General features: G+C 70.7%; 107 protein-coding genes (1 of these 107 cut by a window edge). 62 read left to right on the top strand and 45 right to left on the bottom strand.

The genetic code is table 11. The features are described 5' to 3' along the window. The 5 genes from WYO_RS06355 to WYO_RS06335 all read right to left on the bottom strand — a co-directional run. On the bottom strand, nt 1–148 hold the beginning of the coding sequence (locus WYO_RS06355; RefSeq protein WP_007560393.1) for an extracellular solute-binding protein. Its footprint begins 1,115 nt before the window's first position; the window shows 148 of its 1,263 coding nt (coding positions 1–148); its start codon is at nt 146–148; its stop codon lies off the left edge, out of view. Between the two features lie 16 nt (nt 149–164). Then, on the bottom strand, nt 165–1,169 hold the full coding sequence (locus tag WYO_RS06350; RefSeq protein ID WP_007560391.1) for an ABC transporter ATP-binding protein: 1,005 nt from the start codon (nt 1,167–1,169) through the stop codon (nt 165–167). 265 nt (nt 1,170–1,434) lie between these two features. Next, a complete protein-coding gene (gene hydA, locus WYO_RS06345) occupies nt 1,435–2,862 on the bottom strand; it encodes a dihydropyrimidinase (protein ID WP_007560388.1) in 1,428 nt (475 codons plus the stop codon). A gap of 221 nt (nt 2,863–3,083) precedes the next feature. After that, on the bottom strand, nt 3,084–4,088 hold the full coding sequence (locus WYO_RS06340) for a helix-turn-helix domain-containing protein (RefSeq protein ID WP_007560387.1): 1,005 nt from the start codon (nt 4,086–4,088) through the stop codon (nt 3,084–3,086). Next, nucleotides 4,085–4,645, bottom strand: coding sequence for an isochorismatase family protein (locus tag WYO_RS06335; protein WP_007560385.1), 561 nt, complete (start codon nt 4,643–4,645; stop codon nt 4,085–4,087). Before WYO_RS06335 ends, WYO_RS06340 begins: the two co-directional genes overlap by 4 nt. Nucleotides 4,646–4,758: 113 nt before the next feature. Here WYO_RS06335 and WYO_RS06330 point away from each other — a divergent pair, with 113 nt between their 5' ends. Both WYO_RS06330 and WYO_RS06325 read left to right on the top strand, forming a co-directional pair. Then, on the top strand, nt 4,759–5,469 hold the full coding sequence (locus WYO_RS06330) for an NAD-dependent deacylase (RefSeq protein ID WP_007560384.1): 711 nt from the start codon (nt 4,759–4,761) through the stop codon (nt 5,467–5,469). Nucleotides 5,470–5,688: 219 nt separating this feature from the next. Further along, on the top strand, nt 5,689–5,913 hold the full coding sequence (locus tag WYO_RS06325) for a hypothetical protein (RefSeq protein WP_007560382.1): 225 nt from the start codon (nt 5,689–5,691) through the stop codon (nt 5,911–5,913). 638 nt (nt 5,914–6,551) lie between these two features. Here the strand turns inward: WYO_RS06325 and WYO_RS06315 are convergent. The 3 genes from WYO_RS06315 to WYO_RS06305 form a co-directional block, all read right to left on the bottom strand. Beyond that, a complete protein-coding gene (locus tag WYO_RS06315; protein WP_007560380.1) occupies nt 6,552–6,950 on the bottom strand; it encodes a hypothetical protein in 399 nt (132 codons plus the stop codon). 75 nt (nt 6,951–7,025) lie between these two features. Continuing rightward, nucleotides 7,026–9,365, bottom strand: a complete 2,340-nt coding sequence (locus WYO_RS06310; protein ID WP_007560378.1) for a xanthine dehydrogenase family protein molybdopterin-binding subunit — start codon at nt 9,363–9,365, stop codon at nt 7,026–7,028. Next, nucleotides 9,362–9,841, bottom strand: a complete 480-nt coding sequence (locus WYO_RS06305) for a (2Fe-2S)-binding protein (protein ID WP_007560376.1) — start codon at nt 9,839–9,841, stop codon at nt 9,362–9,364. The genes WYO_RS06310 and WYO_RS06305 overlap by 4 nt, the downstream gene beginning before the upstream one ends. 247 nt (nt 9,842–10,088) lie before the next feature. Here WYO_RS06305 and WYO_RS06300 point away from each other — a divergent pair, with 247 nt between their 5' ends. Beyond that, nucleotides 10,089–10,634: a LysR substrate-binding domain-containing protein gene (locus WYO_RS06300; RefSeq protein ID WP_007560374.1), complete on the top strand. Its 546-nt coding sequence runs from the start codon at nt 10,089–10,091 to the stop codon at nt 10,632–10,634. A 139-nt stretch (nt 10,635–10,773) separates the two neighbouring features. On the opposite strand, the gene WYO_RS06295 is transcribed toward WYO_RS06300, so the two are convergent. Both WYO_RS06295 and ispG read right to left on the bottom strand, forming a co-directional pair. Next, nucleotides 10,774–12,792 (bottom strand): potassium transporter Kup, encoded by a 2,019-nt coding sequence (locus WYO_RS06295; protein WP_007560372.1) that lies wholly within the window; start codon nt 12,790–12,792, stop codon nt 10,774–10,776. A gap of 499 nt (nt 12,793–13,291) precedes the next feature. Next, nucleotides 13,292–14,617, bottom strand: a complete 1,326-nt coding sequence (ispG, locus tag WYO_RS06290) for a flavodoxin-dependent (E)-4-hydroxy-3-methylbut-2-enyl-diphosphate synthase (protein ID WP_193375340.1) — start codon at nt 14,615–14,617, stop codon at nt 13,292–13,294. Between the two features lie 354 nt (nt 14,618–14,971). Between ispG and WYO_RS06285 the strand changes: the two genes are divergently transcribed. The 9 genes from WYO_RS06285 to deoA all read left to right on the top strand — a co-directional run bounded on the left by WYO_RS06285 (nt 14,972) and on the right by deoA (nt 23,712). Beyond that, the gene (locus WYO_RS06285; RefSeq protein ID WP_007560368.1) at nt 14,972–16,099 is read left to right on the top strand and encodes a patatin-like phospholipase family protein; all 1,128 of its coding nucleotides are present in this window, start codon (nt 14,972–14,974) and stop codon (nt 16,097–16,099) included. A gap of 239 nt (nt 16,100–16,338) precedes the next feature. Continuing rightward, nucleotides 16,339–18,030, top strand: a complete 1,692-nt coding sequence (locus WYO_RS06280; protein WP_007560366.1) for a CHASE3 domain-containing protein — start codon at nt 16,339–16,341, stop codon at nt 18,028–18,030. A 128-nt stretch (nt 18,031–18,158) separates the two neighbouring features. After that, on the top strand, nt 18,159–18,710 hold the full coding sequence (locus tag WYO_RS06275) for a glutathione peroxidase (RefSeq protein WP_007560364.1): 552 nt from the start codon (nt 18,159–18,161) through the stop codon (nt 18,708–18,710). 65 nt (nt 18,711–18,775) lie between these two features. Further along, nucleotides 18,776–19,399, top strand: a complete 624-nt coding sequence (locus WYO_RS06270) for a sigma-70 family RNA polymerase sigma factor (RefSeq protein ID WP_007560362.1) — start codon at nt 18,776–18,778, stop codon at nt 19,397–19,399. A 102-nt stretch (nt 19,400–19,501) separates the two neighbouring features. After that, nucleotides 19,502–20,266, top strand: a complete 765-nt coding sequence (locus tag WYO_RS06265; protein ID WP_007560359.1) for a hypothetical protein — start codon at nt 19,502–19,504, stop codon at nt 20,264–20,266. A gap of 173 nt (nt 20,267–20,439) precedes the next feature. Continuing rightward, entirely contained in the window at nt 20,440–20,868 is a 429-nt protein-coding gene (locus WYO_RS06260) for a cytidine deaminase (RefSeq protein WP_007560357.1), read from the top strand. After that, entirely contained in the window at nt 20,861–21,685 is an 825-nt protein-coding gene (locus WYO_RS06255) for a purine-nucleoside phosphorylase (RefSeq protein WP_007560355.1), read from the top strand. Before WYO_RS06260 ends, WYO_RS06255 begins: the two co-directional genes overlap by 8 nt. After that, nucleotides 21,678–22,409, top strand: coding sequence for a deoxyribose-phosphate aldolase (gene deoC / locus WYO_RS06250; RefSeq protein WP_007560353.1), 732 nt, complete (start codon nt 21,678–21,680; stop codon nt 22,407–22,409). Before WYO_RS06255 ends, deoC begins: the two co-directional genes overlap by 8 nt. 4 nt (nt 22,410–22,413) lie before the next feature. Continuing rightward, entirely contained in the window at nt 22,414–23,712 is a 1,299-nt protein-coding gene (gene deoA / locus WYO_RS06245; protein ID WP_007560351.1) for a thymidine phosphorylase, read from the top strand. Between the two features lie 18 nt (nt 23,713–23,730). Here deoA and WYO_RS06240 read toward each other — a convergent pair whose 3' ends face one another. The 4 genes from WYO_RS06240 to dnaK form a co-directional block, all read right to left on the bottom strand. Next, on the bottom strand, nt 23,731–24,063 hold the full coding sequence (locus WYO_RS06240; RefSeq protein ID WP_007560349.1) for a hypothetical protein: 333 nt from the start codon (nt 24,061–24,063) through the stop codon (nt 23,731–23,733). A gap of 281 nt (nt 24,064–24,344) precedes the next feature. Continuing rightward, a complete protein-coding gene (locus WYO_RS06235; protein WP_007560347.1) occupies nt 24,345–24,983 on the bottom strand; it encodes a hypothetical protein in 639 nt (212 codons plus the stop codon). A gap of 201 nt (nt 24,984–25,184) precedes the next feature. Continuing rightward, nucleotides 25,185–26,327 carry a molecular chaperone DnaJ gene (dnaJ, locus tag WYO_RS06230; RefSeq protein ID WP_007560344.1) on the bottom strand — a complete coding sequence of 381 codons (1,143 nt, stop codon included), beginning with the start codon at nt 26,325–26,327 and terminating at the stop codon, nt 25,185–25,187. 270 nt (nt 26,328–26,597) lie between these two features. Next, nucleotides 26,598–28,514: a molecular chaperone DnaK gene (gene dnaK, locus WYO_RS06225; protein ID WP_007560342.1), complete on the bottom strand. Its 1,917-nt coding sequence runs from the start codon at nt 28,512–28,514 to the stop codon at nt 26,598–26,600. A gap of 388 nt (nt 28,515–28,902) precedes the next feature. Between dnaK and WYO_RS06220 the strand changes: the two genes are divergently transcribed. Then, complete coding sequence (locus tag WYO_RS06220; RefSeq protein ID WP_007560340.1) at nt 28,903–29,895, top strand: hypothetical protein; 993 nt, start codon at nt 28,903–28,905, stop codon at nt 29,893–29,895. Between the two features lie 60 nt (nt 29,896–29,955). Here the strand turns inward: WYO_RS06220 and WYO_RS06215 are convergent, their stop codons facing one another. Further along, the gene (locus WYO_RS06215) at nt 29,956–30,576 is read right to left on the bottom strand and encodes a YqgE/AlgH family protein (RefSeq protein WP_007560338.1); all 621 of its coding nucleotides are present in this window, start codon (nt 30,574–30,576) and stop codon (nt 29,956–29,958) included. A gap of 434 nt (nt 30,577–31,010) precedes the next feature. On the opposite strand from WYO_RS06215, the gene WYO_RS06210 reads away from it, so the two are divergent. After that, nucleotides 31,011–31,490 (top strand): peroxiredoxin, encoded by a 480-nt coding sequence (locus WYO_RS06210; protein WP_007560335.1) that lies wholly within the window; start codon nt 31,011–31,013, stop codon nt 31,488–31,490. A 73-nt stretch (nt 31,491–31,563) separates the two neighbouring features. Here WYO_RS06210 and WYO_RS06205 read toward each other — a convergent pair whose 3' ends face one another. After that, a complete protein-coding gene (locus WYO_RS06205) occupies nt 31,564–32,322 on the bottom strand; it encodes a restriction endonuclease (RefSeq protein ID WP_007560334.1) in 759 nt (252 codons plus the stop codon). Nucleotides 32,323–32,419: 97 nt separating this feature from the next. Beyond that, nucleotides 32,420–32,842 (bottom strand): MucR family transcriptional regulator, encoded by a 423-nt coding sequence (locus WYO_RS06200; protein ID WP_007560331.1) that lies wholly within the window; start codon nt 32,840–32,842, stop codon nt 32,420–32,422. A 477-nt stretch (nt 32,843–33,319) separates the two neighbouring features. On the opposite strand from WYO_RS06200, the gene WYO_RS06195 reads away from it, so the two are divergent. Both WYO_RS06195 and WYO_RS06190 read left to right on the top strand, forming a co-directional pair. Next, nucleotides 33,320–36,019: a bifunctional acetate--CoA ligase family protein/GNAT family N-acetyltransferase gene (locus WYO_RS06195; protein WP_007560329.1), complete on the top strand. Its 2,700-nt coding sequence runs from the start codon at nt 33,320–33,322 to the stop codon at nt 36,017–36,019. A 219-nt stretch (nt 36,020–36,238) separates the two neighbouring features. Continuing rightward, nucleotides 36,239–38,182, top strand: coding sequence for a tetratricopeptide repeat protein (locus WYO_RS06190; RefSeq protein ID WP_081496938.1), 1,944 nt, complete (start codon nt 36,239–36,241; stop codon nt 38,180–38,182). Between the two features lie 45 nt (nt 38,183–38,227). Here WYO_RS06190 and WYO_RS06185 read toward each other — a convergent pair whose 3' ends face one another. Next, complete coding sequence (locus WYO_RS06185) at nt 38,228–39,841, bottom strand: L,D-transpeptidase family protein (protein WP_007560326.1); 1,614 nt, start codon at nt 39,839–39,841, stop codon at nt 38,228–38,230. 257 nt (nt 39,842–40,098) lie between these two features. Here WYO_RS06185 and WYO_RS06180 point away from each other — a divergent pair, with 257 nt between their 5' ends. Next, a complete protein-coding gene (locus WYO_RS06180) occupies nt 40,099–41,223 on the top strand; it encodes an acyltransferase (RefSeq protein ID WP_244424088.1) in 1,125 nt (374 codons plus the stop codon). A 132-nt stretch (nt 41,224–41,355) separates the two neighbouring features. Here WYO_RS06180 and WYO_RS06175 read toward each other — a convergent pair whose 3' ends face one another. After that, nucleotides 41,356–42,540 (bottom strand): endo-1,4-beta-xylanase, encoded by a 1,185-nt coding sequence (locus WYO_RS06175; protein WP_007560321.1) that lies wholly within the window; start codon nt 42,538–42,540, stop codon nt 41,356–41,358. 194 nt (nt 42,541–42,734) lie between these two features. Here WYO_RS06175 and WYO_RS06170 point away from each other — a divergent pair, with 194 nt between their 5' ends. The 4 genes from WYO_RS06170 (at nt 42,735) to WYO_RS06155 (ending at nt 46,316) form a co-directional block, all read left to right on the top strand. After that, nucleotides 42,735–43,577 carry an SDR family NAD(P)-dependent oxidoreductase gene (locus tag WYO_RS06170; protein ID WP_007560320.1) on the top strand — a complete coding sequence of 281 codons (843 nt, stop codon included), beginning with the start codon at nt 42,735–42,737 and terminating at the stop codon, nt 43,575–43,577. 442 nt (nt 43,578–44,019) lie between these two features. Further along, nucleotides 44,020–44,307: a GIY-YIG nuclease family protein gene (locus WYO_RS06165; RefSeq protein WP_007560318.1), complete on the top strand. Its 288-nt coding sequence runs from the start codon at nt 44,020–44,022 to the stop codon at nt 44,305–44,307. Nucleotides 44,308–44,519: 212 nt separating this feature from the next. Next, nucleotides 44,520–45,992, top strand: coding sequence for a glucose-6-phosphate dehydrogenase (gene zwf / locus WYO_RS06160; RefSeq protein ID WP_007560316.1), 1,473 nt, complete (start codon nt 44,520–44,522; stop codon nt 45,990–45,992). 123 nt (nt 45,993–46,115) lie between these two features. Further along, the gene (locus WYO_RS06155) at nt 46,116–46,316 is read left to right on the top strand and encodes a hypothetical protein (RefSeq protein ID WP_007560314.1); all 201 of its coding nucleotides are present in this window, start codon (nt 46,116–46,118) and stop codon (nt 46,314–46,316) included. A gap of 186 nt (nt 46,317–46,502) precedes the next feature. Here the strand turns inward: WYO_RS06155 and WYO_RS06150 are convergent, their stop codons facing one another. Next, nucleotides 46,503–47,999: a glucan biosynthesis protein gene (locus WYO_RS06150; RefSeq protein ID WP_007560312.1), complete on the bottom strand. Its 1,497-nt coding sequence runs from the start codon at nt 47,997–47,999 to the stop codon at nt 46,503–46,505. 295 nt (nt 48,000–48,294) lie between these two features. On the opposite strand from WYO_RS06150, the gene mdoH reads away from it, so the two are divergent. Beyond that, complete coding sequence (gene mdoH, locus WYO_RS06145) at nt 48,295–50,235, top strand: glucans biosynthesis glucosyltransferase MdoH (RefSeq protein WP_007560310.1); 1,941 nt, start codon at nt 48,295–48,297, stop codon at nt 50,233–50,235. 239 nt (nt 50,236–50,474) lie between these two features. After that, on the top strand, nt 50,475–51,134 hold the full coding sequence (locus WYO_RS06140) for a L,D-transpeptidase (RefSeq protein ID WP_007560308.1): 660 nt from the start codon (nt 50,475–50,477) through the stop codon (nt 51,132–51,134). A 53-nt stretch (nt 51,135–51,187) separates the two neighbouring features. Here WYO_RS06140 and WYO_RS06135 read toward each other — a convergent pair whose 3' ends face one another. The 4 genes from WYO_RS06135 to WYO_RS06125 all read right to left on the bottom strand — a co-directional run bounded on the left by WYO_RS06135 (nt 51,188) and on the right by WYO_RS06125 (nt 52,635). Continuing rightward, nucleotides 51,188–51,514, bottom strand: a complete 327-nt coding sequence (locus WYO_RS06135; RefSeq protein WP_007560307.1) for a cupin domain-containing protein — start codon at nt 51,512–51,514, stop codon at nt 51,188–51,190. 102 nt (nt 51,515–51,616) lie between these two features. Continuing rightward, nucleotides 51,617–51,865: a type II toxin-antitoxin system RelE/ParE family toxin gene (locus tag WYO_RS29730; protein WP_244424091.1), complete on the bottom strand. Its 249-nt coding sequence runs from the start codon at nt 51,863–51,865 to the stop codon at nt 51,617–51,619. Between the two features lie 41 nt (nt 51,866–51,906). Further along, nucleotides 51,907–52,134, bottom strand: coding sequence for a hypothetical protein (locus WYO_RS06130; protein WP_039902415.1), 228 nt, complete (start codon nt 52,132–52,134; stop codon nt 51,907–51,909). A 78-nt stretch (nt 52,135–52,212) separates the two neighbouring features. After that, nucleotides 52,213–52,635, bottom strand: coding sequence for a DUF971 domain-containing protein (locus WYO_RS06125; protein ID WP_007560300.1), 423 nt, complete (start codon nt 52,633–52,635; stop codon nt 52,213–52,215). Between the two features lie 81 nt (nt 52,636–52,716). On the opposite strand from WYO_RS06125, the gene moaA reads away from it, so the two are divergent. Then, on the top strand, nt 52,717–53,775 hold the full coding sequence (gene moaA / locus WYO_RS06120) for a GTP 3',8-cyclase MoaA (RefSeq protein ID WP_007560298.1): 1,059 nt from the start codon (nt 52,717–52,719) through the stop codon (nt 53,773–53,775). Nucleotides 53,776–53,965: 190 nt separating this feature from the next. Here the strand turns inward: moaA and radA are convergent, their stop codons facing one another. The 5 genes from radA to WYO_RS06095 form a co-directional block, all read right to left on the bottom strand. After that, nucleotides 53,966–55,402 carry a DNA repair protein RadA gene (gene radA, locus WYO_RS06115; protein WP_007560295.1) on the bottom strand — a complete coding sequence of 479 codons (1,437 nt, stop codon included), beginning with the start codon at nt 55,400–55,402 and terminating at the stop codon, nt 53,966–53,968. 45 nt (nt 55,403–55,447) lie between these two features. Beyond that, entirely contained in the window at nt 55,448–56,530 is a 1,083-nt protein-coding gene (gene alr / locus WYO_RS06110; RefSeq protein WP_007560292.1) for an alanine racemase, read from the bottom strand. 99 nt (nt 56,531–56,629) lie between these two features. Further along, the gene (locus tag WYO_RS06105) at nt 56,630–56,989 is read right to left on the bottom strand and encodes a type II toxin-antitoxin system PemK/MazF family toxin (protein WP_007560290.1); all 360 of its coding nucleotides are present in this window, start codon (nt 56,987–56,989) and stop codon (nt 56,630–56,632) included. Then, a complete protein-coding gene (locus tag WYO_RS06100; protein ID WP_007560288.1) occupies nt 56,989–57,210 on the bottom strand; it encodes a hypothetical protein in 222 nt (73 codons plus the stop codon). Before WYO_RS06100 ends, WYO_RS06105 begins: the two co-directional genes overlap by 1 nt. A 167-nt stretch (nt 57,211–57,377) precedes the next feature. Then, entirely contained in the window at nt 57,378–58,067 is a 690-nt protein-coding gene (locus WYO_RS06095) for a queuosine precursor transporter (protein WP_039902410.1), read from the bottom strand. A 153-nt stretch (nt 58,068–58,220) separates the two neighbouring features. On the opposite strand from WYO_RS06095, the gene WYO_RS06090 reads away from it, so the two are divergent. From WYO_RS06090 to WYO_RS06060, 7 genes are all read left to right on the top strand, one after another. Then, a complete protein-coding gene (locus WYO_RS06090; protein ID WP_039902383.1) occupies nt 58,221–58,829 on the top strand; it encodes a CvpA family protein in 609 nt (202 codons plus the stop codon). A 132-nt stretch (nt 58,830–58,961) separates the two neighbouring features. Further along, nucleotides 58,962–60,431, top strand: a complete 1,470-nt coding sequence (purF, locus tag WYO_RS06085) for an amidophosphoribosyltransferase (RefSeq protein ID WP_007560282.1) — start codon at nt 58,962–58,964, stop codon at nt 60,429–60,431. A 156-nt stretch (nt 60,432–60,587) separates the two neighbouring features. Further along, the gene (locus WYO_RS06080; RefSeq protein WP_007560280.1) at nt 60,588–61,337 is read left to right on the top strand and encodes an SDR family NAD(P)-dependent oxidoreductase; all 750 of its coding nucleotides are present in this window, start codon (nt 60,588–60,590) and stop codon (nt 61,335–61,337) included. Between the two features lie 211 nt (nt 61,338–61,548). Beyond that, nucleotides 61,549–61,959 (top strand): dihydrofolate reductase, encoded by a 411-nt coding sequence (locus tag WYO_RS06075; protein WP_007560278.1) that lies wholly within the window; start codon nt 61,549–61,551, stop codon nt 61,957–61,959. Nucleotides 61,960–61,999: 40 nt separating this feature from the next. Then, complete coding sequence (locus tag WYO_RS06070) at nt 62,000–62,248, top strand: type II toxin-antitoxin system prevent-host-death family antitoxin (RefSeq protein WP_007560276.1); 249 nt, start codon at nt 62,000–62,002, stop codon at nt 62,246–62,248. After that, nucleotides 62,242–62,667: a type II toxin-antitoxin system VapC family toxin gene (locus tag WYO_RS06065; protein ID WP_348270288.1), complete on the top strand. Its 426-nt coding sequence runs from the start codon at nt 62,242–62,244 to the stop codon at nt 62,665–62,667. Before WYO_RS06070 ends, WYO_RS06065 begins: the two co-directional genes overlap by 7 nt. Nucleotides 62,668–62,738: 71 nt before the next feature. Next, the gene (locus WYO_RS06060; RefSeq protein ID WP_007560274.1) at nt 62,739–63,857 is read left to right on the top strand and encodes a carboxylate-amine ligase; all 1,119 of its coding nucleotides are present in this window, start codon (nt 62,739–62,741) and stop codon (nt 63,855–63,857) included. A 138-nt stretch (nt 63,858–63,995) separates the two neighbouring features. Here the strand turns inward: WYO_RS06060 and der are convergent, their stop codons facing one another. From der to WYO_RS06045, 3 genes are all read right to left on the bottom strand, one after another. Next, nucleotides 63,996–65,348, bottom strand: a complete 1,353-nt coding sequence (der, locus tag WYO_RS06055) for a ribosome biogenesis GTPase Der (RefSeq protein ID WP_007560273.1) — start codon at nt 65,346–65,348, stop codon at nt 63,996–63,998. 28 nt (nt 65,349–65,376) lie between these two features. Continuing rightward, nucleotides 65,377–66,087, bottom strand: a complete 711-nt coding sequence (locus tag WYO_RS06050; RefSeq protein WP_007560272.1) for a tetratricopeptide repeat protein — start codon at nt 66,085–66,087, stop codon at nt 65,377–65,379. Between the two features lie 109 nt (nt 66,088–66,196). Beyond that, nucleotides 66,197–66,805, bottom strand: coding sequence for an NnrU family protein (locus tag WYO_RS06045; protein WP_007560271.1), 609 nt, complete (start codon nt 66,803–66,805; stop codon nt 66,197–66,199). A 403-nt stretch (nt 66,806–67,208) separates the two neighbouring features. Here WYO_RS06045 and WYO_RS06040 point away from each other — a divergent pair, with 403 nt between their 5' ends. The 4 genes from WYO_RS06040 (at nt 67,209) to WYO_RS06025 (ending at nt 69,915) form a co-directional block, all read left to right on the top strand. Further along, nucleotides 67,209–68,357: a hypothetical protein gene (locus tag WYO_RS06040; RefSeq protein ID WP_244424090.1), complete on the top strand. Its 1,149-nt coding sequence runs from the start codon at nt 67,209–67,211 to the stop codon at nt 68,355–68,357. Nucleotides 68,358–68,458: 101 nt separating this feature from the next. After that, nucleotides 68,459–69,091: a pyridoxamine 5'-phosphate oxidase family protein gene (locus WYO_RS06035; protein WP_007560269.1), complete on the top strand. Its 633-nt coding sequence runs from the start codon at nt 68,459–68,461 to the stop codon at nt 69,089–69,091. A gap of 148 nt (nt 69,092–69,239) precedes the next feature. Continuing rightward, a complete protein-coding gene (locus WYO_RS06030) occupies nt 69,240–69,551 on the top strand; it encodes a hypothetical protein (protein ID WP_007560268.1) in 312 nt (103 codons plus the stop codon). Nucleotides 69,552–69,654: 103 nt separating this feature from the next. Continuing rightward, nucleotides 69,655–69,915: a hypothetical protein gene (locus WYO_RS06025; RefSeq protein ID WP_007560266.1), complete on the top strand. Its 261-nt coding sequence runs from the start codon at nt 69,655–69,657 to the stop codon at nt 69,913–69,915. Between the two features lie 15 nt (nt 69,916–69,930). Here the strand turns inward: WYO_RS06025 and WYO_RS06020 are convergent, their stop codons facing one another. After that, nucleotides 69,931–70,605, bottom strand: coding sequence for an SOS response-associated peptidase (locus WYO_RS06020; RefSeq protein ID WP_007560264.1), 675 nt, complete (start codon nt 70,603–70,605; stop codon nt 69,931–69,933). A gap of 246 nt (nt 70,606–70,851) precedes the next feature. Between WYO_RS06020 and WYO_RS29285 the strand changes: the two genes are divergently transcribed. Then, nucleotides 70,852–71,433 (top strand): hypothetical protein, encoded by a 582-nt coding sequence (locus WYO_RS29285; protein ID WP_007560262.1) that lies wholly within the window; start codon nt 70,852–70,854, stop codon nt 71,431–71,433. Nucleotides 71,434–71,472: 39 nt separating this feature from the next. On the opposite strand, the gene WYO_RS06010 is transcribed toward WYO_RS29285, so the two are convergent. The 3 genes from WYO_RS06010 to WYO_RS06000 all read right to left on the bottom strand — a co-directional run bounded on the left by WYO_RS06010 (nt 71,473) and on the right by WYO_RS06000 (nt 75,765). Continuing rightward, nucleotides 71,473–72,945 carry a PAS domain-containing methyl-accepting chemotaxis protein gene (locus WYO_RS06010; protein WP_244424084.1) on the bottom strand — a complete coding sequence of 491 codons (1,473 nt, stop codon included), beginning with the start codon at nt 72,943–72,945 and terminating at the stop codon, nt 71,473–71,475. Nucleotides 72,946–73,318: 373 nt separating this feature from the next. Continuing rightward, nucleotides 73,319–74,497, bottom strand: a complete 1,179-nt coding sequence (locus tag WYO_RS06005) for an L-dopachrome tautomerase-related protein (protein ID WP_007560257.1) — start codon at nt 74,495–74,497, stop codon at nt 73,319–73,321. Nucleotides 74,498–74,589: 92 nt separating this feature from the next. Continuing rightward, on the bottom strand, nt 74,590–75,765 hold the full coding sequence (locus tag WYO_RS06000) for a zinc-dependent alcohol dehydrogenase (protein WP_007560255.1): 1,176 nt from the start codon (nt 75,763–75,765) through the stop codon (nt 74,590–74,592). Nucleotides 75,766–76,101: 336 nt separating this feature from the next. On the opposite strand from WYO_RS06000, the gene WYO_RS05995 reads away from it, so the two are divergent. Further along, entirely contained in the window at nt 76,102–77,214 is a 1,113-nt protein-coding gene (locus WYO_RS05995) for an alkene reductase (RefSeq protein WP_007560253.1), read from the top strand. Nucleotides 77,215–77,368: 154 nt separating this feature from the next. On the opposite strand, the gene WYO_RS05990 is transcribed toward WYO_RS05995, so the two are convergent. The 4 genes from WYO_RS05990 to WYO_RS05975 all read right to left on the bottom strand — a co-directional run bounded on the left by WYO_RS05990 (nt 77,369) and on the right by WYO_RS05975 (nt 81,012). Then, a complete protein-coding gene (locus WYO_RS05990; protein WP_007560251.1) occupies nt 77,369–78,697 on the bottom strand; it encodes a nucleotide disphospho-sugar-binding domain-containing protein in 1,329 nt (442 codons plus the stop codon). A gap of 229 nt (nt 78,698–78,926) precedes the next feature. Then, nucleotides 78,927–79,559: a TPM domain-containing protein gene (locus tag WYO_RS05985; protein WP_007560250.1), complete on the bottom strand. Its 633-nt coding sequence runs from the start codon at nt 79,557–79,559 to the stop codon at nt 78,927–78,929. After that, the gene (locus WYO_RS05980) at nt 79,549–80,352 is read right to left on the bottom strand and encodes a TPM domain-containing protein (protein ID WP_244424082.1); all 804 of its coding nucleotides are present in this window, start codon (nt 80,350–80,352) and stop codon (nt 79,549–79,551) included. Before WYO_RS05980 ends, WYO_RS05985 begins: the two co-directional genes overlap by 11 nt. A 24-nt stretch (nt 80,353–80,376) precedes the next feature. After that, nucleotides 80,377–81,012: a LemA family protein gene (locus WYO_RS05975; protein WP_007560245.1), complete on the bottom strand. Its 636-nt coding sequence runs from the start codon at nt 81,010–81,012 to the stop codon at nt 80,377–80,379. Between the two features lie 220 nt (nt 81,013–81,232). Here WYO_RS05975 and WYO_RS05970 point away from each other — a divergent pair, with 220 nt between their 5' ends. The 5 genes from WYO_RS05970 to WYO_RS05950 all read left to right on the top strand — a co-directional run bounded on the left by WYO_RS05970 (nt 81,233) and on the right by WYO_RS05950 (nt 86,211). Continuing rightward, nucleotides 81,233–81,643, top strand: a complete 411-nt coding sequence (locus WYO_RS05970; protein ID WP_007560243.1) for a hypothetical protein — start codon at nt 81,233–81,235, stop codon at nt 81,641–81,643. A 2-nt stretch (nt 81,644–81,645) separates the two neighbouring features. Continuing rightward, on the top strand, nt 81,646–82,566 hold the full coding sequence (locus WYO_RS05965) for a LysR substrate-binding domain-containing protein (protein WP_039902379.1): 921 nt from the start codon (nt 81,646–81,648) through the stop codon (nt 82,564–82,566). 106 nt (nt 82,567–82,672) lie between these two features. Continuing rightward, nucleotides 82,673–83,866 carry a CaiB/BaiF CoA-transferase family protein gene (locus tag WYO_RS05960; RefSeq protein WP_007560239.1) on the top strand — a complete coding sequence of 398 codons (1,194 nt, stop codon included), beginning with the start codon at nt 82,673–82,675 and terminating at the stop codon, nt 83,864–83,866. Further along, nucleotides 83,863–84,786 carry a hydroxymethylglutaryl-CoA lyase gene (locus WYO_RS05955; RefSeq protein ID WP_007560237.1) on the top strand — a complete coding sequence of 308 codons (924 nt, stop codon included), beginning with the start codon at nt 83,863–83,865 and terminating at the stop codon, nt 84,784–84,786. Before WYO_RS05960 ends, WYO_RS05955 begins: the two co-directional genes overlap by 4 nt. Nucleotides 84,787–84,888: 102 nt before the next feature. Then, the gene (locus WYO_RS05950; protein ID WP_007560234.1) at nt 84,889–86,211 is read left to right on the top strand and encodes an MFS transporter; all 1,323 of its coding nucleotides are present in this window, start codon (nt 84,889–84,891) and stop codon (nt 86,209–86,211) included. Between the two features lie 18 nt (nt 86,212–86,229). On the opposite strand, the gene WYO_RS05945 is transcribed toward WYO_RS05950, so the two are convergent. Together WYO_RS05945 and WYO_RS05940 are read right to left on the bottom strand one after the other, a co-directional pair. Then, on the bottom strand, nt 86,230–87,189 hold the full coding sequence (locus WYO_RS05945; protein ID WP_007560232.1) for a helix-turn-helix domain-containing protein: 960 nt from the start codon (nt 87,187–87,189) through the stop codon (nt 86,230–86,232). Between the two features lie 331 nt (nt 87,190–87,520). Then, nucleotides 87,521–88,480, bottom strand: a complete 960-nt coding sequence (locus tag WYO_RS05940) for a helix-turn-helix domain-containing protein (RefSeq protein ID WP_007560230.1) — start codon at nt 88,478–88,480, stop codon at nt 87,521–87,523. A gap of 251 nt (nt 88,481–88,731) precedes the next feature. On the opposite strand from WYO_RS05940, the gene WYO_RS05935 reads away from it, so the two are divergent. Both WYO_RS05935 and WYO_RS05930 read left to right on the top strand, forming a co-directional pair. Beyond that, on the top strand, nt 88,732–89,145 hold the full coding sequence (locus WYO_RS05935) for a MucR family transcriptional regulator (protein WP_007560228.1): 414 nt from the start codon (nt 88,732–88,734) through the stop codon (nt 89,143–89,145). Nucleotides 89,146–89,160: 15 nt separating this feature from the next. Further along, the gene (locus tag WYO_RS05930; protein WP_244424080.1) at nt 89,161–89,388 is read left to right on the top strand and encodes a hypothetical protein; all 228 of its coding nucleotides are present in this window, start codon (nt 89,161–89,163) and stop codon (nt 89,386–89,388) included. A gap of 133 nt (nt 89,389–89,521) precedes the next feature. Here the strand turns inward: WYO_RS05930 and WYO_RS05925 are convergent, their stop codons facing one another. Then, the gene (locus tag WYO_RS05925) at nt 89,522–91,150 is read right to left on the bottom strand and encodes an inorganic phosphate transporter (protein ID WP_007560224.1); all 1,629 of its coding nucleotides are present in this window, start codon (nt 91,148–91,150) and stop codon (nt 89,522–89,524) included. Nucleotides 91,151–91,645: 495 nt separating this feature from the next. On the opposite strand from WYO_RS05925, the gene WYO_RS05920 reads away from it, so the two are divergent. The 9 genes from WYO_RS05920 to phnE (WYO_RS05880) all read left to right on the top strand — a co-directional run bounded on the left by WYO_RS05920 (nt 91,646) and on the right by phnE (WYO_RS05880) (nt 102,263). Next, complete coding sequence (locus tag WYO_RS05920; protein WP_007560222.1) at nt 91,646–94,825, top strand: autotransporter domain-containing protein; 3,180 nt, start codon at nt 91,646–91,648, stop codon at nt 94,823–94,825. A gap of 134 nt (nt 94,826–94,959) precedes the next feature. Next, entirely contained in the window at nt 94,960–96,108 is a 1,149-nt protein-coding gene (locus WYO_RS05915; protein ID WP_007560220.1) for a ceramide glucosyltransferase, read from the top strand. 25 nt (nt 96,109–96,133) lie between these two features. Next, nucleotides 96,134–96,820: a DUF1045 domain-containing protein gene (locus WYO_RS05910; RefSeq protein WP_007560218.1), complete on the top strand. Its 687-nt coding sequence runs from the start codon at nt 96,134–96,136 to the stop codon at nt 96,818–96,820. Then, nucleotides 96,813–97,445 carry an acetyltransferase gene (locus tag WYO_RS05905; protein WP_007560216.1) on the top strand — a complete coding sequence of 211 codons (633 nt, stop codon included), beginning with the start codon at nt 96,813–96,815 and terminating at the stop codon, nt 97,443–97,445. Before WYO_RS05910 ends, WYO_RS05905 begins: the two co-directional genes overlap by 8 nt. Before the next feature lie 122 nt (nt 97,446–97,567). Further along, nucleotides 97,568–98,416 carry a phosphonate ABC transporter ATP-binding protein gene (gene phnC / locus WYO_RS05900; RefSeq protein ID WP_007560215.1) on the top strand — a complete coding sequence of 283 codons (849 nt, stop codon included), beginning with the start codon at nt 97,568–97,570 and terminating at the stop codon, nt 98,414–98,416. Between the two features lie 114 nt (nt 98,417–98,530). Continuing rightward, on the top strand, nt 98,531–99,457 hold the full coding sequence (gene phnD, locus WYO_RS05895; protein WP_007560213.1) for a phosphonate ABC transporter substrate-binding protein: 927 nt from the start codon (nt 98,531–98,533) through the stop codon (nt 99,455–99,457). A gap of 103 nt (nt 99,458–99,560) precedes the next feature. Beyond that, nucleotides 99,561–100,490 carry a phosphonate ABC transporter substrate-binding protein gene (phnD, locus tag WYO_RS05890; RefSeq protein WP_007560211.1) on the top strand — a complete coding sequence of 310 codons (930 nt, stop codon included), beginning with the start codon at nt 99,561–99,563 and terminating at the stop codon, nt 100,488–100,490. Nucleotides 100,491–100,515: 25 nt separating this feature from the next. Next, nucleotides 100,516–101,397: a phosphonate ABC transporter, permease protein PhnE gene (gene phnE / locus WYO_RS05885; protein WP_007560209.1), complete on the top strand. Its 882-nt coding sequence runs from the start codon at nt 100,516–100,518 to the stop codon at nt 101,395–101,397. Continuing rightward, nucleotides 101,394–102,263, top strand: coding sequence for a phosphonate ABC transporter, permease protein PhnE (gene phnE / locus WYO_RS05880; RefSeq protein WP_007560207.1), 870 nt, complete (start codon nt 101,394–101,396; stop codon nt 102,261–102,263). The genes phnE (WYO_RS05885) and phnE (WYO_RS05880) overlap by 4 nt, the downstream gene beginning before the upstream one ends. Nucleotides 102,264–102,269: 6 nt before the next feature. Here the strand turns inward: phnE (WYO_RS05880) and phnF are convergent, their stop codons facing one another. After that, complete coding sequence (gene phnF / locus WYO_RS05875) at nt 102,270–103,013, bottom strand: phosphonate metabolism transcriptional regulator PhnF (protein ID WP_007560205.1); 744 nt, start codon at nt 103,011–103,013, stop codon at nt 102,270–102,272. Between the two features lie 79 nt (nt 103,014–103,092). Here phnF and phnG point away from each other — a divergent pair, with 79 nt between their 5' ends. The 9 genes from phnG (at nt 103,093) to phnN (ending at nt 109,863) form a co-directional block, all read left to right on the top strand. After that, complete coding sequence (phnG, locus tag WYO_RS05870) at nt 103,093–103,560, top strand: phosphonate C-P lyase system protein PhnG (RefSeq protein ID WP_007560203.1); 468 nt, start codon at nt 103,093–103,095, stop codon at nt 103,558–103,560. A gap of 2 nt (nt 103,561–103,562) precedes the next feature. Beyond that, complete coding sequence (gene phnH / locus WYO_RS05865) at nt 103,563–104,150, top strand: phosphonate C-P lyase system protein PhnH (RefSeq protein WP_007560201.1); 588 nt, start codon at nt 103,563–103,565, stop codon at nt 104,148–104,150. 3 nt (nt 104,151–104,153) lie between these two features. Next, the gene (locus tag WYO_RS05860; RefSeq protein ID WP_007560198.1) at nt 104,154–105,254 is read left to right on the top strand and encodes a carbon-phosphorus lyase complex subunit PhnI; all 1,101 of its coding nucleotides are present in this window, start codon (nt 104,154–104,156) and stop codon (nt 105,252–105,254) included. An 11-nt stretch (nt 105,255–105,265) separates the two neighbouring features. Then, nucleotides 105,266–106,141 carry an alpha-D-ribose 1-methylphosphonate 5-phosphate C-P-lyase PhnJ gene (locus WYO_RS05855; RefSeq protein WP_039902374.1) on the top strand — a complete coding sequence of 292 codons (876 nt, stop codon included), beginning with the start codon at nt 105,266–105,268 and terminating at the stop codon, nt 106,139–106,141. Next, nucleotides 106,138–106,614, top strand: coding sequence for a GNAT family N-acetyltransferase (locus WYO_RS05850; protein ID WP_007560194.1), 477 nt, complete (start codon nt 106,138–106,140; stop codon nt 106,612–106,614). The genes WYO_RS05855 and WYO_RS05850 overlap by 4 nt, the downstream gene beginning before the upstream one ends. After that, nucleotides 106,611–107,384: a phosphonate C-P lyase system protein PhnK gene (gene phnK / locus WYO_RS05845; RefSeq protein ID WP_007560192.1), complete on the top strand. Its 774-nt coding sequence runs from the start codon at nt 106,611–106,613 to the stop codon at nt 107,382–107,384. Before WYO_RS05850 ends, phnK begins: the two co-directional genes overlap by 4 nt. Continuing rightward, the gene (phnL, locus tag WYO_RS05840) at nt 107,381–108,085 is read left to right on the top strand and encodes a phosphonate C-P lyase system protein PhnL (RefSeq protein ID WP_007560190.1); all 705 of its coding nucleotides are present in this window, start codon (nt 107,381–107,383) and stop codon (nt 108,083–108,085) included. Before phnK ends, phnL begins: the two co-directional genes overlap by 4 nt. 111 nt (nt 108,086–108,196) lie before the next feature. Next, complete coding sequence (locus WYO_RS05835) at nt 108,197–109,333, top strand: alpha-D-ribose 1-methylphosphonate 5-triphosphate diphosphatase (protein ID WP_007560188.1); 1,137 nt, start codon at nt 108,197–108,199, stop codon at nt 109,331–109,333. Beyond that, nucleotides 109,333–109,863, top strand: a complete 531-nt coding sequence (gene phnN, locus WYO_RS05830) for a phosphonate metabolism protein/1,5-bisphosphokinase (PRPP-forming) PhnN (protein ID WP_007560186.1) — start codon at nt 109,333–109,335, stop codon at nt 109,861–109,863. The genes WYO_RS05835 and phnN overlap by 1 nt, the downstream gene beginning before the upstream one ends. Before the next feature lie 109 nt (nt 109,864–109,972). Here the strand turns inward: phnN and WYO_RS05825 are convergent, their stop codons facing one another. Next, nucleotides 109,973–110,836 (bottom strand): porin family protein, encoded by an 864-nt coding sequence (locus WYO_RS05825; RefSeq protein ID WP_007560184.1) that lies wholly within the window; start codon nt 110,834–110,836, stop codon nt 109,973–109,975. Nucleotides 110,837–111,166: the final 330 nt, after the last annotated feature.

The raw sequence follows: 111,166 nt of genomic DNA, 5'->3' as shown, positions 1-111,166 counted from the left end.
CGGCGGACTGGCTCACCGCGGTGCCGAGGTAGCGCAGGGTCACGGGCTCGGCCGCGTGCACGGCCGGGAAGCCGGTCACCGGCGTCGCCGCCAGGGCCGCAGCCCCCTTCAGCAGCGTGCGCCGGCTCGGCTTCGAGAACGGGTCCATGGTCGTCTCCAACTGTCTACGCGTCGAGGCGGTGGGCGGCGGCGTCCCAGCCGACCGGGATCGTGTCGCCCGGACGGAGCGGGCGGGCCGCGAAGGCGGAATCGCTGAGCACGGCGGTCAGCGCGGCCGGGCTCTCGGCCAGGGCTTCGGGCGACCGCTCCAGCCCGTCGGCATCGAGCCCGACATGGACGCTGGTGCCCTGGTACTCGACCGCGACCACCCGGGCCGCGAGCGCGCCGGGGCCGGCCGCCTCGCCCAGCCGCATCCGGTCGGCCCGGACGGCGATCATCCCGTCGGGCCGGCGGATCACGTTGTGGCCACCGATGAACCGGGCCACGAAGGCGGTGGCCGGCCGCTCGAACACGGTGCGCGGGTCGGCGGCCTGCTCGATCCGCCCGGCATTCATCACCACCACGAGGTCGGAGAGCGCCATCGCCTCCTCCTGGCTGTGGGTGACGTGGATGAAGGTGAGCCCGAGCTCGGTCTGGATCCGCTTCAGCTCGACCCGCATCCGCACCCGCAGGAACGGGTCGAGGGCCGAGAGCGGCTCGTCCAGGAGCAGCACCTTCGGGCCGGTGACGAGCGCGCGGGCGAGCGCCACGCGCTGCTGCTGGCCGCCCGAGAGCTGGGCCGGCAGGCGCCCGGCGAGGTGGCCCATCTGCACGAGCTCCAGCATCGCCATGGCCTTGGCCCGGCGCTCGGCCTTGCCGATTCCGCGCATCCGCAGGCTGAAGGCGACGTTGTCCCGCGCGTCGAGATGCGGGAACAGGGCGTAGCTCTGGAACATCATGGCGGTGCCGCGCTCGGCGGGCGTCGCGTCGCCCACCGCCTTCGGGCCGATCACCACGTCGCCGGCGCTGGCGCGCTCATGCCCGCCGATCATCCGGAGCGTCGTGGTCTTGCCGCAGCCGGAGGGGCCGAGCAGGCAGCAATAGGCCCCGGACGGCACCTTCAGGTCGATGGCGTCGACCGCGGTCGCCGCGCCGTAGCGCTTGGTCAGGCCGATCAGCTCGACATTCATGCGAGGCTCCCCCGCCGCCCGCTCCGCGCGACACACGATCGAGACATCATCGCGCGTGAAGGCCGCGCCATGCTCCCTCTCCCGTGCGGGAGAGGGCTGGGGTGAGGGACCAGGTCCATCCGAAGAAGTCGCATCCCTCACCCTGTCCCTCGCCCGTACGGGAGAGGGATCCGCGCCCAATCCGGCCGAGGATATGTCCGCGGCCTTGATCCAGCCTGATCGCCCACAGCCCCAGACGGCGGAGCAAGGGCCGGGCCAGGAGGCGTCATGCGCCCTGCCGCTCCGCCGGATCGACCGCCCGGTCGAGCACCCGGCCGCGGCCCGGCTCGGACAGGACCTTGCCGTCCTCGGCGATCACCTGCCCGCCCGCGATGGTCATCACCGGCCAGCCAGTGACCGCGAACCCCTCCCAGGGGGTGTAGTCGGCGCCGTGGTGCAGGATCGCCTGGCGGATGGTCTCGCGCTTGTTCGGATCCCAGAGGGTCAGGTCGGCGTCGAAGCCCGGGGCGATCGAGCCCTTGCGCGGATAGAGGCCGTAGAGCTTGGCGTGGTTCGTCGCGGTGAGCGCGGCGAACTGGTTGAGGCTGATCCGGCCCTTCGAGACGCCTTCGGAGAAGAACACCGGCAGCCTGGTCTCGACCCCCGGGATGCCGTTCGGGATCCAGCGAAAGGATGATTTCCCGCGCGGGTTCAGCTTGCCCTGCGGGTCGTCGTAGCGGAACGGCGAGTGGTCGGAGGAGACCACGTCGAAGATGCCCCGCCGGATGCCGGACCAGACCGCCTCCTGGCTGGCCTCGTCCCGGGGCGGCGGCGAGCAGACGTATTTCGCCCCCGCCATCGGGTCGTCGAGCCCGAGCCCCTTCATGTGCTCGGCCGTCAGGGTCAAGTATTGCGGACAGGTCTCGGCCCGGATCTTCAGGCCGCGTCCTTGAGCCCAGGCGATCTGCTCGGTAGCCTCGCGGCCCGAGACGTGGACGATCACGATCGGCAAATCGATCAGCTCGGCATGGCTGATCGCCCGGTGGGCCGCCTCGCGCTCGACCACCTCGGGCCGGGACAGAGCGTGGCCGTAGGGCGCGGTCTCGCCGGCCCGCTCCAGCCTGTCGCTGAGATAGCGGATCGCGTCGTAGCCCTCGGCGTGGACCATCACCCGGGCGCCCTGCCGCCGGGCGACGTGGAACACGTCCAGCAGCTGGCGGTCGTTGAGCACCAGGTCGTCGTAGGTCATGAACACCTTGAACGAGGTGTAGCCGTCGGCGACCAGGGCGGGCAGCTCCTGGCCGAGCACCGCCTCGCTCGGGTCCGAGATGATCATGTGGATCGCCACGTCGACGTGGCACTGGCCCTCGGCCTTGGCCCGATAGGCGTCGACCGCGCCGCGCAGCGACCCGCCCCGGGGCTGGACCGCGAACGGCATCACGCAGGTGTTGCCGCCGGCCGCCGCCGCCCGGGTCGCGCTGGCGAAATCGTCGGCCATGACGATGCCGGGGCCGGGATCCTGGGCGATGTGGACATGGCTGTCGATGCCGCCGGGGAGCACCAGCAGCCCGGAGGCGTCGATCACCCGGGCGGCGTCGGCGATGCCCTCGGCCACAGCCACGATGCGCCCGCCGCGCACGCCGACATCCGCCCGCACCGTGTCGCTCGCCGTGACCACGGTGCCGCCGCGGATCGCCAGGTCGAATTCGGGCATGATGCGCTCTCCTCCGCGCCCGCGGGCGCCTGTCGGAACGGACGGATGCATCGTCCGCGCCGATTCGGACGCTGCGAGGAGGGCACAGCCATCCGGCAGGGTCCAGAGTGCGCACGGCATGGGTTCCCAAAGGGCTCAGCCATTTGGCGGGGTATTGGGGTGGAGCCCCAATGCATCGGGCCAAGCCCGACACCAGGGCTCTGCCCTGGACCCGCGAAAGGTCACGGACCTTTCGAAACCGAGACTCGGGTTCGGAGAGTCGAGGGGGCGGCTTCGTGGAACTGACGCCACACCCGCCGCATATGCCGGGCGGAGCCGAAGCCCGCGCGGTCGGCGACCTGCTCGAGGGCGAGGTCGGTCTGGGCGATCAGGTCCCGGGCTAGCGCGATCCGGCCGCGGTTGACTGCGTCGGTCACCGTCATCCCGGCATGGATCCGGAACAGCCGGGCGAGGTTGCGCGGGCTTGCCCCGGCGAGGCGGCCGAGGATCTCGGGGGACCAGGCGCGGGCGGGTTCGGCCGCGATCGCGTCCTGGGCGCGATGCACGACCGGGTGGAGATGGCTGCGGCCTTCGAGCCAGGGCGAGAGCTGCGGGTCGTCGGCGCCGCGGCGCATGTAGACCACCAGGGTCCGGGCCGCCGCCAAAGCCGCGGGCGGGCCGGCCCATTCGGCGACGAGGTGCAGCATCAGGTCCACGCCCGCGGTCACGCCGGCGCTGCTGAACCGGTCCCGGTCCCGCACGAACAGCCGGTTCTCCCGCACCCGGGCCCGGGGCGCCAGGGCGGCGAGGCGGGCGCAGCTGGCGTGGTGGGTGGTGCAGGCATAGCCGTCGAACAGCCCGGCCCGGGCCGCCAGCAGGGTGCCCTCGCAGACCGTGATCAGGGTGTGACCCGGCCGGACCGCGCCGCGCAGCCAGTCGACGATCCGCGCTTGGGCGGCCGCATCGTCCGGATCGGCCGCGCCGCCGAGCACCCGGGACGCCGCGCCCGGCACGAGCACCACGGTGCCCGGCGGGATCGAATCCGGCAGCGGCTCGGTCCCGCCGAGATCCAGCCCGATCGAGCAGCGGGTGCGCGGGGCCGGCGCCACGTAGCGCACCGAGAACGCGACCCGCTCCTGGGCCGCCCCGGCGATGCGCAGGACCTCCATAGGCCCCGCGAGGTCGAGCAGCAGGGTGCGTGGCGGCAGGACCACCAGGACCGGGATACGCCGCGCCGCCGCGCTCATGCGGCGACCGGCAGGTCCCGGCCGGCGAGCGCCTGCTCCACCGTGGCGATGTGGGCGAACCGGTCCACCAGCACCAGCTCGGTGCGGGCCTTGATGTCGTCTGCCGCGAACCGGCGGCCGTCCGGGTGGGTCATCGCGAAGGTCAGTGTCGCCTCGGTGACGTAATCCACCTGCCAGCCGCTATCCGAGGCGTGGCGGGTGGTGGTCTCGCAGCACTGTTCGGTGCGGATCCCCGACACGATCAGCCGGCGGATCCCGTGCTCCGTCAGCCAGCCCGCCAGCCCGGTATCGATCAGCGCGCTGTGCCGGCGCTTGTGGAAGATCGCGTCCGGCGCGATCACGATGGGCTCCAGGGTGCGGACATGGCCCGACGCGAGCGAGAACGGACCCGTCTCCGTGACGTGGAACACCTGCAGCACCGGAATCCGGCGGGCGACCGTGCCGTCGATGAGCGCCTGCAGGCGTTCGGTGAAGCGCGGCACATCCGCCTCGCTCCAGAACGGCCGGTGACGGAAGGACTCCTGGACATCGATGACCAGCAACGCAACATCGGACATTTCGTGTCTCCCGCTTGGTGAAGCGAGCGGCAGGATCGCGCTCTGACGGGGCGGACGAAAGAAACCGTACAGCCAACCAGCGGACATATCCGGCCATACACGGAGGATACAGCATGGGCGATCCGAACAACATCTTCGTGCTGACCGGGGCGGGCGTGTCGGCCGAGAGCGGGCTCGGTACCTTCCGCGACCGCGGCGGCATCTGGGCGCGGTTCGACCCGATGAAGCTCGCCACCCCGGAGGCCTATGCCGCCGATCCCAACACGGTGCTCGACTTCTACGACCATCGCCGCCGCGGCGTGATCGCGGCCGAGCCCAACGCGGCGCATGTCGCCCTGGCCCGGGCCGAGGCGCGGCTGGCCGCGCGGGGCGGGCGGCTGTTCCTGTGCACGCAGAACGTCGACGACCTGCACGAGCGGGCGGGATCGCGCGCGGTCGTCCACATGCATGGCGAGCTGCTCAAGGCCCGCTGCACCGCCTGCGGAACGGTCACGCCCTGGCGCGACGATCTCGACCGGGCCTCGATTTGCCCGGCCTGCGGGGGCGTCGGCCGGATGCGGCCGGACGTGGTCTGGTTCGGGGAGATGCCGATGCATCTCGACGCGATCGAGGATGCGCTTGCCGCCGCCGACCTGTTCGTGGCCGCGGGGACCTCGGGCGCGGTCTACCCGGCGGCGGGCTACGTGCGGGAGGCTCGGGCCCGCAACATTCCCACCTGCGAAATCAACCTGGAGCCCTCGGACAACGCCGATGCGTTCGACGATGCCCGCTACGGGCCGGCCAGCACGGCGCTGCCGCGCTTTCTCGCCGATCTCGGGCTGTGACCCGCCGGATCGCTGCAAACCGTTGAGAGGGTAAACGATTTCGATTCGGGAGCTCGTCCCTCGCGACAGGACCAGAGTCTTAAATGATGCGAATCACATCCGCGCGAGCTGTCAAGAACTGGTCGGACAGTTGCCCACCGGTTACAACGGTCAAGCTTGGGTTCGGCGTCGCGGCCCGCCCAAGCGTTCGTTGAAGCCACAAGGGGAAGACAAAGACCCATGCAGCACTTCACCGTAACCGACCGCGAGCGCGACACCGTCCTGGCGGCCCTGCGCTATTATCAGTTCTACCGGATGCAGGGTCATCCGTTCGACCCCCGCCAGGACCACCTGATCGACACCATCGCGTCCCGGGCCGGGGACGCCCTGGATCTCGCCGAGATCGACGACCTCTGCGCCGGCCTGAACGGCAACCCCCACGCGCTCGCCGCCGCGGCCGCCTGAGGTCGCCGCGCGGGGCGGGCTTCGCGCCGCACCGGATCGTCCCGGCCGCCTAGCCGCCGGGGCCGGGGATCGAGACCTCCGAGATGAGCGATGCCGCCGCCGGAGCGATCCCCGACCGCGTTTCACCGATCGGGACGCGGCGCCGATCCCCGCGGACCTCGGGGATCCACCCGGTACCGAACGAGGCACAGGTCTCGTCTCCCATGCGGGCTACGATGTTCACCCATCGCTGCCGAAGGAGGACCAAGGCCAACCCCAAGCGCGCCTCCCTCCCCCCTCTGCGGGGGAGGGTGGGCCTCGCGTGAGCGAGGGTCGGGAGAGGGGAACCCGGGTTCAGGACAGGGCGCGGCCGGCATGACGGGCATAGCCCTGTCCTGAACCGTCGCTCCCCTCTCCCGACCCACCTCGGGGGCCTCCCTCCCCCGCAGAGGGGGGAGGGAAAGCCACGCGTGTCGGCCTCGGAGAGACGTCTCTTGCGGCCTAGAACCGTCCGGACCGCGTTCTGTGAACCCGCTAGCCCGCACGGCAGAGGGGGCACGGCGCCCCGTCCCTAGGTAGATCTGCAAGCACCGCAGCCAGCCCGCCTCCTGGGCGGCCACGGCATCATCGCACCGGTGCTACGCCGAACCGGCAGCGCCTCAGGGCGCCTTCTTCAGCTGGCTCTCGGCGCGGGCCACGCCGGCCTCGCAGCCCTGCGCGTCGCCCTTGGAATCGGCGGTCCGTGCCTCGTCCAGGGCGACCTTGGCCTGCTGTGCGGCATCCGCGCCCTCGCCGGCCTGGGCCGACTTCTCGGGCGGCGCCTGGGGGGATTCGTTGGCGCGCTCGCCCTCGGTGCCGGTCAGGCCCTCGCCGCCGCGCTTGGCGGCGTTGCCCTGGCCGCTGGTGGAGGCCGAGATCGAGGCGGTCGCCTCTGACGTCACCCGCTTGGACAGGGCGTCGATCTTGTCCGAGCACGGGGAGGCGAGGACCGGGGCCGCCATCAGGACCAGGGCCAGGGGCACCGTGACGGAAACCGTGAAGGCGGCGGGACGCATCATCGTGTCGAACTCTCTCATGTCGGGGGGCCGGGGATCAGGTCCCCGGTCCCCCAACGCATCGCGAGGGAGTGCGGTTCAGGCGCTCAGCTGGTCGCGGATCGGCAATTGCCGCACGCGCCGACCGGTGGCGGCGAAGACCGCGTTGGCGATGGCCGGCGCCACCGGCGGCACGCCGGGTTCGCCGACGCCGCCGAGCGGGCCGTCATAGGAGCCGGTCGGGACGAGGTGCACGCGGACAACCTTCGGGGCGGCGTCGATCCGGATGATCTCGTAGCCGTCGAAGTTGTTCTGCTGGGCCCGGCCCTGCTTGAACGTGATCTCGGAGGTGAGGGCGAGCCCCATCCCCATGACCACGGCGCCTTCCATCTGCGACCGGATGCGCTCCGGGTTCACCTGCGGCCCGCAATCGACCGCGATGTCGATGGCGTGGACCTTCACCTGGCCCTTGTCGTCGACCTCCACCTCAGCCGCCACCGACGTATAGGTGACGAAGCTGTAATGGCCGGCGATGCCGAGGCCGCGGCCCTTCGGCATCTGCCGTCCCCAGCCGGCGCCCTTGGCGGCAGCCTCGATCACGCCGCGCAGGCGACCGGTATCGATCGGGTAGAGCTTCGGGTCCTCGCCGTGGTTCCAGACGTCGCCGATGGAGGTCGGGTCGATTGTCCGGGCCGGGCCGATCAGGTCCAGCAGGTATTCCTTCGGGTCGCGGCCGGCGGCATGCGCCAGCTCCGACACGAAGGACTGGATCGCGAAGGCGTGGGGGATGTTCGAGACCGAGCGGAACCAGCCGATCCGGACATGGGCGGCGGCTTCCGGGTTCTCCATCCGGGCGTTGGGCAGGTTGAACGGCGTGTTCACCAGACCCATCCCGAGCTCGAACGGCAGCTCGTGCTTCGGATCGGGGGCGAAGATCGAGCCGATCGTCGGCGCCACCGAGCGGTGCAGCCAGGCCACCGGCATGCCCTTCTCATCGAGGCCGGCCTCCAGGCGCTCCACCGAGATCGTGTGGTAGTAGCCGTGGTGGATATCGTCCTCGCGGGTCCAGGCGAGCTTGACCGGCGCGCCGTCCACCGCCTGCGAGCACAGGGCGGCCTCGACCACGTAATCCGGCTTGGACTTGCGCCCGAAGCCGCCGCCGAGCAGCGTGACGTTCACCTTGACCTTGTCGTCGGGCAGCTTGAGCGCCTTCATCAGGCGGTCGTTGGCCGCCTGCGGACCCTGCGTGCAGGCCCAGGCCTCACAGAACCCGTCCTTGACCCGGGCCACGGCGGCCGGGGGCTCCATCGGGGCCTGGACGAGGTGGGGCACGAAGTACTCGGCCTCGACCTTGGTCTTGGCCTTGGCCATCGCGCCGTCGACGTCGCCCTGGTTGCGCACGACCTTGCCGGGCTTGCGCGCGGCGGCCTCAAGCTCCTTGCGGAACACGTCGGTGTCGTAGCCGGCGTTCGGGCCGTCATCCCAGGTGATCTTGAGCGCATCGCGCGCCTTCAGGGCCGCCCAGGTGTTCTTGGCGACCACCGCGACGCCGCCGAGCGGCATGAACTCGCTCGGGATCTCGCCGCCGTCGATCTTGAAGATCTTGACGACGCCCGGGACCTTCTTGGCTTCGGTGTCGTCGAAGGACTTGACCTTGCCGCCATAGACCGCCGGACGGGCGACCACCGCGTACAGCATCCCGTCGAGCTTGGTGTCGAGCCCGTAGACGGCCCGGCCCGTGGTGATGTCGAGATTGTCGATCAGCCCAATCTTGCCGGTGCCGATGTACCGGAAATCCTTCGGGTTCTTCAGCGTGACGTTGGTCGGAACCGGCAGCTCGGAGGCCGCCTGCGCCACGGCGCCGTAGCCGAGGCTGCGCTTGGACTTAGCATGGGTGAGGGTGTGGTTGGCCGCCGTCACCTCGGAGGCCGGCACGCCCCATTGCTTGGCCGCGGCCTCGATCAGCATCAGCCGCGCGGCGGCGCCGGCATGGCGGAAATGCTGGAAGAAGTGGCGCAGCGAGCGCGAGCCGTCGGTGTCCTGGTTGCCGAAGCGCTGCTCGTCGCCCCAGGCCTGGACCACCTTCACCTTCGGCCAGTCGGCCTCGAGCTCGTCGGCGACGGTGAGCGCCACGGAGGTGCGCACGCCCTGGCCCATGTCGGAGCGGTGGTTGGTCACCGTGACGGTGCCGTCCGGGGCAATCGACACGAAGATCTTCGGGTCGTCGCGCCAGCCATGCGGCATGCCGTCGGCGCCGAACTTCTGGGCCTTCTGCTCGGCGGTCTGGCCCTCGTCGGCGCGCGCGTCGCGCAGGGACAGGGCGAGCACCAGGGCACCGGCGCCGCCGAGGATGCCGCGGCGGCTGACATTGGCGAGCACCGGCTTGGCGGTCGGCTTGGCGTTGGCCAGTTCGGCCATCATCTGGGCGTCGTGAATCACAGGCGCTCTCCCTTGCCGGCGGGCGCCGTCTGGCCGGCGGCCTGATGGATCGCCGCGCGGATCCGCGGATAGGTGCCGCAGCGGCAGATGTTGCCGCTCATCGTGTCGTCGATGTCCTGATCGGACGGCTTCGGCGTGTCCTTGAGCAGCGCGGCGGCCTGCATGATCTGGCCGCACTGGCAGTAGCCGCACTGGGCGACGTTGAGGTCGCGCCAGGCCACCTGCACGGGGTGGTTGCCGTCGGGCGACAGGCCCTCGATGGTCACGACCTCCTGGTCCGCGGCCGCCGAGATCGGCGTGATGCAGGCCCGGGTCGCCGCGCCGCCGAGATGGATCGTGCAGGCGCCGCACAGCGACACGCCGCAGCCGAACTTGGTGCCGGTGAGGCCCAGCTCGTCGCGCAGGTACCACAGCAGCGGCATGTCGGGATCGCCGTCGAAGCTGCGCGCAGCCCCGTTCACGGTGAGTTTGATCATCGATATATCCTGTCTGGCGACGCCGGGACGGCGTTCAGTCGGGTCCGAGCCGAGCCAGAGGCGCCGACCGGTCGTCCGGTCCACGCATCCGCCTGTGCGGGCTAACCCGACGAACGGGTCTCTGGGTTCAGAATAGGAAGAATTCTAATCCACCCCGGGAGTCTTGTGCAACGCAAGGTGGATGCGGCACGCCGCCGGAGGCCCGCGTCGGGGACATGCCGCGTGCGGCGGCGCACATGCGGACGCGGTGGAAGCTTGGCCGGAGATCGAGCTCGACCTCGACTTCACCGACCGGCTGGTCGACGTGATCGACGAGGGGTTCGACGCGGTGATCCGCACCGGCGAGGCCCGGGATTCCCGGCTGATGACCCGGGTGCTCGGCAGCTACGACCTGAAGCTGGTCGGCGCCCCGGCCTATTTCGCCGCCCACGGAATCCTGGAATCGCGCGGGGACCTCGCCGGGCATTGCTGCCTGCGCCATCGCTTCCCGACCACAGGCCGGCTGGAGGATTGGCTGCCGGATCCGGGCGATCCGATCGAGCTGCGCACCATGGCGACGTCCAACACCATCGAGCCCCTGGTCTGCCTGGCCGAGCGCGGCCTCGGCATCGCCTGCCTGCCGGACTTCGCGGTCCGTGCGCAGATCGAGGCCGGGACGCTGATGGGCGTGCTGGACAGCGCGGTGCATCGCTGCGGCACCTTCCGCATCCTCTGGCCGTCGAGCCGCCAGCTCGCGCCGAAGATCCGCGTCTTCGTGGATTTCATGGCGGAGAACCTGTTCGCGCCGCCGTGACGATCAGTGTTTCAAAAGGTCGGTGCGCTTTTGCGAGTGTAGAGTCCTGCCCATCACTCGGGGGCGCCGCCCCTGGGCCCCGCCAAAGGGCTGAGCCCTTTGGAAACCCAGCACCTCCCGCGCGCGATCAGGATTGCTCCTACACCGTCACCTGCGTGCCCACCTCGACCACCCGCCCGGTGGGGATCTGGAAGAAGTCCGTGGCGTCGTTGGCGTTCTTGGCCAGCGTGATGAAGATGCGGTCCTGCCAGAGCGGCATGCCCGAATGGGTCGCCGGGCGGATCGAGCGGCGGGACAGGAAGAACGACGTCGCCATGATGTCGAACTTGAAGCCCTGGCGGCGCAGCAGCACCAGGGTCTTGGGGATGTTCGGCGTCTCCATGTAGCCGAACTTCATCACCACCCGGAAGAAATGCGGCCCCACCGGCTCGATCCGGACCTTGTCGGCCTCGTTCGAGCGCGGCGTGTCCACCGTCTCGACGGTGAGGATCACGTTCTTCTCGTGCAGCACCTTGTTGTGCTTGAGGTTGTGCAGGAGCGCGGCCGGGGCGATCTCGGGGTCGCTTGTCAGGAACACCGCGGTGCCGCGCACGTGGTGGGGCGGGCTCTTCTCCAGCATGCCGACCAGCTCGACCAGCGGCACGTCGGTCTTGCGGGTCTTGTTGAACAGGATCGTGACCCCGCGCACCCAGGTCCACATCAGGATCACGAGGCCGCCGGCCAGGATCAGGGGCACATAGCCGCCCTCGACCACCTTGATCAGGTTGGAGAGCAGGAACAGGAACTCGACCACGATGAAGGGCAGCATCACCAGGGCGGCGGCCACCGGCGACCAGCCCCACATCCGCCAGATCACCAGGAAGGTCATCGAGGCGGTGAGCAGCATCGTGCCGGTCACCGCGATCCCGTAGGCCGAGGCGAGCGACGACGAGGTCTTGAACAGCACCGCCAGCAGCACGACGCCGATCATCAGCAGCGCGTTGATCTGCGGCAGGTAGATCTGTCCGGCATGCGATTCGGAGGTGTGGCGGATCTCGAGACGCGGCAGCAGGCCGAGCTGGATCGCCTGCCGGGACAGGGAGAAGGCGCCGGTGATCACCGCCTGGCTCGCCACCACGGTAGCCAAAGTCGCCAGCACCACCATCGGCAGCAGGCCCCAGGCCGGGACGAGCTGGAAGAACGGGTCGGCGGTGTCGGGCTTCTCCAGCACCAGGGCGGCCTGGCCGAGATAGTTCAGGGCGAGCGCCGGAAACACGAGGCAGACCCAGGCGACCTGGATCGGCTTGCGGCCGAAATGCCCGAGATCGGCGAACAGGGCCTCGGCGCCGGTCACCGCCAGGAACACCGCGCCCAGGGCCACCAGCGCCCCGGTGCCGTGGCCGAGCAGGTAATGCACCGCGTACCAGGGGTTGGCGGCGCGGAACACCTCCGGGTGCAGGCCGATATGCGGCAGGGCCGCGAGCGCCATGGCCAGGAACCACACGATGGTCATCGGCCCGAAGAAGGCCGCGACCTTGGCGGTGCCGCGGTTCTGCACCAGGAACAGGGCGACGATGATCGTCACCGTGATCGGCAGCACGTAATCGTCCAGCGCCGGCGTGACGAGCTTCAGCCCCTCCACGGCCGAGAGCACGGAGATCGCCGGGGTGATTACCGCGTCGCCGTAGAACAGCGAGGCGCCGAGCAGCCCGAGCATGAACACGATGCGCGAGCCGCCGAGCGCCTTCCGGGCCAGCGCCATCAGCGAGAGGATGCCGCCCTCGCCGTTGTTGTCCATGCGCAGCAGGATCAGGACGTATTTGACCGTGACGATCAGGAACAGCGCCCAGAGGATCAGCGAGACGGTGCCGATCACCTCCTCGGGCAGCAGGATGCCGTCGGTGCGGGCCGGGACCAGCGCCTCGCGGAAGGCGTAGAGCGGGCTGGTGCCGATATCGCCGTAGACGACGCCGACCGAGCCGACCAGCAGCGTCCAGAAGCCGGCATGGCCGTGGCGGGTCTCGGCCTTCTCGGGGGCGTCGAGGGCGCCGCCGGGCGCGGGCCCCTGCGCCGGGCCGGTGCCGCCGGTCTCGCCGGCCGCCGGGGCGGAATCGGGCGGGGCGTCAGAGGCCGCGGGCACGGGCTGGGCTGCTACGCCGGGTGCGAAGGTCTGGCTCATGCGGGATGTCGGAGGCTCGGGCGTGGCCGGCGTTTCGCGGGTCGGCTCAGGGGCCTGGTGGGGCCGGGCAGGAGGACGCGAAAACTCCGCCGAACCACGCGGGCCGGCCACCAGGCCGACCACTCACGGGATCGTGCGGCCTTGCTATCACGGCCTCGGGCGGCCGGGAACCGGGTGCGCCGCGAAGATCGGGGTTTGGGTGGACGCGGAGGCGACCGGCTCAGTCGCAGTTTTGGATTTGGCGGGCGTTCGGCAGAAGCGGAAGGAAGTATCCTTCTTTCTTGGTCTCAGGAAACTCCCACCCTTCAATCACTCACCGTGTCATCCCGGGGCTGCGAAGCGGAGCCCGGGATCCAGATACATAGGTGCAGCAAGGTCTTGCGCCGTCAGCGGATCTGGATCCCTGGCTCGCCTGCGGCGCCCCGGGATGACGGGGTGATTTATTTCGCTGCCGTTCTTTGGTGTGATCGCCCAGCCGCCCGGCGCGACCTGCGTCGCGCTACTCGGCCGCGGTGCGCGTGCCGCCGCCCTGCTGGCCGAATCGGCGCTCGATGTAGTCGATCACGACGTTCTCGAAATCCTTGGCGAGCGTCGCGCCGCGCAGGGTCATGGCCTTCTTGCCGTCGATGAACACCGGGGCGGTCGGGGTCTCGCCGGTGCCCGGCAGGGAGATGCCGATATCGGCGTGCTTCGATTCGCCCGGCCCGTTGACGATGCAGCCCATCACGGCGACGTTCAGGCCCTCGACGCCCGGATAGGTCTTCTTCCATTCCGGCATGGAGGTGACGATCCAGTTCTGGATGTCCCGGGCCAGCTCCTGGAAGGTGGTCGAGGTGGTGCGCCCGCAACCGGGGCAGGCCGCGACCATCGGCACGAAGGTGCGGAAGCCCATGGTCTGCAGGAGCTCCTGGCTCGCCTTGACCTCGACGCTCCGGTCGCCGCCCGGCTCGGGGGTCAGCGAGTAGCGGATCGTGTCGCCGATCCCTTCCTGCAGCAGCACGCCGATCGCCGCCGAGGCGGCCACCAGGCCCTTCGAGCCCATGCCGGCCTCGGTCAGGCCGAGATGGATCGCGTAATCCGAGCGGCGGGCGACCTCGCGGTAGACCGCGATCAGGTCCTGCACCGCCGAGACCTTGGCCGACAGGATGATCTTGTTCTGCGGCAGGCCCAGCGCCACGGCGCGGTCGGCCGAGCCGATCGCCGAGCGCACCATCGCCTCGCGCATCACCGCGCGGGCATCGATCGGCCGCGGCAGCTTGGCGTTCTCGTCCATCAGGTGCGTGAGCAGCTCGCCGTCGAGCGAGCCCCAATTGGCGCCGATCCGCACGGTCTTCCCGTACTTGATCGCCTGCTCGATGATCGAGGAGAACTGGGTGTCCTTCTTCTCCTTGAACCCGACATTGCCGGGGTTGATCCGGTACTTCGCCAGGGCCTCGGCGCAGGCCGGATGGTCGGCGAGCAGCTTGTGGCCGATATAGTGGAAGTCGCCGACCAGCGGCACGTGCACGCCGATCCGGTCGAGGCGCTCGCGGATCTTCGGCACCGCGGCCGCGGCCTCGTCCCGGTCGACCGTGATGCGGACCAGCTCCGAGCCGACCCGGGCGAGCTGGGCGACCTGCGCCACCGTCGCGTCGATGTCGGCGGTGTCGGTGTTGGTCATCGACTGCACGACGATCGGAGCGCCGCCGCCGACCGTGACCGCGCCTTCGCCCTCGCCGACCGTGACGCCCACGGTGCGGTGGCGTGGCGCGGGGCCGGCGATCTCCGGACCACCGCTGGTCAGCAGGGACTCGGGGGCGGGATTCTCGGAGCGGATGGCTTCCATGACTTCCATCGTGGACCTTCGCGGGCGCGCTTTGCGGAAGCGCCGGAGCCTTTCGAGGCCGGCCGGGCGTTTCGCGGCGCGCGCCTCGCCGGAGCTTCGGGGCTGCGGGCCGACCGCACTTAGCTGCGGACGGCGCCGCGCAGCGTCAAGCCGACGCCACGCATGACAGCATCGCGGCTGTCATGTCGTATCTGGCCGCGGATGTCGAGTTTGCCGAGGGCGCGACATCGGTTTTCGTCCGCCCTGTTGCCGAATCGCGCGGTCCGGCCGGGTCTCGGACCGGCGGGCGGCCCCGGCGCGGTTGATGTTGCAGTGCAGCATCCCATTTACGGGATCCTGTTCCTGGAGGCCGACATGAGCGAGCACCCCCACGGCGGTGAGCCGCACAACCCGGCGACCGCCGTCCCCGAAATTCCGGTCTCGGACGGGATCGAGCCCTTGACGGTGCAGCCGGCCCACCAGCTCCTCGCCGGCCCCCGGGCCGAGAAGCCGGTGGCTTTGGCCCTGCAGGGCGGCGGCGCGCACGGGGCCTTCACCTGGGGCGTGCTCGACGCGCTGATCGAGGACGGGCGCCTGGCCTTCGAGGCGGTGACCGGGGCGAGCGCCGGGGCGATGAACGGCGTCGTGATGGTCGACGGCTGGCTGAAGGGCGGGCCGGACGGCGCTCGGGAGGGGCTGGAGCGGTTCTGGCGCGAGGTCAGCCTCGACGGCGATCTCGGGCCGACGCAGCGCAACTTCGTCAGCGGGTTGTTCAACCTGTGGAAGGGCAATCCGGTGGCCGAATTCTGGGCCAAGATGCTCTCGCCCAGCCCCTACGTGTCGAACCCGCTCAACATCAACCCGCTGCGCAAGGCGCTGGCCGAGCAGATCGATTTCGAGCGCCTGCGCGAGGCCGAGACCGCGGGCCTGTTCGTCTCGGCGACCAATGTCTGGACCGGCAAGCTCGCGGTGTTCGAGCGCGAGCGCCTGACCGTCGATCACCTGATGGCCTCGGCCTGCCTGCCGACGGTGTTCCAGGCCGTGGAAATCGACGGGGTACCCTATTGGGACGGCGGCTATCTCGGCAACCCGCCACTCTACCCGCTGCACCGGGCCGCCCAGACCCGCGACATCGTGCTGGTCCAGATCAACCCGGTCGAGCGGCGCGAGACCCCGCGCACGGAGAGCGAGATCCGCGACCGGCTCAACGAGATCACCTTCAACGCCAACCTGATGCGGGAATTGCGGGCGATCGACTTCATCGACGGCCTGATCGAGGACGGCACCCTCGGTCAGGGGGGCTACCGCCGGGTCCTGGTGCACCGCATCGACGGGACCGACGCGCTGGAGGATTACAACGCCGCCTCCAAGCTCGACGCGCGCTGGACCGTGTTCAAGCGCCTGCGGGACAAGGGCCGCGCGGCCGCGCAGGCCTGGCTCGCCGAGACCTACGGGACGATCGGCCAGGCCTGTACACTCAATCTGCGGGATGCGTACCAGTAAAGATCCGTATCTCTGACGCTTGCATCGAGTTTTGTCACGTGTCGGTGCGGTCGATTTGAGGGTCGATGTTCAATAAGTGCTGTATATTCGCGTCATATGGCGCTTAATTGCCCGTCTGATTTGCGGCCATAAAGCAGAAAATCCCAGTCGTAAGATATCTTTCATGGAGCTGCGCTAGCTCGGCCCTTTCACCGAAGACCGACAGGGCGCGGTGATTCTTGCTCCTGGGAGGACGGGCCGTGGGATTTCGTCTGATCGACCTCAAGACCGGCGTGAAGATCGCGCTGATCATGGCCCTGATGCTGGCGATCACCGCCGGCGTCTCGGCGATCTCGCTGCGGAACATCGGGTTGATCGAGGACGCCGAGGCCTGGACCGTCCATACCCATGAGGTGCTGGCGGAGGTCGAGCGGACGGTCGTGGCGATGATCGACCGGGAGACCGCCCTGCGCGGCTACCTGATCTCCGCCGATCCGCGCTTCCTCGAGCCCGAGGAGGCCGGGCGGAAAGCTTTCGCGGCGTCCTGGGAGGCGGCGCGCAAGCTCACGGCCAACAACCCCACCCAGCCCGCGCGCCTCATGGAGCTGAAGGCGCTGGTCGAGCGCTGGAGCGCCGAGGTGGCGGACCGCGAGCTTGCCCTGATGAAGGATCCGGCGACCCGGGAGGAAGCGCGGCGCCTCGAAGGCTCGGGGGTCGGCAAGGCGGTGATGGACGCCGTGCGCGCGAAGGCGGCCGAGATCGCGCAGGTCGAGCAGGACCTGCTGAAGGTGCGCAGCGCCGCCTCGGCGACCGCCATCGCGTCGTCGCGGGCGGCCAACCTGATCGGCCTCGGCCTGATCGTCCTCACCGCCCTGGTCGGGTCGCTGGCCCTGCATAAGGGCATCGGCAAGCCGATCCACCAGATGACCCAGGCCATGACCCGGCTCGCCGCCAACGACCTCTCCACCGAGATCCCGGCGGTCGGGCGCCGCGACGAGATCGGCGCCATGGCGAGGGCCGTGCAGGTCTTCCGGGACGGGCTCGCCCGCGCCAAGGCCCTGGAGGAGGAGGCCGCCCAGACCCAGGCCCGGGTCGAGGCGCAGCGCAAGGCCGCGATGCGCGACATGGCCGCCTCCTTCGAGAGCGCGGTCGGCGGCATCGTGCGCGCCGTCACCACGGCCGCGACAAATCTGAAATCCACCGCCGAGACCATGAGCGCCGCGGCCACGGAGACCGCCGCCCAGTCGACCACGGTGGCGTCGGCGGCCGAGGAGGCGGCCTCGAACGTCAACACCGTGGCGGCGGCGGCCGAGGAACTCGGCGTCTCGGTCAACGAGATCGGCCGCCAGGTCCAGGCCTCGGCCGACCTCGCCGACGCCGCCGTGACCGAGGCCGGGAAATCCGCGGAGCTGGTGCGCAGCCTGCGCGACCGCGCCGCCAAGATCGGCGCCGTGGTCGACCTGATCAGCGGCATCGCCTCGCAGACCAACCTGCTGGCGCTCAACGCGACCATCGAGGCGGCGCGGGCCGGCGAGGCCGGTCGCGGCTTCGCGGTGGTCGCCACCGAGGTCAAGGAACTGGCCGGACAGACCGCCAAGGCCACCGACGAGATCGCCCGGCAGATCGGCGAGATCCAGTCCTGGACCGGGGAGACCGTGGAGGCGATCGGCGTCATCGTCGGCCGCATCACCGAGATGAGCGGGCTGTCCACCGGGATCGCCGCGGCGATCGAGGAGCAGGGCTCGGCCACCCAGGAGATCGTCCGGAACGTCGGGCAGGCGGCGTTCGGGGCCGGCGAGGTCACGGCCAACATCGCCGGGGTCGCCAGCGCCGCCGAGGGGGCCGGAGCCGCAGCCACCCAGGTGCTCGGCTCGGCCTCCGAGCTCTCGGTCCAGGCCGAGCGGCTCGACGTGGAGGTCCACCGCTTCCTCGACACGGTGCGGGCCGCCTAGGCGAAGCGCGGGGCTCCGAACCCCGCCGAAGGGCCGCGGGCGCTTCGGGATCCCGGTGCTGGGATCTTCCGCGGCGCGCCCTAGATCCTGCTCGGGCGTGCCAGCGCCCGTGACCCTGCGAGGCCGCCATGACGTTGTTGCGCCGCGAGGCCCTGATCCTGCTCGGTGCCGGGATTGCCGGCGCGGCCCGCGCCGCCTCCGGGCGGGCGACCGACTTCGCCTTCGAGCATCCGGAGGGCGGCGCGATGCCGCTCTCGGCCTATGCCGGCCGGCCGATCCTCGTGGTCAACACCGCCACCGCCTGCGGCTATGCCGGGCAGCTCGCCGGGCTGCAGACCCTGTGGACCCGCTTCGGCGACCGGGGCCTCACGGTGATCGCCGTGCCGTCGCCGGATTTCGGCAACCAGGAACCGCTCGACGGGCCGGCCATCGCGGAGGCCGCGCGGAAGAACCACGGCGTGACCTTCCCGCTGACCGCCAAGACCCGGGTGAAGATGCCGGGCGCCCATCCGTTCTACCAATGGGCGGCGTCGGAGCGGCCGGGCGAGACGCCGCGCTGGAACTTCCACAAGTACCTGATCGCCCGGGACGGCTCGCTGGCCGCCGCCTTCGCCACCCAGGTCGAGCCCACCGATCCCCGGATGGTCTCAGGCATCGCCGCCACCCTCGATCAGGCCTGACCGGGTCCCGCGGCCGCAAAGCGGAGGCCCGGGATTAAACGCCCGGCCTGCCGCGTTCACACCCTATGGCATCAGACAAGCACAAGCATCCGGACATCGTCGATCTGCTGGTGCCCCTGAGGCGCTATGCCCGCTCGCTCACCCGCGACGCGCTGCGGGCGGACGACCTGGTGCACGATACCCTGGTGCGCGCCCTGGAGATGCAGGGATCCCTGCGCCCGAACACCAACCTGCGCACCTGGATGATGACGGTGCTGCACAACGCCTTCATCGACGAGCAGCGCCGCCGCCAGGTCGAGGCGCGGCACGCCGACGCGCTGGTGCGGATGAGCGAGGACATGGCGCCCCCCGCCCAGGAGGGCCGGGTGCGCCTCGCCCAGATCCGGCAGGCCTTCCTGACCCTGCCGGAGGAGCAGCGCGCCGCGCTCCACCTCGTGACGCTCGAAGGCATGGCCTATGCCGACGCCGCCGCGGTGCTCGGCATCCCGATCGGCACGCTGATGTCCCGCCTCGGCCGCGGCCGGGCGGCGCTCCGGGCGTTCGAGGAGGGCAGCCGGGCCAAGACCGAGGCCGAGACCGAGGCGAGCCGGCCCGATGCGCGGCGCGGCACCTTCACCGGCCTGCGCCTCGTCACCTCCGACGAGTCGCGGGACCGGCCGCCCCTGAAACGCGCCGCGGGTGATGCCTGAGGCATCGGGCCCGCACGAGGCCGGCATCGCAGAGCCGGCACCTATGATGATGACGACCGGCGGATCCGCCCCGGCGGCACGCTGGAACCGAGGACTTCACCGATGATGGATCCGATCACAGACGACGATCTCATCGCTTTCGTCGACGGGCAGATCGACCCGATGCGCCGTCTCGATGTCGAGGCGCATCTGGCCGCCCATCCCGGGGCCGCCGCCCAGGTGATGGCCGACCTGCACGATCGCGACGCGCTCCGGGCCGCCTTCGGGCGCCTGCCCGGGCCGGGACCCGACCGCAACGTCGTCCTGGCGCGCCGCTTCGACCGCAACCTGCGCTGGCACCGGGTCGCCTCGCGGCTCAAGCGTGCCGCCGCCATCGCGGTGCTGGTCGGCGCGGGCTGGCTCGCCCATGACGAGATCGGTCGCTTCGGCGTGCCCGACACCCTCGCGGCGACCCCTGATCCGGCGCTGATCGCCGATGCCCGCCAGGCCCGCGCCGTGGCGCAGCTGCGCAAGAGCATCGCCAACCAGGGCGACCACCCGGCCTACGACCGGGCCCGCCTCCAATCGGTCACCGGCATCGACCTGCCGCCGCTCCCGGCCGGCTGGCAGGTGCGCGACATCCAGATCTTCCCCGGCCGCCACGGCACCGGCATCGAGATCGCCTTCGAGGCCGGCACCTTCGGCGAGGCCTCGCTGTTCGCGACCCGGGGCCTGCGCGGCGGTCCGGCCGCCCTCACGGGCTCAGATGACGGCGCCCTCCTGTCCTGGAACGCCGGCGACACCGCCTACGCGCTGAGCGGCCCGCAGGACGATGCCGTGCTGCGTCAGGCCGCCGGCCTGCTCGGGGCTGACGCGGCGGCGCGCTGAGCGATTCGCGCGGGGACGCTTGAGCATCGGCCGTGTCATTCCGGGGCGCCGTAGGCGAGCCCGGCATGACCGGACTGGGCTTTCGACGCCTGTGAGCCGGCGCGTCCCACCGGAAGACCTGCCCGCGCACCCGCCCCTCGACAGGGCGCCCCGGCGGGTGCCAAAGATCGGCCATGCAGGCGGTCGATTCAGCACAACGGAATGACGGGCTGACGGCCCTGTTCGAGGCCGCGCGGGCCGTGCGCGAACGGGCCCACGCGCCCTATTCCCGGTTCCGGGTGGGGGCGGCTTTGCGCGACGAGCACGGCGCGATCCATGCCGGATGCAATGTCGAGAACGCGGCCTACCCGGTCGGCACCTGCGCCGAGGCCGGGGCGATCGCCGCGATGATCGCGGGCGGCGGCCGGCGCATCGCCGAGATCCTGGTCTGCGGCGACGGCGCGGGCCTGGTGACGCCCTGCGGCGCCTGCCGCCAGCGCATCCGCGAATTCGCCGGGCCGGACACGCCGATCCACGCCGCCGGGCCGGACCGCGTCGCCAAGACCTTCACGCTGGCGGCGTTGCTGCCCGAATCGTTCGGGCCGGAGACGCTGGGTGACTGAGGCCGCCGCCCTCGACGCGCTGCGAGCCGCGGGTTTCGGCGGCGGCTACGCCTGCGCCCTCGTCACCGGCACCGGGCTCGGCGGCATCGCGGCCGCACTCGAGGATTCGACCGCCCTGGATTACGGCCGGATCCCCGGTTTCCCCGGCGCCGGCGTCAGCGGCCATGGCGGCCGGCTGCATCGCGGACGCCTCGAGGGGCGGCCGGTGCTGGTGTTCGAGGGCCGGGCGCACGCCTACGAGCGGGGCGACGCGGCGGCGATGCGGGTGCCGCTCGCCTGCGCGGCCGGCCTCGGCGCAAAGCGCCTGCTCCTGACCAACGCCTCCGGGTCGTTGCGGCCGGAGCTCGGCCCCGGCAGCCTGGTCCTGCTCGCGGACCACATCAACCTGTCGGGGATGAACCCGCTGATCGGCGAGGCGAGCGACGCCCGCTTCGTGCCGATGACCGAGGCCTACGATCCGGATCTGCGCGCCCAGCTCCGGGAGGCGGCGGGGGCCTGCGGGCTTCCGCTCACGGAGGGCGTCTACGCCTGGTTCTCCGGCCCGAGCTTCGAGACCCCGGCCGAGGTCCGGATGGCCGGCATCCTCGGGGCCGATCTGGTCGGCATGTCGACGGTGCCCGAGGTGATCCTGGCCCGCTTCCTCGGCCTGCCGGTTTCGGCCGTGTCGGTGGTGACCAACCTCGCCGCCGGGATCGCCGGGGGCGCCCCCCATCACGCCGAGACCAAGGCGGTGGCGGCCCGCGCCGCGGCGGATCTCGGCCGCCTGCTCCGGGCCTTCGTGGCCGGCCTGCCCGCCGAGGAGACCGAACATGGATGAACCCGATGCCGGTGCGGTCGCCCGCCGGGCGTTGCCGCTCCTCGATCTCACCGACCTGACCGAGACCTGCACCGAGCCGAAGATCGAGGCCCTGTGCCGGGACGCGCGCAGCGGCGGCGTCGCGGCGATCTGCGTCTGGCCGCATTTCGTGGCGCAGGGCGCCCGGGCGCTCAAGGGCAGCGGCATCCGGGTCGCCACGGTGATCAACTTTCCCGCCGGGGGCGAGGATTGCGCCCGGGCGACCGACGACACCGCCGAGGCCCTGCGCGACGGCGCCGACGAGATCGACCTCGTCCTGCCCTATCGCGCCTTCCTGCGCGGCGATGCGGACACCGCCCGCGACATGATCGAGGCGGTGCGCGACACCTGCGGAGCCGCGTCCCTCAAGGTCATCCTGGAGACCGGCGAGATCGCCGATCCCGACGCGATCCGGCGTGCGAGCCGCCTGGCGCTGGCGGCGGGGGCCGACTTCCTGAAGACCTCCACGGGCAAGAGCCCGGTCTCGGCGACCCCGGAGGCCGCCGCGGCGATGCTGGCCGAGATCCGGGCGAGCGGTCGCCCCGCCGGCCTCAAGGTGTCGGGCGGCCTGCGCAGCGTCGCCGATGCCGGCGCCTATCTCGCGCTGGCCGACCGGATCATGGGGGCCGACTGGGTGAGCGCAAAAACATTCCGGCTCGGGGCGAGCAGCCTGTTCGGCGCCCTGATGCAAGCGCGGGAGTCTTGAGGGCATGCGCCTGCCGCAGGAAACCATCCGGGCCAAGCGGGACGGCCTGACGCTCGATCCGGAGGAGATCGCGGCCTTCGTCCGCGGCCTCACCGACGGCGCGGTCGGGGAGGGGCAGGCGGCGGCCTTCGCCATGGCGGTGTTCTTCCGCGGCCTCGCGCTGCCCGAGCGCGTGGCGCTGACCCGGGCGATGGCCGAATCCGGCCGGGTCCTCGCCTGGGACCTGCCGGGCCCGGTTCTCGACAAGCATTCCACCGGCGGCATCGGCGACACGGTGAGCCTGCCGCTCGCCCCGATGGTGGCGGCCTGCGGCGGCTACGTGCCGATGATCTCCGGCCGCGGCCTCGGCCATACCGGTGGGACGCTCGACAAGCTCGCCAGCATCCCGGGCTACGACGTCACCCCGGGGCTCGACACATTCCGCCGGGTCGTCGGTGAGGTCGGCTGCGCGATCATCGGCCAGACCGCCGAGCTGGCACCGGCCGACCGGCGCCTCTACGCGATCCGCGACGTCACCGGCACGGTCGAATCCCTCGACCTGATCACCGCGTCGATCCTGTCGAAGAAGCTGGCCGCCGGGCTCCAGGGCCTGGTGATGGACGTCAAGCAGGGCTCCGGCGCCTTCATGACCGGGCTCGACGAGGCCAGGGCGCTGGCCGAGAGCATCGTCACGGTGGCCGAGGGGGCCGGCCTGCGCACCGCCGCGCTGATCACCGACATGGACGCGCCGCTCGCCAGCGCCGCCGGAAACGCGCTCGAAGTGGCCTACGCGCTCGACTACCTGACCGGCGCCCGCCGGGAGCCGCGCTTCCACGCGGTCACTCTGGCCCTCGGCGCCGAGATGCTGGTCGCCGGCGGCCTCGCGCCGGACCGGGACGCGGCGGCCGAGCGCCTGGAGGCGGTCCTGGCCTCCGGCCGGGCGGCCGAGATCTTCTCGAACATGATCGCGGCGCTCGGCGGCCCGGGCGATCTGTTGAAGGCGCCGGCGCGCTACCTGCCCGCGGCGCCGGTGCAGCGGCCGGTCCGGCAGGACGGCACGGTGGCAGGCATCGACACGCGGGCGATCGGGCTGGCGGTGATCGGGCTCGGCGGTGGCCGGACTCGGCCCGAGGACGCGATCGACCCGCGGGTCGGGTTCACCGACCTCGCGGGTCCCGGGGATGCGTCCGGCCTGCTCGGGATCGTCCATGCGGCCGACGCGGCCGCCGCCGACCGGGCGGAGGCGGGTCTGCGGGCGGCCTACCGGATGGGCGAAGCGCCATCCGGTAGGCCGCCGATCATCGAGCGGGTGGGAGCCGGGTAGGACCCGGCCCCGTCCGCCTTACCAGCGGCCGTAGCCGTGACGGTGACCCCAGCCGCCGTGACGGTGATGGCCGAAACCGCGATGGTGGCCCCAGCCGTAATGATGGCCGCGTCCGCGGCCCCAGCCGTGATGGTGGTGGCCGCGGAAGCCCGGTCCGAAACCGTGACGCGGGCCGAAGCCGTGGCGATGGCCGTATCCGTAGCCGTACTGGACATCCACGATGTCGCCGGCGCCCTGATGCAGGCCGGTGTCGAGGCCGAGCGGCGCGGCCATCGCGGGCGCCCCGAGGGTGATCCCCCCGAGCGCCAGGGCGGCGGCGGCCAAGCGTAGGCGTGCGGTCTTGGTGAACATCGGCGTCCTCCTGTGCCTCTCCGGTCGCGCTGCCGCGACCGGCTGTGCCCCCGGTGTGACGCCTTTAAGTTGACGCTGACGTGAGTTTGGCCCTCAGGCGTTGTTCAGGTTCGGCGAGGAGCGGAATGGGCGTGGTTGGGATCCCGCCAGCCACGCCGTCATCACGCGCGCAGCGAAGCGACCCGGGGATCTGCCACGTTAGGGAAGCGCGCGCTGCTGGGTTGCTTCGCTGCGCTCACAATGACGGTGAGGGCGATCCGGTATCGCCGAGCGGTGGTGCCCTAGGGCCGCCGGTACACCCACACCCGCGCGGGCGGCAGGTTCAGCCAGACGCGGTTCGACCGGTCGGCGGTGTAGCTGCCGGCCTCGCACCGGGCCGGGATCGGCGGCACCACCGCGTAGGTGAACTGCACGAAGGGCGCACCCGGCTGCATCAGGTCGTGGGCGGCGTTGAGCAGGTCGAGGCGCTGCTCGAGCGGCTTGGTGAACAGCGGCAGGCTCGAGATCGTCGCGGCGGCGGGCTGGGTCAGCACCGTCTTCAGGGTCGCGCGCATGTCGTAGGCGTCGCCCCGGATCACCGTGACCCCGGGGAAGCGGCGGGTCAGCAGGCGGCAGAAATCGGGGTTGAACTCCACCAGGATCAGCCGTGAGGCCGCGATGCCCCGGCGAATCAGCGCCTCCGTGACCGGGCCGGTGCCGGGGCCGAGCTCGACCACCGGGCCCTCGCGGCGCGGATCGACATAGGACGCCATGGTCCGGGCGAGCATCTTGCCCGACGGCGTCACCGCGCCGGTGACGAGCGGCCGCTCGAACCAGGACCGCAGGAAGCGGGCCTCATCCTCGAGAGGGTCGCGCCGCGGCCCAAGACTGTCACCCCTGGCGGCAGGGGCCTTCGCGCTGGGACGGCGGAGCGGCGGCAAGTCCTGAATTCCTCGAAGCCGATGGGAATGGAAGGCTAAGGCAACGCGCCGTCTTACAGTCAAGCTGGCCCGGCGCCTAGGGTAAGCATGCCACGCTCGCCCGATGCATAACGGGCGTGCACGGGTTCGGATCCGGCCTTAGAGCGCGCGCAGCCGAAGGGGAGGCCGGTTCGGCGTCGGCGAGCGCGTTCAATCAAAGCCTCACGGACGGACGGCGCTGCCGAAGAAGTCCCGGACCTTGGCGAAGAAGCCCGCCGATTCCGGGTGGTTCTCCGGGGAGGCCGACTGGTCGAACTCCTGGAGCAGCTCGCGCTGGCGCTTGGTCAGGTTCTGTGGCGTCTCGACGAAGACCTGGATGTAGAGGTCGCCGACCTCCCGCGAGCGGAGCACCGGCATGCCCTTGCCCTTGATCCGGAACTGCTTGGCGGTCTGCGTCCCGGCCGGGATCCGCACCTGGGTCTGCGAGCCGTCGATCACCGGAACGGTGATCTCGCCCGAGAGCGCGGCCGTGACCATCGAGATCGGCACCCGGCAGAACAGGTCGGCGCCGTCGCGCTGGAAGAACTCGTGCTGCTTGATCGAGAGGAAGACGTAGAGGTCCCCGGGCGGGCCGCCGCGCAGGCCGCTCTCACCCTCGCCGGCGAGCCGGATGCGCAGGCCGTCATCGACGCCCGCCGGCACGTTGATCGAGAGCGTGCGCTCGCGGTTGACCCGGCCGGCGCCCTGGCAGGTGGTGCAGGGATCGTCGACGATCTCGCCGCGGCCGTGGCAGTTCGGGCAGGTGCGCTCGATGGCGAAGAAGCCCTGCGCGGCCCGCACCCGGCCGTAGCCCGCGCAAGTCGGGCAGGTCCGCGGCTTCGAGCCGGGCTTGGCGCCCGAGCCGTCGCAGGCCTCGCAGGTCACCGAGGTCGGGATCCGGATGGTCTCGGCCTTGCCGATGAAGGCCTCTTCGAGGGTGATCTCGAGGTTGTAGCGTAGGTCGGAGCCGCGCTCACGACCCGGGGCGCCACCGCCGCGCCCGCGCTGGGCGCCGCCGCGGCCGTCGCCGAAGAAGTTGTCGAAGATGTCCGACATGAAGTCGCCGAACTCGTTGCCGAATCCGGGGCCGCCCCCGCCCTGGCTGAAGGCGGCATGGCCGAACTTGTCGTAGGCCGCGCGCTTCTGGCCGTCCGAGAGGCACTGATAGGCCTCGTTCAATTCCTTGAACTTGATCTCGGCTTCCTTGTCGCCGGGATTGCGGTCGGGATGATAGGTCATTGCGAGCTTGCGGAAAGCGACCTTCAGCTCGCTTTCCGTGGCGGTCTTGGCGACCCCCAGGATCTCGTAATAGTCCCGCTTCGACATCCCACCCAGTCTCCGGACAATCAGAAGGCGCTGCGATCCCTGGGCCCGTCAGGTCCGCCGCGGCGGGTCCCTCGGGGCAGGTCTTGAGCAGGGTGAGCGGGTCGAGGCATCGTCGCGATCATGACGATCCCGCCGATCTAGCATGAGCCGGCCGGCCCGACGCTGACGGCGGACGATATCCGGTTCCTGCGGCACCCGCGCAACAGCGCGTCTCAAGCAGAGGCGGGGCCGGATCGCTCCGGCCCCGCTCGGTTCTGTCGAAACTGCGCCTCAGGCGCGCTTCTTCTGGTCTTTCTCGTCGACCTCCTGGAAGTCGGCGTCGATGACGTCGTCCTTCTTCTCGGAGGCGCCGGCCTCGGCACCGGCCTCGGCGCCGGCGCCCTGGTTGGCGCTGTACATCGCCTCGCCGAGCTTCATCGAGGCCTGCATCAGGTCCGTGGTCCGGGCCTTGATGGTCTCGACATCGTCGCCCTCGAGCGCGGTCTTGAGCGCGGTCATCGCGGTCTCGATCGCGCCCTTGTCGGCGGCCGGGACCTTGTCGCCGAACTCGGTCACCGACTTCTCGGTGGCGTGGATCAGGCTCTCGCCCTGGTTCTTCACCTCGACCAGCTCACGGCGCTTCTTGTCCGCCTCGGCATTGGCCTCGGCGTCCTTCACCATCCGGTCGATATCGGCGTCCGAGAGGCCGCCCGAGGCCTGGATGCGGATCTGGTGCTCCTTGTTCGTCGCCTTGTCCTTGGCCGTCACGTTGACGATGCCGTTGGCGTCGATGTCGAAGGTCACCTCGATCTGCGGCATGCCGCGGGGCGCCGGCGGGATGCCGACGAGGTCGAACTGGCCGAGCAGCTTGTTGTCGGCCGCCATCTCGCGCTCGCCCTGGAAGACCCGGATCGTGACGGCGTTCTGGTTGTCTTCGGCCGTCGAGAAGGTCTGGGACTTCTTGGTCGGGATCGTGGTGTTGCGGTCGATGAGCCGGGTGAACACGCCGCCCAGCGTCTCGATGCCGAGCGAGAGCGGGGTCACGTCCAGGAGCAGCACGTCCTTGACGTCGCCCTGGAGCACGCCGGCCTGCACGGCGGCGCCGATGGCCACGACCTCGTCGGGGTTGACGCCCTTATGCGGCTCCTTGCCAAAGAAGGACTTCACCACCTCCTGGATCTTGGGCATGCGGATCATGCCGCCGACCAGCACCACCTCGTCGATCTCGGAGGCCGAGACGCCGGCATCCTTGAGCGCCTTGCGGCAGGGCTCGATCGTGCGCTGCACCAGGTCGTCCACCAGCGACTCGAACTTCGCCCGGCTGAGCTTCAGCGCGAGGTGCTTCGGGCCGGTCTGGTCGGCCGTGATGTAGGGCAGGTTGATCTCGGTCTGCGTGGCCGAGGACAGCTCGATCTTCGCCTTCTCGGCGGCCTCCTTGAGGCGCTGGAGGGCAAGCTTGTCCTTGGTCAGGTCGATGCCCTGCTCCTTCTTGAACTCGGCCGTCAGGTACTCGACGATCCGGTTGTCGAAGTCCTCGCCGCCCAGGAAAGTGTCGCCGTTGGTCGACTTCACCTCGAACACGCCGTCGCCGATCTCGAGGATCGAGACGTCGAAGGTGCCGCCGCCGAGGTCGTAGACCGCGATGGTGCCGGCCTTTTTCTTGTCGAGGCCGTAGGCGAGCGCGGCCGCGGTGGGCTCGTTGATGATGCGCAGCACCTCGAGGCCCGCGATCTTGCCCGCATCCTTGGTGGCCTGACGCTGGGCATCGTTGAAGTAGGCCGGAACCGTGATGACGGCCTGCGTGACCGGCTGGCCGAGATGCGACTCCGCGGTCTCCTTCATCTTCTGCAGCGTGAAGGCGGAGATCTGCGAAGGCGAGTATTTCTTGCCGTCGGCCTCGACCCAGGCATCGCCGTTGTCGCCGCGGACGATCTTGTAGGGAACGAGGCCCTTGTCCTTCTGGGTCATCGGGTCGTCGTAGGTGCGACCCACGAGACGCTTGATGGCGAAGAACGTGCGCTCGGGGTTCGTGACCGCCTGGCGCTTGGCCGGCTGGCCGACGAGCCGCTCGCCGTCATCCGTGAAGGCGACGATCGACGGCGTGGTGCGGGCGCCTTCCGAATTCTCGATGACCCGGGGCTGCGTGCCTTCCATGACGGCCACGCAGGAGTTCGTGGTGCCCAGATCGATACCGATAACTTTACCCATGGTGGGATCCCTCTTCTGTCGCGTTCAAGCAGACCGCCGAGCCCCGAAGCAGCTCGGCCCATGGCGGGTTGAGTGTGATGTGAGTATGGGACCCGGGCCGGATCAAGGGCCGTGAACGGCTGAAATCCAGCGCATAATCCCGCGTCGAGGGCGATATAAGAACCCCCGGACGGGCTCGCAAGGCGAAGCCGGCCCGTTCGCTCCGGCCGGCGCGTTTTTCGCCAAAGCCTTGTCCGGCCTGAAAAATCCCGCCGTGAGGCCGGGTTTGGCCCGATGGCGTCGCCGCATTTTGTTGCTCCGCTGCCACGTCCAGGCCATCGATGGCGTGTTAACACTTCGACAAGGGGTTGAGCGTGGCCCCGCCACCTCGTCTTCCCGTCAGAGCCCGATGCCACGGACCCGCCGCCTCCTGCTCCCCCTTCTGGCAGCCGCCCTCGCGGTGCCCGCCACGCTCGCCGCCCCGCCGGCGCAGGCCCAGAATTTCTTTGAGCGCCTGTTCGGCATCAAGCCCGAGCGCCCGCCGGTGCCGCCCCGCGGCGTGCCCGAGGGCCCGCCCGCCGCCCCGGCCCCCGGGGAGCCGGGCCCAGCGGCCCCGGGTCCCGAGGCGCCCCGGCCGGCGCCGGTCCCGGCGCGCCCGGTGGTGCTGAAGGCTCCCTCCGAGGACGGCGTGATCGGGCAGGAGCTGCAGCTCAACGGGACGTCCGGCACCCTGAAGCTGGAGCGGGCCGGGCCATCCGTGACGGCACGGATCAAGCTGCCCGGCACCAAGATCTCCCAGCCGGCCGAATCCTGCACGGTGCCGCTCGCGAACGGCAATCCCATCACCCTGTCCTCCGAGGGCAAGCCTGAGGGTGCGCCGCGCTTCGAGGCCGCCGGGGCCGAGTGCCCGCTGCGCTTCGACGTGGTCGAGGGCGGAATCCTGGTCTCGTCCCTGGGCCAGGGGCCGGTCTGCACCTTCTCGAACGCCGATTGCGCCACGACACCCGTGGGTCTCTGGGGCCCGGCCGGCGCGACGCTGATCCCCCGGGCCGGGGAGTTCGACACCGCCCGGGGCGTCGCCGACAAGGCGGTGCGCGACAATTACAAGCTGATGACCCAGCGCGCCCGGCGCGAGGACGTCCGGCCGATCGTGAGCGAGCAGGCGGCCTTCTCGGCCGACCGGGAGCAGCTCTGCCGCGGCTACGCCCGGGAGGGCACGCACGGCTTCTGCCACCTCCGGGTCACCGAGAACCGGGCCCTGGCGCTCGCCACCCGGCTCGGCGCCAACACCGCGGTGCCGACCGCTTCGGTCGCCCCGCGCCGGTCCCGGCCGAAGCCGGCCGCCGAACCCGCCGTCGACGGGGTGAACCCGGACACGGCCGGCGAGATGCCGCCGGAATAGCGGGCGGTCAGGGCATCGTCCCGATCCGCAAGCCGGCGGTCGCCCGTTCGGGACGCGGCCTCACGCCCGCCCGGCACTCATCGACAGCATGGCCGGGTCGATGCCGTTGGCCCGCAGCGCCAGCTCGTACTTGGCGTCGAGGTCGGCATCGAAGATCAGCGCCGGGTCGGCCGGGCAGTTGAGCCAGCCATTGGCCATGATCTCGCTCTCGAGCTGCCCCGCCTGCCAGCCGGCATAGCCCAGGGCCAGCACCGCGCTCGCCGGCCCCTCGCCGCTGGCGATGGCGCGCAGGATCTCGACCGTGGCGGTCAGGCAGATGCCGTCGTCGATGATCAGCGTCGATTGCTGGATGTGGAAATCGTCGGTGTGGAGCACGAAGCCCCGCCGGCCCTCCACCGGGCCGCCCATCAGCACCGGCATGTGCCCGACCCGCTCGCGCAGCCGGATCGCGTCCGCCTCCGGGGCGACGTCGAGCTGGACCAGCAGGTCCGGCATGCTGATGTCGGTGGCCGCCTTGTTGACGATGATGCCCATCGCGCCGTCGGCCGAATGGGCGCAGACATAGATCACCGAGCGGGCGAAGCGCTCGTCGGCCATCCCGGGCATCGCCACGAGGAACTGGCCGTCGAGGAAGCTCGAGCCGGTGAGCGTGGAATGCGTGGGCGACGCTGGGTTCGGCATGCGCGTATGCTACGCGGCCGCCGGGCCTTGTCCAGCGGACAAAGCGCGCGGGCCCGTTGCCGGCGCCGCCCCCGAAAGGCGCTGTCGAATCTGCGGACGGATCGCTATATTTCTCGGCCTTCGGGCCGCGGACCGCGCGCAGGCCCGATCCGGCCGTGAGAGGGAGGGTTCCCTGGCGGAAGCGGCATCACCGGCCGCCTTCGACAGCGCGGCGCAGCTGCCCGGATCCGGCGGGCAGCGCAAGCGCATGGGCGAGGCGGCCAAGCTCACGGCGCGGCTTTCTTCGGCGCCGCCTCATCAGGCTGCTCGGCGCGTGACGACCGCCGCCGCCCCGTCCTCGACAGGCCCGTCCTCGACAGGCCCGGCCCGCCACGCTAGGTCAGGCGCGATTGTTCAGCGCGCGATCCGAGCGCGCGTCAGCGAAGGGACCCGCGATGATCCAGGTCGGCGACCACCTGCCCCAGGCGACCTTCCGGGTGACAGGCCCCGAGGGCCCGATCGCCCGCACCACCGACGATGTGTTCAAGGGCCGGCGCGTGGTGCTGATCGGCGTGCCCGGCGCGTTCACGCCGAGCTGCCACCGCAACCATCTGCCGGGCTTCGTCGCCAAGAAGGACGAGATCCTGGCCCGCGGCGTCGACGCCATCGCGGTCACCAGCGTCAACGACGTGTTCGTGCTCGACGCCTGGGCCAAGGCGAGCGGCGCGGACGGTCTGGAATTCCTGGCCGACGGCAATGCCGATTTCGCCAAGGCCATCGGCCTGGAGATGGACGGCACCGGCTTCGGCCTCGGGATCCGCTCGAAGCGCTATGCGATGCTGGTCGAGGACGGCGTGGTGAAGATCCTCAACATCGAGGAGACCCCGTCGAAGACCGAGGTCTCCGGCGCCGAGGCGCTGTTGAAGGTCCTCTGAGGTCGTCGGGGCTTCGCGCCCCGAACCCCCGCCAAAGGGCCTCGGCCCTTTGGGATCCCGGAACCTGATTGCGCTAGCTCCGGTGCGCGCCGGCGAGGTCGATGTCGTCCAGGGCGTCGTGGTGCAGGAGCAGCACGCCGGTCGCCGCCGCCAGGCGGCGGGCCGCCGGCGTGAACCCGGCATTCGACACCACCGCGGCCCGGTCGCCCGCCCAGTAGCGCAGGGCGGCCGCCGCCTCCTGCACGGCGGCGTTGCCCACCGGTTTCGCCAGCCGCTTGCACTGGACGATCAGCCGTAAGCCGTCGCGCACGGCGACGATATCGGCGCCCTGGTCGCCGCTCGGCGGGGTCCGATGCGCCCGCCACCCCGCCCGGGCCAAGCGCTCGGCGCAGTAGCGCTCGTAATCGATGCCGTCGCCCGGCGCCTCGTCCTCCTCGGGCAGCGCGACGGCCGCCGCTTCCGCCTCCACGATCGCCAGCATCCGGGGGCGCTCCGACTCGGCGAGGTCGGCAAAATGCGGCCCGATCTGCGGCAGGACGGTGCGGTCGAGGAAGTACGCGCGCTCCCGCAGCCAGCCATCCTCGATCCGGTTGCCGTAGGCGTCGCAAAAACTCTCCTGCCGCCGCCGCAGCGCGAGGGTCTCGGCATGGGCCCGGGCGATCCGGCGCACCCGCGCCCGGAACCGCCGGGGCCGCCCGAGATGGCGCATCAGCACCAGCGCGAGGGCGAGCCCCGTGGCCGCGAAGGCAGGCGGTCCGTACCAGAGCCCGAACGGGCAGCCGATCGCGGCCGTCCAGAACAGGCGGGCGACGGGGTTGGGCTTGCCGGGCATCGGATCTCGGGTCGCGGATGAGCCCGTCGACCCTGGCAAGCGCCCCTTGCCCGATGCTGAATCCCGGCGGGAAACCTGTGGATGCCGGCCCGCTTGCCTAGCCCGTCTGGCCCTTCCGGCGCTGGTGGCCGAGACCCATGCTCTTGGCGAGGCTGGAGCGCGCGGCGGCATAGTTCGGCGCCACCATCGGGTAGTCGGGGGCGAGGCCCCATTTCTCCCGGTAGGCCTCCGGCGTCAGGTTGTAGTGGGTGCGCAGGTGCCGCTTGAGCGACTTGAACTTTTTCCCGTCCTCCAGGCACACGATGTAGTCGGGCTGGATCGAGCGCCGGACCGAGACGGCCGGCCGGAGTTCCTCCGCCGGTGGGGCCGCGGGCTGGCTCAGGCCGTGCAGGGTCGCGTGGACCGCGGCGATCAGCCCGGGCAGTTCCGGCGCGGGCACCGGATTGTTGCTCACGAAGGCCGACACGATGTCGACGGACAACGTGAGATAATCCAGGTCCTCTCCGACCGTGGCATCCATTCCGAAACCTCCCATCGCTTCGTCTCGGCCGCCATCGTTCGGCGTGTGCCGGCCGGAATCTGTGTCTGCTGAGGCTGATACAGGCCTATAAAGGCGCAGGTACTATGGTGCGATCAGTATAAGGGCAAGACCAAATTATAAGTCCTCACAACAGCCGACATGGTCGCGGCGTGCTTTGTCGTATACTGTACAGAGCCGGATAGAAGGCCCGTCGCCCAAGTGGAGGCCGGCCCGGCGCGCGAACGCGTCGCAACAGGGGTTTGGCGCGGAACCCGGTCGCATCGAGGCCCGGATCGGTTCCGGTGCCGGGTGGGCGCCGCGGTATCGGTGCATCCGGGCGTTGCACGCGCGGGAGATTGTGCCATCTGGTAGGGCGACGGGTGCGCCCGCGGGCGGGGCGCCGCACGCCCCGGCCGCGCGCGTCACCCCGGGCGAGGGGCACCCCATGCGCGCGCACAGATTCAAGCCTTCGGCGCCGTGAGCACCTACCGCTTCGACAAGCTCCTGGCGCCGCGCTCGGTCGCGCTGGTCGGGGCCGTGGCGCGGGAGGGCTCCCTCGGGCGCAGCGTGCTCGACAGCCTGCGCCGGGCGGGCTTTCCCGGCGCGATCCTGCCGGTCCAGCCCGATCACGATTCCGTGGACGGCCTGCCCTGCGTGCCGCGGGTGGCCGACCTCACCATGGTGCCGGATCTCGTGCTGATCGCGGTGCCGCCGCCGAGCGTGCCCGAGGTGGTCGCCCAGGCCGCCGCGATCGGCGCCGGGGCGGCCGTGATCCTCACCGCCCGGCTCGGCCGCGGGCCGGAGGATCCCGGCCCGGTCGCGCACCGGATCGCCCGGGCGCAGGGCCTGCGCCTCCTCGGACCCGACAGCGCCGGCCTGGCGGTGCCCGGCGCCAAGCTCGATGCCAGCCTGTTCGCCCACGCCCCGGCGGCGGGAGACCTCGCGCTGGTCTCGCAATCCGGCACGGTGGCGGCCGCCATCGTCGAATGGGCCGCCCGGCACGGGACCGGCTTCTCCGCGGTGCTGTCGCTCGGCAGCGTCCTCGATATCGGCGTGGCCGACTGCCTCGACTATTTCGCCGCCGATTACCGGACCCGGGCGATCCTGCTCTGCCTCGACCGGGTGGCCGATGCCCGCCGGTTCATGTCGGCGGCCCGGGCCGCCGCCCGCGCCAAGCCCGTGGTAGTACTGCGCGCCGGCCGGCACCGGCCCGACACCCGGGCCGCCGTGACCCATACCGGCGCGCTCGCCCGGCCCGACGCGGTCTATGCCGCGGCCTTCCGGCGGGCCGGCCTGCTGGCCGTGCAGGATCTCGACGGGATGTTCTCGGCGGTCGAAGCGCTGGGGCGCCAGCGGCCGTTCCCGGGGGACCGGCTGGCGATCCTGACCAACGGCCGCGGCATCGGCCTGCTCGCCGCGGACCGGCTGACCGAGCGCGCCGGTATCCTGGCGCAGATCCCCGAGATCGAGGGGCGGGCGGCCGGCAACCCGATCGACCTCGGCATCGATGCCGGCGGCCCGGCCTTCTCGGCCGCCCTGGAACCGCTGCTCGCCGACCGGGCGAGCGACGCGGTGCTGGCGATCCACGTCCCCACGGTCCGGTCCGATGCCGGCGCGGTGGCCGGGGCGATCGCCGACACGGTCAAGCGCGCCCGCGCCGGCCAGACCCGCAAGAAACCGGTCTTCGCGGTGTCGCTCGGCGATGCCGAGGCCGCGCGCGCGGCCTTCGCGCAGGCCGGCATCCCGCATTTCACCACCGATTCCGAGGCGATCGAGGGGTTCCTGCATCTCGTGCGCTACCGCGAGGCGCAGGACGACCTGATGCGCACGCCGGATTCCCTGCCGCGGGACTTTTCCCCCGACATGGCCCGGGCGCGCTCGATCATCGCCGCCGCCCTGCGCCAGGGCGCCGCCTGGCTCGATCCGATCGCCGTGAACGGGCTGCTGGAGGCCTACGGCATCCCGACCGTGCCGATCACCCTCGCCCCCGATCAGGACGCCGCCGCGGCCGCCGCTTGGCCGATCATCGCGGCGGGCGGCACCGTCGCGCTCAAGGTCGTCTCGCCCGACGTGGTGCACAAATCCGATATCGGCGGCGTCCATCTCGACCTGACCAGCGAGGCCGATGTCCGCGAGGCCGCGCGCAGCATCCTGGCCCGCGCCCGCCGGGAGCGGCCGGATGCAAGGGTCACCGGCTTCGCGGTGCAGCCGATGGTCCGCCGGGGCCAGCGCCGGGAGCTGATCGCCGGCCTCGCCGAGGATGCGGTGTTCGGCCCCGTGGTGGTGTTCGGCCGGGGCGGCACGGCGGTGGAGGTGATCGACGACCGCGCGCTGGGCCTGCCGCCGCTCGACCTCGCGCTCGCCCGCGACCTGATCGGCCGCACCCGGGTCGCCCGGCGCCTCGAAGGCTACCGCGACGTGCCGCCCGCGGATATCGGGGCCATCGCCCTGACCCTGGTGAAGCTGTCCCAGCTCGCCGCCGACCTGCCGCAGGTGCGCGAGCTCGACATCAACCCGCTCTTGGCCGACGAGACCGGCGTGCTGGCGCTGGACGCGCGGGTGCGGATCGGGCGCGCGGAGCGGGGACGCCACGGCCGCGGCCACCCGCGCTTCGCGATCCGCCCCTATCCGGCCGAATGGGTCCGCACCCTCAAGCTCAAGGACCGGACGATCCGGGTGCGCCCGGTGCGCCCCGAGGACGAGGGCCTGTTCCTCGCCTTCTTCAAGGGCCTCGACCCGGAGGACCTGCGGCTGCGCTTCTTCGGCCCGGTGCGCGAGTTCAGCCACGCCTTCCTGGCCCGGCTGACCCAGCTCGACTACGCCCGGGCCATCGCCTTCGTGGCCACCGAGGTCGACCCGCAGGGCGGCGAGCGCATGCTCGGCGCCGTCCGGCTGCACGCCGACGCCAACCATGAGAGCGGCGAATACGCCATCGCGGTCGGCCGCGACGCGCGGGGCACCGGACTCGCCTTCGCGCTGATGCGCCTGATGATCGACTGGGCCCGCTCCGAGGGGATCGGCCGGGTCGAGGGCATGGTGCTCGCCGAGAACCGCCCGATGCTCGCGGTCTGCCGCCGCCTCGGCTTCACCCAGGGGCGGGATCCGGAGGATCCGGGGCTTGTGAAGGTGAAGCTGGAGCTCGGGGGCTCGCAAGCTGGATTCGGTACGATCTCATAGATGTCGATCCGAAGATCAGCAGCAGCCATTCAAGTCAATAAATTTTTATATCTGACAATAGAATGCCGCGGGTATCCGAACGTAAATTATGATAACAACAGTCACGATTATTTAAGTGGACTGCGTGCCGAGATATAATTAAACAGCTCTATCCAATGCATTTTTGACCGCATTGCATTCCGATTTTATGTTAATTTTGAGATAGATTTGAGAATACAGATGGGAAAAATACGCCATCGACACGAGTCTTTAGCTCGAGATGCTGTTATTGCGCACCAAAAGGGACAACTCAACAAGGCCGAAAGGTTGTATCGTGCTTTCCTGCTGGCGGAGCCGGACCATCCGGGTGCCCTGCATTTGCTGGGAACGCTCCTGCATCAGAGAGGCGACAGCGCAGAAGCCCTGCCGCTGCTGAACAAGGCGGCCCAAACAACCCCTCAGGATGCTGAGATTCACAACAACCTGGGCGTGGTCCTGAACACCCTCGGGCGGCCCGCCGAGGCGGCGGTGGCTCTCGAACGGTCGCTTGAACTCGATCCGCTATCAGCCTCGACGCACAACAATCTCGGGGTCGCCTATCGCGCGCTCCGTCGCCTGCCTGAGGCGGTGGCGTGCTTCGAACATTCCAGGGCCCTCAAGCACGACGCCGGCACCGTCAACAATCTCGGCCTCGCTTATCTCGATCTGGAGCGCGTGGAGAATGCGACCCGATGTTTCCGGGAGGCGATTGCCCTCGATCCCGCCTCAGCGCAGGCGCATCTCCACCTCGCCTTCGCCTTGCGGAAGGCCGGCGACCTCCTCGGCGCTTTAGAGAGCCTCGACGCGGCGGCGAACCTCGATCCCGGGCACGGCCAAGTGCTCGCGATGCGTTCGCACCTGCGCCAGATCCTGTGCGACTGGCGTGCCTTCGCGACAGACCGAAAGATGCTTTCGCTCGATGTGGGCCCGTGGCGGCGCCGCGATCCGCCGTCGCCCTTCCCGGTCCTTGCCCTGACCGACGATCCCGGCGTCCAATTGAAGCGCGGCCGTGATTACGCCGCGCCGCTAGCCCTGCAGGCGGCCCGCGCGTCCGGTCCCAGGCATCCCGGCCGCATCCGGCTGGCCTACCTGTCGCCCGACTTCCGGGCTCATCCCGTCGCGGCCCTCATGGTCGATGTGCTGGCGCTGCACGATCGCGAGCGATTTGAGATCGTCGCCCTGTCGTATGGCCCGGACGACGGCAGTCACTTGCGCACGCGGATCGCCGAGGCCGCCGACCAATTTGTCGATGCTCATGGGTGGTCGGATGCCGAAGCGGCCGGCTTCCTGCGCGCGTGGCCCGCCGACATCGCCGTCGATCTAGCGGGTTTCACCACCCTGAGCCGGCCCGGCATCCTGGCCTCGCGTCCGGCCCGGGTCCAGGGCAACTACCTCGGATTTCCCGGTCCGACCGGCGCCGATTGGATCGACTTCACGGTGGGAGACGCCTTCCTGGCGAACGAAGGCAAGCTTCAGGGCGGCTTCTCGGAGACGATCATCGTGCAGCCCGGCTGCTTCCAGGTCAACAGCCGCCGGCCGCCAAGGTCGGCACTGCCGGCGCGTTCGACAGAGGGGCTTCCCGAGGCCGGGTTCGTGTTCTGCTCGTTCAGCAACAGCTACAAGATCGTGCCGACCATCTTCGCGATCTGGATGCGTCTCTTGCAGGCTATGCCCGGCAGTGTGCTCTGGCTCTTGGCCGACAACGAGCCGGCTCGGGGCAACCTGCGGCGAGAGGCCGGACGTCACGGCGTCGATCCGCAGCGCCTCGTCTTCGCGCAGCGCGTGTCCTACGAGGCGTACCTCGCCCGTCTGCCGCTGGCCGACCTCTTCCTCGACACGTTCCCCTTCAATGCCGGAACGACGGCAAGCGACGCCCTCTGGATGGGGTTGCCGTTGATGACGTGCTCCGGGCGCGCTTATGCGAGCCGCATGGCTGGAAGTCTTCTGACGGCGCTCGGCCTTCCCGAACTCGTCACGGATAGCCTGGACGCCTACGAACGTCAGGCTCTGCAACTCGCGAGAGATCCTGCGACCCTCGAACAAGTGCGCGCGCGCCTCGATGAAATTTTGCGGTCAGGCCCCGCTGTCTTCGACCCGGGGATCTTCACGCGTCGGCTCGAGGCGGCGTTCGAAGCCTTAGTTTGAGGATCACGCCCCGCCGGACCGATCAAGCCGTCGGCAGGCCCGGGTTCAGCGCGGCGGCTGGGACGCGTCCGGGTTCAGGCCCTCCAGTGCCGGCTTCACCGCCGTTACCTTGCTGGCCGCCGGCTTGGCAGGAGCGGGCTTCGCCGCGGCCGGCTTGGGTGCGGCCGGCTTGACCGCCGCGGGCTTGGGCATCGCCGCGGGCTGCGCGGCGCCGGCCGGGGGGATCGCCCCGGTGGCGGCGGGCTCCGGTGCCGGGGGCGGCGTGTCGAGGTTGTAAATGTCGTCGCGGAAATGCGCCTTCCCGTCCGGGGTGGCGTAGCCGGTGAGGTACACGAAGGTCACCGGCACCGGCTTGACCAGCTTGATGTCGCGGCGCTCGCCGTCGGCGATGCCGGTCTCGATCTCGATCGGGCCCCAGCTCGTGCCGGGCCCGTTCGGGCCGTCGGTGCCCTGCAGCAGCCAGCCGACCAGCTCCTTGACCTGGCCGACCCGGACGCAGCCGTGGCTGTGGAAGCGCACGGCGGCGGCGAACAGGGACTTGGCCGGGGTGTCGTGCATGTAGACGGCAAAGCGGTTCGGCATGTCGATCCGCACCTGGCCGAGCGAATTGTCGAAGCCGGAATCCTGGCGCAGCGTGTAGGCCGCGGCCTTGTTGCCCGCCCAGTCGATCTTGGTCGGGTCGACCTCGCCGCTGGGGCCGAGGATGCGGATGTGGTTCCGGGCGAGGTAGCCCGGGTTCTTGCGCATCTGCGGGATGATCTCGTTCTTCACCACGGAGGCCGGCACGGTCCAGGTCGGGTTGAAGTTGATGTCGGTGATCCGGGTCTCCACCGTGGGTGTCGCCTTGTCGGGGGAGCCGACCACCGCGACGTAGCGGCGCGCCACCGCGCCGTTCTCCACCGCCTCGACATTCGCCGAGGGGATGTTGACCACGACGTAGCGCTCGCCGAACGGGAATTTCGAGCCCATGAGCCGGGAAGCGGAAGCCGCGAGCTGGCGCTGGCGGGTGGCGGCCGGCACGTTCAGGGCGTTGATCGTGAGCCGGCCCAGGATGCCGCTGTCGGGCAGGCCGTGGCGCGCCTGGAACGCCGCGATCGCGGCGATGAGCGGCGGGTCGAGCCGGTCGCTGGGCGGCGCGTCCACCGGCAGGTCGCCGGTCAGCGTCAGGTGGTGGCGCAGCGACGGGATCGCCGGGCTGCGCTCCCCGGGCTTCAGGCGGATGAGGTCGTCGGGCAGCCGCTCCCAGCCGCCGGCCTCCGCGAAGGCGGCGTAGCGGTCGGCGACCTTGAGCGTATCCAGGAAGGTGCGGGCGGTGAGCGTCGGGGTCGGGTCGGTGGAGACCTTGGCGTAGACCAGGGGGGCCGGCTCCCGCGATTTCTTCGGCGTTTCCGGCGGCTTGGCCTCGGAACTCTTCGCCTCAATCGGACGGGGCTCGGGATTCTTCGCCGAATCCTGGGGCTTGGGCTCGGCATTCTTCGACGGATCGGGGGCCGGCGGCACCGCCACCGGGACGGCGAGCGGCGGGGCCGGCGCAGTTGCGGGTCCGGCCGGCGCTGCCGGAGCCCCCTGCGCCAGCGCGCCGACGGGGCCGCCGAGCAGCGCCAGCACCGAGAGACCCGCGCCGAGGCGGGCGGACAGGCGGAAACGGGCCGGGACCATACGCAACACTCCCGACGGCGCCCGGGGCGGCGCGGTCGTGCGGGATGATGGGGCGGTACGGTTACCAATCTCCTCCAATGGATCGCGCTGGCCGGGACCGGTATTCACCATCCGGCGAGGGGCGCTGCGCCCGGAGCCGTCCGCCGATATCGGTTGGCGCGGAAAGGGCGCACCCTGCGGGGCCGTGCCGTGAAGGACGATCAGCCGCCGCCATGCCGGATTCCGGATCCCAGCGCACCGGGGACGTCCCGAGTGCGATGCCGTACCTGCCCCAACTCGACGGGGTGCGGGCGCTCGCCATCCTGATCGTGTTCGCGGCCCATTGCGGCTACAGCCACCTGGTGCCGGGCGGCTTCGGCGTCACGGTGTTCTTCTTCCTCAGCGGCTACCTGATCACGACGCTGCTGCGGATCGAGCGCGGGCGCACCGGCACGGTCTCGCTCGCCGCCTTCTACCTGCGGCGCAGCCTCCGGATCCTGCCCCCGCTCTACCTGACGCTCGCGGCCACCGGGGCGCTCTACGCGGCGGGGCTGCTCGACTGGATGCGGGTCGAGCCGGCGGCCGTCCTCGGCCAGATCCTGTTCCTAACCAACTATCCCGGCCTGTTCGGCACAGAGGCGGTGCTGCCAGTGCCGCTGTGGAGCCTCGCCATCGAGGAGCATTTCTACCTGGTCTTCCCCCTGGCCTACCTCCTGTGGCTGGGGCGCTTGCAGCCGCGCCGGGCGGCGCTGGCCTGCCTGGGGATCTGCGCGGCGGTGCTGGCGATCCGCTGCGTCAACGTCTGGCGGCTTCCCGATTACAGCCTGAACTACTCCTGGACCCACACCCGCATCGACGCGATCCTGTTCGGCTGCTGCCTCGGCCTGTGGAACAACCCGGTGATCCCGGCCGACCGGGCCTGGCGCCCGACGCTCTGGCCTGTCGCCGCGAGCCTCGCGGTGATCCTGCTGACCCTGGCGGTGCGCGATCCCGCCTTCCGCGAGACCCTGCGCTACACGCTCCAGAGCGCGGCCCTGTTCGTGCCCTTCGCCTATCTGCTGCACGGGGAGGGCTGGGCGGTGCGGTGGCTCTCCGCCCGGCCGATGCGCCAGCTCGGCCTCTGGTCCTACAGCTTCTACCTGGCCCACATGGCCGTGGCGGCTTTGGTGCTGCACCTGGCGCCGGGCCTGCACGGGCTGACGCTGATGCTGGCGGCTTTCCCGCTGACCCTGCTCTGGTGCTGGGGGATGTACGGGCTGGTCGAGCGCCCCTGCGCCCGCCTGCGCCGCCGGCTGCTGGCGGACCGCCCGCCGGAGCCCGTTCTCGGGACCGTGGGGCGCTCACACGATCCCATGCGGAGCGCGACACGGCCCCCTCTCCCGAGCGGGAGAGGGTTGGGGTGAGGGACCAGGGTCTTCCGGAAAGGGCACGCCCCTCACCCTGTCCCTCTCCCGCACGGGAGAGGGGACCCGCGCCTCGTCCGGCGCCGCCGAGTGGTCCACTGGCTTCTGAAGAGCGACAAGGTCGAACCGGCATCACCCCCGCCTGAGTCTTTCGCGCGCGGCCGTATGGTCCGGCGCCGCCCGGAAGCAGGCCTGCATCGCGTGCCAGAGCGGCTTGCGCCGGAACTGCGCGTCGAGCGGCAGCGCCCGCTGGGGCAGCCCGTCCGGCCGCTTGCGGTAGACGTGATCGTTCAGCCAAGTGTCGGGGTCGTAGATGTCCCAGGTGAGCACGTCCAGCAGGGCGGGCTCGGCCAGGACAACGTCGAGGTAGCGGCGGGCGAAATCGGCCACCATCCGGTCGCGGGTCGGCACGTCGGACGGGAAGGCCCGGTCGTCGATGTCGAGCTCCGTGACCGCGATCCCCAGACCCATCTGGCCGATCTCGTGCAGGAAGCGCCGGAGCTGGCCCTGGTCGATCGGCACCGTGCTGGTCAGGTGCGATTGCAGCCCGAACCGCCGGATCGGGACGCCGCGCGACCGCATGGCCTCGAGCTGGCGCAGCACCTTGGTGCGCTTGGCCTCCATCCAGGGGGCACCCTGCTCGACCGCGTCCTCGTTCCAGGTGCCGGCGGCCGCCGGGTCGGTCTCGTGCAGGATCCGGAAGGCGCGGTCGACGTAGCCCGGCCCCATCGCGGCGAGCCAGGGCGAATCGCGCAAACCTCCGCCCCGGTCGGGATCGGCCTCGTTGCCCAAAATCTCGTTGACCACGTCCCAGGCGACGATCTGCCCGCGGTAATGGCCGGCCACGGTCTCGATCCAGCGACGCATGAAATCCTCGGCCTGGACCGGGCTCGCCCGGCCGAGCAGCGGCGCGACCCAGGGCGGCAGGGCGGCGTGCCAGACCAGCGTGTGCCCGCGCATCTGCTGGCCGTTGGCCCGCGCGAAGCGCAGGATCGCGTCGCCGCGGGCGAAATCGGTGCGGCCGGGGGACGGCAGCACCTCCTCCATCTTCATCTCGGTGCCGCAGACCAGGATCCCGCATTCCCGGGCCACGGCCTGCCGGTAGGCCGGCGTCGCGTCGAAGCGGTGGAACGGCACCTCGCAGCCGTAGAGCAGCCCCTTGGCGGCCGCAGTGGCCTGGAGGCTGTCGGCCGACCAGGACGGCTTGCCGAGGGGCCCGAAGCCGGAAGCCGCAGCCCTGGCAGCCGTGGCGAGGCCGGCGCAGGCCGCCCCGGCGAGGAGAGCCCGGCGGCTCGGCAGGCCGGGGGATGGGGTCATGCCGGGTTCTCGGTTCGAGGGCTTCGAGGGAGCGTTCGCCGCGGGCGTTATCAACGCCCGGAGGAATACCATTTCCTTATGCGATCGCCCCAGTTGCCAATGGCGCTGGCAGCGGACCGATCACGTCGGTTCCAACTCGCCTTCGGCCCCGACGCGCCCCATCTTCGGGACGCCATCCAGCCGAGGACCGATCCATGAGCCAGCATCCCGCCATCAGTCCAGGCCGCAGCGCGGTCGTCACCGGGGCGGCGAGCGGCATCGGGCTCGCCGCGGCGAAAGCCTTCGCGCGGGCCGGCATGAATGTCTGGCTCGCCGACCTGCCCGGCCAGGCCCTCGAGGAGGCCCACGGCGCGGTCGCCGAGCTCGCCGCCGTCGAGGTCCGGGCTTTACCCACCGACGTCTCGGACCGGGAGGCCGTGGAGGCGCTCGCGGCCCATGTCGCCAAGGCCGGCCCTCCGGCGGTGGTGATGCTGAATGCCGGGATCGAGGCCGGCGGCAAGCTCTTCTCCGATGCCGAGACCTGGACCCGGATCCTCGCCACCAATCTGGGGGGCGCGGTCAACGGCATCCACGCCTTCGCGCCCGGGATGATCGCGGGGGGCAAGCCAGGCGCGGTGATCGTCACCGGCTCGAAGCAGGGCATCACCACGCCGCCCGGCAACGCGCCCTACAACGTCTCGAAGGCGGCCGTGAAGGCGGCCACCGAGGCGCTGGCCCACGAGCTGCGCACCCGCGAGGGCTGCCGGACCACCGCGCATCTGCTGATCCCGGGCTTCGTCTATACCGGCCTGACCAAGGCAAGGGGCGTCGCCGAGAAGCCCGCCGGCGCCTGGACGCCGGAGGAGACGGTCACCTTCATGCTGGAGCGGCTGGAGGCGGGCGACTTCTACATCCTCTGCCCCGACAACGAGACCACCCGGGCGCAGGACGAGAAACGCATCGCCTGGGCCGCCGGCGACATCATCGAGAACCGGCCGGCCCTGTCGCGCTGGCACCCGGACTTTTCCGAGGCGTTCAAGCGGTTCATGGCGGAGTGATCGCAACCGTCATTGCGAGCGGAGCGAAGCAACCCAGTTCTTCGCGAGGGAAGATGTTTCGAGCAAGGATGGAAGACGGTTTGTGCCGAAATTCCGCTCCGGGCAGCGTCACTGTAGGTGGGCCCCTCTCGACCCGCATCTCTCCGGATCCGTTCCGTCGAGCGGAACCATGTGCCGCGCGGTTCCCTGGGTTGCTTCGCTCCGCTCGCAATGACGGTGGACGCTCTCAACCCACCGTGATTTTCCTGAATGCCCCCGGGCAATCCCGGCGCCGAACCCGATCCACCAGCGTGGCGCAATCCAGCGGAGGCAAGCTCGCGCCGACAGCGCCGGCCTGAAACGCCTCACGCGACGCATATTGACGCCCCCCCGTCATTGCGAGCGGAGCGAAGCAACCCAGGGAACCGCGCGGCCGATCGTTCTGCTGGACGGGACTGCCCCCATGCGCGCGCCGGCCGTCTACATCATGGCGAGCCGCCGCAACGGGACGCTCTATACCGGCGTCACCGCGGACCTGTCCCGGCGCGTCTACGAGCACCGCGAAGCCCTCCATCCCGGCTTCACGCGCCGCTACGGTTGCAAGCTCCTGGTCTGGCACGAGGGCTACCCGACGATGAGCGAGGCCATCGCCCGCGAGAAGCAGATCAAGGCCGGCTCCCGGAAGAAGAAGCTCGCCCTGATCGAGGCGATGAACCCGGATTGGCGCGATCTGTATCCCGGCCTCGCGTGACGCTCTTATGCGCAGCGGTTCCCTGGGTTGCTTCGCTGCGCTCGCAAGGACGGGCCTGCTTCGGACCGGGCTGGCGTTCAGCCCTTCGACCAAAGGCATGCGCCGCGGGCCTTGCTGACGGCCGCCCCTCGTCTGGCGAAGCGTTTGCACCCAGGTTAGGTCAGTGCGGCGCGCCGCGCTGCAACCGCGCACGACACCAGGGAGCCGCTCTTTTGGCCACGATCATCCCCGTTGCCTCGTTCGACTGCGTCGTGTTCGGCGCCACCGGCGATCTCACGGCGCGCAAGCTGCTGCCGGCCCTGTTCTACCGGTTCCGGGACGGGCAGATCCCGGAGACCAGCCGAATCATCGGCGCCTCGCGCTCGGATTTGTCGGCCGACGCGTTCCGGGAGCACGCCCGGGACGCGCTCAAGCGCTTCGTGCCCGCCTCCGACCTGACGGAGGACGTGCTCCACAAATTCCTCGACCACGTGGATTACGTGGCGGTGGACGGCGCCGGCGAGAGCGGCTGGGCCGACCTCGTCGCCAAGCTCGACGAGCGGCCCGACCAGGTGCGGCCCTACTACCTCGCCACCTCACCGGACCTCTACGGCTCGATCTGCCGCAACCTCGCCTCGCACGGGCTCGTCGGCGAAAAGTCCCGGGTCGTTCTGGAGAAGCCGATCGGCAAGGATCTGAAATCGGCCCGCGCCATCAACGACGCGGTCGGCGAGGTCTTCCCCGAATCGCAGATCTTCCGGATCGACCACTATCTCGGCAAGGAGACGGTGCAGAACCTGCTGTCCCTGCGGTTTGCCAACACCATCTTCGAGCGGCTCTGGACCTCGGACGTGATCGACCACGTCCAGATCACCGTGGCCGAGACGGTCGGGGTCGAGGGCCGGGCCGGCTATTACGACACGTCGGGCGCCATGCGCGACATGCTGCAGAACCACATGCTGCAGCTCCTGTGCCTCACCGCCATGGAGAGCCCGCTCAACCTCGAAGCGAACTCCGTGCGCGACGAGAAGCTGAAGGTGCTGCGCGCCCTCAAGCCGATCACCGCCCACGACATCCAGACCGTGACCGTGCGCGGCCAGTACGTGGCGGGCGCCGTCGACGGCAAGCCGGTGGAGGGCTACCTGACCGAGCTCGGCCACGAGAGCCGCACCGAGACCTTCGTGGCGATGAAGCTCGAGGTGCAGTCCGGGCGCTGGGCCGGGGTGCCGTTCTACCTGCGCACCGGCAAGCGCCTGCCCCAGAAGCTGTCCGAGATCGTGGTCCAGTTCCGGGCCTCGCCCTTCTCGATCTTCCCCGAGGAGGCGTTCGGGCGCGAGCCCAACCGCCTCGTCATCCGCCTGCAGCCGCAGGAGGGCATGAAGCTCGAGGTGATGACCAAGGATCCGGGCCCCGGCGGCCTGCGCCTGCGCCCGACCGACCTCGACATCTCGTTCGAGGAGACCTTCAAGCAGCGCTACCCGGATGCCTATGAGCGCCTGCTGATGGACGTGGTCCGGGGCAACGCCACCCTGTTCATGCGCCGCGACGAGGTCGAGGCCGCCTGGGCCTGGGCCGACGGCGTGCTCAAGGCCTGGGCCGACCGCCCGGAGGCGCCGCGGCCCTATCCGGCCGGGAGCTGGGGGCCGACCGCCGCCATCGCGCTGATCGAGCGCGACGGCCGGACCTGGCACGAGGAGCTGCGGTAACACCGCGCCCCGGCTTACGGCCAAGCTGCCTTGATGCGGTCAAGCCGGATGCCGAAGCTGCCCCATGCCGCCGGTCACCGCCCCGCGAGAGGGCGGGCCCGGCCTCGCACGAGGGATCATCGCATGCTGGACTCGAAGCAGGATTTCGCCGTCTCGGCCGAACGCCGCCTGGAGCGCTCGGTCGACTCCGCGTTGCGCGTCATCGCGGCCGCCCATGTCGAGCGGCAGGCGCCGCCGGTCTACGCCGCCCGCCGCCGCCTGAGCGAGGTCTACGGCGCCACCCGCCTGGCCAAGCGCCTGGAGCGCGAGCGGCGCAGCGCCTGAGGGGTGTTAGGCCCCGCGCCGGCGGATCGTTCGCGAGATTGGCGCGGGTCCCCTCTCCTGGAGGGAGAGGGACAGGGTGAGGGGTGTAACCTCTCCGGATAGGTCTTGACCCTCACCCCAACCCTCTCCCGCACGGGAGAGGGGGCGCGTCGCGATCGGAACGGACCGATACGCGAACGCTGTAGGTCACACCACCGCGTCCCAGGTCTCGCTCAACGGGGTCGTCCCGCGCACCAGCCGCGCCCGCAGGACGATATCCCCCGCCGGCATCGGCTGGGGCGGGCGCCACTCCACGTAGATGCGCCAGCCGCCGGTCTGCGGCACGAAGTTGGCCACCGGCTCGTGGAGCGTGCCGGCGCTGGCCGAGACCTCGGCGGCGACGGCCTCGTCCGCGTCCTTCGGCAGGGACGGCCCCTCGAAATCGATCACGCAGAGCCGCCGGGCCGGGTTCGGCGGGTCGGTCGGGCGCAGGCGCTCGGCCGAGCCGAACCGGGTTTCGGTGACCCGGGCCAGTGCCGGTTGCGGGATCGCCTCCGCCGGTTCCGCCCCCACGGTGGTCAGCGTGTAGCCGAGGTGCAGGGCGGCGCCCGGCTGCACCGGCGCGGCCGGCACGTAGGCCGCCACGATGTTGTCCATGTACTCTTCCGCCGAGGGGATCTCGTAGAGCTGCACGGCGCCCTCCGCGAAGGCGCCGCCCGGCTCCGGCGCGACCCACAGGCCCGGCCGGGCCTCCTGGCGCGCCTCGACGTCGAGATAGGCGGCAAAGCTCCGCTCCCGCTGCAGCAGCCCGAACCCCGCGAGGGGCTTCGCCGCGAAGGCCGAGATCTGCGGCTGCTTGCGGCCGTTGATGAGGGGCCGCCACAGCCGGTCGGCCGCGGTGGCGACGCAGAGCCCGTCGGAATCGTGCACCTGCGGGCGGAAATCGTCGAACGGCTTGGCGTCCCGGGCGCCGGGCCCGTTCTGGCCGTACAGGAACATGCTGGTGAGCGGCGCGAGCCCCAGCCGCGGGATCGGCTTGCGGGGATAGAGCGCCGCCGTGACGGCGATCCGGGCCGGGTCGCCGGGGGTGATCACGAACCGGTAGGCGCCGGAGACGCTCGGGCTGTCGAGGAGCGACAGCACCGTGAGGCTGCGCGCCTCCGGCTCGGGCTCGCACAGCCAATGGGCGGTGAAATCGGGAAACTCCTCCCCCTCCGGTGCGCCCGTGCCGATGGCGAGGCCCCGGGCCGAGAGCCCGTATTCCTGGCCCGCGGCGCGCAACCGGAAATAGGAGGCGCCGAGGAACACCAGAAACTCCTCCTGGAAGCCCTTGGGCCGCCAGGCCGGCGTCTCCGGGAAGGCGTAGTGCAGGCGGAAGCCCGCGAAGCCGAGATCGGCCGGAAAACTCTGGCCGGCGAGCCGCCCGCCGAAATCGAACAGCCGGCTCTCGTAGGGGATCGGCCGGGCCGGGCCGCCGCGCGGCTGCAGGTAGAGCGCCACGCGCTTGCGCTGCAGGAAGCCGCGGTGGAACAACTGCGCGCTGAAATGGCGGCCGAGATGGAGGCTCTCGGCGGGCCGGAAGACGATGTGGCGATAGCCGTCGTAGTCGAGGCCCGCGAGCGCCGGGGGCAGGTCGGTGGGCGGGGCCGCGTAGGGCGCAGACGCGCGGCGCTCGGCCTCGGCCGACAGGGTCTCGAAGGTCATCGCACCGTCCTGCGCGGCCCCGGGCGCCGAGCCCTGCGGCTGAAGCGCCGCCCCGGCCCATGTTCGGGCGCCATTCAGATCTATAGCGCTAGGTACAATACTGCCGGCAGCCGCGGTCAGGACGGTTCTGAGAACGCGGCGCCGGGAGGGGGGATCGATCCGTTCGGCCTCCGGCTGCCTGTGCGGCCGGGTCGGCTGCGTGTCCTCGCCCCGCATATCGGTGTCCACGCTCATCGGTTCCCGCCCGCCCGCGGCGAGGCAGCCGGCAGCATTCCACGGTCGAGTTCCTCGCGCCATGTCCTCACGGGTCACCTCCTCCGCCGAGCGGCCGCACCGGAACGCCCATCCGGGCGCTCCCGATCCCGAGATCGTGACGAGTCCGGCCACGGCGCTCGAACCCGAGGCCTGGGCCGGCGGCAGCCGGGCCCTGCTGGGCCGGCGTCTCGCCCTGGCGATCCCGAGCCTCGCCGCCGCCGGCGGTCTCGCATGGCTGGCCGATCGTGCCTACCCGGCCGGCGCCAGCCCCCTAGCCTGGACCATCCTGATCCTGTTCGCCCTGGTGATGGGCTGGCAGGCTTTCGTCGCCTGCCAATACGTCTACGGGCTCGTGGCCGCCCTCCTGGGCGATCGGGCGAAGTCGGTGCTGGAGCGCCGGTCCGAATCCGCCCTGCGACCCGCCGCCGGGGGCGGGCGCACCGCCGCCGTGGTGGCGATCCATGCCGAGGACGCGGTGGCGGTCTTCGCCCGGCTGCGGGTGATGGCCCGCTCGCTGGCCGATGCGCAGGCGCAGAGCATCGATATCTTCGTCCTGTCCGACACGCGGGACGGGGCGATCGCGGCGGTGGAGGAGCACGAATTCGCCCGCATCCAGGCCTGGGCTGAGGCCGACCCGGCCCTGCCGCGGATCCGCTACCGGCGCCGGACCGAGAATACGGGCCGCAAGGCCGGCAATATCGGCGAGTTCTGCCGCAGCTACGGTGCGGACTACGCCTACATGATCGTGCTCGACGCCGACAGCCTGATGACCGGCGCCGCCATGACCCGGCTCGTCCGCCTGATGGACGAGAGCCCCCGCACCGGCCTGATCCAGACCGTCTCCTACGCGGCCGGCCGGGACACCCTGTTCGCCCGCATCCAGCAATTCGCCGTGCGCCTCTACGCGCCCCTGGCGTTGCGCTGCCTGGAGACCTGGCAGGGCCCGGAGGGCAGCTACTGGGGCCACAACGCCATCCTGCGGATCGAGGCCTTCGCCGAGAACGCGCAGCTTCCGGTCCTGCCGGGCCGGGCGCCGCTGGGCGGCGAGATCCTCTGCCACGACATCGTCGAGGGCGCCCTGATGGTCCGCGCCGGCTGGGAGGTGCGCCTGCTGCCCGAGATGGGCGGCACCTGGGAGGAGATGCCCACGAACCTGATCGACCTGCTCGGCCGCGAGCGCCGCTGGTGCCAGGGCAACCTGCAGCACCTGCGGGTGCTGCCCTGGGCCGGGCTGCATGGCGCGAGCCGCTGGCACCTCGCGGTCGGCGTCCTGGCCTACGGCATGCTGCCGCTCTGGATCGCTTTCCTGGGCCTGGCCTCCTGGCAGGCGGCCCGGACCGGCGATCTCGGCCTGCTCGCCTACGGCTTGACCGGTCACGGCGCGGCCGCCCACGGCCTCGCCGTCCTCAGCCTCGCCGTGCTGGCCCTGCCCAAGGTCCTGAGCCTCGGCCATGTCCTGGTCTCGCCGGAGCGCCGCGCTTCCTTCGGCGGCGCCCGGTCGCTCCTGGCCAGCGCCGCCCTGGAGCAGGTCGTGTGGGTGTTCCTGTGGCCGGTGCTCACCCTGTTCACCGCCGGCGCCGTGGTCTCGACCTTCCTGGGCCGGGTGGTGCGCTGGGAGACCCAGGATCGCGACGACCGGCAGGTCTCCTGGGCCGAGGCGTTCCGGCTCCAGGCCGACGCCGTGGTGGTCGGGGCGCTGATCGTCTTCGCCCTGGTCTGGGCCGGCAATGCCTGGCTCGGCCTGTGGCTGGCCCCGCTGGCCCTCGCGCTGCTGGCGAGCCCGGCCCAGAGCGTCTGGACCAGCCGGGCCGATCTCGGCCGCGCCGCCCGCGCCCGGGGCCTGTTCCTCACCGCCGACGACACCGCGCAGGCTCCGGAACTGGCCGAGCTGGCGCAGATCCGCGGCCTGCCCGCCGCCCCCGCACTCATCCGCACGGCGCCGCTGGAACCGGCCATCTGGCTCGCCGCCGACGAGGCGTGAGGTCTCGGCGGCCGGGCAGGTCGGGACACGCCCGACCGCCCAGGCCAATCCCGCGGTTATGGCTAAGCTGCCACAGTGTTGCCATCCCGTCACGGAGGGGCGGAACCGGCTAAGCGTGGCGGTTTCCGGCTTGGATTTGGGGCGCGAGCGTTTACCCCTTGGCGAGGATCGGCACGGCATCGTGCCCCGGTAATTCGCCGCGTTCCCAACCCATTTCGCGCCTGCCCCGAGAGGCTTTGATGCGTCGTTTCCTTCCCGCCCTCGTAGGGCTCATCGGCGCGGCCGCCTGCGCCGCGCCGGCACTGGCCTACGAGATCGACCCGCTGACCCGCCAGCCGCTGAACGATGCGCTCACCGTGCGGGTGCGCCCGCAGGCCGTCGAGACCGTCGCGGTGCCGGTGGCCAACGCCTCGCTCAACCCCGCCGACCCGCTCGACGCGGCCGTGCCGCAGATGTCGGCGATCCCGCGCGAGACGGTCGCCTATAACGGCCCCTACGGCGCCGGCACGATCGTCGTCTCCACCGCCGAGCGGCGGCTTTACTACGTGCTCGGCGGCGGCCAGGCCCTGCGCTACGGCGTCGGCGTCGGCCGCCCGGGCTTCACCTGGGGCGGCGTGCAGACCATCACGATGAAGCGCGAATGGCCGGATTGGCGCCCGCCGTCGACCATGCTGCGGCGCCGGCCCGACCTGCCGCGCTACATGAAGGGCGGCATCGAGAACCCGCTCGGCGCCCGCGCCATGTATCTCGGCGGCTCGATCTACCGGATCCACGGCTCCAACGAGCCGGAGACCATCGGCACCGCCGTGTCCTCGGGCTGCATCCGCATGACCAACGACGACGTCACCGACCTCTACACCCGCGCCAAGGTCGGCACGAAGGTCGTCGTCCAGCGCTGACTCTTTTGGGGACTTTCTGACGAGGGCCGGCCGCGAGGTCGGCCCTTTTGCGTTCAGGCTTCGGGCAGCGTGACCAGCGCGTCGGGGCGCTTCACCTCGATCTCGATGAACGCGATCGGGTGCTCCGACCCGTTCATCACATCGTGCCGGATGCCGGCCGGGCGCATGTAGGATTGCCCCGCCGCGAGCGCGGTCTCGCTGACCGCCGCCCCGTCATGGACGCGCAGCACGCCGGCCACCAGCATCACCACGAAATACGGCCAGCCATGCTCGTGCCAGCCGGTCACCGCCCCGGGCGGGAAGTCCCAGCGGGTGATCCGGACCGTGGCATCGTCCTGCTGGACCGTGGGCAGAGCGGGGATCGTGCAGGTGAAGGCCATGGTGGCTCCGGGGCTGGTAGGATGTCCGACACGCGCCGAACATCCAAGAATTAAGATGCGATCACCGGTCAGATCCGGACGCCCGATCTGCCCGCCCGCGCGTCACGACGCTCCCGGCATCGAGGAGGGGGCACGGGCACCATGGCGGATGCCGATGATGACGACTTCGTCTTCGGAAGCCTCGTAAAAAATAACGTACGGGTAGGGTCGCACTGGGATCCGCCGCAGATTTTTAAGGCTCGTCAATCGGCCGCTTCTCGGCTGATCCAGCAGGAAATCGAGGACGGCCTGGATCCGGCCCTGAACGCGTCGCGCCCCTTGAGGCGATGCCTGCGCGATTTCCGATAGCACGCGCTCGAGTTCCGCTGCCGCATCCGCGGTAAAGCGCAGTCTCAAAGCCCGTGCTTCGCCCAGATCGCCCGGATCTGCTCATCGGGCGCGAAATCACGGCGTGCTGCCTGGGCGCGTGAGGCCGCGAAAGACGCCTCCTCCTCCGGGGTGAGCCGGTAGACAGGCTCTTCCTCCCCGGCGAGGCGCAGGAGAACGCTGGCCAGCTCGTCCTGAGCTTCGGATGGCAGCGTGCGTACGCGCGCGATGGCTCGGTCGAGAAGCTCGGTCATGCCGTCATCGTGCGTCAGAATCATTGCCGAGAGAAGTCGTCCTGGCTTGGAAGCTTCCGAGCCTCCGACCATTCGCCCTCAATGGCAGCCGCACGAGCCCGAGCCGCAACCGCCGCCTTGCTTGGCCGGGGCCGAACGCGCGGTCTCGCGGTCGAGCCCGCGTTCGGCCAGCTCGGAGAGATAGGTCTGCCAGCGGGATTCGTATTCGCGGCCCAGCGTGTGCAGGTATTCCCAGCCGTAGATCCCGGTGTCGTGCATGTCGTCGAAGCCGAGCTTGATCGCGTAATTGCCGATCGGCTCCACGGCCAGGATCGCCACGGCGCGCTTGCCGCCGATCACCTTGCGCTCCAGGGGCGAATGGCCCTGCACCTCGGCCGACGGGCTCGATATCCGCAGATACTCCGCCGGCAGGGCGAAGCGCGACCCGTCCTCGAAGGCGACGTTGAGCACCCGCCGATCGGCCGACAGGCGGATCTCGGTGGGCCACAGATCCTCGTTCACAGGTCACACTCCTCAAGCATTCCGGGGTTGCGGCCCGGGGTCGGCTTGCCCACGACCGTATCGGGCATCATATGCTCAATCATGCTCGATGACATCTCCAGCACGCCGCAGGGGTTTACGGCCGAGGCGCCCCGCGCGCCGTCGCCCGCGCCGCTGATCGACCCGTTCCAGCGGGCGATCTCGTATCTGCGCATCTCGGTGACGGATCGCTGCGATCTGCGCTGCGCCTACTGCATGTCGGACAACATGCAGTTCCTGCCCAAGCGCGACCTGCTGACCCTGGAGGAGCTGGACCGGCTCTGCGGCGTGTTCATCGCCCGGGGCGTGCGCAAGCTCCGGATCACCGGCGGCGAGCCCCTGGTGCGCCGCGACATCATGCACCTGTTCCGCCGCCTGTCGCGCCACCTCGATTCGGGCGCGCTGGAGGAGCTGACGCTGACCACCAACGGCACGCAGCTCACGCGCTACGCCGATGAGCTGGCGAGCCTCGGCGTGCGCCGGATCAACGTCTCGCTGGACACGCTGGACGCAGGCAAATTCCGGGCGATCACCCGCCGGGGCGACCTGCCGGTGGTGCTCGACGGCATCGCGGCCGCGCGCAAGGCCGGCATGAAGGTCAAGATCAACGCGGTGGCGCTGCGGGACGTCAACGCCGACGAGATCCCCGACATGATCGCCTGGGCCCACGGGCTCGGCATGGACATGACCCTGATCGAGGTGATGCCGCTCGGCGAGATCGAGGCCGACCGCACCGACCAGTTCCTGCCCCTGTCGGTGGCGCGGCAGCGCCTGGAGAGCCGCTACACGCTGACACCGTTGTCCGACCGCACCGGCGGCCCGGCGCGCTACGTCCGGGTCGAGGAGACCGGCGGCAAGCTCGGTTTCATCACGCCGCTGACCCACAATTTCTGCGAGAGCTGCAACCGGGTGCGCCTGACCTGCACCGGCCAGCTCTACCTGTGCCTCGGCCAGGAGGATTCGGCGGATCTGCGCGCGGTACTGCGCGCCTCTTCTGACGATGCCGTGCTGGCCGCCGCCGTGGTCGAGGCGATCACCCGTAAGCCCAAGGGCCACGACTTCGTCATCGAGCGCCAGCGCCCGGCCGCAGTGCCCCGGCACATGAGCGTGACCGGCGGGTAGCGCGACGCGTTCTCCCCCCCTTGGGAGCCACGGGCGCAACAGGATTCGATCGTCGTTGCGATCGTACCATGGAGGCGGAAAGCGCGGGTCTCCTCTCCCGCACGGGAGAGGGGGCATGTCGCGGCGTTCACACGCCGCCGCGCGCTTCAAACTGCGTCGTCCGTCGCCGCGAGCAAAGCGACAGCCAAGCCTAAATCTCCTCGTCGGCGTAGCGCGATTGCGCCCGCCCGCGCTGCCCGGAGCCCTTCCGCGGCGCCCCGGCGCTGATCCCGGCGACCAAATCGGCGATGTGCCGCAGGGTCTCCACCGAAAGGGCCTTGTCGCCCTCGCCGCGGCCCTGCGGAATCAGCGCCTTGGCGAAGCCGAGCTTCTGGGCCTCCTTCAGCCGGGATCCCGCCTGAGCCACCGGCCGGATCGCTCCGGACAGGCCGATCTCGCCGAAATAGACCGTCTCCGGCGGCAGCACCGCCCCCGACAGGGACGAGACCAGGGCGGCAGCGACCGCGAGATCCGCCGCCGGCTCGGTGATGCGCAGGCCGCCGGCGACATTCAGATAGACGTCGTGGGTGCCGAGCCGGATGCCGCCATGGGCCTCCAGCACGGCCAGCACCATGGACAGCCGGTTCGGGTCCCAGCCGACCACGGCGCGCCGGGGCATGCCCAGCGAGGAGGGCGCCACCAGCGCCTGGATCTCCACCAGCAGGGGGCGCGTCCCCTCCATCCCGGCGAAGACCGCGGTGCCGGCGGCCTGATGGTCGCGCCCGGCCAGGAACAGGGCCGAGGGGTTGGGCACCTCGGCGAGCCCCGCATCGGTCATCTCGAACACGCCGATCTCGTCGGTCGGCCCGAAGCGGTTCTTCACCGCGCGCAGGATGCGGAAATGGTGGCCCTGGTCGCCCTCGAACGAGGCGACCGCGTCGACCATGTGCTCCACCACCCGGGGGCCGGCGATCTGCCCGTCCTTGGTGACGTGGCCGACCAGGATCACCGCCGTGCCGGTGGTCTTGGCGAAGCGGATCAGCGCCTGAGCCGAGGAGCGCACCTGCGTGACCGTGCCGGGGGCCGATTCCACGGTCTCGGTCCACATGGTCTGGATCGAATCGATGATCGCCAGGGCCGGCGGCCGGCCCTGGCTCAGGGTCTCGATGATGTCCTCGACATTGGTCTCGGCGGCGAGATCCACCGGTCGGGAACTCAAGCCCAGCCGCTCGGCCCGCAGGCGCACCTGCCCCACCGCCTCCTCGCCCGAGATGTAGGCGACCCGCTCGCCGGTGCCCGCCATGGCGGCGGAGGCCTGCATCAGCAGGGTCGACTTGCCGATGCCGGGATCGCCGCCGAGCAGGATCACCGAGCCGCGCACGAAGCCGCCGCCGGTGACCCGGTCGAGCTCGCCGATTCCCGAGGGGATGCGCGGCGCCTCCTTGGTCTCGCCAGTCAGCCCCTCGAGGGGGAAGACCCGGCCGCGGGCGCGGGAGGGCCGAGTCGCTACCGGGCCGGACTGGCCGGGCGCGGCGGCCGCCTCCTCGACGATCGTGTTCCAGCCGTTGCACGCCTCGCAGCGGCCGCGCCAGCGGTTGTAGACCGCCCCGCAGGATTGGCAGACGAAGGTCTGGTGGATCTTGGCCATTCGGGTCCGCGCGCCGCCGGTCCGGCATTCGAAGAAGGGGTCGGATCACCCTACATAGGTTCGAACATAACGCGAACCCAGCCCCGTCAGGATCTCGTAGCCGATCGTCCCGGCGGCGCGGCCGACCGTGTCGATGTCGAACTCGTCGCCGATCAGCACGGCTTTGGCGCCGCGCCGGGCCGCGGGGGCCGCGGTGACGTCCAGGATGATCAGGTCCATGGAGACGAGGCCCAGGATCGGGCAGGGCACGCCCCCGACCAGGGCCTGCCCGCGCCCGCTGATCGACCGGGGGAAGCCGTCGGCATAGCCGAGCGACAGCGTCGCCAGACGGCTCGGCGCGGCGGCGGTCCAGCGGCCGTTATAGCCGACGCTGGTTCCGGCCTCGACATGCCTCACCTGGGCGATCAGGGCCTCCAGCCGCACCACCGGGCGCATCGGGTTGGCGGATTCGGGGGTCGGATTGCCGCCGAACAGGGCGTAGCCCGGCCGCAGCAGGTCGTGCCGGGCGCCGTCGAGAAAGACCCCCGAGGAATTGGCGAGCGAGGCAAGCAGGCCCGGATAAGCCGCACGGACCCGGGCGAAATCGGCGATCTGCCGGGCATTGACCGGATCCTCCGGCTTTTCGGCGCTGACGAAGTGGCTGAGCAGCAGGTCGATGCCGGCGGCCGCGATGCCCGGATCGCCGGCAAGCTCCAGCGCCTCCGGCACCGGCAGCCCGAGTCGGTTCATGCCGGTATCGACATGGAGCGCCGCTGGCCGACCCCCGCCCGAGAAGGCGGCCCATTCGGCGATCTCTTCGCGGCTGCCGAGCACCGGGCGCAGGTCGTGCGCCGCGAAGGTCGCGCAGGCGCCGGGCGGCAGGCCGTTCAGGATGTAGATCGCGGCCTCCGGCAGGGCGCCCCGGGCGGCGACGCCCTCGGACAGGTGGGCGACGAAGAAGGTCCGGCACCCGGCGGCCCAGAGGGCCGGCCCGACCTGCGCGATGCCGCAGCCATAGGCATCGGCCTTCACCACGGCGGCGCAATCGGTCCCCCGGGCGGCCAGCATCCGCCAATTCTCCGCGATCGCCCCGAGATCGATGGTCAGCCGGGCGCCGTGGGCGCCGATATCTGTTCCGGATTCCGTCACCGATCGCCTACCCGCCACCGAAGCGCCCCCGATCCTCGATTCCCCGCGGACGGATGCACGATGCGGACCCGTGAGGCGAGTCGGTTCGCTGCATTGCTCTCAGGGGTCGACGAGACTGGCAACCCGTGCGGCGATCTCGCCCACGGTGTCCGGATCCGCGATACCGGCGAGGCTCGCACTGCCATCGGCGAGGCGCGCCCGGAGATCGAAGCTGCGGACCTGCGTGCAGACCGCCACGCCGGTCAAGCCATCCGCCGTGACGGGGACTGTGAGGCCCGCGGCGCGGGCGCCCGCCGCCACCGTGGAGATCACCACGGCGATTGCCGTGCCGTGAACGTTCACGGCCTCTGGCGTCAGGACAATCCAGTAATGTCGATCGCGCATTTCCCGGCCGATGACCGGGTTGGGGTTGATCGAGTAGATCTCGCCACGCTTCGGGACTTTCGGCCGTGGGCCCATCACCCGATCTCATTGCCCACTGGAGGGCCTTCCAGAGCCTTGGCCGTATCCGCGTACAAGGCCGGCAGATGCTCGGCCCCTTCCAGAAGCTCCGCCAGGGTATAGCGACGTTTTCGCTTCGCGACCGGTGTCGCGACCAGAGCGCCGTCCTGTACGGCGAGTGTGAGATCGGTGCCCGTATCGGCTCCGATCGCGGCCAGAACGGCGGGGGGGAGCGTCATCACGCGGGCTCCGCCTTGGCGCCGAACGGTCACAACCGCCGTGGGTGACGCTTGAGTCGGCGGTTTGGCGCTCTTCGTCACGCCAGGCGTTCGCTTGGCTGCCGGCATGGTCACGCTCCTCCGGAAAGTGCTACAAAGGTAGCACCCTTTCGATGCCGCAACATCCCTCACCCCCGCAAGCGAAACGGGTTGAAATCCGTGTCTGTATCGAAGGCGTCGCGGCCTTCGGCGCGCTTCAGGAAGCCGATCAGCGGCACGCTGAGGGGCAGGGCCACGATCTCCCACGCGACCTTCAGCGCCCAGATCGAGAGCGCGAGGCGGACGAGATCCGCGGCGGGATAGAGCCCGCCGAAGCCGAGCCCGATGAACAGGGCCGAATCGATACCCTGGCCGACCAGCGTCGAGGCGACGAGCCGCGCGGGCAGTCCCCGGCCGCGAAAGCGCAGCTTCAGCTTGGCGAGCAGATAGGCGTTCAGGAACTCGCCGGTGAGATAGGCCGCGAGCCCGGCCAGCGCGAGCCGCGGGGTGGCGCCGAGCACGGCCTCGAACGCCGCCTGGTGCGGCCAGAACGGCGCGGGCGGCAAAGCCGCCGCGATCCCGTAGGCCAGGATCCAGAGCGCCTGCGCCAGGAAGCCGGTCCAGACCACGGCCCGGGTGCTGGAATAGCCGTAGACCTCGGTCAGCACGTCGCTGAACAGGTAGGAGGCGGGAAACACGATCACCGCCGCCGTGAAGGTCAGGCCGCCCACGGAGACGATCTTGCCCGCCAGCACCAGCGAGATCATCAGCACCGCGCCGAACAGGCCGGCGATCGGAACGAGGTAAACGGGGCCGGTGGAAGCCCTCTCGGCACTCACGATCGGCGCGGGCTGATGCACGGACGGCACAGGCCGAACGCGCAGTCCGCGCCTGAGGGTGACGGCCGAGTTTCGGCTTGGTATACTTCGGCCCCGGTCCCGGGGAGCCGCATGGCCGCCGCGGCATTCCCTCTGGTTCCTAAAAGCTCACAGATGCCGTTTACCGTTCTGGATCTCGTCGTGCTCGGCATCGTCGCGGTCTCCGCGCTGCTCGCGGCCGTGCGTGGCGTCACCCGCGAGGTGCTGGCGATCATCGCCTGGGTGGCCGCCGCCGCCGTCGCCTGGTCGTTCTATCCGATGCTGCTTCCGCTGGTGAAGCAGCACGTCAACAGCGATACCGTGGCGCTGGTCGCCTCCATCGCGGCGATCTTCCTCGGCACGCTGATCATCGTCTCGATCATCACCGTGAAGATCTCGGACGTGGTGCTCGACTCGCGCATCGGCGCGGTCGACCGGTCGCTGGGCTTCCTGTTCGGGGCGGGCCGCGGCTTCCTGATCTGCGTGATCGGCTGGGTGTTCCTGTCCTGGCTGGTGCAGGGCAAGGTGCCGGATTGGGCGGCGCAGGCGCGCACGCGCCCGATGCTGGAGAAGTCCGGCGACGCCCTGGTGGCCCAGCTCCCCGAGAACCCGGAAGGCTTCCTGAAGCAGTTCAAGAAGCCGAAGGCCGGCCCGCCGCCCAACGAGGCGGCCGACGCCCCCGCCGAGACCGATGTGGCGCCCCAGCGCCGCACAGAGACCGCGCCGACGCCGACGCGACGCTGACCTGCGGCGCGCGCCGTTGGCCGGTCTCCGTGGAACGCCTAGATAGCGGTTCCGGAGACGATCGGATGATATCCGCGACGACCGGCGCGCCGGCCCGTCGCCGCCGGGACTCGTGAAGTGATCGATCGCAGCATGTCCCAATCCGACGCTTACGCCTCCGATTTCGACCTCGACGGCGATACGCTGCGCGAGGAATGCGGCGTCTTCGGCATCTTCGGGCACCCGGAGGCCTCGGCCATCGTGGCGCTCGGGCTGCACGCCCTGCAGCACCGGGGCCAGGAGGCGGCCGGGATCGTGTCCTTCGACGGCTCGGTGTTCCATTCCGAGCGGCGCCCGGGCCTCGTGGGCGATTCCTTCTCGGATGGCGACACCATCGCCCGGCTGAAAGGTCGCGCCGCCATCGGGCATGTGCGCTACTCGACCACCGGCGGGACGATCCTGCGCAACGTGCAGCCGCTCTTCGCCGAGCTCGCCAGCGGCGGCCTCGCGGTCGCCCATAACGGCAACCTCACCAACGCCTTGTCGATCCGCCGCGACCTCGTGCGCGACGGCGCGATCACGCAATCGACCTCCGACACCGAGGTGATCCTCCACCTCGCGGCCCGCTCGCGGAAGCCGCGGATCGTCGAGCGGTTCATCGACGCCCTGCAGGCGATCCAGGGTGCCTACGCGATCGTGGCGCTGACCAACAAGAAGCTGATCGGCGCCCGCGACCCGCTGGGCATCCGCCCGCTGGTGCTGGGCGAGCTCGACGGCCGCTACATGCTGGCCTCCGAGACCTGTGCCCTCGACATCATCGGCGCTCGCTACGTCCGCGACGTCGAGAACGGTGAGGTCGTGGTGATCTCCGAGGAGGGGATCGAGTCGATCCGCTTCGCCGATGCGGTGCCGATGCGGCCCTGCATCTTCGAGTACATCTACTTCGCCCGGCCGGATTCGGTGGTGAACGGCAAGAGCGTCTACGCGGTGCGCAAGGCGATCGGCCGGGAACTGGCCCGCGAGGCCTCCGTCGCGGCCGACGTCGTCGTGCCGGTGCCGGATTCCGGCGTGCCAGCGGCGCTCGGCTTCGCGCAGGAGACCGGCATCCCGTTCGAGATGGGGATCATCCGCAACCACTATGTCGGGCGGACCTTCATCCAGCCGACCCAGTCTGTGCGCGAGCTCGGCGTGCGGATGAAGCACTCGGCCAACCGCGCGGCGATCGAGGGCAAGAGCATCGTGCTGGTCGACGACAGCCTGGTGCGCGGCACGACCTCGGTGAAGATCGTCCGGATGATGCGCGAGGCCGGCGCCGCCGAGGTGCATTTCCGGATCGCCTCGCCGCCGATCACCTACCCGGACTTCTACGGGATCGACACGCCGGAGCGGGAGAAGTTGCTGGCCGCGACCCACGACCTCGAGGCGATGCGCAAATATATCGGCGCCGACTCGCTGGCCTTCCTGTCGATCCCCGGCCTTTACCGGGCGATGGGCGAGGAGGAGCGCAATGCGGCCTGCCCGCAATACACCGACCATTGCTTCACGGGTGAGTACCCGACCGGCCTGACCGACCTCTCCATCGCCGGCCCGAAGCGCTTCGCGATGCTGGCCGAAGCGGACTGAGCGGGGGATCCCAAAGGGCTCAGCCCTTTGGCGGGGTCCAGGGGCGGCGCCCCTGGGTCTTGGCAGGGCTCCGCCCTGAGCCCGCAAAAGGTCACGGACCTTTTGAAACCGGAATTTTTGGATCCCCCTGGCGCGGAAATGCGCTAGGTCCTGGGCATGGCTGATCCTCAGAGAAAGCTCGAAGGCCGCGTCGCGGTCGTCACCGGGGCGTCCCGCGGCATCGGGCGCGCCGCCGCCTTGGCTTTGGCCGGGGCCGGGGCCCATGTGGTCGCGGTGGCCCGCACGGTCGGCGCCCTGGAGGAGCTGGACGATTCCATCCGGGCGGCCGGATCCAGCGCCACGCTCGTGCCGTTCGACCTCGCCGATTACGACGCCATCGACCGGCTGGGCGCGGCGATCAACGAGCGCTGGAAGCGGCTCGACATCCTGATCGGCAACGCCGGCATCCTCGGCGCGCTCATGCCGATCGGCCACATCACCCCGAAGGTCTGGGACCAGGTGATGCAGGTCAACGTCACCGCAAACTGGCGCCTGCTCCGCTCGCTGGACCCGCTGCTGCGCATGTCCGATGCCGGCCGGGCGATCTTCGTCTCGTCGGGCGCAGCCTCGAAATGCCGGGCCTATTGGGGACCGTACTCGGTCTCGAAGGCGGCGCTCGAAGCGATGGTGCGGACCTACGCGGCCGAGAACGAGACCACCGCGATCCGGGCGATGCTGCTCAACCCGGGGCCGCTGCGCACCGGCATGCGCCGCTCGGCCATGCCGGGCGAGGATCCCGCGACCCTCAAGACCCCCGAGGATCTCGCCCCCCACTTCGTGCGGCTCGCCGCACCGGACTGGACCGAGACCGGCGAGCTCTACGATTTCCCCACCGACCGGGTGCTGCAGTTCCGCGCGCCCGAGTGACGGACAGCGCCCTTTTACGACCGGGTGAATCCATCCAATCCACCCTCATCCTGAAGTGCTGCGCAGCAGCCTCGAAGGAGGCCTCCAGGGATCGCAGAGGCCTCTGGAGGGCTCCTTCGAGGCCCAGCGACCTGCGATCGCCGGGCATCTCAGGATGAGGGGATGGGTGGGATCGGCCGGATGATTCCCGTCTCTCACATCTGGTGCCCTCATGATCGACGTCCGCTGCATCTGTGCGATCGGCCTGCGCGGCCAGCTCGGCCTGAACGGGCACCTGCCCTGGGAGGGCAACACCGACCCGCTGTTCGTGGAGGACGTGACGCGGTTCTTCGCGCTCACCATGGGCCACGTGCTGATCGCCGGGCCGAAGACCGTGGCCTCGGTCCCGGACTTCGCCTTCAAGGACCGCACCATCGACGTGATCCGCAGCCACGAGGATCCGGAGCAGGTGCTTAAGCGCTACCCGGGCCGCCGGATCTTCGTCGGCGGCGGCATCGCGGTGTGGAACGTCTACGCCAAGTACATCCAGAACTGGGACATCACACGCCTGCCCTATGACGGTGAGGCCGACCGCTGGTTCGACCCGGCCTGGTTGGTGGGCGGGGCGCTGCGGACGCCGTGACTCGCTGGACAGGGCGCCGGCGCCCTTCCTATCATCGGGTATGAGCGAGCACAGCGTTCAAGACGCGGAGCGAAACCTCACCGACCTGATCGACCGCGCGCTCGCGGGGGAGGGCGTCGTGATCACGCGCGACGGGCGACCGGTGGCGACGCTGAACCCGATCCGGCGGGCCGGACGCCCGATCACCGCCGAAGATCTCGATTGGCTCGCGCAGCGGCGTGTGCCGATGCAGGTGCCCACGCAGGATGCCGGCCAGCTGGTCCGCGCCCTCCGCGACGACGAGTGGTGAGGGTCTATCTCGACGCCAGTGTTCTGGTCGCCCTGCTGACGGACGACCCCTTGACCGCCCGCGCCGACGCGCTCTTCAGAACCTTGGCACCCGTCCCCATCGTCAGCGACTTCGCGGCGGCGGAATTCGCTTCGGCGCTCGGGCGCCGGGTGCGAACCGGCGAGATCGCGGTCGCGCATGCCCGGATGGCCTTCGCAGATCTGGACCGCTGGAGCGAGGCGGTGGCCGAGCGTATCGACCTCGGCCCCGGGGATGTTGCCGCCGCCGCGGGTTTCCTGCGCCGGCTCGACATCACGCTCCGGACGCCCGACGCCCTCAACATCGCTCTGTGCCGGCGCGTTTCGGCAACCTTGGCGACCTTCGATGACAAGATGGCCGCCGTCGCCAGCACCCTCGGCCTTCCGGTCGTTTCCGGATAGGTCGTCGCGCCACCGTCGAAACCCCGCGTAGCGCGTCTATCTGAAGGCGTATTAGCCCGCCGGAGACGCAGATGAGCGCCCACAGCTACCGCTTCGGCATCGAGGAAGAGTATTTTCTCGCCGATGCCGAGACCCGCGGCACGCCCCGGGGGGACCTCGCCGGGTTTCATGCCCGGGTGAAGGCGGAGCTGCCCGAGACCGGGCGCGAGCTGGTCGCCGCGCAGGTCGAGGTCTGCACGCCGCCGCTCGACGATGCGCAGGCCGCCCGAGAGAATCTCGGTGGCCAGCGGGCGCAGCTCGCGGGCATCGCGGCCGAGAGCGGGCTGAGCCTGCTCGCCTGCGGCACCCATCCGCTCGCGCATTGGTCCCGCCAGACCGCCACCGACGGCGCGCGCTACAAGGGCATCCTGTCGGATGTCGGCATCGCGGCGAGGCGGGCGCTGATCTGCGGCATGCATGTCCATGTCGAGGTGCCGGACCCGGAGGCGCGGATCGACCTCATGAACCGGCTGCTGCCGTTCCAGCCGCTGCTGCTGGCGCTCTCGGCCTCCTCGCCGTTCTGGCAGGGGGAAGCGACCGGGCTGATGGCCTACCGGCTCAGCGTCTTCGGCGAATTGCCCCGCACCGGCCTCCCCGAGCTCTTTTTCGATGCAGCTGCCCATGCCCGGTTCGTGGACATCATGACCCGCTCCGGCGCCATCGCCGATGCGAGCTTCCTGTGGTGGTCCCTGCGGCCCTCGATCAAGTTCCCGACCCTGGAACTGCGCATCGCCGATGCCTGCACCCGGCTCGACGATTCGCTCTGCGTCGCCGCCCTGTACCGCTGCCTGGTGCGGCTCTGCGTGCGCCGGCCCGACCTCCATGCCGGGCTCGACGGTGTCTCGCGGGCGCTGGCTTCGGAGAACCTGTGGCGGGCCCAGCACAGCGGCGTGCGCGCGACGCTGATCGACGAGGCGAAGGCCGAGGCGGTGCCGTTCGCCGCGGCGCTGGAGGCGGTCCTCGCCCTGGTGGCGGAGGATGCGGACGCGCTCGGCTGCGCGGCGGACGTCGCCCGCGCCCGGGCGATCGTCGCCGAGGGCACTAGCGCGGACGGGCAGGTCGGGGCGTTCGAGGCGGCTCTGGCCGACGGAAAGGACGAGCGCGCCGCGCTGTCGGCCGCGGTGGACTGGATCGCCGACGCGGCCCGGTGACCGCTCTGCTCGCCCCCATTTCATCATCGCGAGCGTAGCGAAGCGACCCAGGGATGCACCACACCCGAGGATCGCGCGCTGCCCTGGGTTGCTTCGCTACGCTCGCAATGACGGCGCGATCGTTTGGCTGGAAACGCCTCAGCCCTTGTCGAACGGGTTCTGCGAGGTCCGCAGGCTCAGCCGGATCGGCGTGCCCGGCAGCTCGAACGCCTCGCGCAGGCCGTTCACCAGGTAGCGGGTGTAGGATTTCGGCAAGGCGTTGAGCTGGTTGCCGAACAGGGCGAAATGCGGCGGCCGGCTCTTCACCTGGGTGGCGTAGCGGATCTTGATCCGCCGGCCCGACACCGCCGGGGGCGGATTGCGGGAGGTCGCCTCGCTCAGCCAGTCGTTGATGCGCGAGGTCGAGATCCGCTTGTCCCAGACCTCGGCGGCCTGGACCACCGCCTGCATCAGCTTGTCGAGGCCCTCGCCGGCGAGCCCCGAGAGCGGCACCACCGCGACGCCGCGCACCTGCGGCAGCAGGCGGGTGCAATCCTCGCGCAGCTGCTTCAGCAGGCCGGGCTGGTCGGCGACGAGGTCCCACTTGTTGAGGCCGATCACCACGGCCCGGCCCTCGCTCTCGACCAGGTCGATGATGGTGAGGTCCTGCTTCTCGAACGGGATCGTGGCGTCGAGGAGCACCACCACCACCTCGGCGAAGCGCACCGCGCGCAACCCGTCCGAGACCGCGAGCTTCTCCAGCTTGTCGTCGATCCGGGCGCGGCGGCGCATGCCGGCGGTGTCGTGGAGCTTGATCTTGCGGCCGCGCCACTCCCAGTCCAGCGAGATCGAATCGCGGGTGATGCCGGCTTCGGGGCCGACCAGCAGCCGATCCTCGCCGAGCATGCGGTTGATCAGCGTGGACTTGCCGGCATTGGGGCGGCCCACGATGGCGACCTTCAGGGAGCGGCCGCCGGGGGCGTCCTCGTCCTCCTCGTCGTCCTCCGGGTCGGGCTTGGGCAGGACGCCCTTCAGCGCATCATGCAGCTCGCCCAGGCCCTCGCCGTGCTCGGCCGAGAACGGGATCGGGTCGCCGAGCCCGAGGGTGAAGGCCTCGTAGGCGCCGGAGAGGCCGGTGCCGCCCTCCGCCTTGTTGGCGATCAGGATGACCGGGCAGCCGGCCCGGCGCACGAGTTCCGCGAAGGGCTGGTCGGCCGGCAGCACGCCGGCGCGGGCGTCGATCACGAACAGCACCACGTCGGCGGCGAGGATCGCCGCCTCGGTCTGCATCCGCATCCGGCCCATGAGGGTGGCGGCGTCCGATTCCTCCAGACCGGCGGTGTCGATCACCCGGAAGTGGAGGCCGCCGAATCTGACATCGCCCTCGCGCCGGTCGCGGGTCACCCCCGGCCGATCGTCCACGAGCGCGAGCTTCTTGCCCACGAGGCGGTTGAACAGGGTCGACTTGCCGACGTTCGGCCTCCCGACGATCGCGACGGTCGGCATGTCCATGGTATGTCTCGAAGTGGTCGAAGAAAAATCAGCGCGTGATCGGTGGGGGCGGGGCGGCGACCTCGGGCTTGGCCTCGGTCACGGTGACCGGGCCGCCCGCCACGAGGGCCGCGTAGACCTCGATCCGCTCACGCAGGTTCCGGGGTGTCTCGGGATCGGCGACCAGCTGGTCGAACCAGCGGCCGGCCTCCTCGAAATCGCCCTTCTTCAGGGCGGCGAGGCCGAGCATCTCGCGGGCGGTGTGGCGGAACGGCGTGCCGGCCGCGAGCCCCTGGAGATTAGCCAGAGCCGGGTCCGGGTTCGCGCTGTCGAGGCGCAGCAGGGCGGCGCGCAGCCGCGCCAGATCGCGTAGGCCGTCGCCGAGGCCGGTGTCACCGGCGAGCGTGTCGAATTCCTTCGCGCCCGCCTCCGCGTCGCGCTTGCCGGCCTCCGCGGCCGAGCGGAACCGGGCGAGCAGGCGGTAGCCGGCCGGGCCCTGGACCTCCAGCGCGTCGAAGACCTTGTCGGCCTCCGCGACCTTGCCGTCGCGGGCGAGGCGGTTGGCCTCGTCGAACTGCACCGAGGCGGCCTCGGCGGCCACGCGCTGCTGGTTCTGCCAGTAGCGCCAGCCCGCCACGCCCACGACCAGGAGCACGGCGAGCGCGATGATCACGCCGCTGTAGCGCTTCCAGATCTGGAGGATCCGGTCGCGGCGATAATCCTCGTCGACCTCGCGAATGAACTCGTTGTTCTCGGCCATCATTTCCCGGCCCGCGTCTATCCGCGGGCCACCTTGCACAGCGATCGAGCCCCGCGCCTAACACACGGGCGCCGGGTTGGCGACAGCGGGCGTGGGACGGCGGGGGTTCTCAGGCGGTTCCGGGCCAGACCGGCACGCCGATCAGCGGGTAGTGCAGGTAGCGGGCGAACACGAACCAGACGGCCGTCCCGATCATCACGGCCAGGATGTCGTTGCGCCAGCCATGCGGGGCTACGGCCGGGCCGCCGTGCTGGGCGACCACCGCCCCGGGGGCGAGCGCCCGGCGCTTGGCGCTGATCCGCGCCGCCACCGCCCAGGCCAGGAAGCCGCCGAACAGCAGGATCGAGCCGAGATCGCCGTTCGCGAGCAGGTGGGCGGTCGCCCAGATCTTCACGGCGAGCAGCATCGGGTGCTTGGCCTTGGCCCGGATATGGCCCGGCAGATAGGCGGCGGCGAGGCACACGAAGGCCAGCCACACCAGCGTCAGGGCGAGGTGGCGGGTCCAGACCGGCGGATCCCAGACCGGGATGTAGCCGGCGAGCCGGTAATCGTGGAAGCCGACCGCGATCAGCACCAGCCCGAGCAGCGACAGGGCGGTGTAGCCGAGCTTGAACCGGCCCTCGCCGATCCGGCCCACGATCGCGGCGCGCTGCGAGCGGACCATGGAGAAGGCGTGCGTGCCGAGGAACAGCACGAGCCCGAGGATCAGGAGGAGCATGTAAGACTTTCGGGCGACGGCCGGGCGGCAAGTACTCTGTAACGGTTCTCAAGCGAATCTGGCGCGCTTTGTCCAGGCGTAGCCGGGACGCACCCGGATCTCCGCGATGGGCTTGGCGTATCGGATCGTCGGAACGGAGGGCGTGGCGAGGCCGGTCCTTCCGGTTGCCCTCACGGGCAAGCGAGTTCACCCGGCGCAGGACCCGGCGCGGGTCCCCTCTCCCGTGCGGGAGAGGGACAGGGTGAGGGGGGCGACCTCTCCGGAAGATCCGGGTCCCTCACCCCAGCCCTCTCCCGCACGGGAGAGGGGGCGTGTCGCGGCCTTCACCGGCCAATCTGTGAATTTGAGACCCTATGTGCGGCGAGGAATCCGGCAGCGTTTCGCCCTGCTCGCAGCCGCCCTCGTGCCGCTCCTCCTCATCCCCCCGAAGGCCCAAGCCGCCGCCGAGCCGCCGCTCTCGGCCCTGACCCTGGTCGGGCCGCCCGCCATCGTGTTCAAGGCCGGGCGCGATGCCTGCGACGGGGCCGATGTGCCGGATGCGCCGGCCCGGGCGTTCCGGGATGCAGCCGGGGCGGTGGCCCTGTTCGGGATGCATTACCGCAACCGCGCCCTGCGCGGGCCCGACCTCGACCACCTCAAGCTCGACTGCGCCGTGGTGCTCGATTCGGGCGAGAAGCCCGATCCGGCATCCTATGACGACCGGTCCTGGATCACCGCCACCTGGACCGAGGACGGCCGGCATGTCGCCGCGCTGCTGCACCACGAATACCAAGCCAACGAGCATCCCGGCCGCTGCCCGGCCGGCTCCTACATGGCGTGCTGGTACAACACGATCACGGCCGCGGCTTCCGCGGATGGCGGGCGCAGCTTCGCGCGCCGGAACCCGCCCGTGGTGGTCGCCGGAGCCCCGTTCCGCCAGGAGGTCGATCAGGGCCGGCATCGCGGCTTCTTCAACCCGTCGAACATCGTGGCGGAGGGGCGCTGGCGCTACGTCCTGGTCTCGACCACCGGCTGGGACCGCCCCGGCAGCGACCAGGCGGCCGGACTCTGCCTGTTCCGCAGCGACGACCCGGCCGACCCGGCCCGCTGGCGCGCCTGGACCGGCACCGGCTTCACCGCCGCCTTCCCGGACCCCTACCGCAAGCCCGTCCCGCCCGCGGCCACCTGCCGGCCGGTGGGGCCGTTCCCGGGGCCGGTGGGAGCCGTGGTCCGCCACCGCGCGACGGGCGCCTGGATTGCGGTGTTCATGGCCAAGGCCGGCGACGGCTTCGCCCGGTCCGGCTTCTACTGGTCCAGTTCGCGCGACCTGATCACCTGGGACACGCCCCGCCTGCTGCTCGAAGGCGCGACCCTCTACGACGACCCGTGCAAGGCGACCGCGCCGCTGATCGCCTACCCGTCGCTGCTCGATCCGGCGGCGCAGGGGCGCAATTTCGACGATGTCGGCGACCGGGCGCTCCTGACCTACGCGAGCCTGCGGGTCGAGGGCTGCACGATCACCTCCGACCGGGACCTGCTGCGCCGCCCGGTGGCGATTCGCGTCTGGCCCTGACGCGGACGTTCCGAAAGCCTCAAGCCATCCTGCCCGCCGATGCTGCGGCTCGACGGCCGAGATTCAGCCGCCTCAGGCATCACTGCCGCAGCGAGGATCGCATGGACGCAGACACCGGGGTTTCCGCGACGATCCGGGATGGGGCGGAGCTGCGTGCGCAGTTCGGCGCGGTCGGCCCGCTCGCCGCCGCCAAGGTGCTCGACCACCTCGACGATTACGCCCGCCGGTTCATCGCGCTCGCGCCGTTCCTGGTGCTGGCGAGCGCCGACGCGGCCGGCCAGGCCGATGCGAGCCCCCGGGGCGACGCGCCGGGCTTCGTGGCCGTTCGCGATAGCCGCACCCTGGTGATCCCCGACCGGCGTGGCAACAACCGGATCGACAGCTTCCGCAACGTCATTGAGAACCCCGGAATCGGGCTGATCTTCTTCGTGCCGGGCATCGACGAGACCCTGCGGGTGAACGGCACCGCGGCGGTCACGCGGGACCGCGCCCTGCTCGAGCCGCTGGGCGCCCGGGGCAGCGTGCCGACCATCGGGCTGATCGTGCGGGTGCGGGAGGCCTTCTTCCATTGCGGCAAGGCGCTGATGCGCGCGCAGCTCTGGGACCCGTCGCGCCACGTCGCCCGCGACACCTTTCCCAGCCTCGGGCGCATCCTGGCCGAGCAGACCGCCGCATCCGGAGTCGCGGAGGCCGAGGGGCGGATCGCGGAATCCTACCGCACGCGGCTCTACTGAGAGGCCGCATCGGCTGGCATGGATCGGCCGACCCTGCCTTCGTGATGCCGCGCTCGTCGTTCGGTCCACGCGCATCCGGACCCGATCCGGCCCTGGCGCGTTCCGAAGGGAGGACGATGCCCGAGGCTCCGCAACGAGACGGTCCCGCATGCGCGACTCCCACAGACTCGAGGCGGTGCGCCGCCGCCTGGCCGACCCCGGAGCCGCCCGCAACCGCGAGGCGGCCGCGCTCGGGGCCGGGGCCCTCGGAGCCGGGGCCGTCGGCGCCTCGGCACTGGGAGCGCTGGCGATCGGGGCCGTGGCCTTCGGCGCGGTGGCGCTCGGCGCCTTCGCCATCGGCCGGCTCTCGGTCGGCCGCGCCCGGGTCGGTGTGCTGGAGGTGGGGTCCCTGAAGGTCGGATCCCTGGAGATCGATACGCTGACGGTCCGGACGCTGCGCCGGCCGGACGGGACGCGCTGAAGCGTCATCGGACGGCGGTCGTCGGCGCCCGAGACTGGCCGGGTGGCGCCCGATGGCGTAGCCTTCCGCATCATACCGGACATGCCCGCGAGGACAGCCCGCGATGAGCGACAAGACCAAGCCCTTCCGCCCCGGCGAGGCGGTCGATGCCCTCGGCGAGCGGGAGGGCGATTTCGTGCTGCCGCTCTGCCTGCCGAAGCCCAGCCTGCTGATCGGCGAGGACCTCGCCATGATCGTCCTCGACACGATCCACGGCCAGCGGGTCGGCCTGCCGCTCAGCCCGCAGGGGGCGGCGGACCTCCACGCGGTGCTGGAAGAGGCCCTGCGGCTGCTTCAGGCGCGGAACGGCGGCTCGCTCCAGTAACCGCCCGACCCCCCTTCACCGCTCCGGCTCGACCTCCGTCTCGGGTCCGTCCGCACGGGGACCTCGGGCCACCTCCCGCATCGCCGCATCCGGCAAGGGACGCTGCAGCTTGAGCGCCTCCGGGGTCGGCGCCTCCAGCCAGGCCGCCCATTCCTCCGGCTCGGTGAGCAGGACCGGCATCGCCTTGGGATGCACCGGGCCGACGACGCCGTTCGCCTCCGTGGTGAGGAACGAGAACAGGCGGTGCTCCTCCGCCACGCGGTCCGGGTTCTCCCGCTTCGTCCCGCGCACGCCGGTCCAGGGCCGCCAGATGCCCGCGAAGGCGAAGAGCGATCGGTCGTCGTCGCGGGCGAACCACACGGGCGTCTTGCGCGGCTTGGTGTCGGCATACTCGCTGAAGGCGGTCGCCGGGACGAGGCAGCGATGGGCCGGGCCGAGCCAGGGGCGCCAATGCGGGCTCGCGGCGTTGCGGACATTGGTGATCGGATGCTCTCCGAACGCCTTCGGGCCCGGGATGCCCCAGCGCATCATGGCGAGTTCCCGGCCATCCGGCCCGTTCCAGACCACCGGTGCCATCTGGTCCGGAAAGATCGCCGGCAGCAGAGGCAGGTTGCCGGTGCGATCCTGGACGATCCCGAAGGCCCGGCGCAGCTGCGCCGGGCCGGTGCGCAGGCTGTAGAGGTTGCACATGGCGGTCTCGTGAGGGCTCGATCGGGACGGCAGGGCGACGAAACGACCAGCGCCGCTTCGTCGCAGCGCCGGGCTCTTTTCTCAACATCACAAGTACGGCATGCAGATATCGACGAGTATAGACTGATATAGATTAGCAAGTTCCGGCGAGCGGTCGATCGGTTGTGTGGATGCGCGCGTGCGTCCCGACCGAGGACTTCCCTACGACCGCGGCTCGAACCGAAGAAGCCTTCCGCGGGACGCGCCATGCCGCAGCTGCCGGATATCCGCTCCGACGCCGACGCGCAGCACCCTCGTGCCGTCGAACGGTCGCCCCTGCGCGCCGCGCAGGCGGGCCTCTGGCGCTACGATGGCGCGCATCTGCGGTTCTCCCGCGAGGCGGCCCGGATCCTGGGGATTCCCGCGGCGGATCGCAGGCCGGGACTGCCGCTCGGGCACGCCGCGGCGTTCGTGCATCCGGAGGATCGCCACGCCGTCCTCGCGGCGATCCGGCTGTTCCGTGAGGCGGGCGGGACTTTGCGCACGACCTTCCGGACCGCGCCGGTGGCCGGAACGGTCCGGACGGTCCTGATGCAGGGGCGCTTCGAGGCGGGGGAGGGGGGACGTCCCCGCTTCGGCCACGGCCTCGTCCTTACCCTCGCCGACGACGCGGAATCCGCACCGGACAGCGCCGCTCTCCTCACCAGCATCGAGTTGGTCCTGGCCGCCCGCCGAGCCCTGCAGGCGGCCGGCCCCGCACCGTCGGCGGCGCTTCTGGCGGTGGATTCGCTCCTGATGATGCTCGGCCGGGAGGTGGCGGCGACCCTGGCGGCCGACACCGTGGCCTGAGCGGCTGCAATCCGCGCTGCGAGGTCCGAGGCGAGCGCCCTAGGCGGCATCCCGCGCGGCGGTGCGCAGCTGCTGCGTGGCGCTGTCGGCCTGCTCGGCCGATTGGGCGATCCGTTCGAGGTTGGTGGTGATCGCGCCGACACCTTGAGCGGCCGTCTGCATGCTGGCCGACATCTCGCGCGTGACCGCCGATTGCTGCTCGACGGCGCTCGAGATCGCGGTCGCGACCTCGTTGAGCCTCACGATCGTGCCCTGGATCGAGCCGATCGCCTCGACGGCCCCCCGGGTCGCGTCCTGGCTCCCGGTGATCTGCGTGCCGATCTGCTCGGTGGCCCGGGCGGTCTGGTTGGCGAGTTCCTTCACCTCCGCGGCGACCACCGCGAAACCGCGACCGGCCTCGCCGGCGCGGGCGGCCTCGATCGTGGCGTTCAGGGCCAGCAGGTTAGTCTGCGCCGCGATGCTCTGGATCAGCGCGACGACCTCGCCGATCTGGGCCGCCGAGGCGCTGAGGCCCGCGATGATCCGGTGCGTCTCCCGGGCCTGCCCCACGGCCTGCCCGGAGATCTCCGATGCCTGCGTGACCTGCGCGCTGATCTCCGCGACCGAGGCGGCGAGCTCCTCGGCGCCCGAGGCCACCGTCTGGATGTCGCCGGAGACATGGGCCGACGCCTGGACCGCCTGCCCGGCCTGCTGCGAGACGCCGGAGGCGGCGTCCGCGATGGCGTTCAGGTCGTGGGCGATCGTGTCCTGCAACGCCGCCCGGCGCCGGCGCTCCATCACCGCGGCGGTGACGTCGGTGGCGAATTTGACGATCCGGAGCGGGCGTCCGTCCCGGTCGAAGATCGGGTTGTAGCTGCCCTGGATGAAGACCTCGCGCCCGCCTTTGGCCAGCCGCCTGTACTCGGCCATCTGGTACTCGCCGTGCCCCAGACTGTCCCAGAAGCGCCGGTATTCGGCACTGTCGCGCTCGGTCGGGTCGATGAACAGGCTGTGGTGGCGGCCCTGGACCTCCTCCAGGCGATACCCCAGCGTGGTCAGGAAGTTGTCGTTCGCGGTCAGGACCGTGCCGTCGAGCGCGAACTCGACCACCGCCTGCGACCGGTTGATCGCGGCGATCTGGCCCTCATACCCGATGGTGCGCATGACCTGCTCGGTCACGTCGCTGGCAAACTTGACGACCTTGATCGGCTTGGCGCCCCGGCCGAGGATCGGGGTGTAGGTCGCCTGGAGCCAGATCTCGCGGCCCCCCTTGCCGATGCGCTTGAACTCGCCCGCCTGGAAGTCGCCGTGCCGGAGTGCCGCCCAGAACGCGCGATAGGCATCGCTCTCCCGATAGGCCGGGTCGACCAGGGTCGCGTGAGACCGGCCGCGGACCTCGTCGAGGCTGTAGCCGATCGCATCGAGGAAGTTCTTGTTGGCCGTGAGGATCGTGCCGTCGAGCGCGAATTCAATAACTGCCTGGGATCGGTCCAGCGCCTCCACCTTCGCGTGGAGATCCCTCGAAAACAGCATGCCCATGGGTCGGTCGGATCTCTGGTGATGTCTCAACGGCAATGGATCAGGTCTGGCGCGAGCCGGACGGGAATCTGCGAAAAGACGATGACATCTTGCCGTTAACGGAACGCTAAGGCCTTGAGTCAAGCGCCATCTGTATGGATCCGAAAATTTCTTGTTCTCATCAATAATCGATATGTATTGTATTTATGAGATCAGAATACTTCTGAAGTCTGTTAAACGTAATTTAGAATCATTCTTATCGACGCGTGCCGGGAGCCGCTGTAATCGACCGATAAGCCTGAGCCATATTGGTATTGGCACGTCCGGGACGAGCCTGACCGCACCCCCGGCCGATCGTGCGGACCGGGGATGCGGGTCGTCGGCGACTTCAGCGTCGCGCAGCCGCCGGCTTGAAGCTCCACAATTCGGTCGGCAGGGCGATCGGCGCGCCCTCCTTGTAGAAGGCCGAATCCTGGATATGCGAGGTCGTGACGTAGAGGGTCCCGTCCGGGCCCTGGCTGAACGTGTCCGGCCAGCGCAGCCGCGGATCCTGCACCAGCGTGGTCAGTCCGGCCTGCTTGGCGGCGAGGTCCCGCACCTTGATCGAATCATCCTGCGGCGAGGTCACGTAGAGGCGGCTGCCGTCGCGATCGATCAGCAGCCCGTCGGCCGGGCCGTTCTCGCCGACCGTGACGATCTTGCCGGCCAGAGTCTTGTCGGCCAGCGCCTCCGGCATCATCGGGGCCGTCAGCCAGCCGGTCAGCGTGTCGGTCGGCAGGCTGTACAGCGTCTTGCCCTTGATCGCCTGCCAGTAGAGCGTCTTGCCGTCCGGCGAGAGGGCGATGCCGTCGGCCGAGAACTCGACGCCGCGTCCGTCCGGCCGCCGGAGCGGCTTGCCGTCATAGGTCACGGTCACGGCCGGGTCGGGCATGGTCGCGGCCACGCCCGCCAGCAGCCGCTTGGCCTTGCCGGACTCGATATCGACCACGATCAGCGCGCCCTCGGCACCGGAATCGGTGAGGTAGGCCGTCTTCCCGTCCGGCGCGATCCGCACGTCGTTCAGGTAGGAGCCCTGCGGGGCCACCGATGGGTCGAACGCGATCGTCTTGGCGACCGCGTTGGTCTTCAGGTCGATCGCCACCAGCTTCGGGCCGTCCTTGACCACGGCCGCCATGGCGGGGGCGGCGGCATCGACCACCCAGAGCCGGCCCTGCTTGTCGGCGACCACGCTCTGCACGCAGACGAAATGGGTCTTGGGGTCGACCGCGTCCTTGCGGGCGTTGCGCCAGCTGTTCCACTCCCCATCGGGGTAGGGGACGGGCTTCCCGTCCTTCAGCTCCGCCACCGAGACCGGGGAATCCTCGGTCCAGCGCGGGAAGTTCACGAAGATCCGGCCGTCCTGCGCCACGGTCACGCCGGTGACCTGATGCTGGAACCGGGCGACCTGCGTCAGCGCCGATGAGCCGCCCGGCGGCGACGTCGCGGCGACGGGCTCCTGCGCCAGGGCCGGCCCGGCGACGGTGCAGAGGAGGAGAGGCAGCAGGGTACGGGCAGCCGGGTTGGTCATACGGGAGCTATCCTGGGATCGGGCGATGGTGTCGAAGCCCCGGTCCGGGCGGACCGGGGTCGTGTCGGCGGTATCGAGCGCGGCGCGCGGGATCAGTTCGGGTGGAAAACCACCTTCACGCAGCCATCGGCCTTGTCCCGGAAGGTCTTGTAGAGGTCCGGGCCGTCGGCGAGGTCGGTGGAGCGGTGGGTGATCATCGACGTCATGTCGAACTTGCCCGCCTGGATCAGCTTGGTGAGCGTCTCCAGGTAGCGCTTCACGTGGGTCTGCCCGCTCTTGAGGGTCAGGCCCTTTTGGACGATCGAGCCCATGTTGACCGGCACCGGGCCGCCATAGACGCCCGGCACCGAGACGATCCCGCAGGGCCGCACCGCCTTGATCGCCTCGGCCAGCGCGTAGGGGCGCTCGGTGGAGGTCAGCTTCTCCTGGAGCGTCGAGAGCACGCCGGTGAGGCCGCCATGGCTGGCGCTCGCCTCCATGCCGACGCAGTCGATCACGCCGTCGGCGCCCTGGCCCTTGCTGATCTCCTGGATCCGCTCGAACACGTCCTCGTTCATGAAGTCGATGACGTCGGTGGCGCCGGATGTCTTCGCCAGGGCGAGCCGCTCGGGCACGGTGTCGATGGCGATGATGCGCCCGGCGCCCATGATCTTGGCGGATTGGATCGCGAACAGGCCGACCGGGCCGGCGCCCCAGATCGCGATGATCTCGCCACCCTGGATCTCGCAATGCTCGGCGCCCTGCCAGCCGGTGGGCAGGATGTCGGTGAGGAACAGGACCGACTCGTCATCCATGCCGTCCGGCACCTTCATGGGTGCCACGTCGGCCATGGGGACGCGCACGTATTCGGCCTGACCGCCGGCATAGCCGCCGGTGAGGTGCGAGTAGCCGAACAGCCCCGCGGTCGGGTAGCCGAACTGCGCGGCCGCCATCTCGCCGTTGCGGTTCGAGCGCTCGCAGACCGACCAGTTGCCGAGCTTGCATTGGCGGCAGGCGCCGCAATTGATGTTAAACGGGACGACGATCCGGTCGCCCTTCCGGAACTTGGTGAAGCCCTGGCCGACCTCAACCACCTCGCCCATGAACTCGTGGCCGAGCACGTCCCCGGATTTCATGGTCGGCATCTGGCCGTCCATCAGGTGGAGATCCGAGCCGCAGATCGCGCAGCTCGTCACCTTGATGATCACGTCGCGGGAATCCTCGATCACCGGATCCGGGACCGTGTCGCAGCGGATGTCGTTCTTGCCGTGCCAGCAGAGTGCCTTCATGGCGTCGGTTCTCCAGATCGCGGGGGAGCGCAGAAGCAGGGCGCGGCCTCGCCGGGCCAAATCCCGGGCGATGCGGTTGGATTCCGCGTCGACGCACGGGGCGTCCTGCCGCTCGTGGTGTCGCTGGGGAGCCAAGACACGCGCCGGAATCCGGTTCCCGCGGCATTCCGCGCCGCGGCCGTCGCCTGGCCATGCTCGGACGGATCGGAACGGGTCCGTGGAACCGGGGCGGGACCTCGGCCTGTTAACGACCATCCCTCTTGCGCGTGCCGGCTCAGCGAGGCCCGCCCTTCGCCGGGGCCGTTCCGCCGCCCACGACGTCCCAACCGAGGTTCCATGCCGAACAGCCCGATCCTGCAGCCGGTCACCATCGGCGACCTGACCCTCAAGAACCGCGTGGTGATGGCGCCGCTCACCCGCAGCCGCTCCAACAACGACGGCGTGCCGCCGGATTTCGCGGCTGATTACTACGGACAGCGCTCCAATGCGGGCCTCATCATCTCGGAGGCGACCAATATCTCACCGCAGGGTGTCGGCTACGCCTACACGCCGGGCATCTGGTCGGACGCGCAGGTCGAGGCCTGGTCGCGGATCGTGAAGACGGTCCATGCCAATGACGGGCTGATCTTCCTGCAGCTCTGGCATACCGGCCGGATCTCGCATCCCGAGCTCCAGCCCGGCGGTGAGCTCCCGGTCTCGGCCTCCGCGATCAAGCCAGAGGGCACCGCCTTCACGCAGGACGGCATGAAGCCCCACGTGACGCCGCGGGCGCTCGAGACCGACGAGATCCCGGGGATCGTCGCCGATTACCGGCGGGCTGCGGAGAACGCCAAGCGGGCGGGCTTCGACGGTGTCGAGATCCACTCGGCCAACAATTACCTGCTCGAGCAATTCGTCCGGGATTCCACCAACACGCGCACCGACCGCTACGGTGGCTCGATCGAGAACCGCCTGCGCTTTCCCCTGGAGGTGGTCCAGGCGGTCACCGAGGTCTGGGGCGGCGGCGCCCGGGTCGGCATCCGGCTCTCGCCGGCGACCACGCAGCCCGGCGAGACGCCGCTCGATTCCGATCCGCACGCCACCTACGGCGCCTATGTCGATGCGCTGAACGGCTTCGGCCTGCTCTACGTCCACACGATCGAGGGCGTGACCCAGCAGACCCGCGACGTGCCGGACGGGATCGACTTCCTCGACCTGCGCCGCCGGTTCAAGGGCGCCTATATCGGCAACAACCAGCTGACCCTGGATCTCGCGGAGAAGGAGCTGGCCGAGGGCCGGGCCGACCTGTTCAGCTTCGGCCGGCCCTACATCGCCAATCCCGATCTCGTCGGGCGTCTCGCCAGCGGCGCGCCCTTGGCCGAGGCCCCCAAGCCCTACTGGTACGGCGGCGGCACCAACGGCTACTCGGACTGGCCGGGGATGAACGGCCCGGTGCCGGTGCGCCGCTGACGAAGCCGGAAGGACGCTCCGGCGGGACGCTTCCGCCCGCCGGAGCCGGGGTACCTGTCCGAAAATGTTTCACGGGAAACATTTTGGGGTTCACGGTTTCGCAATCAGTTCGGCGACCCGCCCGGATCGCCGAAGACGGTCAAGGCCCGACCGGTCAGGCCGACTTCGCTCGGGACACCGCGGCGCCCGTCCCGGCGCGGCGCACGGGCCCGGAGCGGGCGAGGTCGTCGATCGCGCCCAGGATCCCGCTCATCGCGTCCCGCGCCGCGAAGGCGGCCTGCAGGGCGCCGGCCCGCTGCTGGAAGCTCGGCTCGTCGAGCACCCGCGTCACCGCCTCGCGCAAGGCGTCCACGCTCGGCGTGTTGGTGGCGAGATTGATGCCGACGCCCGACCAGCCGATGCGGGCATTCACCTCCGCCTTGTCCTCGGTCAGGCCGGCCGAGACGATCGGCACGCCGTTCGACAGCGCGAGCGAGACGCTGCCATAGCCGCCATTGGTGACGAGCACGCTCACCCGCGGCAGCAACTCGCGGAACGGCAGGAAGCGTGCGACCCGCGTGTTCGCCGGGATCGGCCCGCGCAGGGCCTCGACCGGACGGCCGCCCGTGGTGGCCAGGACCAGGAGATCGTCCCGGTCGGCGAGGGCGGCGAGCGCCGGCTCGACCAAGGTGCCGAAATCCGCGTTGGCGAGGGTGCCCTGGGTGACCAGGGCCACGGGCTTGCCCGCCTCGTTGGCCCGCTCCAGCTCCGGCCACCAATCCGGCAGGGGGGCCGGCGGGGCCGGGGGCTGCAGCAGGCCGATGAAGCGCACGCCCGGAGGCAGCGTTCCGTAATCGTACTCGAAGCCCGGCACGGTCGGCTGCAGGAACAGGTCGGGCAGCACGACGATGGAGTGCGGCAGCGAGGCCGGCAGCGGGGACACGCCCAGCCGGGCGAGTTGCGCGTCCGCGTAGGCCCGGACCGGGTTGGCGAAGGCGGCATCCATCCCGACCCTGAGCGCGGCGTAGCGCGCGAGCTCGGCCTGGTCGCGGGCCGGCGGGAGGCCCAGCCCGACCGGGGCGTGATCGGGCCGGTCTAGGAACAGAATGCTGATATTGGCGGTGACGATCGGCGGCCGCGGCGCGGTGTCGAGGAGCAGCGGCAGCACGCCGAGGAACATGCTGCCCGCGACGATCACGTCCGGCGCATCCGCGGCGATCAGCGCCTTCAAGGCCGACGTCTGGTCCGGCATCGGATCGATGAAGCGGCGCTGGAACTCGTGCCGGAAGCGCTCCGGCCCGGCGGGCAGCTCCGTCTCGAGATATCCGGCGGATTCGTTGTCCGCGTAGGGCGTGAAGCGCAGGCCGGCCTCCTCGACCTTCGCCTGGAAGGCCGGATCGGTGAGCACAAGCACGTTGTCGCCCCGGGCCGCCGCGGCGCGGCCGATGGCGAGCATCGGGTTCACATGGCCGGTGAGCGGCGTTGCTGCGATCAGGATCTTCATGACGGCCTCCTTGGGCGAGGCCGGAATGGCGGCCTCGCGCCTCGTCTCGATCTCGGTACCGGGCGCGAAGGCGGCCCGGCCCCGAGTCCCATGCGGTCAAATCGCGAGCCTGCCCCTCGGGTTACCGGTCTCGGACCGGGATCGTGCGGCAGCGCACAAAATCCATTACCACGCTCGATCGATGGATCGGCGCTGGACGTCCCGATGTATTCCGTCCTGGGACGCAGCGCTAATCCGCGACGATCACCCGGTTCGGCAATTCGTCCGGATCGTGCGGGCCGGCCGGGAGATGCTCCGCCAGGATGGCGCCGATCCGCTCGACCGCGGCGGTCAGCCCGCCCTCGACGCCGCCGCCCGCCAGGGCACGGCCGAGCTCGGCCAGGATCCCGTCCCAGGACTCGGCCGGGATGCGCTGCAGCACGCCGAGATCCGTGACGATCTCGGCATGGCGCTCGGCCAGCGACAGGTAGAGCAGCACGCCGGTGCGGGACCGGGTGCGGCTCAGGCCGCGGGACCAGAAGGCCCGCTGCCCGGCCTCGCGGGCCCGGGCGCTGCGCAGCCGGCGCGGCACCAGGGCAAGCCGCAGCCGCGCATTCTGGCTGGCCGCCAGGATGGCCGCGACCAGGGCCGCCTGCGCCAGCAGGATCGTGGTCGCGCTCCAGCCGGTCAGTACGATCAGCGGCCAGGGCAGGATCAGCGCGGCGATCAGCGCCGTGAGCAGCACCACCGAGCGGTAGGCGCCCGCACGCCGGCTGATCATCACGACGATCTCGCCGGACGTGCCGGCTTCGGCCCGGGACACTGCCGCAGCCAGGCGCTCGCAGGCCGCGGGCGGGAGAATGTCGGCGATCCTACCAGTCACCCGAGGATCCCCCTCCGCCCGACGAGCCGCCCCCGCCGGAAAATCCGCCGCCGAAGCCGCCCGACGAGCCGCCATCCGAGAAGCCGCCGCTCCACCCGCCGGAGCCGGGGCCCGGCAGGAACACGATGCCGCCGCCGCGCCCGCCGCGGCCGCCCCCGCCGCCGCGGCTCATGCGCCAGGCCACGAACAGCACGACCAGGAACAGGATGACGAAGACCGCGACCTGACGGGGATCCACCTCGTCGGCCCGGACCTGCGGCTTGCGCTGCCAGTCCTCGGCATCGCCCGACAGGATCCCCAGGATCCCGTCGATGCCGGCATTGATCCCGCCGTAATAGTCACCGGTCTTGAAGCGCGGCGTGATCGCGCTGGCGATGATCACCCGCGTGAGCGCGTCGGTCAGCGCCCCTTCGAGGCCGTAGCCGACCTCGATCCGCACCTTGCGCTCGCTCGGCGCCACCAGCAGCAGCGCGCCGTTGTTGGTCTTGGCCTGCCCGAGCTTCCAGTCCCGGAACAGGCGGTTGGCGAAGTCCTCGATGGTCGTGCCCTGGAGGTTGGGCACGGTCGCCACCACCACCTGGTCCGAGGTCTTGTCCTCGTGCGCCTTCAGCTTGGCCTCCAGGGCCGCGCGCTGGTCGGGCGTCAGGATACCCGCGCCGTCGACCACGCGTCCGGTGAGCGGCGGGAAGGTCAGGTCGGCGGCGAGCGCCCCGACCGCGTAGACCGCCAGGCACCCGAACAGGACGACCAGCGCCAGGAACAGCCGCACCAGCGTTCCGGTGCTCAGGCCCATGAGCCGCATTTAATGGTGCCGCTTCTAGAACTTCACGTTCGGCGGCCGGTCGGCGTTCGGGGTTGCCGAGAAGGTCTCCATCGGCTTGGCCTCGGGATACAGGATCGCGGCGATCCAGCGGCCCGGGATGGTGCGCAGCTCGGTGTTGTAGGCCTGGACCGCGCCGATATAGTCGCGCCGCGCCACGGCGATGCGGTTCTCGGTGCCCTCGAGTTGCGATTGCAGGGCGAGGAAGTTCTGGTTGGACTTCAGATCGGGGTATTTCTCCACCGTGACCAGCAGGCGCCCGAGCGCGCCGGAGAGCTGGTTCTGGGCGTCCTGGAACTCCTTGAATTTCTGTGGATCGCTCACCGTCGAGGCGTCGACCTTCACGCTCGACGCCTTCGCCCGGGCCTCGGTGACGCCGATTAGCACGTCCTTCTCCTGCTGGGCATAGCCCTTCACGGTCTCGACCAGGTTGGGAATCAGGTCGGCGCGGCGCTGGTACTGGTTCTGCACCTCGCTCCAGGACGACTTAGCCTGCTCCTCGAGGGTCGGCACACGGTTGACCGCGCCGCAGCCGGACAGGCCGGTGGCGACCAGGAGGATCGTGAGCGCGCTCAGCAGGCGCGCCGCCGCGGATGTCGGGCGCAGCGCGCCGGCGTTCAGCATCGAGACCATTCAGGGTAGCTCCCTTCCGGGCGGGGCCCGGTACACGGATCACACTTCCGAGAGATAAGGCCTCGCATTGTCAAGGTAAGGCCTTCGCGCGATTCCGGTTTGAACGGCTCGGGCTGCGACCCGATCGGCCGCCCGGCAACGGGCCTGGCGGGCGCGCGTTCGAGACAGCATGTGCGGGCATCGGCCCGACCCGAACCCGAGACCCCACTGAGAGACCCGGATGGATGCAGAACTCGCCGATCACGTCAGGGCGGCCGCCGCGGCGGCGCGGCGCAACGCGCTGGCCTTCCGGGCGCCGGTCGACAAGGACGCGCTGCCCTGGTCGGTGATCGAGGCCTTCGACGCCCGCGTCCGCGGCCATGTCGAGCGCGACCGGCGGATTGAGGAGGAGCGCGACCGGGTGCTGATCGCCGCGGTGAACCTCGCCGAGACCCCCGTCGAGGAGGGCGAGGACGCGATCGCGGCGGCCCGCGCCCATCTGGTCGACGCGATCGACTATCTGGAGCAGGCGGTCCTGCGCTTCGGTCTGGTCAACCGGCAGGGCGCCAAGCTCGGCCACGGCGCGTATGGCCAACCGGTCGGCGCGCGGGACTGGCGCGGGCCGCAGGAGTCCGCGAAGAAAGGATCCTGAGCATTCGCGAGACGCTTCCCACCGCGGCGACCGTCAGCCGTCTCGACCTCAAGACGCTGCGCCTGTTCGCGGCGATCTGCGAGGCGGGGACGCTCAACGGCGCGGCCCGGCGGGCTTCCATCGCGCCCTCGGCGGTGAGCAAGCGCCTGGCCGAGCTGGAGCACGCCCTGGGCTGCACGCTGCTCACCCGCGAGCCGCGGGGGATGCGCCTGACGCCGGCCGGCGAGACCCTGCTGCACCACACCCGCCGGATGCTGGCGAGCGCCGAGCAGATGGCGCTCGAACTCGCCGAGCATGCGCATGGGGTGCGCGGCTTCGTGCGGATGCTCGCCAACCTCTCGGCCATCGTCCAGTTCCTGCCCGAGGACCTCCAGGCCTTCCTGGCCGCGCAAGAGCGGATCCGCGTCGACCTGGCGGAGCGGCCGAGCGGCGGCGTGGTGCTGGGCGTCGAGGAGGGCGCGGCCGATCTCGGGATCTGCGCCGGCGGCACCGATACCCGTTCGCTCGCAGCCTATCCGTATCGCGGCGACCGCCTGGTCCTGGTGATGCCGGCCGATCATCCGCTGAGCGGGCGAACCGCCATCGCCCTCGCCGAGACCCTCGATTACGACCATGTCGGCCTGCACGTCGAGAGCTCGATCTACGCCGCCCTGCGGGACGAGGCCCGGCGGCTCGGGCGGCCTCTGCGGCTGCGGATCCACGTGCCGAGCTTCGACGGGATCTGCCGGATGGCGCAGGCCGGGATGGGGCTCGGCACGATCCCCGAGGGGGTCTTCGCCCTGCTCGGGCCGCAGCTGCATCTCGCCGCGGTGCCGCTGACCGATCCCTGGGCCACGCGGACGCTCACCCTCGTGGTCCGGCCCGGCGCCCTGCCGCCCGCTGCCGCCTTGCTGCTGGATCACCTGCGCATGACGGGCGCGTAGAGAGGCCTCTGCGTTCGCGGCCGGAGAACGCAGGCTGGCGCATCGCGTTTGGACATCGCCCGGAAGCCGGTCGTATCCTCCGGGCAAAGACAGGGAGAGAAAGACGGTGTCAGGTCCGCTCAGCGGGATCCGTGTGCTGGAACTCGGCCAGCTCATCGCCGCCCCCTTCGCCACCAAGCTCCTGGCCGAGTTCGGTGCCGAGGTGATCAAGGTCGAGGCGCCGGAAGGCGGCGACCCCCTGCGCACCTGGCGCAAGATGCACGGCGACACCTCGCTGTGGTGGTATCTTCAGTCGCGCAACAAGAAGTCGATCGCGGTCAACCTCAAGACGCCGGAGGGGCTCGACATCGTCAAGCGCCTCGCCACCAGCGCCGATGTCGTGGTCGAGAATTTCCGGCCCGGCGGCCTGGAGAAGCTCGGGCTCGGCTGGGACGTGCTCTCGTCCCTCAACCCGAAGCTCACGATGGTGCGGATCTCCGGCTACGGCCAGACCGGGCCCTATCGCGACCGGCCGGGCTTCGGCGCCATCGGCGAGGCCATGGGCGGGCTGCGCTACACCACCGGCTCCCCCGACAGCCCCCCGGCCCGGGTCGGGGTCAGCATCGGCGACACCCTCGCCTCGCTCCACGGCGTGATCGGCGCGCTGATGTCGATCCTCAACGTCAAGGTGAACGGCGGCGCCGGGCAGGTCGTGGACGTCTCGCTGGTCGAGAGCGTGTTCAACGTGATGGAGAGCCTGGTCCCCGAATACGACCTGCTCGGCGAGATCCGAACCCGCACCGGCGGCGCGCTGCCCGGCATCACCCCGTCCAACACCTACCCGACGCAGGATGGCGGCTACGTCGTGATCGCGGGCAACAGCGATCCGATCTTCCGCCGGTTGATGACGGCCATCGGCCGCCCCGACCTCGCCGAGGATCCCCGGATGCGCTCGAACGAGGGCCGCTCGCAGCACGCCGCCATGCTGGACGGCGTGATCGGCGACTGGTCGAAGGCCCGCAGCGTCGCCGACGCCCTGGCCGCCCTCGACGCCGCGGACGTGCCGGCCGGGCGGATCTACTCGGTGGCCGACATCGTCGCCGATCCGCATTACCAGGCCCGGGACATGATCCTCGAGGCGGAGCTGCCCGGCGGCACCCAGGTGAAGATGCCCGGCATCGTGCCGAAGCTCTCGGGCACCCCCGGGGCGGTGCGCTGGCAAGGCCCGGCGCTCGGCGCCCATACCGACGCGGTCCTGGCCGATCTCGGCCTCGACCCGGCCGCGATCCGGACGCTGCGCGACGCGGGAGCCGTGAAATGAGCGACGCCACGATGCTGGTCCAGGAGGTCGCGCCCCGCGACGGCCTCCAGATCGAGGCCGCCTGGGTCGAGACCGCGGACAAGATCGCCCTGGTGGACGCGCTCTCGGATGCGGGCTTCTCCCGCATCGAGGTCTCGTCCTTCGTCTCGCCCAAGGCGGTACCGGCCCTGCGCGACGCCGCCGAGCTGTTCTCCGGGATCCGCCGCCGGCCCGGTACGGTCTACGTGGCGCTCGTCCCGAACCCCAAGGGGGCCGAGCGGGCGCTCGCCGCCAAGGTCGACGAGATCAACCTCGTCGCCTCGGTGAGCGAGACCCACAACCGCGCCAATATGGGCATGAGCCCGGACGACTCGATCGCGGGATTCGCCCGGATCATGGAGACCGTGACGGGCGCGTCGGTCCTGACCAACGCCACGGTCGCCACCGCCTTCGGCTGCCCGTTCGAGGGCGACCAGCCCGTCGACAAGGTGATCGCGCAGGTGGAGCGCTACCGCTCGCTCGGCATCACCGGCGTGACGCTCGCCGACACAACCGGCATGGCCAACCCGCGCCAGGTCGAGCGGCTCGTCGCCCGCGTCCTGGCGATCGTCCCGGCCGAGCATCTGACCCTGCATTTCCACAACACCCGCGGGGTCGGCCTCGCCAACGTGCTGGCCGCCTGGCAGGCGGGCGCCCGCCGCTTCGACGCGGCGCTCGGCGGTCTCGGCGGCTGCCCGTTCGCGCCGGGCGCCACCGGCAACATCTGCACCGAGGATCTGGTCAGCATGGCCCACGAGATGGGGATCCGGACCGGCCTCGACCTGCCGGCCCTGATCGCCCTGTCCCGGGACCTGCCGCGGCTCGTCGGCCACGAGGTGCCCGGCCAGGTCGCCAAGGCCGGCCGGCCCTGCGACCTGCATCCGGTCCCCCGGGCCGCCTGACGTCTCGACGAACGCCGCGCGACAAAGCCGCCCATCGAAGGCGGCTCCGCGCATCCGACCCTTCCGCGACGGAGCGGCCGGACTTCTCCAGGGAGGAACACGATGGCCATCGCGGTGACCGGCGCGCCCGCGCGCCCAGAGGACGTGACCGAGACCGGAATCGTCCGGAAGGTCGCGTGGCGGCTGATGCCGCTGATCATGGTCTGCTACCTGTTCGCGTTCTTCGACCGGATCAACATCAGCTTCGCCAAGTTCCAGCTGCAGAGCGACCTCGGCTTCAGCAACGTCGCCTACGGGCTCGGCGCCAGCATGTTCGTGGTCGGCTACGTCATCTTCGAGGTGCCGTCGAACCTATTCCTCTACCGGGTCGGCGCGCGCCGCTGGATCGCCCGGATCATGATCTCCTGGGGGATCGCCACCGCGCTGATGATCTTCATCCGCACCGAGTGGCACTTCTACACCCTGCGCTTCCTCATCGGCGCCATGGAGGCGGGCTTCGCGCCCGGCATCCTGTACTACCTGACCCTGTGGTTCCCGGCCTCCCATCGCGGGCGGATCACCTCGTTCCTGTTCGTGGCCTCGGCCTTCTCCGGGATCGTCGGGGCGCCGGTGGCCGGCCTGATCCTCGGCGGCCTCAACGGCGTCGCCGGGCTCGCCGGCTGGCAATGGCTGTTCCTGGCCGGCGGCCTGCCCTGCCTCCTGCTCGGCGCCCTGGTGCTGATGCGCCTCGACGACCGGATCTCCGACGCGCGCTGGCTCTCGCAGCCGGAGAAGGACCTGCTGTCGGCCCGGATCGCCCACCACAACCGCGAGATCGGCGACCATTCGCTCCTCGGCGCGCTCCGCCAGCCGGGCTTCCTGATGATCGGGCTCGTCTACTTCCTCCTTCAGATCGGCTCCTACGGCCTGAACTTCTGGGGGCCGGACCTGATCAAGACCGCGAGCGGCAGCAGCGCCGCCTATGTCGGCTTCCTCACCGCAATCCCCTACATCTGCGGGGCGATCAGCATGGTGGTGGTCGGGCGCCTGTCCGACGCCTCGGGCGAGCGGCCGAAATTCGTCGCCGCGCTGGCGATCGCCGCGGCCATCGGCTTCTTCACCGCGGGCCTGTTCGACCGGCAGATCGTGCCCCTGATGATCGCGCTGGCGCTGCTGGGGTCCGGGATCGTCGCCTCGATCCCGACCTTCTGGACCCTGCCGGCCAAGCTCGTCACCGGCGTCGGCGCGGCGGGCGGCATCGCGCTGATCAACACGCTCGGCCAGCTCGGCGGCATCGTCAGCCCGGTGATGGTCGGCTGGGTCAAGGACCTGACCGGGTCCACGACGCCGGCCCTCTACGTCATCGGCTCGCTCTGCCTGGTGGCGGCCGGCCTCCTGCTGTTCGCCATGCCGGCGAGCCTGCGCCGGAGCGACCGCGGCCCCTGAGCGGGGCGCGCCGGGCCGTTATTGCAGACCCAGCCCGACGGCGCGCCGGAAGTCGCTGGGCGCCAGGCCGAACCGGCCCTTGAACCGGCGGGAGAAATGGGCCCGGCTGGCGAAGCCGCAGCCGCCGGCCAGGGTGTCGATCGTCAGGTGGGTGCAGGTCGGGTCCGCCAGGCGATCGGCCGCGACTTCCAGACGGCGCTGCCAGATCCAGTCGGAGACGTGCTGGCCGCGCTCGTCGAACAGCGCCTGGAGCCGGCGCAGCGAGACGCCGACCGCCGCCGCGAGCCGGGGCGGATCGAGAGCGGGGTCGCCGAGATGCGCTTCGACATGCGCCTTGGCCCGCTGGACCAGGATGTCGCCGCTGGCCGGCAGGGGCGCGTCCAGGGCGATCCGCTCGGCGATGCTGGCCACGATCAGGTCGACGCCGATCGACCCCATCCGGGCGCCCGTGACGGGATCGAGCCGGTGATGCATGCGGCTCAGCTCCTCGAAGAAGCTCATCGCCAGGGTCGCGGTGGCCAGCTCGGCGCCCACGGTCAGGGCCGCGTAGCGGCGGGCCGGCCCGAGCACGCTCTCCAGGCGCTCGCGCGGCATCTTCAGGTAGAGCGATTGGTTGCCGGGGCTCGTCGTGATCACCGTCGGTTGATGCTCGATCACGACTAGGTCGCCCTGGCGTTGCTTCGATGTCCGATCCCGCTGCCCGACCGTCGTCGCGCCGGCGAGGGTGAAGGCCACGCTGATCCAGCCCTCGTCGCCCAGGCGACGGATCGCGCGCGGTGTCGCCTCGCTGCGGAGGGGGCCCTCCGAGACCCGCGTCATCGTCAGAGGGCCGAGGGTGGCGCTCTCCAGCTTGGCCTCGAACGGACCGGAGCCGAGCCGCTCCTGCTCGAGGGGCAGGCGCTGCTCTTCCAGTGTCTCCAGCCACCGTTTGAATCTGGTATTGACAGGAAGATTGTCGGTTGAAAACAATAGTCTCATAAAGATAATTCCGTTTTCACAAATATGATGTGCGGGGTCATCGCGTTATGTGGTTCTGAAGTATTGTTTTGGATATTTGATTGCTTGGCGGCATTTATATTGATCTAGATCAAATATCGACCGGGCTCGCCGCCACCTGAGCAAGGTGTTGCAGGGGCCTATATCAAAATTTCCCCTGCCGATGCAAATGCCACTCTGCTTTTTCATGGGCCACCAAGCATCCTGCGGGGGGGCAACACATGCCGTGGCCGCCCTGCAGCACGCCCGGGCATCGTGCGGTCATGCGGGCGTCCGTTGCGGCCCGCGCCCCGCCGCGATGGGGCGGACGCCCCTACGGCGTGCCCAGGAGGGCCGCGATCCGGTACTCGCGCGGGGACATGCCGTGGTGCTCCTTGAAGCGGCGGGAGAAATGGGCCTGGCTCGCGAAGCCGCAGCCGAAGGCCACGGCTCCGATCTGGATATGGGCGCCGCTCGGATCGGCCAGCTGCTTGGCGGCAGCCTCGAGCCGGCGCTGCCAGATCCAGTCGGAAATGTGCTGGCCGCGCGCGTGGAACAATTCCTGGAGCCGACGCAAGGATACGCCGACCGCGGCCGCCAGATGCGGCGGGTCCAGGGTCGGGTCGCCGAGATGGGCTTCGACATACGCCTTGGCGCGCTGGACCACGACGGTCCCCTGCATCGGCCGGGACACTTCGAGCGCCAGGCGCTCGGCGATGCTGGCGACGATCAGGTCGACGCCGATCGATGCCATCCGGGCGGCCGATTCGGGATCGAGCTGGGCGCGCAGGCGGACCAGCTCGTGGACGAATTTGACTGTCACCGCGGTGGAGGCGACGTCCGCGCCCATCGCCATGGCCGTATAGAGGCGCGTGGATCCCAGAACGCTCTCCAGGCGCTCGCGCGGCAGCTCCAGGAGCAGCGCCTGGCTGCCGGCATGGGATTCGTGGGTCGCCGGACGATGATCGATCACCACCATGTCGCCGGGTCGCTGCACGGTCGACCGGTCATCCTGGCCGAGCATTGACACGCCGGCGAGCTTGAAGATCACCACGACCGTGCCATCCTTGCCGGTGCGCTGGATCTGCTCGCGCGTCGCCTCGCTGCGGATGGCGCTGTTGGTGATCCGCATCAACGACAGGGGCCCGAGGCGGGCGGCCTCGAGCTTGCCGGTGAACGGCCCGTCGTCGAGGCGCGACTGTTCGAGGGGCACGCCCCACCCAGAGATTGCATCCCGCCACTGCCGAAAGCTGTGCAACGGGTTAAGGCCCTCGGTCGAAAACAGTGCTTCCATTAGTAAATTTTTTTATCGACCGGCATTTCGCGCGGCGAGGACAAGGGATCCGCGTCTTCAGACAAGCGCCGTCGGGCACATATTGTATATTGTTTCTCACCTCAAGAGATGCACTCAAGCAACTTGAGGTTCGCGTGGCAACTCACCGTCGGTGGGGTGTCCGGCGGATGTCGATCACTGGGGCGGATCTTCGGGCCGTCGGTCGGCAACGCGGGCCATTAGTAACGAAATGTTGAACAGCGACACCTGACATGATCAATCAAACCGAACCCCGCTCTTCCTTGCTGATCGAGAAAGTCGGCGCGATCGTCGCCGCTTATGTGTCGCGGAACCCCGTGGGGGCGGGAGACCTGCCGGTGCTGATCGACCAGGTCCACACGGCCATCGCGGTGCTGCAGAAGAACCCCACCGGCCGCGCCGCGGGCTGGACCGGCGCGTCCGCCGAGCAGATCGAGGCCTCGATCGGCCGGGACGGCCTGATCAGCTTCATCGACGGCCGGTCCTACAAGACGCTCAAGCGTCACCTCACCGCCAACGGCCTGACGCCCGAGCGCTACCGCGCCAAGTTCGGCCTGCCCGCCGACTACCCGATGGTCGCCCCCGGCTACGCCGCGCGGCGCTCCGAGATCGCCCGGGCGATCCAGCTCGGTCATCAGGTGGATTGAATGGCGGCCCGCGCCATGTCCCAGCCGGTTTGCCGGCATCCGGAGGCGGATCGCTCTGCGGCGATCCTGGAACGCATCGCCGACACGCTCCATCTGCCGGTCGACGCGTTCTTCCCGGACGAGCGCGCACCGGGCGAGACGGTCGCTCAGGCCGCGGATCTCGTGACGGCCTTCATGGCGATCGAGACCGTCGCCGCGCGCCGCACCTGCCTGGCCTTCGTGCGCGCCATGGCGCGCCCGTAACCACCCGAGACATCGGGACCAGAACGGACAGGGCCGTTTCCGTCGACCACGGAAACGGCCCTGTCCGTCTCGACAGCGCGCTGCGTGCTTCCGGGCCCGCGGCGCAGGATCCTGCACCGCGAGCCCGAACCCGTCAGAAGACGTGGCGCAGCAGGAAATACAGGCTCGCCGCCAGCGTGATGGCGGCCGGCAGGGTCAGCACCCAGGCGAGCGCCATGTTGCGCACCGTCGACATCTGCAGGCCCGAGCCGTTGGCCGCCATCGTCCCGGCCACGCCCGAGGACAGGATGTGCGTGGTCGAGACCGGCAGGCCGTAGAGCTCGGCGAGCCCGATCGTGCCCGCGGCCACGATCTCGGCCGAGGCGCCCTGGGCGTAGGTGAGATGGGTCTTGCCGATCTTCTCGCCCACCGTGACGACGATGCGCTTCCAGCCGACCATCGTGCCGAGCCCGAGCGCCAGGGCGACGCAGACCTTCACCCAGCCCGGGATGTAGCGGGTGCCGTTGTTGAGCAGCCCGGTATAGGTCTTCAGGGTCGCCTTCTCGGGGTCCGAGAACTCCACCCCGGCGCCCGGCAGCAGCCGCACCGCGTCGGCGGCGAGGTACATGTCGCTGCGCATGTTCTCGGTCTGGGCGGCCGGCACGGTGCGGATCGCGCCGTAATTCTTCACGCTGGCGGCGATGTCGGTCGCGAGCGCCGAGAGGGCGGCGTAGACCGGCGGCTGGTTCAGGTTCTTGGTCTTCAGGGCGTCCGTCACCGTCCGGCGCGCCTGCACGGCGTCCGGCTGGGGGGCGCCGGCGGCGCGGGCGGCGAAGACCTGGCTCGCCGACGTGGAGGCCTCGATGAAGGCCGGGGTCGTGTCGTCCGACATGGTCCGGTTCAGCGCGTAGGCGGTGGGCGCGGCGCCGATCAGGATCAGCATGATCAGGCCCATGCCCTTCTGGCCGTCATTGCCGCCGTGGAAGAACGACACCAGCGTGCAGGTCAGGATCAGCATGCCGCGGATCCAGATCGGCGGCGGCGCCTCACCCTTGGGGGCCTCGTAGAGGTCCTTGCGGCGCACCAGGAATTTCAGGACGAGCAGCAGCGCCGCGGCCAGGACGAAGCCGCAGACCGGCGAGAACAGCAGCGCCTTGAACACGTTGAGCGCCTGGCCCCAATCGACCCCGGCAGTGCCCGTGCCGCCGCTCATGAGCTGGTTGCCCAGTCCGACGCCCAGGACCGAGCCGATCAGCGCGTGCGACGAAGAGTTCGGCAGGCCGAAGGCCCAGGTCCCGAGGTTCCAGATGATGGCGGCCAGCAGCAGCGCGAAGATCATCGCGTAGCCGGCCCCCGAGCCGACATGGAGGATCAGTTCCACCGGCAGGAGGGTGACGATGGCGTAGGCCACCGCGCCGGAGGACAGCATCACCCCCAGGAAATTGAAGAAGCCCGACCAGACCACCGCCACCAGCGGCGGCATCGAGTGGGTGTAGATCACGGTCGCCACCGCGTTGGCGGTGTCGTGGAACCCGTTCACGAATTCGAAGGCGAGGGCGATCAGCAGGGCGAGGCCGAGCAGCGCGAAGGCGCCGTAGGCCAGCGGCGCCTCGCCGACCGCGTTCATGTCGGTGATCAGGCTCACCACCGCGTAGCCGAGCCCGGCCACCAGGACGGCCAGGAAGGCGACCACGCCACCCAGATGCATCCCGTGGTCGAGACGCGGACCGCTCGCTGGCCTGCCTCCCGCCACCGGCTGCGGCATTACGGCGGAATCGGACATGGGCCCTCGCGTTGAATCGTCTTCGGAAGCGGGGCGGGATTAGGATTACGCGATGACGGTTCAGTGACGTTTTACCGGGCCGATTCACGGCAGCATTATATTCGCGTGTCTATGGCCGATAATACGAAGCTATCAATTGGGACCAAGTTCAGTCGGTCCTCCTATAGTCCAGGGCCGGTGTGTTTACTGATACGGCGGCACCCACTGCGGATGCCGAGGACTGACATCTGTCCGCAGATAACGCGAGCCGTCCGCTGGGCGATGCCACGGACTCGACCAGTCGTTGGAAGCTTTGGTCATCGGCGGCTGGCATGCATGAAGCAACGTGCAAGCAACGCGACCGGAAAATTTATGCCGGCTAAGATAAGCGCCTGTTGCACGGGAGATACATCCCGTGATTCAGCGCAATGTGAATGGATTATGACGCATTCGCATCCGTAGAATTCGTTAAATCTCCCGCCGCGGGCCGAATGGTCGCAGGCTTGGGGGCCGGGAATGACGTTTCGCTACGGGGTCTCGATCGCGGCGTTGATGGTCGCCGCATGCGGTTCGGGTGTGCAGGCGCAGACCGTCAACACGACGGCCTCCGACGTCAACGTCCTCAACCTGCTGTCGCCGTTCCTGTCGCTCAACGCGACGGCGACCGGGCAGGCGACGCTGGACCAGAACCTGTCGCAGACGGCGGCGCTGAACAACGGTGCCGGGCTCGCCCGGCAGCAATTGGCGATCAGCGACAAGAACCTCCTCGCTTCGGCCAGCAACAACCTGTCCTCGGTCGGGCTCGGCATCTACGGCGTCGCCGCCAATATCGGCGGTGGCTTGCCCAGGCAGACGCCGATCAACGGCATCGTCCCGCAGCAGCTCGTCGGCGGCCTCGGCACGCAGCTCGGACCGATCTACCAGCGCGGGGTCGCCCAGGGCGCCGCCGGCGCCCTCGGCAGCGTGGTCAACCTGCTGGTCAATGCCAACACGTTCACGGGCAACAACCTGGGCGTCGCCAAGAACTACTTCGCCAACGGCGCGGCCAACAATCCGAGCGTGACCCCGGCCAATTACGTGGCGGTGCCCGCGGTCGCGCCGGCAGGCTACACGCTGCCGACCTATAACGGCCTGCCCAACACCACCAACAGCGTCTACGATCTCGCCTACGGGGTGAACAACACCCAACCCGGCCAGGACGTCTACGGATCCTCGCGCCCCGTCCAGGTCGCGCCCAAGCGCTTCAACGCGTTCGATCCGACGGCGCTCAACGGCATCGCCACGAACCCGTCCTTCCCGAGCGGCCACACCACCTACGCGTTCACCAGCGGCTACCTGCTGGCGATGCTGGTGCCGCAGCAATACCAGAGCCTGCTGCTGCGCGCCTCCGAGTACGGCGAGAGCCGCATCGTCCTCGGCGTCCACTACCCGCTCGACGTCATCGGCAGCCGGGCCCTGTCGGCCTACGACCTCGCCCAGGCCTTCACCAACCCGGCCTATATCAACAACGCCGCGGTGACCGGCGTCGCGCTCAACCTGCCCAACCAGTTCGTCCAGGCCCAGGGCCAGATCCAGGCCTACCTCGCCGCCCAGTGCGGCAACACCGTCGCGGCCTGCGCGGCCGGGGCGCCCAACATCACGGGCAACCCCTACATCCCCTCCGCCGCCAACCAGGCCGCCTACCAGGCCCGCCTGACCTACGGCCTGCCGACCCTGTCCTTCGCCCAGGCCCCGCGCGAGGCCGCCCCCGCGGGCGGGCCCGACGCCTCGATCCTGCTGGCCCCGCTCTACGGCGGATCGACCGCGGCCGCCCGCACCCTCGCCCCCCAGGGCGGCCTCTACGGCCAGCTCTCGACCGACACGATCAACCAGGTCGTCGTCAACACCGAGACCAACGCGCTGGCCGCCTTCTACGGCAGCCCGCTGAGCTACTGGAGCCGCATCGACCTCTACGCCGCCGCCGGCTATTTCGGGAACGTCACCGGCACCCTGCGCATGGACGCCACCGACCGCCTCGGCATCGATGTCGGCATCGGCAATGGCGGCGCGCTCTACGCCAACGGCACCATCGCGGGCACCGTCTCGGTCAATGCCGGCGGCCTGCTGGGCGGCTCGGGCAGCGTCGGGGGCGTCAACGCGCTGTCGGGCGGTACGGTGGCGCCGGGCAACTCGATCGGCACGCTCACCGTCGCCGGCGCGGTCGCCTTCGCCCCGGGCTCGACCTACCGGGTCGAGGCCAACGCCGCCGGACAGGCCGACAGGATCGCCGCCGGCGGCGCCGCGACGCTGGCCGGCGGCACCGTGCAGGTGCAGGCGGCCTCGGGCACCTACAACCCGCGCACCACCTACGCGATCCTCACCGCCGCCGGCGGCGTCTCCGGCCGGTTCGACGGGGTCACCGCCAACCTCGCCTTCCTGTCCCCGGGCCTGCGCTACCGCCCCAACGAGGTCGACCTGACCCTCACCCGCAACGACGTGCCGCTCGCCGCCGGCGCCACCGGCCGCAACGGCATCGCCGCCGCCAACGCGATCCAGGCGGCCGGCGCCGGCCGGGCCTACGACGCCGCCCTGGCCTTCACCACCGACGAGGCCGCCGACGGCTTCCGGGCGCTCTCCGGCGACATCCATGCCAGCACGGTCTCGGCCGCCTACGAGACCGCGTTCTTCGTGCGCGAGGCGGTGCTCGACCGCCTGCGCCGGGGGGGCGACGCCCCGGGCCTGGATTACGGCACCGTCCCGGCGGCCTACACCGCCGACCTGCCCGGCCGGGCGCCGCCGGTGGCCCAGGTCCCGGTGCGCACCCTCGACCCGCAGGTGTTCGGCCTCTGGGGCCAGGGCTTCGGCGCGTTCGGCACGGCGGGCGGGGGCGGCAACGCCTTCGACCTCGACCGGCAGATCGCCGGCTTCGCGCTCGGCGCCGACATCCGGCTGCCGAGCGGGGTCCGGTTCGGCTTGGTCGGCGGCTACACCGAGACCAACCTCGACAGCGCCGGCCGGCAGGGCGGCGGTGCCCGGGCGGAGAGCGCGACGCTCAAGAGCGGCTTCGGCGGCGTCTACGGCGGCTACGCGTTCGGCCCGGTCTCGGTGCGGCTGGGCGCCCTCTACGCCGATACCGACACCCGCACCCGGCGCAGCGTGCTCTACGGCCTGTCGGACAGCCCGACCGGCCATGGCGGCGGCCACACCGTCCAGGGGTTCGGCGAGATCGGCTACCGGTTCGCGTTCGGCGCGGCCTCGGCCCTGGTCTCGAAGGACGGGCCGGCGGTGGCGGCCTCGTATATCGAGCCGTTCGTGGGCGGGGCCTATATCGGCATCCGGCGCGACGGGTTCGCGGAGACCGGGGGCGCGGCGGCGCTGGTGAGCTACGCGCGCGACTACGACCTCGGCGCGGTGACGGCGGGGGTGCGGGCGCAGACCAGCCTGGATCTGGGCTTCGGGCTTCCGCTGACGGCGCACGGGCAGCTGGGCTACCGGCGGGCGTTCGGGGACGTGGTGCCGACGGCTCTGCTGAGCTTCGGCAGCGGGCCTTCCTTCCTGAGCGCGGGCGTCCCGATCGACCGGGACGCGCTGGTGGCCGGCGCCGGGCTCGACCTGGCGGTGGCGCCCAACGCCAGCCTGGGCGTGGCCTATACCGGCCAGGTCGGCGCCCGCGCCCAGGACCAGGCCGTGAAGGGCAATTTCACCCTCCGGTTCTGATGGGCGCTCTGTCACACGACTGACGCGGTCCGGCCGCTAGAGCCGCGCCCGGACTGGGTGCGGCTCTAAGTCGTTGATGCGACGCGCGCTCGCCGGCGAGCCGGGCCGATCACGAGCGTACACGAGGGATCCGCATGATTGACCCCACGGTGTCGGCTTTGTCCCTCGGCGCGATCCTGGCCCTCGTCCAGATCGCCAGCATCGCGATCGCGGGCCGGCGCATCGGCCAGGTCCGCGGCGCCTCCACCTTCCCGGCCGGCGCCCCCGTATCCCTGGTCCGCCCGCTCCACGGGATCGAGGCGTTCAGCGACGAGATGCTGGCCCGCAGCTTCCACCTCGCCTATCCGGCCTACGAGCTGATCTTCTGCGTGGCCGATCCCGACGATCCGATCGTGCCGCGGGTGCAGCGCCTGATCGCCGACCACCCGCAGGTGCCGGCCCGGCTGATCCTCGGCGACGAGCGCATCAGCGACAATCCGAAGCTCAACAATTGCCTGCGCGGCTGGCGCGCCGCCGCGCATGACTGGGTCGTGCTGGCCGATTCCAATGTGGCCATGCCGCCGGACTACCTCCAGCGGCTCCAGGCGGCCTGGCGGGACGAGACCGGCCTCGTCTGCTCGACCCCGGCGGGCGCCCGTCCGGGCAGCTTCATGGCCGAGGTCGAATGCGCTTTCCTCAATACGCTGCAGGCGCGCTGGCAATACGCTGCCGAGGCGTTCGGCCTGGGCTTCGCGCAGGGCAAGAGCATGCTCTGGCACAAGCCCTTCCTGGAGGCCCAGGGCGGCCTGCAGGCGCTGGCCTCCGAGATCGCCGAGGACGCCGCCGCCACCAAGCTCGTGCGGGCGGCGGGCAAGCGCGTCCATCTGGTCGCGAGCCCGTTCGAGCAGCCGCTCGGGCCCCGCGGCTTCCGTGAGGTCTGGGCCCGGCAGCTGCGCTGGGCGCGGCTGCGGCGGGTGACCTTCCCGCTGTTCTTCGCCCCGGAGATCGGCAGCGGCGTCCTGCTGCCGGCGCTCCTGATCGCCCTCTGGGCCGGCAGCCTGACCGGGCTCGCGGGCGCTGCCGCCCTCGCCGGGCTGTGCTATGGCGCCGAAGACCGGCTCGCGGCCCGCGCGGGCTGGCATCGCGGGCCGCGGATGTGGGCGGCCTTCCTGGCGCGCGACGCCCTGATCCCGGCGATCTGGCTGGGGGCCTGGGTGCAGAGCGCCATCGTGTGGCGCGGCAACGCCATGGATGTGCGCCCCCGCCGGGCGAGCGTCGACCGCGCCTGCGCGCCGACGGCGTGACCGCGCGGGAGCCGGAGGTCGGGACATGACGCGCCGCTACGCCCTCTACTGGCTCCCCGCGCCCGGCTCGGGGCTCGCGGCCTTCGGCAATGCCGTGCTGGGCTACGACAACGTCGCCGGCGCCCCGGTCCCGCCTCCGGACGGGCTCGGCGACCTCGCCGCGGTCACCGCGGGGGCCCGGATCTACGGGTTCCACGCGACCCTCAAGGCGCCGATGCGCCTCGCCCCGGCGGCCGAGGAGGCCGACCTTCTCGCGACCGCCCGGGACCTTGCGGCCGGGCACCCGCCGGTTTCGCTCGGCCCGCTGCGGGTCGCGGCGCTCGGGCCGTTCCTCGCCCTGGTGCCCGACGCCCCGCCGCCGGAGCTCGGCCTGCTCGCCGCCGAATGCGTCGCCGCCCTCGATCCGCTGCGGGCGCCGCTCTCGGAGGCCGAGCGCGCCAAGCGCCGCCCGGAGCGCCTCGATCCGCGCGGCCGCGCGCTCCTGGCCCGCTGGGGCTACCCGTATGTCTTCGAAGCCTTCCGGTTCCACATGACGCTGACCGATGCCCTGCCGGAGCCCGGCCGCGCCGCCTGGCTGCGCCGGCTGACCGAGGCCTACGCCGCCTCCGGGCCGGAACCCGTGGTGATCGACGCCGTGTGCCTCCTGTCCCAGGACGGGTCCGAGCCGTTCCGGCTCCTGGCGCGCCTGCCCTTCGGGGGCGCCCATGGCTGAGCATTATCTGGGCCTCACGCCCGCGATCGACCCGAGCGCCCGGGTCACCGAGTGTCATCTCGGCCGCTACACCGAGGTCGGCGCCCGCACGCGCCTGACCGAGACCGTCCTCGACGATTATTCCTACATCAGCCAGGACGGCGAGGTGATCTACACCACCATCGGCAAGTTCTGCTCGATCGCGTCCCACGTCCGGATCAACCCGGGCAACCACCCGATGGAGCGCGCGAGCCAGGCGCATTTCACCTATCGGGCCCATGCCTACTGGCCGGAGGAGGTGGACGAGGAATCCTTCTTCGAGCGCCGCCGGTCCAGCCCGGTGACCATCGGCCACGATGTCTGGATCGGCCACGGGGTCGTCGTGCTGCCCGGCCGCACCATCGGCACCGGCGCCGTAATCGGCGCGGGGGCGATCGTGACCCGCGACGTGCCGGCCTACACGATCGTCGTCGGCAACCCGGCCCGTCCGGTGCGGCGCCGCTTTCCGGAGCCGATCGCCGAGCGCCTGGAGCGACTCGCCTGGTGGGACTGGGACCACGAGCGCCTGCGCCGCGCGCTGCCGGATTTCCGCACGCTCTCGATCGAGGATTTCCTGGAGCGGTACACAAGTTGGTCCGGGACATAGAGCACAGCGCTCTGCGCGGCCGCTGCTTTGGTGCGCCGACTAAATAACTCGGATGGTATTCGTCATCCAATCGTCGTCGAAGAGGCGTTTAGCTGCGCGCATTCCGCAGCGGATGGACATGAATGCTCGTCGTCGAGGATCTCACGCGTCAGTACGGCGGCCGCCGGGCCGTGGACGGTGTCTCGTTGCAGATCGAGCGCGGGACCTTCGTGGGCGTGATCGGCCGGTCTGGAGCCGGCAAATCGACACTTCTGCGCCTGATCAACCGGCTTGCCGACCCGAGCTCGGGCCGCATCCTCTATGACGGCCGCGACGTCACCGGCCTGACGGGCCGGGCCCTGCGGGAATGGCGCACCCGCTGCGCCATGATCTTCCAGCAATTCAACCTGGTCGGCCGGCTGGACGTGATGAACAACGTCCTGATGGGCCGACTCAGCCATGTGCCGACCCATCGGTCCCTGCTCCGGATGTGGTCCGACGAGGACCGGGCCATGGCGCTCGCCGCCCTCGAGAGCTTCGACATGGGCGAGTTCGCCGGCCAGCGGGCCGACGGCCTGTCGGGCGGGCAGCAACAGCGCGTCGCCATCGCCCGGGCCCTCGTGCAGGAGCCGGAGATCCTGCTGGCCGACGAGCCGGTGGCGTCCCTGGATCCGCGCAACACCCGCCTGGTGATGGACGCGTTGGCGGCGGTGAACCGGCGCTACGGCATCACGGTCCTGTGCAACCTGCACTCGCTCGACCTCGCCCGCGCCTATTGCGACCGCCTCGTCGGGCTCGCCGCCGGCCGGGTGGTGTTCGATGGCGGCCCGTTCGACCTCACCGAGGACGTGGCGCGCCGCCTCTACGGCCTGGAGGCCGGCGAGGTGCTGGACGATTCCGCCGAGCGCGAGGCGGAGCAGCGGGCGGCCATGCCGGGGCTCCCGGGCCTCGTGCCGGTCCAGCCCATCCGCGAGGCCGCCATCGGCGCCTGAGCCGGCGGCGTCGGGACCAAAACGCTAGAAATGACAGGGCGGGGAAGCGCCTGGCTTGGTGTGCCGATTGCGGTCGGCCGATCCAGCGCCTGATACGGATCTGGGACTCACACGATGATCACCCGACGCACCCTCGCCGCCGCGGCAGCGCTCGCGCTGCTCGGCCTGCCGGCCGCCGCCCAGGATTGGAAGGCCAAGTATCCCGAGCTGAGCCTGGGGGTGATCCCCGCGGAGAACGCCAGCGGCACGGCCGACCGTTACGCGCCCCTGACCGCTTACCTGACCAAGGCGCTCGGCGTGCCGGTGAAGCTGCGGGTCGCCAGCGACTACGCCGCGGTGATCGAGGGCCAGCGCGCCGGCAACATCCAGATCGCGTTCTACGGGGCGGCCTCGCTCGCCCGTGCCGCGATGACCGGGGTAAAGCTCGAGCCGATGGTGAGCCCGGTGCACGAGACCGGAACCGCGGGCTATTACTCGGTGATCTACGCCCTGGCCTCCAGCCCGTACAAGACGGTCGAGGACCTCAAGGGCAAGAAGCTCGCCCTGGTCGATCCGAACTCCACCTCCGGCAACCAGGCGCCGCGCTTCTTCCTGAAGCAGGCCGGCTACGACGTCGACACGCATTTCGGCAAGGCCGTCTATGCCGGGAGCCACGAGAACGCCGTTCTGGCCCTGACCCAGGGCACCGTGGATGCGGCGGCGAACTTCTGGAACTCCGAGACGGACAGCAATCTCACGCGCATGCTCACCAAGGGCGTCGTGAAGGACGCCGCCGGCAAGCCGATGCAGAAGTCGGACTTCCGCATCGTGTTCAAGTCCGGCGCCCTGCCCGGGGACGCTTACGCCGTGCTGGCCACCCTGCCCGACGACCTGAAGGCCAGGATCCGCCAGGCCTTCGTCGATCTGCCCAAGGCCGACACGGCGGCGTTCAACCGGCTCTCCGACGGCAAGGATCTCGGCGTCACCCCGGTGACGCTCAAGGACTACCAGCCGGTCATGGACATGCTGAAGGCCAACGACGAGCAGCGCAAACGCTCCTGATCCGGGCTTTCACCCGGTTCGCGCCGCGTTGCGGGCGCCACCGCCTCACCACCGGCATGCCGCCGCCCGGCGGCCGGCCGATCCATCACCCGAGGACCACACGATGATCACCCGACGCACCCTCGCCGCCGCGGCCGCGGCGCTCGCCCTCCTCGGCCTGCCGGCCGCCGCCCAGGACTGGAAGGCCAAGTATCCCGAGCTGACCCTGGCGGTCATCCCGATGGAGAATGCCAGCGGCACCAACGACCGCTACGCCCCCCTGGCGAACTACCTGAGCAAGGCGGTCGGCGTGCCGGTGAAGCTGCGGGTCGCCAGCGACTACGCCGCCGTGATCGAGGGCCAGCGCGCCGGCAACATCCACATCGCGTTCTACGGGCCGGCTTCCTTCGCCCGGGCCGTGATGACCGGCGTGAAGGTCGATCCGATGGTGAACCCGCAGCACGAGACCGGCGCGTCGGGTTATTACTCGGTGATCTACACGCTGGCCTCCAGCCCGTACAAGACGATCGAAGACCTCAAGGGCAAGAACCTCGCCCTGGTCGATCCGAACTCCACCTCCGGCAACCAGGCCCCGCGCTTCTTCCTGAAGCGGGCCGGCTTCGACGTGGACAAGCATTTCGCCAAGGCGGTGTTTGCCGGCAGCCACGAGAATGCCGTCCTGGCCCTGACCCAGGGCACCGTCGACGCCGCCGCGAACCTGTGGAACTCCGAGACCGACTCGATCGTGACCCGCATGATCACGAAGGGCATGCTGAAGAAGCCCGACGGCACGCCGATGCAGAAGTCGGATTTCCGGGTGGTGTTCAAGTCCGACTTCCTGCCGGAGGGCCCCTATGCCGTGCTGGCGAGCCTGCCGGACGACCTGAAGGCCAAGATCCGCCAGGCCTTCCTCGACATGCCGACCGCCGACAAGGCGGCGTTCGACAAGCTGTCCGACGGCAAGGATCTCAGCCTCACCCCGGTGACGCTCAAGGATTACCAGCCGATCATCGACATGCTGAAGTTCAACGACGAGCAGTGCAAGAAGTCCTGATCGCAAGCCTGATCGGAAACCCGCCTTGCGCGGCCTGACACCCCTGCCGCTGGAGCGGGAAGCCGCCCTCTCCGGCCTGTACGCGGCGGCGAGCGGCGCCGCCCGCCGCCGCACGCTCGCGAGCTTCGCCGTCGTGGCGGTGCTGGCGCTGCTCGCGGCCCTCGCCGCCGAAGTGCGGCCGCTCGTCTTCGCCGAGAATATCGGCAAGTTCACCGCCTATCTCGCGCAGATCTGGCCGCCCGTCGGTCTCGAGCATCCGCTTGAGGATGTGCGCGCCTGGTACTGGGGCCTGCCCAAATGGCTCGCCCTGCTCGGCGAGACCGTGCTGATGGCCTATCTCGGCACCTTGCTGGGCGGCCTCGCGGGCTTCGCCCTCAGCTTCGTGGCCGCCGCCAACCTGGTGCGGTCGCCCACGGTGCGCTTCATCGCCAAGCGCTTCCTCGAGGTGTGCCGCACGATTCCCGACGTGGTGTTCGCGCTGCTGTTCGTCATCGCCTTCGGGCTCGGCCCGATGGTCGGCGTGCTGGCCCTGGCGGTCCACACCACCGGGGCGCTCGGCAAGCTGTTCTCCGAGGTGGTCGAGAATATCGACATGCGGCCGGTCGAGGGCCTGTCGGCCTCGGGGGCCAGCTGGATCGAGACCGTGCGCTTCGCCGTGCTGCCGCAGGTCCTGTCAAACTTCGCCTCCTACGCGCTGCTGCGCTTCGAGATCAACGTGCGCGGGGCGGCGGTGCTGGGCTTCGTCGGCGCCGGCGGCATCGGGCAGGAGTTTCTGGCCGCGATCCGCAACTTCTACTACGCGGATGTCAGCGCGATCCTCGGCCTGATCATCCTCACCGTCATTTGCATCGACCTCGCCACCGAGCAGGTCCGCCACCGGCTGACCGGCACCGAGGAGGCCCGATGAGCAAGGCCCGCTCCGAAACCCTGCGGGCCGAGGCTCGGGCCGAGCTCGCGCGCCTGCGCGCCCGCTACCCGGCGCAGTTCCGGACGGATTGGCCCGCGCGCCTGCGCGCCGCGCTGCTTCTCGGCGGCCTGATCGGGCTGGCCGGCTTCGGCGCCTGGCAGTTCGAGATGTCGCCCGCGCGCCTCCTCTACGGGCTCGGGCGCCTCGGCTCCTTCGCGCTGCTGATGCTGCCGCCCTCGCCGGAGGGGCATCTCGGCACCTTCGTGCACGCCCTGGGCGAGACGCTGGGCATCGCCTTCCTGGGCACCCTGACGGCGGCGATCCTGGCCTTCCCGGTGGCGCTGCTCGCCGCCCGCAACGTCGTGCCCAACCTGTTCGCGCATTTCGCCGTGCGCCGGGGCCTCGACGTGATGCGCTCGGTCGACGTGCTGATCTGGGCGCTGATCTGGATCAACGTCGTCGGCCTCGGCCCCTTCGCGGGGATGCTCGCCATCGCGTGCTCGGATTTCGGGGCGTTCGGCAAGCTGTTCTCCGAGGCGATCGAGACCTGCGACCGGCGGCCGGGCGAGGGCGTCGTCGCCTCGGGCGGCTCGGCCCTGCACCGCATCCGCTTCGGGCTGATCCCCGGGGTGCTGCCGGTGCTGGCGAGCCAGGTGCTGTATTTCTTCGAATCGAACACCCGCTCGGCCACGATCATCGGCATCGTCGGGGCGGGCGGCATCGGCCAGTACCTGACCGAGCTGATCCGCGTCCTGGAGCTGCAGCAGGTCGCGTTCCTGGTGCTGATGATCCTCGCCACCGTGGCGGCGATCGACTGGGTCTCGACCCGCCTGCGCCGGGCGATCATCGGGCCGGCGGCGCGCTGAGCGATTTCAGCCGCCGATCACCAGCTCGACCCGGTCGGCGGCGAACAGCGTGCGGTTCGCCTGGATCGGCACGCCCGCGGAGTCGATGTTGACGCTCGACACCACCATGACCACCCGCCCGGGGGCGATGTCGAGGCGCTCCGCCTCCTGGGCATCGGCCGGACGGGCGCGGATCCGCGTCGAGAGGCGGGTGTAATCGTGGACCCCGCAGGCCGCGAAGGCGCGGGTGATCGAGCCGCGCTCGGCGTAAGCTGCGGCGAAGCCGGAAAAGCGCGGCAGGGGCAGCCAGGTCTGCGCGGTCGAGATCGGGGCATCGTCCGCCCGGTGGATCGTCAGCAATTCGAGGATGGGCGCACCCGGCTCGATCGCCAGCGCCGCCGCCTGCTTGGGGCCGGCCGGGACGATGGCCGAGGCGAGCAGGTCGCCCCAGGCCTCGCGCCCGGCCCCGGTGACGATCTCGGAGAAGCGGGTGCGCGGGCCGATCGGGTAGGCGAGCGGCGCCTCCTCCACGAAGGTGCCGCGCCCCTGGCTGGCGCGCACGAGGCCGCTCTCGGCCAGGGCGGCGAGCGCCCGCCGCACCGTGTGCCGGTTGACCGCGAAGCGCGCGGCGAGCGCCGCCTCGGTCGGCATCTGCTGGCCCGGCGCGTAGCGCCCGGCCGCGATATCGGCGGTCAGCGCGTCGGCGATCTGCCGCCACGCCGTCAGCCCCTCGCCCCGGACGAGGCCGGGCGCCTGCTCCTGTGCATCCATCCTGTCATCCAAACTTCATTTGCGCCCGGCACGCTAGTTGTCTACACGACTAGACAACAGATCGACAGAGGGATTCGCGATGGCGACGAGCCCGCTTCACCAAGGCCCCGATGAGAGTGCGGCCCGCCGGGCCGTGATGGCGCTCTGCGCCGATGCGAGCCGGGACGACCTCGACGCCGCCTTGCAGACCCTCGCAGCCCCGCCCATCGAGGACCTGCGCCCGCCCGAGACCGGGCTGGTGATGGCCACGGGCCGAATCGGCGGCGACGGGCGGCCGTTCAATCTCGGCGAGGTCAGCGTGACCCGGGCGGCGATCCGGCTCCCCGACGGGGCCACCGGCTTCGCCTACCATCTCGGCCGCGACCGCATGAAGGCGCGGCTCGCCGCCACCCTCGACGCGCTCTGGCAGGATCCGTCCCGTCGCGCCCGGGTCGAGGACGCGCTCCGGTCGGCTGCCGAGAAGGCCGAGGCCGCCCGCCATCGGGCGGCCCGTCGCACCGCCGCCACCCGCGTCGATTTCCTGACGCTGGCCCGCGGGGAGGATTGAGCATGCTCGCACCCGGCTTCGCCGATCCGGTCCACGACGCGCAGGGGACGTTCCGCGCCGTGATGGATGCCCTCGCCCGCCCGGGCCTGCCCCGGCGCCTCGAGGCCGGGCTGGAACCCCCGGCGCCGCTGACCCCGGAACTCGCCGCCATCGCGCTGGCGCTCACCGATGCCGACACACCGGTCTGGCTCGATTCCGGCCTCGCGGCCGCGCCCGAGGTCGCCGCCTATCTCCGCTTCCACACCGGGGCGCCGCTCACCGACGACCCGGCCCGGGCGGCCTTCGCGCTGATCCGCGATCCGGCCCGATGCCCGCCGTTCGTCCGCTTCGCGCCGGGCACGCCGGCCTATCCCGACACCTCGACCACCCTGGTGCTGGCTCTGGACACGATCACGGCCGGGGAGGGGCTGCGTCTCACCGGTCCCGGGATCGACGGTACGACGCGGATCGCGCTCGCGCCTCTGCCGGAGCGGTTCGTCGGGCAGCTGGCCGAGAACCGCGCCGGGTTCCCCCTGGGAATCGACCTGATCCTCACCGCCCCCGGCCGCGTCGCCGGCCTCCCGCGCTCCACCGCCGTCACGGAGAGCTGACCGATGTATGTGGCTGTGAAGGGCGGCGAGGCCGCCATCGACAACGCCCACCGGCTGCTCGCCGAGACCCGCCGGGGCGACCCGGCCGTGCCGGAACTCACCGTCGCGCAGATCCGCGAGCAGATGACGCTCCTGGTCGACCGGGTGATGGCCGAGGGCTCGCTCTACGATCCCGACCTCGCCGCGCTGGCCCTCAAGCAGTCCCGCGGCGACGTGGTCGAGGCGGTCTTCCTGGTCCGCGCCTTCCGGACGACGCTGCCGCGGTTCGGCGCCTCGAAGCCGGTCGATACCGGCGCCATGGCGGTGGCGCGGCGGGTCTCGGCGACCTTCAAGGACCTGCCCGGCGGCCAGGTGCTCGGGCCGACCTTCGACTACACCCACCGGCTGATCGACTTCGCGCTCGCCGGCGCGGGCACGGTCGAGCCCGCCGCCGAGGCCGAGCCGCGCGACGATGCCGGCACCTGCCCGCGGGTCACCGACTTGCTGGCCCAGGACGGCCTGATCGAGCCTTCGCCTCCGGATGATGGCGCCCCCGTGGGCGACCTCACCCGGGAGCCGGTGGATTACCCGGCCGACCGGGCCCTGCGCCTCCAGGCCCTGGCCCGGGGCGACGAGGGCTTCGTCCTCGGCCTCGGCTACTCGACCCAGCGCGGCTACGGCCGCACTCACCCGTTCGTGGGCGAGGTCCGGGTCGGCGACGTGGCGGTGGAGTTCGTGCCGGAGGAGCTGGGCTTCCCGGTTCCGCTCGGCCGGATCCGGCTCACCGAGTGCCAGATGGTCAACCAGTTCTCGGGCTCCGGGACGACGCCGCCCCAATTCACCCGCGGCTACGGGCTCACCTTCGGGCAGAGCGAGCGCAAGGCGATGGCCATGGCCCTGGTCGACCGGGCGCTGCGGGCGGCGGAGCTCGGCGAGCCCGTGACGAGCCCGGCCCAGGACCAGGAATTCGTGCTCGCCCATTGCGACAGCCTCCAGGCCACCGGCTTCGTCGAGCACCTGAAGCTGCCCCACTACGTCGACTTCCAGGCGGAGCTGGAGCTGGTCCGGCGCCTGCGCGCCGAGTTTTTTCGAGATTCAGACAGCGTGCAGGAGGCGGCCGAGTGAGCGCGACAGCGATGATCGAGCCGAGCCGATCCGAAGCCGGCTACAATTTCGCCTACCTCGACGAGGGCACCAAGCGGATGATCCGCCGGGCCATCCTCAAGGCCATCGCGGTGCCGGGCTACCAGGTGCCGTTCGCCTCCCGGGAGATGCCGATGCCCTACGGCTGGGGCACCGGCGGCGTGCAGGTCACGGCGGCGGTCCTGGGGCGCGCGGACGTGCTCAAGGTGATCGACCAGGGCGCCGACGACACCACCAACGCGGTCTCGATCCGGCGCTTCTTCGCCCGCACCTCCGGGGTCGCCACCACCACCCGGACCACCGAGGCGACGATCATCCAGACCCGCCACCGCATCCCGGAGACGCCCCTGCGCGAGGGCCAGGTGCTGGTCTACCAGGTGCCGATCCCCGAGCCTCTGCGCTTCCTCGAGCCGCGCGAGACCGAGACCCGCCAGCTCCACGCCCTGCGCGAGTACGGCGCCATGCACGTGAAGCTCTACGAGGATATCAGCCGCCACGGCCACATCGCCACCACCTACGCCTACCCGGTGGAGGTCGCCGGCCGCTACGTGATGGACCCGTCGCCGACGCCGAAATTCGACAACCCGAAGATGGATGATTGCCCGGCCCTGCAGCTGTTCGGGGCGGGGCGCGAGCGGCGCATCTACGCGGTGCCGCCCTACACCTCGGTGCGCAGCCTCGACTTCGAGGACCATCCGTTCCGGGTGCAGCAATTCGACCAGCCCTGCGCCCTGTGCGGCGCCGAGGGCGTCTATCTCGACGAGATGCTGCTCGACGATGCCGGCCGGCGGATGTTCGTCTGCTCGGACACCGACCATTGCGAGGGGCGCCGCGCGGACGGCCATGTCGGCACGGGAGACGCGGTATGACCGGCCTCACGGTCCGCCGGGCCGGAAAGCCCGACCTTCCGGCTGTCCTCGCCCTCTACGCCGAGCTGAATGCCGGCCGGGTGGCGACAAGCGATCAGGCCGAGGCGCTCCTCGACCGGATCGTCACAGCCTATCCCGATTACGGGCTCTACGTGGCGGAGGTCGACGGCGGGATCGTCGGCACCTTCTGCCTCGTCATCCTCGACAACATCGCCCATTGGGGCATGCCGTCGGCCCTCGTCGAGAGTGTGGTGGTCGCGTCCGGGCATCGCGGCGGCGGCCTCGGCCGGGCGATGATGCGCGAGGCGTTCCGCATCGCCCAGGCCCGGGGCTGCTACAAGCTCGCCCTGTCCTCGAATGTCGACGCCAAGCCGGCGCACGCCTTCTACGAGAGCCTCGGCTTCGAGCGCTACGGCTACAGCTTCCGCCTTGATCCGCCCTTCGTGCCCGACGCCGCAGAGGTGACCCGATGAGCGAGCCCCTGCTGCAGGTTCGCGGCCTGACCAAGCGCTACGGCGCGCGCCTCGGCTGCGCCGACGTGTCGTTCGACCTCGATCCCGGCGAGGTGCTGGCGATCGTGGGTGAATCCGGCTCCGGCAAGTCGACGCTGCTCTCCCTCGTCGCCACCGAGCTGGCGCCGGATGCCGGGACGGTCTCCTACCGGATGCGCGACGGCGTGCTGCGCGACCTCGCCGGCCTGAGCGAGGCCGAGCGCCGGGCGCTGATGCGCACCGACTGGGGCTTCGTGCGCCAGGACGCGGCCCAGGGCCTGCGCATGACGGTCTCGGCCGGCGGCAATGTCGGCGAGCGCCTGATGGGGGTCGGCGAGCGCCATTACGGCCACATCCGCGGGCAGGCGCTCGACTGGCTCGGCCGGGTCGAGATCGCCGCCGACCGGATCGACGATCCGCCGACGCGCTTCTCCGGCGGCATGCGCCAGCGCCTGCAGATCGCCCGCAACCTCGTCACCGGCCCGAGGCTGGTGCTGATGGACGAGCCGACCTCGGGGCTCGACGTCTCGGTCCAGGCCCGGCTGCTCGACCTGATCCGGCGGCTCTCGGCCGAGCTCGGCCTGGCGGTGATCATCGTCACCCACGACCTCGCGGTGGCGCGGCTGCTCTCGCACCGGATCATCGTCATGCGCGCCGGCCGGGTGATCGAGACCGGCCTGACCGACCGGGTGCTCGACGATCCCGAGCACGCCTACACCCAGCTCCTCGTCTCCTCGGTGCTCGCCGCATGACCGCGCTTCTGACCTTCCAGGACGTCGCCAAGAGCTTCACCCTGCACCTGCGCGGCGGCGTCGTTCTTCCGGTGGTGGGCGGGGTGAGCCTCTCGGTGGCGCCGGGCGAGTGCGTGGTGCTCGGCGGCCCCTCCGGGGCGGGCAAGTCCTCTCTCCTGAAGATGGCCTACGGCAATTACCGCTGCGATGCCGGCGCGATCCTGGTCCGCGACGGCGACGCGGTGGTGGACGTGGTACGGGCCGATCCGCGCCGGATGCTGGCCCTGCGGGCGCGGGTCATCGCCTACGTGTCGCAGTTCCTGCGGGTGATCCCCCGGGTCTCGACCCTCGACGTGGTCGAGGCCGCCGGCCGCGAGGGCGGCCTGTCCGAGGACGCGGCGCGCGCGCGGGCGCAGGATCTGCTGGCCCGGCTCAACCTGCCCGAGCGGCTCTGGAGCCTCCCGCCCGCCACCTTCTCCGGCGGCGAGCAGCAGCGGGTGAACATCGCCCGGGGGCTGATCGCCGACCGGCCGCTGCTCCTGCTCGACGAGCCCACCGCCTCCCTCGACGCCAGCAACCGCGCCGTGGTGGCCGCGCTCGTGCGCGAGAAGCTGGCCGCCGGGGCCGGCGTGCTCGGCATCTTTCACGACAGCGAGATGCGCGATGCTGTGGCGACGCGAATCGTCGACGTGACGCGCTTCGCGCAAGCCCGGGCGGCCTAGCGCGGCGTGGCGGGAATCGGAGCCGGCACGACGCGCTAGACCTGTGATTCACATCGTCTTTTTCCGAACGCTGGATGCCACCGTGCGGGACGAGGCTGTAGAGGAGTTCCGATGAGCGACCTGATCCTCGAGAACGCGATCCTGGTCCTGCCGGACCGGGTCGAGCACGGCTGGCTCGCCGTGACCGACGGACTCATCGCGGAGATCGGCACCGGGCGCGCGCCCGAGCGCGGCCTCGACCTCGGCGGCGACCACCTGATCCCCGGGCTGATCGAGCTGCACACCGATCACCTCGAGAGCCACTTCGCGCCCCGGCCCAAGGTCCGCTGGCATCCCCTCGGCGCGGTGCTCGCCTACGACGCGCAGATCACCGCCTCGGGCATCACCACGGTGTTCGATTCCCTGCGCGCCGGCAGCGACCCCGACGGCAGCGGTCTCGGCTCCGAGCTGAAGCAGCTCGCCGCGGCGATCGAGACCGCGCGCGCCGGCGACCTGTTCCGGGCCGAGCACTACACGCATCTGCGCTGCGAGCTGCCGTCCGCGGACGTGCTCGACACGGTGGCGGATTTCAACGCGCGCTACCCGATCGGCCTGATCTCGCTGATGGACCACACCCCGGGCCAGCGCCAGTTCCGGGATATGGAGAAGTACTACACCTACGCCACGCGGGGCGGCCGCACCCTGGAGGAGATCCGGGTCAACACCGAGCGCAAGATCCGGGAGGGGCAGGCGCTGAACGGCCGCAACCGTCCGGCCCTGGTCCAGTTCGCCCAGGAGATGGGCATCCCCCTGGCGAGCCACGACGACACGACCCTGGCCGATGTCGAGCTCGCCGCCGGCGAGGGCGTGGCGCTGGCCGAGTTCCCGACCACCCTGGAGGCCGCCGAGGCCGCCCACGGGCGCGGGATCACCGTGATGATGGGCGCGCCGAACCTGATCCGCGGCGGCTCGCATTCCGGCAACGTCGCCGCCCTGGCGCTGGCCGAGGCCGGCCATCTCGACATCCTGTCGTCGGATTACGTGCCGGCGAGCCTGCTGATGGCAGCGTTCCTGCTGCCCGAGCAGGCGCCCGCGATCTCGCTGCCGCAGGCGCTGGCCACCGTCACGGCCAATCCCGCCCGTGCCACCGGCCTGACCGACCGCGGCGCCCTGCAGGCGGGCCTGCGGGCCGACCTGGTGCGGGTCCAGCGCGCGGAAGGGGTGCCGGTGGTCCGGGAGGTCTGGCGCGCCGGCCAGCGGGTCGCCTGATGGCGGGCTGCCTGGTCCTGGTGGTCGGCCCGAGCGGCGCCGGCAAGGATACGCTGATCCGGCTGGCCCGGGCGGAGCTGGCGGGCGACCCGCGCTACGTCTTCCCCCGCCGCCTCGTGACCCGGCCGCCCTCCGGCGACGAGGACAACGACGAGATCGACGCGGCCGCCTTCGAGACCGGCTGCGCGTCCGGCGCCTTCACCCTGCATTGGCGCGCCCACGGCCTCGGCTACGCGATTCCCGCGCAGGCCGCCGATCTCGCCGCCGGCGGGCATGTCGTGGTCTGCAACGTCTCGCGCCGCATCGTCGAGGAGGCCCGGGGCGGCACCGTTCCGGTCAGCGTGGTCGAGGTTACGGCGCCCCCCGAGATTCTGGCCAGCCGCATCGCGGCCCGCAATCGTCCGGAGGACGGCGACCTCGCCGCGCGCCTGGCCCGCGAGGCCCGGGTCCGGGCCGACCTGACCATCCTCAACACCGGCACGCCGGACGAAGCGGCGGCCCGGCTCATCGCGCATCTGCGCGCCTGCTAGGCCGTCTCGCGACAGCCCGAAAACAAGACGGGCGCGCGCCGATCCCGGCACGCGCCCGCGAATGTCAGCCCGGGCGGTTCGCTCCCGGGCTGCGCCTTTCGGCTCGGTCCTAGAAGCCGCCGAACTTGTAGTTGAAGCCGGCGCGGACGATGCTGCCCTCGGTCCGGAAGCGCGAGATGTACGAGCCGTTGCCGACGCCCGGAAGCGCGGCGACGAGGACGCTCTGGCTGCCGAGGTCGTAGTGCAGGTACTCGGCCTTGATGGTCACGGCGTCGTACTTGATGCCGAGATACTTGCCGACCGCGAAGTTGTTCAGGAAGCTGTCGGTCGGGATCGCGAACTCGATGCCGCCGCCATAGGCGAAGCCGGTCTTGAAGTCGTCATAGCGGCCGGCGAACTGCAGGGCGCCGCCCGGGGTGTAGAAGTTCGCGTCGTGGAACAGGTTGCCGTAGGCGAGACCGCCCATGCCGTAGACCAGGACCCGGTCGAAGGCGTAGCCGGCGCGGCCGGTGAGGGTGCCGAGCCAGTCGAGGCTCTGGCGGAACTGGCTGAGGTTCGGCGGGCCGCCGGCGACGTTACCGGTGCCGAGCACGACCCGGTTCTTGGTGATGTCGGTCCAGTCGATGCTGTTGGCGATACCGACCACGATGCCGGAGCCCGGCGTGAACTGATAGTTGTAGCCGGCGGTGCCGCCGATGTTGGCGAAGCCGTCCTGCGTGGTCGAGGTCACGGCCGGGCGGCGGCCCAGCGCGACGTTGGCGGCGTTGCCCGGCAGGACGCCGACCGTGGTGATGCGCTCGCGGTCGGTGAAGGTGTAGGCCGACTCGAGACCCGCGTAGAAGCCCGTCCAGGTGAAGACCGGAACCGGAGTGAAGACCGGCGGCGGCGCGGCGCGACGCGGCAGGTCGGCAGCGACGGCGGCCGTCGAGACCAGCGCCGTGGCGGCGGTGGCGAGGAGGAACTTCTTCATCATGTTTGCGGGACCCGGGTGACCAGTGGTTGTCGCCACTTAAGCTCGGCCGCTTCAGATCCGCTATGCCCTGCAAGCCACACTGTGTCTCGAAAGTGTCCACTGGAAGTGGTGAGCATCAGTATCCGCGCGGTCCAATGTGGCGGCTCGGCGCTTGACAGACGGCGTCGCACCGGGGGCCTCGTGCGCGCCGGACCTTGATCGCGAGCGGCCGAGCCTCTAAGCGGACCGCGTTTTTCGCCCCTCTTCACGTTCGGGGCGGCCGACCAGGATCCGGGGAACAGCGTGGTCCCCGCCGCAGGAATGGGAATCATGGGCAAGGAAAAGTTCTCC

It is taken from the genome of Methylobacterium sp. GXF4 (genome assembly GCF_000272495.1).
Classification (GTDB): Bacteria; Pseudomonadota; Alphaproteobacteria; order Rhizobiales; family Beijerinckiaceae; genus Methylobacterium; species Methylobacterium brachiatum.
Note: the sequence above shows the minus strand (reverse complement) of the source record. Positions and strands in the feature narration are given on the sequence as shown.

What these genes read in the sequence shown, in the direction of transcription:
- WYO_RS06295 (WP_007560372.1), bottom strand. Translation starts at nt 12,792, where the DNA reads ATGAGCCAGACCTTCGCACCCGGCGTAGCAGCCCAGCCCGTGCCCGCG.
- der (WP_007560273.1), bottom strand. Translation starts at nt 65,348, where the DNA reads ATGGACATGCCGACCGTCGCGATCGTCGGGAGGCCGAACGTCGGCAAG.
- WYO_RS06350 (WP_007560391.1), bottom strand. Translation starts at nt 1,169, where the DNA reads ATGAATGTCGAGCTGATCGGCCTGACCAAGCGCTACGGCGCGGCGACC.
- WYO_RS05915 (WP_007560220.1), top strand. Translation starts at nt 94,960, where the DNA reads ATGATTGACCCCACGGTGTCGGCTTTGTCCCTCGGCGCGATCCTGGCC.
- WYO_RS06080 (WP_007560280.1), top strand. Translation starts at nt 60,588, where the DNA reads ATGGCTGATCCTCAGAGAAAGCTCGAAGGCCGCGTCGCGGTCGTCACC.
- WYO_RS05930 (WP_244424080.1), top strand. Translation starts at nt 89,161, where the DNA reads ATGTCCCAGCCGGTTTGCCGGCATCCGGAGGCGGATCGCTCTGCGGCG.
- WYO_RS06210 (WP_007560335.1), top strand. Translation starts at nt 31,011, where the DNA reads ATGATCCAGGTCGGCGACCACCTGCCCCAGGCGACCTTCCGGGTGACA.
- WYO_RS06305 (WP_007560376.1), bottom strand. Translation starts at nt 9,841, where the DNA reads ATGATCAAACTCACCGTGAACGGGGCTGCGCGCAGCTTCGACGGCGAT.
- WYO_RS06190 (WP_081496938.1), top strand. Translation starts at nt 36,239, where the DNA reads ATGGGAAAAATACGCCATCGACACGAGTCTTTAGCTCGAGATGCTGTT.
- WYO_RS05975 (WP_007560245.1), bottom strand. Translation starts at nt 81,012, where the DNA reads ATGGTCTCGATGCTGAACGCCGGCGCGCTGCGCCCGACATCCGCGGCG.
- WYO_RS05970 (WP_007560243.1), top strand. Translation starts at nt 81,233, where the DNA reads ATGGATGCAGAACTCGCCGATCACGTCAGGGCGGCCGCCGCGGCGGCG.
- WYO_RS05945 (WP_007560232.1), bottom strand. Translation starts at nt 87,189, where the DNA reads ATGAGACTATTGTTTTCAACCGACAATCTTCCTGTCAATACCAGATTC.
- WYO_RS05860 (WP_007560198.1), top strand. Translation starts at nt 104,154, where the DNA reads ATGTATGTGGCTGTGAAGGGCGGCGAGGCCGCCATCGACAACGCCCAC.
- WYO_RS06270 (WP_007560362.1), top strand. Translation starts at nt 18,776, where the DNA reads ATGGCATCAGACAAGCACAAGCATCCGGACATCGTCGATCTGCTGGTG.
- WYO_RS06105 (WP_007560290.1), bottom strand. Translation starts at nt 56,989, where the DNA reads ATGGGCCCACGGCCGAAAGTCCCGAAGCGTGGCGAGATCTACTCGATC.
- WYO_RS05990 (WP_007560251.1), bottom strand. Translation starts at nt 78,697, where the DNA reads ATGAAGATCCTGATCGCAGCAACGCCGCTCACCGGCCATGTGAACCCG.
- WYO_RS06335 (WP_007560385.1), bottom strand. Translation starts at nt 4,645, where the DNA reads ATGTCCGATGTTGCGTTGCTGGTCATCGATGTCCAGGAGTCCTTCCGT.
- WYO_RS06325 (WP_007560382.1), top strand. Translation starts at nt 5,689, where the DNA reads ATGCAGCACTTCACCGTAACCGACCGCGAGCGCGACACCGTCCTGGCG.
- WYO_RS06265 (WP_007560359.1), top strand. Translation starts at nt 19,502, where the DNA reads ATGATGGATCCGATCACAGACGACGATCTCATCGCTTTCGTCGACGGG.
- phnG (WP_007560203.1), top strand. Translation starts at nt 103,093, where the DNA reads ATGGCGACGAGCCCGCTTCACCAAGGCCCCGATGAGAGTGCGGCCCGC.
- WYO_RS06220 (WP_007560340.1), top strand. Translation starts at nt 28,903, where the DNA reads ATGCCACGGACCCGCCGCCTCCTGCTCCCCCTTCTGGCAGCCGCCCTC.
- WYO_RS06045 (WP_007560271.1), bottom strand. Translation starts at nt 66,805, where the DNA reads ATGCTCCTCCTGATCCTCGGGCTCGTGCTGTTCCTCGGCACGCACGCC.
- phnL (WP_007560190.1), top strand. Translation starts at nt 107,381, where the DNA reads ATGACCGCGCTTCTGACCTTCCAGGACGTCGCCAAGAGCTTCACCCTG.
- WYO_RS05835 (WP_007560188.1), top strand. Translation starts at nt 108,197, where the DNA reads ATGAGCGACCTGATCCTCGAGAACGCGATCCTGGTCCTGCCGGACCGG.
- WYO_RS06150 (WP_007560312.1), bottom strand. Translation starts at nt 47,999, where the DNA reads ATGACCTTCGAGACCCTGTCGGCCGAGGCCGAGCGCCGCGCGTCTGCG.
- WYO_RS05995 (WP_007560253.1), top strand. Translation starts at nt 76,102, where the DNA reads ATGCCGAACAGCCCGATCCTGCAGCCGGTCACCATCGGCGACCTGACC.
- WYO_RS29285 (WP_007560262.1), top strand. Translation starts at nt 70,852, where the DNA reads ATGCCGCAGCTGCCGGATATCCGCTCCGACGCCGACGCGCAGCACCCT.
- WYO_RS06090 (WP_039902383.1), top strand. Translation starts at nt 58,221, where the DNA reads ATGCCGTTTACCGTTCTGGATCTCGTCGTGCTCGGCATCGTCGCGGTC.
- phnN (WP_007560186.1), top strand. Translation starts at nt 109,333, where the DNA reads ATGGCGGGCTGCCTGGTCCTGGTGGTCGGCCCGAGCGGCGCCGGCAAG.
- purF (WP_007560282.1), top strand. Translation starts at nt 58,962, where the DNA reads ATGTCCCAATCCGACGCTTACGCCTCCGATTTCGACCTCGACGGCGAT.
- dnaJ (WP_007560344.1), bottom strand. Translation starts at nt 26,327, where the DNA reads ATGTCGAAGCGGGACTATTACGAGATCCTGGGGGTCGCCAAGACCGCC.
- phnH (WP_007560201.1), top strand. Translation starts at nt 103,563, where the DNA reads ATGCTCGCACCCGGCTTCGCCGATCCGGTCCACGACGCGCAGGGGACG.
- WYO_RS06205 (WP_007560334.1), bottom strand. Translation starts at nt 32,322, where the DNA reads ATGCCCGGCAAGCCCAACCCCGTCGCCCGCCTGTTCTGGACGGCCGCG.
- WYO_RS06030 (WP_007560268.1), top strand. Translation starts at nt 69,240, where the DNA reads ATGCGCGACTCCCACAGACTCGAGGCGGTGCGCCGCCGCCTGGCCGAC.
- WYO_RS06035 (WP_007560269.1), top strand. Translation starts at nt 68,459, where the DNA reads ATGGACGCAGACACCGGGGTTTCCGCGACGATCCGGGATGGGGCGGAG.
- deoA (WP_007560351.1), top strand. Translation starts at nt 22,414, where the DNA reads ATGCGCCTGCCGCAGGAAACCATCCGGGCCAAGCGGGACGGCCTGACG.
- moaA (WP_007560298.1), top strand. Translation starts at nt 52,717, where the DNA reads ATGCTCGATGACATCTCCAGCACGCCGCAGGGGTTTACGGCCGAGGCG.
- WYO_RS06275 (WP_007560364.1), top strand. Translation starts at nt 18,159, where the DNA reads ATGACGTTGTTGCGCCGCGAGGCCCTGATCCTGCTCGGTGCCGGGATT.
- mdoH (WP_007560310.1), top strand. Translation starts at nt 48,295, where the DNA reads ATGTCCTCACGGGTCACCTCCTCCGCCGAGCGGCCGCACCGGAACGCC.
- phnK (WP_007560192.1), top strand. Translation starts at nt 106,611, where the DNA reads ATGAGCGAGCCCCTGCTGCAGGTTCGCGGCCTGACCAAGCGCTACGGC.
- WYO_RS06050 (WP_007560272.1), bottom strand. Translation starts at nt 66,087, where the DNA reads ATGGCCGAGAACAACGAGTTCATTCGCGAGGTCGACGAGGATTATCGC.
- WYO_RS05905 (WP_007560216.1), top strand. Translation starts at nt 96,813, where the DNA reads ATGGCTGAGCATTATCTGGGCCTCACGCCCGCGATCGACCCGAGCGCC.
- WYO_RS06200 (WP_007560331.1), bottom strand. Translation starts at nt 32,842, where the DNA reads ATGGATGCCACGGTCGGAGAGGACCTGGATTATCTCACGTTGTCCGTC.
- WYO_RS06340 (WP_007560387.1), bottom strand. Translation starts at nt 4,088, where the DNA reads ATGAGCGCGGCGGCGCGGCGTATCCCGGTCCTGGTGGTCCTGCCGCCA.
- radA (WP_007560295.1), bottom strand. Translation starts at nt 55,402, where the DNA reads ATGGCCAAGATCCACCAGACCTTCGTCTGCCAATCCTGCGGGGCGGTC.
- WYO_RS06135 (WP_007560307.1), bottom strand. Translation starts at nt 51,514, where the DNA reads ATGGCCTTCACCTGCACGATCCCCGCTCTGCCCACGGTCCAGCAGGAC.
- WYO_RS06140 (WP_007560308.1), top strand. Translation starts at nt 50,475, where the DNA reads ATGCGTCGTTTCCTTCCCGCCCTCGTAGGGCTCATCGGCGCGGCCGCC.
- WYO_RS06330 (WP_007560384.1), top strand. Translation starts at nt 4,759, where the DNA reads ATGGGCGATCCGAACAACATCTTCGTGCTGACCGGGGCGGGCGTGTCG.
- WYO_RS05910 (WP_007560218.1), top strand. Translation starts at nt 96,134, where the DNA reads ATGACGCGCCGCTACGCCCTCTACTGGCTCCCCGCGCCCGGCTCGGGG.
- WYO_RS06010 (WP_244424084.1), bottom strand. Translation starts at nt 72,945, where the DNA reads ATGCTGTTTTCGAGGGATCTCCACGCGAAGGTGGAGGCGCTGGACCGA.
- WYO_RS06070 (WP_007560276.1), top strand. Translation starts at nt 62,000, where the DNA reads ATGAGCGAGCACAGCGTTCAAGACGCGGAGCGAAACCTCACCGACCTG.
- phnE (WP_007560207.1), top strand. Translation starts at nt 101,394, where the DNA reads ATGAGCAAGGCCCGCTCCGAAACCCTGCGGGCCGAGGCTCGGGCCGAG.
- WYO_RS05940 (WP_007560230.1), bottom strand. Translation starts at nt 88,480, where the DNA reads ATGGAAGCACTGTTTTCGACCGAGGGCCTTAACCCGTTGCACAGCTTT.
- WYO_RS05855 (WP_039902374.1), top strand. Translation starts at nt 105,266, where the DNA reads ATGATCGAGCCGAGCCGATCCGAAGCCGGCTACAATTTCGCCTACCTC.
- WYO_RS05925 (WP_007560224.1), bottom strand. Translation starts at nt 91,150, where the DNA reads ATGTCCGATTCCGCCGTAATGCCGCAGCCGGTGGCGGGAGGCAGGCCA.
- ispG (WP_193375340.1), bottom strand. Translation starts at nt 14,617, where the DNA reads ATGGAAGCCATCCGCTCCGAGAATCCCGCCCCCGAGTCCCTGCTGACC.
- WYO_RS06315 (WP_007560380.1), bottom strand. Translation starts at nt 6,950, where the DNA reads ATGATGCGTCCCGCCGCCTTCACGGTTTCCGTCACGGTGCCCCTGGCC.
- WYO_RS06005 (WP_007560257.1), bottom strand. Translation starts at nt 74,497, where the DNA reads ATGACCAACCCGGCTGCCCGTACCCTGCTGCCTCTCCTCCTCTGCACC.
- phnD (WP_007560213.1), top strand. Translation starts at nt 98,531, where the DNA reads ATGATCACCCGACGCACCCTCGCCGCCGCGGCAGCGCTCGCGCTGCTC.
- WYO_RS05920 (WP_007560222.1), top strand. Translation starts at nt 91,646, where the DNA reads ATGACGTTTCGCTACGGGGTCTCGATCGCGGCGTTGATGGTCGCCGCA.
- WYO_RS06180 (WP_244424088.1), top strand. Translation starts at nt 40,099, where the DNA reads ATGCCGTACCTGCCCCAACTCGACGGGGTGCGGGCGCTCGCCATCCTG.
- WYO_RS06165 (WP_007560318.1), top strand. Translation starts at nt 44,020, where the DNA reads ATGCGCGCGCCGGCCGTCTACATCATGGCGAGCCGCCGCAACGGGACG.
- WYO_RS05980 (WP_244424082.1), bottom strand. Translation starts at nt 80,352, where the DNA reads ATGGGCCTGAGCACCGGAACGCTGGTGCGGCTGTTCCTGGCGCTGGTC.
- WYO_RS06175 (WP_007560321.1), bottom strand. Translation starts at nt 42,540, where the DNA reads ATGACCCCATCCCCCGGCCTGCCGAGCCGCCGGGCTCTCCTCGCCGGG.
- WYO_RS05935 (WP_007560228.1), top strand. Translation starts at nt 88,732, where the DNA reads ATGATCAATCAAACCGAACCCCGCTCTTCCTTGCTGATCGAGAAAGTC.
- WYO_RS06130 (WP_039902415.1), bottom strand. Translation starts at nt 52,134, where the DNA reads ATGACCGAGCTTCTCGACCGAGCCATCGCGCGCGTACGCACGCTGCCA.
- WYO_RS05955 (WP_007560237.1), top strand. Translation starts at nt 83,863, where the DNA reads ATGAGCGACGCCACGATGCTGGTCCAGGAGGTCGCGCCCCGCGACGGC.
- phnF (WP_007560205.1), bottom strand. Translation starts at nt 103,013, where the DNA reads ATGGATGCACAGGAGCAGGCGCCCGGCCTCGTCCGGGGCGAGGGGCTG.
- WYO_RS06170 (WP_007560320.1), top strand. Translation starts at nt 42,735, where the DNA reads ATGAGCCAGCATCCCGCCATCAGTCCAGGCCGCAGCGCGGTCGTCACC.
- phnD (WP_007560211.1), top strand. Translation starts at nt 99,561, where the DNA reads ATGATCACCCGACGCACCCTCGCCGCCGCGGCCGCGGCGCTCGCCCTC.
- WYO_RS06060 (WP_007560274.1), top strand. Translation starts at nt 62,739, where the DNA reads ATGAGCGCCCACAGCTACCGCTTCGGCATCGAGGAAGAGTATTTTCTC.
- WYO_RS06000 (WP_007560255.1), bottom strand. Translation starts at nt 75,765, where the DNA reads ATGAAGGCACTCTGCTGGCACGGCAAGAACGACATCCGCTGCGACACG.
- deoC (WP_007560353.1), top strand. Translation starts at nt 21,678, where the DNA reads ATGGATGAACCCGATGCCGGTGCGGTCGCCCGCCGGGCGTTGCCGCTC.
- WYO_RS06215 (WP_007560338.1), bottom strand. Translation starts at nt 30,576, where the DNA reads ATGCCGAACCCAGCGTCGCCCACGCATTCCACGCTCACCGGCTCGAGC.
- dnaK (WP_007560342.1), bottom strand. Translation starts at nt 28,514, where the DNA reads ATGGGTAAAGTTATCGGTATCGATCTGGGCACCACGAACTCCTGCGTG.
- hydA (WP_007560388.1), bottom strand. Translation starts at nt 2,862, where the DNA reads ATGCCCGAATTCGACCTGGCGATCCGCGGCGGCACCGTGGTCACGGCG.
- WYO_RS06185 (WP_007560326.1), bottom strand. Translation starts at nt 39,841, where the DNA reads ATGGTCCCGGCCCGTTTCCGCCTGTCCGCCCGCCTCGGCGCGGGTCTC.
- WYO_RS05950 (WP_007560234.1), top strand. Translation starts at nt 84,889, where the DNA reads ATGGCCATCGCGGTGACCGGCGCGCCCGCGCGCCCAGAGGACGTGACC.
- WYO_RS05825 (WP_007560184.1), bottom strand. Translation starts at nt 110,836, where the DNA reads ATGATGAAGAAGTTCCTCCTCGCCACCGCCGCCACGGCGCTGGTCTCG.
- WYO_RS06155 (WP_007560314.1), top strand. Translation starts at nt 46,116, where the DNA reads ATGCTGGACTCGAAGCAGGATTTCGCCGTCTCGGCCGAACGCCGCCTG.
- phnC (WP_007560215.1), top strand. Translation starts at nt 97,568, where the DNA reads ATGCTCGTCGTCGAGGATCTCACGCGTCAGTACGGCGGCCGCCGGGCC.
- WYO_RS06025 (WP_007560266.1), top strand. Translation starts at nt 69,655, where the DNA reads ATGAGCGACAAGACCAAGCCCTTCCGCCCCGGCGAGGCGGTCGATGCC.
- WYO_RS06075 (WP_007560278.1), top strand. Translation starts at nt 61,549, where the DNA reads ATGATCGACGTCCGCTGCATCTGTGCGATCGGCCTGCGCGGCCAGCTC.
- WYO_RS06020 (WP_007560264.1), bottom strand. Translation starts at nt 70,605, where the DNA reads ATGTGCAACCTCTACAGCCTGCGCACCGGCCCGGCGCAGCTGCGCCGG.
- WYO_RS06285 (WP_007560368.1), top strand. Translation starts at nt 14,972, where the DNA reads ATGAGCGAGCACCCCCACGGCGGTGAGCCGCACAACCCGGCGACCGCC.
- WYO_RS06260 (WP_007560357.1), top strand. Translation starts at nt 20,440, where the DNA reads ATGCAGGCGGTCGATTCAGCACAACGGAATGACGGGCTGACGGCCCTG.
- WYO_RS06240 (WP_007560349.1), bottom strand. Translation starts at nt 24,063, where the DNA reads ATGTTCACCAAGACCGCACGCCTACGCTTGGCCGCCGCCGCCCTGGCG.
- WYO_RS05850 (WP_007560194.1), top strand. Translation starts at nt 106,138, where the DNA reads ATGACCGGCCTCACGGTCCGCCGGGCCGGAAAGCCCGACCTTCCGGCT.
- WYO_RS06100 (WP_007560288.1), bottom strand. Translation starts at nt 57,210, where the DNA reads ATGACGCTCCCCCCCGCCGTTCTGGCCGCGATCGGAGCCGATACGGGC.